We start from the raw sequence: 115,343 nt of genomic DNA, 5'->3' as shown, positions 1-115,343 counted from the left end.
GGTCCGACCACCGCAAGTCGTAGCGATCCGCTTTTTCCACCCAGCTGCGCTCCGCCCGGTCCAGCATTGCGCGCGTGACCGCCTGATAGTCGATGCGCCAGCCGGCGTCCGTATCGAACGCTTTTCCGCGATAAGACCACCAACTGTACGGCGCGTCCTCGGGCTGCAAACGGCGCGCCGCGTCGAACCAGACCGGCTGTTCGTTCGCTTCTCGACGCCGCGCACCGACGTAGTCGACCGCCCCCAGGTAGTCGCCATATTGCGGGATCTGGCTCAGCTCATCGGGGAAGGTTCCGAACACGGCATCCATAAAGGCGCGCTCGTCGGGCAGGAACCCGGCGCGCTTCTGATTGGTCTTCCAGTTTTTCAGATCCTGCTGGCGGTGGCAGATATTCCAGTCCCCACCGACGACCATATGTTCGTGCTCCGTGGCCTTGCTGGCCAGGGCTTCCTCAAAGACATCCAGGAAGCGGTACTTTTCGTCCTGCTTTTCGGTTCCGGCCTCGCCCGAAGGGAGGTAGAGCGAAGCCACGCGCACATCCCGCGTGGTGGCCTCGATATAGCGGCCCGCATCTTCGAAGCCGGCGACGCCCACCGTGACGTCGATAAGCGGGGTGCGGGAGAGGATGCCCACGCCGGCGCGGCCCTTGGCGGCGGACTCCGCGCCCTCGTAATGCCAGCCGTTCTCGAGGGCCGGCGCCAGTGCCTTGAGCGTGTCCTTCTCGGTGGCGCGAACTTCCTGCAACAGCACTACATCCGAACTGGTGTTGGAGAGCCAATCCAGGAATCCGAGGTTCTCTTCGCTGCGCTGCTTCACGGCCGCACGGATGCCATTGACGTTGACGGTGGTGATGGTAAGCATAACGCTCAGCGTACTTTATACCGCCGCCACGCTCGCCTGCTCCGCCTGCTCTGGCAGCACGCTCTGCACCACGGTGACGCGCTTGGTGCCAAATCCACGCCGCAGCACAAACGCCGGCGCCCACAAGAGTAGCCCAAATGCGGCCAGCGCGGCACCCCCCAAAGCGGGTGCGCTATAGCTCATACCGCCCGCGATCATCGCGCCGCCCAGCGCCGCACCCAGCGCATTCGCTGTATTCAGCGCGGAATGGTTGAGCGCGGCGGCGAGGGTTTGGGCGCGGTCCGCGACGTCCATAAGCCGCACCTGGAGGGAAAGCGCCAGCGTGGAGCCAAAGAACCCCACCGCGCCGAAATTCAGCACGGCGAGCCAGGCGGATACCGCGGTGACGTAATAGAAGGACACCAGCAGGCCCAGCAGCACCACCAGGGAAAACACGATGCCCACCTCCACATTGCGGTCCGCCAGCCGGCCGCCCGCGAGGTTGCCCGCCACCATGCCCACCCCGTACACCATGAGCACCAGCCACATCCAGGATTGATCCAGCCCGGCGTCGCGCATCGTCCACGTAATATACGTGTACACGGCGAACATACCGCCGAACCCAACGGTGCCGATCGCAAGCGTGAACCATACCTGCGACTTCCCCAGCGCACCCAATTCCACCATCGGGCGGGCGGGTGCCATGAGCGTCATGTGCGGCATCAGGTACCACAGGCTGACCAGGCAGGCCAGCCCAATCGCGGCCACCAAACCATAGGCGGACGCCCAGCCGAGGACCATGCCGAGCCCTTGTGCTGCGGGGACCCCTGCGACCGTCGCAACGGACAGCCCGAGGCCGACCGTAGCCACCGCGCGTCCGCGTTGCCCGGCGGGGGCCATCGATGCGGCGGCGAGACTCGCCACGGAGAAATAGGCGCCATGGGGCAAACCTGCGATAAAGCGGGCCGCAAGCAAACTGTCGTACGACATCGCCGCCGCGCTCGCCGCATTGCCCACCACGAACGCCGCCATCAGCAGCAACAGGAGGCGACGGCGCGGCAGCATGCCCGTGCACACGGTAATCAACGGCGCGCCCACCACTACACCCAGCGCGTAGGCGGCGATCACATGCCCCGCAACGTCTTCGGTCACCCCGAAATCGGCGGCCATCAGGTCCAGCAAACCCATGGAAACAAACTCAGTAGTACCAATACCGAAGCCGCCGAGGGCCAGCGCAATCATCACCGCAAGGCGACGCGGCGCGGAGACCTCGGTCTGGCGCAAAACAGTACGTCGTTGATAATTCACGGATGGGTACCGTACACGAATTGCTTATCGACGCCTCACCCTCCCGCCCGCCTCCACAAAACCCCGGCGTAGGCGCGCCGAGCAATCGGCTTGGAATTGGAAATAATGTTCGTTTTTTGGGTCGCGGCGGCCGCTTTGCCGGGGTCGGTGACGGCCGCCACTTTCAGGCATTGCTGCAGGTGCGGGCGCTGTTCTTGCGGGGCGCTGTGGGCTGGCTCGGGCGGCCGGGTTTGCCGCCAGGGATCTCGATGCACTCCCCCACCTTCGCGCGGGCGCAATGAGCTCAGGCACACCGCGGCCCGGCGAGGTGAGAATCGCCACAGCGGGCGCGGCGGGCTATTCGGGCTGGGCCGGTTGGGTTGGCGCGGCGGGCTATTCGGGTTCGATTTGCAGCTGGATCACCATTTTCCCTTCCTGAATCATCGAGGGCGCGAATCGAACGATGATTCGCTCGCCTTCGGCTTGGCCGACGGTATCGCCGTCCTTGATTATCAGCCCATTGCGGATCAGGTAATCGGCAATGCTCGCAAGGAAATCCACGGTCGCGGCGGGACTTCTATTGCTTTCCAGGATTTCAAGGTCCATAAGGTCCATGCGGTCGAGGCCGATCGTGGCGACGGCGAAGTTGCCGGAAGGCTGCTTGCCAACACTAAAATTCAGCCAGATGAACAGCAGCGGATCCGGCAGCAAGGACCGCGCCACATTGCGGAACACCTTCGGCATGATCAGCTGATCCGAGGCCGGCCACACCACGGCAAAGGTTTCCGGGGAAATGGCCACCAGCGAGGCCACCACCTTGGACAGCAGCTCCGCCCGTTCCACGCCGGTCAAGGATTCCGAATTCGCCACCATGACCAGCGAATGCGCCTGGTAATCCTCGTTGAATTCCGCGCCGGTGGGCCACAGGCTGCTAATGGCGCGTTTTTCAATGGGCTGCTGGCCGAACGGCACCGGGATCGGCTTCACCAAAAAGCCCGAGTCTTTGTAGGTAAAGGCCGCCATGCCGGGGGCTGGGTCCTCGGTGAACTCGGGATCGTCGACGAGTTGCTGCTGGTCCAGGTCCGGCCAGTCTTTGCTCAACTGCTCGCGCAGGGCTTCTTGGGTGACGCCGAAATCGACGGTGTTTTGTAGCAGGATCGCAATCGCCATAACGTCAGGCTCCTTCTCACGAGGCGGCGGCGGGATCGATGTCGGAAGCAGCGGCTGGGTCGGCGAGCTGAATCACCGTCTTTTCCGGAATCGCCTGCGCCTGGGTATATACCGCCCGGATGCGTTCGGATTCCGATTCCCCCACGGTATGCCCGTCCTCAATGACCAGACCGCGCCGGACCAGGTAGCTCGCGATATTCACCATAAACTCGTGGGTCTGGCGAGGCGTTTTGCTGCTTTCCGGGATTTCCACATCCATAAGCCCGAGCCTGTCCAGGCCCTGCGTTAAGGCGTGCAGCTTGCCGTCCCTCTCCTGCCACATTTGAAACGCCACCCATAAATACAGCGGCGCATCCGGCAATGTATGCATGGCCATCTCGCGAAACAACGGCGGATATATCAAATGGTTCGCGCCCGCCCAATACACGGCGATGGTTTCCTTGGAGATGCGCACCATCGAAGCGATCGTCTTAGTAAGCACCCCGGCCGCATGCCGCTCATCATTGGTCTCATCCGCCACGGCAACGATGCAATGCGCCTGATAATCATCGTCTAAAGGCTGTTCGTTCGGCCACAGTAAGCTGGTCTCGCACAGTTCGGACGCGTCGTCGGCAAACGGCGCCGCCACGGGGGTAATAAAAATGCTTGAGGTGCCGCTAGCCAAGCTTAATTGTTCCCGATCATCCTCCCGCCGGTCCTGCGTAATGCTGACATCGCAGCCGGGCCAATCATGAAGCATTTGTGCGCGCACACCCGCCGCCGTCAGGCTGGGCTCAGGTTGATGCTGAAAAACTACCGCGAATGCAATAGACACTTGTATTGTCCTCTCACTGGGGTGAAATATGCTGCGGTGACCCGACCTTAGCAGATTCCCTGCATGCGAACACCCAGGTGAACGAACAAAAAACCGACCATCTGCGCCCCGGCCCCCGCGCTGTACAGCAAAAACAACCGCCCGCACGGGTTGCTTTTAATACACCACTGCGATTGTTCGAATAGCCACCCCCGGAGCAATTTAGTGTCGTGAAAGTTTCTTGTTCACACGACAACACTCAGGGTGCACAATAGCGCAAACTCCAGGGTTAGTGACGGGGCTTGATTGATTGAAGTAGAACGCTGGCCGCGTACCCGCAAAATCTGCCTGCCGTGTCTGCCGTGGCAGATCTGCCTGCCTTCTTACCGTGTCAGATGTGCCTGAGGCAGATTCGTCGTGGCTGCATTTTCCCAGGACAATTCGGCCCAAAAATCAGGCAGATCTCGCGCGGCCAGGCAGATGTGACGGGGTCGAAGAGCGGCCAGGCAGATTGTACGTGGCTGGTGAGTGCGGGCTTCGGTGGTTCACAATCGATGTGATTCCAGCGTGGGTGCAGCGGCCGTGACCTATCGCGCACAACAGTGCGTTGCCCCCCAGCGGCCTTTTGTTGGGGCGGTGATGAGGATCTGCCTGGTTTTCTGCCGTGTTGGATCTGCCTGAGGCAGATGTAACACCTGAGTTCCACAATTTGCCCTAGTCCCCCGGTTTGAAGTTTTTTAGCTGGTTGATTTTTTCTTCGATTTCGGGTGTGAGCTGGGGTGGGATTTCGTATCGGTGCTTGCCGGTTTCGACGAGTGCGTGTCGGTACTGACTGAGGGTCGCGACAAGTTTCGGAGTGGTTATCTGGCAGGTGAGGTAAATGTGTTTTGACATTGCTAAAGCAGCCAGCACGATGGTGAGATGCGCTTGGATGGCATCTTCAGTGCGATGAAAAATTGGCCGGGCTTGCAAGTCTGTTTTCGCCATCCGGAACGCGTTTTCAATGTGGTGGAGCTCGTGGTAGAGACTAATTACCTCACTACCTGCGACTTGGTCTTTATCCAGGTTGGTAACGTAGCCTTTCCATCCGGCAAGAGCGAGCGCCTTATCGAACGCACTCTCGTTGATCCTCAGCGTGTCTTTGTTCCTTGATACAAACCGTGGCAACCGAGTAGCTGCCTTGCCTGCGACGGTTGCTTGAGCTTTTTCTTTTTGTTTTTGTAGCGTGAACGTGTCGTACTTGTAGCGCTTTGGACTAAAACCTACTACCACTCGGCGAGTGACCGCATTGCCTGCTTTGCCCATAGTTTTGGTGGTTTCGACAATTTCGTATGTGTCCGTTTTCTTCGACCACGCCGCCATGTCATCATCGGAGATAGTCACCGCGTGAGGGGCTTTTTTTAGCCGGTCGGCCACGATGTAGTTAATCCCTGCAGCATCAAGCTCATCAAGATTAGTTGCCGATAGCATCGCGGCATCAGCAACTACTGTCAATGATTCCAAATCGTGGGCATTGCGATAGGCCTCAAGCATCGGGATCAGCGTGGTGGTTTCCGCAGTCTTGCCATGAAAAAAGTCCACATGCAGTGGAAATCCCAGATTATCAGTAATCAACCCCACGACGATTTGAGGATCAACGCGACGCTCTTTGCTCATCCCGATCTTACGCAGCTCGTCTTCTTTTGAGGTTTCAAAATACAAAGTAGTCACGTCGTACAGCACCATGGTTACCTGATGATTGGTGCGCACATACTCGTGACATTTGGCCGAAATTATCTTTTTATAGTCGCGTTCGTGGCATCGCTTGAGTGCGTTGTAGATGGTGTTTTCATGCGGCGCACATCTGCCCATACTCGCTAAAACCTCAGGCACCTGAGCCTTCGAGGTGGGTTTAACCACACGTGCTATCACCGTGGACATAAACGCTTCATCATGTAACGAGGCAAAGCCAAGCTGTTGGTAAACCATGGCTAGCACATCCCAGATCAACCTGGCCGGAGATGAAATCACCCGTGGCGAGGCCGGAAAATTAGACTCAGCCACAGGCGCGCGTTGAGCGCGGGGCGGATCGCGGAGAACCGTCGAATCAGCACCGCGTTCAACTAACAGCTCGAGTTGCTTGTCCGAGGCCGATTCCAGGTAGTTAGAGATATCCACCATCGATGGACGCGCACGAACTGGCACATCAATGCCGATATCCAGACTCATCTGTGCGTCTAAACCCATAAATTCCTCTGCCTTGTCAATTAACGCATGCAAAGTCAGATCATCATGAGCAGTACCCACATGGGACAACACAACGGTGCGGCCACGGACTTTGCGCACAACTTGAACACTCACCCCACCAGAGGTAGTCCGCGAATACTTAATGTAAGCCACCCAATGACGCTATCACCAACCAGGCACCTAGTCCCCCAAAACGCACTTCCAAAACAACAAACCCCAAGGTCAGAAACATTCCACCCAAAAATCCGCAAAACAGTTGTGGAAGTCAGGTGGCAGATCTGCCTGCCTTCTTACCGTGTCAGATGTGCCTGAGGCAGATTCGTCGTGGCTGCATTTTCCCAGGACAATTCGGCCCAAAAATCAGGCAGATCTCGCGCGGCCAGGCAGATGTGACGGGGTCGAAGAGCGGCCAGGCAGATTGTACGTGGCTGGTGAGTGCGGGCTTCGGTGGTTCACAATCGATGTGATTCCAGCGTGGGTGCAGCGGCCGTGACCTATCGCGCACAACAGTGCGTTGCCCCCCAGCGGCCTTTTGTTGGGGCGGTGATGAGGATCTGCCTGGTTTTCTGCCGTGTTGGATCTGCCTGAGGCAGATGTAACACGGCGGTTTCGCGTTCCTGCGGAAACACCACCGCGCGACGACCGGCATGTCGAATCTGCCTGAGCGCGGAAAATCGTCGGCCCTGAGCGCGGAAAATTCCGGCCTCCAACCCGCCACATCACCTGGCGTGGTGGTGACGATCTGCCTGCCTGTCCACAGTGGCAGATGTGCCTGAGGCAGATTCGTCGCTGCCGCGTTTCCCCAGGAAAACTGGGCCCAAAAACCAGGCAGATCCCGCGCAACCAGGCAAATGTGACATGGCCGAAGCGCAGCCAGGCAGATTTAACGTGGCCAGGGAAACGGAGCGCTTCAACTACGGGCAGTTGCGGGGTGCTGCGGGCAGACGGCAGTGGCGCGGCTGGCGCGGCGTGAGAATGGGCCGGGGTGTGCCGGGTTTCGGGCTTCACCGAAGAGTATTGAGCTTCACCGTGCCGGTTACAGGGGTGTGGTGGGCACGCAGCAACAAGGCAGGTCGGCAAACAAGCCGCAGTACTGGGGTGGAGCGAGTATTCGGCTGCGAGAATTCAGCGCTAGGATTCAGCCGTTTGGTTTCGGCTGTTAAGGTTCGGCGTCGGGTTTTGGTGGTTGTGTGGTGTTGGTTTCGGCGCGGTGGATGGCGCGGCGCAGGGTGGTAATGAGTTCGCGGGGTTGTTGCAGCAGCCCGTGGGTGATACGTAGTGGTTCCCACCCGAGTTCGCGTAGCCGGATCAACACTTTCGCGTCGTAGTCACGTTGGCTGCGTTGAAGGTGGTGGGCACCGTCGTAGAACAAACCAACACGAATATCGGGCCAGCCGGAATCAAGCACAGTCAGCAGGGGTGTGCCATCATCGACCAGCGCACCGGAATCATAGATCGGGATTTGCACCTCCAGGTGCGCGCGCAGCTGCTCGGCAATCAACCGCAACACAGTCTCCGGAGGCGACTGCGCCCCGGTGCGGGACAGGTTCAGCAGTTTTTTCAGCTGGCGGGCGCTGAAAATATTCCGCGCGATGTCACGCACCAGCTGAAAGTTTAGTGTGGTGCATGCGCGCAGCGCGTCGATCAACTGGATGGCGCGGACCTCCCAGTTAGCAAGATTAGGCACTTGGTAGACCCACCAGGAGTGGCGGTCACGCTGCAGATCAATCAAGCAATCCACCAACGCGACTTCGGGGGCGACGACCTGCATGCCGGGCAGTTCCTGGTCCGGTGTCCACACCCTGGTGCCCGGCCGGAGCCTGCGGCGGGTGGCGTCCAACACGCTGTGGCTGCGTTGGAAATTACTGGCCACATGCACGGTGATGTGAGCATCATCCACCCAATACTTCAAACCGGCATAAGCTGCGGCGGCCCAGCCGCCGATAATGACATTCGGGCTTTGGGTGAAATGCGCCCGAGCCCGCAGCATGATCGGGGCAGCAAACCCCAGGCGCTGCGGGTGATACCGCGAACCCCACTCCACCTCCCGGCTCGCACGACAGTACCCACGCGGCATCGCAAGCCGACGAGTGATGTTGATGAAAGAGGTATCAAGCAGTTTAGTGCGACGCTGAAACAAACCCATAGCACCAGTGATAACCCCAAAACAGCACAAAACCCAGGGTTTTCCCAGACACACCCCACCAACCTGTGGATAACTTGAAACAATCCACAGGCACGTAGCGTTCCAGCAGTAACAAGGTGGCGCGCAGCACGGCGAAGGGGTATACCCCCACCGCCACCGCAGAAAAAGGCGCAAAAAACAGCGCTGCACTGGGATTTTATCTACGAATCTTGTTCACACGACAACAGCCAAGGTGCACAATAGTGCCAACACCAACACCACAAATAGCTCGGGAACAAAACGAATTATCCATCGCGTTGGAGTGCCGCTAACCACTCGGAAACCTACGGCACCTGCGATCACTATCACCAATCCCAGCCATGGAAGCTGCACCCATCTAGACAACATTGCTAGGCCGATTGCGACGGCCAACCCCGCGAAACATGCGGCACCAATTTTCCAGTGCCGCACCCGCCGATCTCGGCCCACCGCCGGCATGCTGGTCACCTCCTCCCCCATCACGAATTGGAGCAGGGCCTCCGCCACCTTTTCCACCAGCGGCGTTGCGCACAAAAACTCCCCGTAGGGCACCAGCAACACCAACCCCCGATCCAACCCTGGGATCACGGCGAAGACACTGGTTGCGCCTGGGACTTTCCCGCTATGCAGGTAGATCTTGTGCCCCGCGTGTTCCTTTTCAATCCACCCAAACCCATAGTTTCCGAGTTCGCCGAAGATTCCCGCCACGGCTGGCGAGTGGTCGGCCGGCGCGGCGTCGATACGCAAAAGAGGCTGGGCGAGCTGGTCTTGCAGATATTGGGCGGCCGTCAGGGTAGACATCGTAAGCGCGCCCGATGGCGGCTGAATCCAAGAGGAACGATCAGTGGAAAACTTCCGAGCGCGATACCAGTGCCCGAATATTCCGCCGTGACCATAATGAGCGGAAGCGCCGGCACCCGGGGCGATATTACGTTGCACATATTCTAAAAAAGGCAACCCGGAAACCTGCTCAACCAGCTCGCCTAGATAATTATAGTTCTGATTCGCGTATCGGAACTTCTTGTTTTTGGCCAGGGTGGAATCCGAGCGCAGCCCGCTGCGATGCTGCGCCACTTCCCGCACCGTGGCGTCCGGCAGCACCTTCGCTCCTTGAAGATATGTTCGTAGCGGAGCGTGCAGGTCAATCAGCCCTTGTTCCGCCAATTGCCGCACCGCTTGCCCGGTGATGGATTTGCTCGTAGAGCCCAGCATCATGGGATCGCTTAGCTGCATGTCCCCCACCTGCGCCGTCGCTATCACCTGCGTCGCGGACACCACCGCCGCGGCGCCGCCTAGAACACCTGCCGCAGCCAGACCTTGCTGCAAGAGTTGCTGAAGTCGTGGCTGCTGGTCGGGCCGCATGGCTCTCATGCTACACCGCTGCTGGCCCCTCCCCGCGGCGGCGCATAGTGCTGATCCAAACGCCGATGTGCCGCAGCCAAACCGCAGATTCGGGGTTAAAACTGGGTACCCCTGTGCGTTCCGATGTACCAAAAGGTGGTCGTGACTTCCCAAAAAGGGGTACTGTTGTTAGCCGAATCGCAATCTTGTATTAAGGGAGCTCCATTGGCAAAGATCATCTACACCCGCACTGACGAAGCGCCATTGCTGGCCACCTACTCGTTGAAGCCCGTTGTTGAGGCGTTTGCGGGAACCGCAGGAATTGATGTGGAAACCCGGGATATCTCCCTCGCCGGCCGTATCCTCGCCCAGTTCCCCGATTACCTCGCCGAAGAGCAGCGTGTCGACGATGCGCTTGCGGAGCTCGGCGAACTCGCGAAGACCCCGGAAGCCAACATCATCAAGCTTCCGAACATTTCTGCATCTGTCCCCCAGCTCAAAGCCGCTATCAAGGAATTGCAGGCGCAGGGTTTTGCCCTCCCGGAGTACCCCGATAACCCGGAGACCGCCGAACAAAAAGACGTTCGCGCGCGTTACGACGCCGTGAAAGGCTCGGCCGTCAACCCCGTCCTGCGCGAGGGCAATTCAGATCGCCGCGCCCCGATCGCGGTAAAGAATTTCGCGAAGGCCCACCCGCATCGCATGGGTGTTTGGTCCGCCGATTCGAAGACCAACGTTGCCACCATGGATGCCGATGACTTCCGGCACAACGAGAAGTCCGTGATCATGCCGGCCGCCGATGAATTGACCATCAAGCACATCGCCGCCGACGGCACCGAAACGGTGTTGAAGGGCGGCCTTAAGGTGCAGGAAGGCGAGGTTGTTGACGGTACCGTCATGCGCGCCGCCGCCCTCCAGACCTTCCTTGCCGAGCAGGTAAAGCGCGCCAAGGAGGAGGGCGTGCTGTTCTCCACCCACCTGAAGGCAACGATGATGAAGGTTTCCGACCCGATCATCTTCGGCTACGTGGTCCGCGCATACTTCGCCGATGTTTTCGAAAAGTACGGTGCCGAACTGGAGGCCGCTGGCCTGAACGGCGAAAACGGCTTGGCCGCGATTTACGCCGGCTTGGAGAGCCTGGAAAACGGCGCCGAGATCAAGGCTGCGTTCGATAAGGGTCTCGAAGAAGGCCCGGCGCTGGCGATGGTGAACTCCCACAAGGGCATCACCAACCTGCACGTTCCTTCCGACGTGATCGTGGACGCCTCCATGCCCGCCATGATTCGCACGTCTGGTCACATGTGGAACGCCCAGGATGAGGAGCAGGACACCCTCGCCGTCTTGCCGGATTCCTCCTACGCTGGCGTGTACCAGGTGGTCATCGAGGATTGCAAGGCCAACGGTGCGTTCGATCCCGCCACCATGGGCACCGTCCCGAACGTGGGCCTGATGGCGCAGAAGGCCGAGGAGTACGGCTCCCACGATAAGACCTTTAAGATCGCCGCCGACGGCACGGTCGCCGTGGTCAATTCCGCGGGCGAAACCCTGATCGAACACGAGGTTGCCGCCGGTGATATCTGGCGCGCCTGCCAGGCCAAGGATGCCCCGATCCGCGACTGGGTCAAGCTCGCCGTGACCCGCTCCCGCCTGTCCGGCATGCCCGCCGTGTTTTGGCTCGACCCCGAACGTGCGCACGACCGCAACCTGATCACGCTTGTGAACAAGTATTTGGCCGACCACGACACCGAGGGCTTGGATATCCGCATCCTTTCCCCGGTGGAGGCGACCAAGCTGTCTGTCGAACGCATTCGCCGTGGTGAGGACACTATTTCCGTCACCGGCAACGTGCTGCGTGACTACCTCACCGACCTGTTCCCGATCCTCGAGCTCGGCACCTCCGCGAAGATGCTTTCCGTGGTCCCGCTCATGGCTGGCGGCGGTTTGTTCGAAACCGGCGCTGGCGGCTCGGCGCCGAAGCACGTGCAGCAACTGGTCGAGGAGAACCACCTGCGCTGGGATTCCCTCGGCGAGTTCTTGGCGCTGGCCGAGTCCTTCCGCCACTTCGCAAACACCGACGGTAACGCCAAGGCCGCCGTGCTTGCCGACGCCCTGGACCGCGCCACCGAAACCCTGCTCAACGATGGCAAGTCCCCCTCGCGCAAAGCCGGTGAGATCGACAACCGCGGGTCTCACTTCTACCTGACCAAGTTCTGGGCCGACGAATTGGCCAAGCAGACCGAGGATGCGGAACTCGCCAAGATCTTCGCACCTGTCGCCGCCGCCCTGAACGAACACGAGGAAGAGATCGCCGCGAAGCTTATCGAGGTGCAAGGCGCCCCCGTTGACCTGGGCGGATACTACAGCCCTTGTGACGAGAAGACCACCGCCGTGATGCGTCCCTCCGAGACCTTCAACGCCATCATCGACGGCTTGAAGTAATCACACACGGCGCCCAAACCCCGCACCTTGATGTGCGGGGTTTTCGCATGCACATACCCCGCACCACTCGGCCCCCACATTCGAGGGTAAGCAGTGGAAACTGCCACGGTGTCAGGTTGTGGAATAGGCATTGGAACCCAACGAGAAGGCTGCGCACCATCTTCGCCAGCCAGTACGACACAAGGAGGCAACCCAAATGACCAACATCGAGCGTCACACCATTCCCGCCATAACCGTGGCGAGCCTGCGCAAAAAGGTGGCAGGCTACCATGAAGAAGGGAACCTCTGGCAAGAGATTGAATCGCTTCTGGCCAGCTCACAGGCACCCGTTGATGTCACCGGCATGGCTGGTGCCACCTTCCACGATTTGGATTTCAAACCCACCGACGTCGACCTCGAAGTGTGGGTGCAGGTTACGGAACCGTTTACCCCAAATGCCCCGCTGGAATGCAAAGAATTGCCGGAACGAGAGGTGCTGCGAGCGGTGCTCCACGGTGACTATTCGCAAATAGCTTCGGTAGCGCGCGACGTCGATAAGCACATTGCGGAGCACGGTATGCGGATTGGGGCGATGTTTAATATCTACCGCGTCGGCCCGGCGCAAAACCCGGATCCGAACATGTGGGTGACTGAAGTGTGCTTCCCTATTCTTGAGGGTTAGCGTAAAGGAAATGCCATGAGCGGGTTATTGAAAATCGGTACCTTTTCGACGCTGTCCAGTATAAGCGTTCGAATGCTGCGCTATTACCAGAATCATGGCATCCTGCCGCCAGCTGCCGTCGACCCGTTTAGCGGGCACCGGTTTTACCGTCCCGAACAGCTTGTGGACGCGCAGCTGGTGGTGCAACTTCGCGACGCTGGCTGCGCCGTGGAAACCATTACCGAACTGATGAGCAAGCGTGACGATCCCGAGCAAATCGCCCGAATTTTGGAACACCAACGCCGTGAGCTCAATAAACGGCGCGATGAAATCCACGCTCGGCTTGCCGCGCTGGACGAACTCACGTGCTTATTGCAGGGTCGCGCGGCCATGACCGAAGTGGTTGAGCGCACGCTTCCCCCGATGATCACCGCCAGTATGCGCAGGATCGTGGCGACATATCACAATGAATCCGAACTCTGGGACGAGATCGGCCCCCTCTTGCAGGAGGCCAATGTCGCCTTCCCCGCGGGCGGCATGTCCGGAGCTTTGTTCCATGACAACGACTACCGAGAATCCGATGTGGACATCGAAATCTGGCTGCAGATTGCGGAGCCGTTTGAAAGCACCGGTCCGCTGCGGTGCACAAAGGTACCCGAACAAAGAATCGTAAGCGCGGTATTGCGTGGCGACTATAACCAGATGCCCACCGTAACGCAGGCAATCGGCACGTACCTAGCGGAACACGACCTCACTACCGCACGCATGTTCAATATCTATCACGTGAGCCCAGCGCAAAACCCGGATCCGAGCAGTTGGATCACCGAAGTTTGCTTCCGGATTGTTGACCCACCGGTGCCGGACCCAAACAATTCAGCGCAATAAACAGGCTATTCGGGCATGTTTCGCGGCCTTCAGCGGCGCGGCCTTTCCACGCCGCAGTCACGGCGACATCGCTTGGTACAGCAGTTCGATAATGCGTTGCTGTAGTGTTGCGCGTTACGGCAATGCGGTAGCGGTTCGTTCCCTGGGGGTGAATCGGGGGTATCACTACGAGGGTGCGTATTTGTAGGGAAAACGCATTATTTCTGAGAACATTCCAAGAAATGCGTGGTGATTTTACGGTTTTGCAAAAAGGCAAACGTTTCGATTTCGCCTTTGATCAACTTTGCCTAAAGGTAGCATTTATACAGGGAAAACACGGTGAGGCGCGATAGCGATTAAGGGGTGTGTTATGCACGTTCCGCGAGTAAGGTTCCGTAATGCATATTAATGCACTGGAAACAACTTTCTTACTTTGCGCATATTGAATTTAGTCGCCAATAAGCTTTTTGGGCTGTTTTCTTGGCGAGGAAAGGGAAACTCATGCATCACACGTTTTGGGATCAGGGGGTGAATCGGGTTTGACTGCCATGATGCGACGGCCAGCAACCATGATTGCCGCATTGCTAGCGGTAATTGTGGTTGCTCTGTCAATGTTTGCGGCCACGCCAGTCGCACTCGCGGAGCCGGAGTCCACAGCCGCCGCCACCACCGCTGCAGCTCCCGCGAATCCAACACCGAGTGGAACAACAGCCCCAGATGTGGAGAATTCAAATCAGGGAGATTCGGAAACCGGTGATAATGGAACGCCTTCGCCCGCTAACACTCCCGCACCTACCCCCAGCCCTCAAGTTCGGCCGACTGGCAGCCTACTGATCAAGAAAGAAATCCTGGGCCTACCCTACGAGAGCTTGGATCACTCCCATTCTAGAATTGCCTATACTTGCGTCCCGGCTAATCAAGTATCGTTTGGGGCGGGGACCGTAGTGAACGTACCCAACAACGGTGATGTTCTAGAGATTAAGGACATTCCCGTTGGGCACAGGTGTCACGTGACAGCATCCAATGGCATAGTCCCAGACGGATACACCCTTTATCTCACTTATTCGGCCTACAGCGGCATCGTGACGATCAAGGAAGGTCAGGGCGAAAATGACAGCAACCTTGTAACACTCACATATCAATATGAGCTCGACACAGCGCCGATCTTCATTCGGAAGGTTGTCACTGGTGAGCGCCCCGCGGGCTTGAATGATGATACTGAGTTTACGGTGCAGTATCGGTGCGACAAGGACAGCGCGGATGGTACGGTCACAGCGAATACGCCGACCGAGGTGAAGCTGAAGGCAGATGGGGATCCTGTGGCGGGGCCGGAATTCCCGACTGGCACGAAATGCAAGGTTGTTGCCGAAAAGCCAGACGAACCAAAGTTTGAAGGCTATATCTTTACCCCCGAGCTTGGTCACGAAATCACCGTGACAGTTGAGAAGATTTTCTACGTTAATGCACTCGATGACGAGACCACCGTTACAGATGATTCCGAAGTGAACACTTTGGTGGTGACCAATACCTTTAAGAAGGATGAGGCAAAGCTGCGTGTCACTAAGGCTGTGTCGGGTGATGCTGGTGCTTTGGCGGGTGAAAAGGAGTTCACGTTTAAATATACCTGTGGTGCTGATTCCGGTGAGTTGAAGGTGAAGGGCAATGGGTTTGCTGAGACTGAGAAGACTTTCCCGGTTGGTACTGAGTGCACTGTCACCGAGCTTGGGGTTGAGCCGGATGGCTCCGCGCAGATTCACAACCATATTTTGACGGTGACCCCTGAGGTTGTGCAGCGGGTTGTTGTTGGTAAGGATGAGGGCGCGAAGTACACCAATAATTATGCGGTGAAGAAGGGCAAGTTCGGTGTTGCGAAGAAGGCCGAAGGTGAAAACGGTAAAGCTGCCGAACGTGAGTTTGTGTTCGACTACACCTGTGGTGCTGAAACCGGCCAGGTCCGCGCGCGCGGCAATGGCCTGGTGATCGAGGCTCCGGTTGAGCTTCCCGTGGGCACGGAATGCACCGTGACGGAGAGCAAGAGTGCTGTTGAAATTGCGGACTATGATTTCCTTACCCCGGATGATCAGTTGACCAAGACCGTCACTGTACGTGAGGGTGAGACTGCGGTTGCTGAGTTTGTGAACACCTATGCACGTCAGCTCAACAAGTTCAAGGTTGAAAAGGTCGTGAAGGTTGTCGATGGTGCTGTTGCGCCCGCTACCTTCGATTTTGACTACAAGTGTGTGCTGGGTGAGGACACTATCACCGGTGAAATCCTCGGTGTGCCGGCTAATGGTTCCGGCGAATCGGCTGAGATTCCGACGAACTACGTCTGTACGGTCACCGAACGGGATGCCAAGGTTGTCGGCGCAACGCTGGTTACCGAAATTGGTGATGGTGTGAAGATTGTGGCGAAGCAACCCGATGGTGTTGCTTCGATTCCGGTGATCAAGGTGGATAACATCTACACCAAGGACCTTGGTGAGTTCACCATCACCAAGAAGTTGGTTGATCCTGATGGTATCGCCGCTGGCAAGACCTTCGACTTCAAATATGTGTGCACCCCGCCTGCGGATCGTGCAGGGGAAGCCCCCATTGAGGGTGTGCTGACCGTCGCCGCTGGTGCGAGCGCTACCTCGCCGAAGATTCCGGCTGGCTTCAACTGTGAGGTCAAGGAAGTCGGTGCGGAGATCGTGGATTCCAACCTGGTTACCACGGGCCTGGATGCCACGCTGGTGATTACCAAGGACGGTAAGACCCCTGTGGAGGTGACCAACACCTATTCCCAGTGGAAGGGTGCGCTGAAGGTTTCTAAGCAGATCCTTGGTATCAAGGCGGATTCGAAACTGCTAAAAGACCATGAGTTCGAAGCCGCATTCAAGTGCGTGAAGAACGATAAGACCACCAATGAGGGCAGCGTCAAGGTCAAGGCCGGGGAAACCGTGACGGTGGACAATATCGTGGCTAACTCCGTGTGTACCGTGACCGAAAAGCTTGATTCCACCAAGGTGAGCAGCCTGCGCTTCCAGCCGGAGTTGTCCACCACCGAGGTGACCGCCGAGAAGATCACCGTTGATGGTGGCTCTACCGATGCCAAGCTGCTGAACTCCTATGTGGAGTTGGGTAACTTCGCGATCACCAAGGAACTCGGCGGGTTGACCGGCGAGGCGGCCGGGAAAGACCGCGAATTCCACATGCTCGCAATCTGGACCGACAACGGCGTGGAAACCACCAAGGAATTCACCATCCGCGCAGGCCAGGTTTACAAGGAATTCCCAGAGCTGCCCGTGGGCACCAAAGTCACGCTGAAGGAACGTCACCCAGGCAATGGTGTGTTCGTTCAGTGGCACACCCCCGGTTTCACGAGCGACCGTGCCGGTGCCATCGTTGATCACCATGATGGCACCGCGGAGCTGACCATCGTGGCCGACAGCCCGGCAGATAAGCCGCAATTGGTCACCCTGACCAATACCGGTAACCCGCCGTGGTGGTGGGCACTGGTGCCGCTGGCGATCCTCGGCGGCGGTGGCGGATCCAGCAATGGTTCCAGCACTTCCGCTCCGCAAAGCACCACCCCGCAGGCACCCGCTCAAGCGAAGAGCAGCAATGCTCCGGCATCGCTGGCACGTACCGGTGCCTCCGTGCTTGGAGTGGTGGCGCTCGCAGGCCTGGCCGTTGCGGCCGGTGTCTTCCTCGTGCGCCGCGGACGTAACAACAGCTAACCAGCTCGATATTGCGTAACACACAACCCGGTCCACCGTTTTCGGTGCGCCGGGTTGTATGCCCGCGACCATATTTAACGAAGCATTTGATGCCGAATCACATCGTCGCTGGACTGAACTGCGTCAGCCAAGCCACTGAAGAAGAGTACATCGCATGTGGTCCCACACAACCCACCTGCTGCATATGTGCTATAGCTCGTGCCACATATGCCTGAGGCAAATACTGCACGTCCGCATTTTCCCAGGAAAATCCGGTCCGAATAGCAAGGCAGATCGCGCGAAGCGAGGCAGATCGTACATCAGCGTTGTCTGCGGATGCTGGCAGTGCACAACCGATGTCACTTCCTATGCTTTGGAAGCGGCCGTTACGGATGACACGCACCAACGAGTTGCCTCGCAGTGTTTTAAAGGGCGTTGTTGTTCACTCAAACAAGCACCCTAAATAGATACACCCCCACAACGTCCATAACCCCCACCAGTCATAGGCCTGCCTCCAAACTTCATTCAATAGACCGAACGGCAAATGTTTACAATGGGGTTTATTCGGGCATCTTTCGCATTTTTCAGCAGCACAGCATTTCCGCGCCGCAGTCACGGCGACATCGCTTGGTACAACAACTCGATAATGCCATGTTATTGGGTGTCGCGCTTGCGGATATGCCCATGTTTCGGCAAACATTAAACCCCGAAAGGGAGTTTTCAATGAACCACAGTCTTGACCAAGTCAAACAATTGCGCGAGCGACTCGACGTGTTCTTAAGCAAGCTTTGGGAGCAGGCCGAAGAGATCATTTCGCAGGCAAAGACCGTCGCCCCGGAGCCCGACGATAACGATGCTGATCCGGACGAGTTTCAGCGCTCTTTCCTCGCATTTGAAACGGCTTTGCGCAAACAAATGAGGGAGATTGTGCAGCGTGGGGAGAAAATATTCCAGGAACGATTCGAGGTTTTTGTAGACACCCCGGACCCCGAAATTCGTGCAATTTACCTCGCTGCGGAAGCAGCCGTCCGTCAGCTCGAAGAGGATATTGAACAGGCCACGGAAGAGATTTTCGAGCCCGTTACAAATAGCGCGGCGGAGCGGAGATTCAAACGTTCGATTATGGAATGGGAGGAAGCTGCCGCCGAATTCCGCTGCAAACAGTGCGGCACACCGATCCCAGTTCCGGAATTGTATTACCAGGCCCAGTATCTCCCGTGCCCCAAATGCGGGACCCAAACGACGTTTACGCCGACGTCGGCCATGCAACAGGCACCCCAGTGGGCGGAGGCGATTGCCGACGCCCATACGGCCAAGCTCAAAGAAAAAGTTGCGCTGATTGCCAAAACCCCGGGCGGATGGGCAGGTCAGGTGATTTCCACTTATATCGATTACGCCTTGAAACGCCACCGGGAAATCATGAAACTCCTGCCCAATTACGCCCCCACCCAGGTGGATTCGCTGCGCCGTGGGGTGTTCGTCGAGGTGCACAGCAAAGATCACACGCATATCGAACCTGCGGGCACTCGAGACGCGGACGTCACCTATTACAACGTTATCGGCAGCCTTGGCGACACCCTGAAAAACTACCGCGCCCAAAACGATGCGGTGTTCGCCGAAAGTGTGGAGGGCATTGTCCGCGATCTTTCCCGTCCGAATTGTGAAGTCGCTGCGGCGGTACTGAATAACACCTTTACCCACCAATTATGGGCGAAGTATTCGCGCATGGCCCAGCAACAGCCCGAAGCCTAGCTGAAGATATTGGAACGATTGGGCGAAGCAAAAGGTGCTGGTCAGCACTTTCGCTCACCAACACCTTTTGCGTGTCGCCTTAGCAGCAACGCCCTTTCGGGTTCAGGTCTTGCTCCGCCCACCGCATTCGCCAATATTCGCGCTCGGTGGGCACTGGGGCGCATGGGTGATGGCGCTCCAGGTACTGAACGTACTTTTGATAGTCGCGTTCACCCATGATGTCGCCAAGGTACACCCAGCAGGCGCGCAGCATGGTCCAAGCGCCGCTAATGATGCACATGCGCGCGCTCCTTTGGCGGCAGCTTCTCGTCCCACACTTTCTGCAATTGCTTTTCCACGTCTGTGGAGAAAAGTCCACGCGCCGCAAAGTACTCGCTGGCACGGAACTCTTCTTCGGTTGTCGCGCTGCCGGTTCCCCGCACCGCCTTGATGCACGTGACCACGGCCGCACCCAAAACAATCAGCACCAGCACGGCGAAAAGTATGGACAGTGAGCCCTGGATCGCGGTGTTTCTAATCACGGCCTCGATAGCCTCGGGCGTTTTAGCGTTGCCGAACTCGGTGGCGCCTTCGGCCTTCGCCGCGCGGAACCGGAAGTGCTGAGCCCAGTAACCGATGCTCGGATTTGCCGAAAATATTTTCTGCCACGACGCGGTCATGGTGACAATCACGTCCCACACGAGGGGGATACCGGGTATCCACGCCCAGCGGTAATAGCCACGCTTCACCACGACCACCAGTACGAGCGACAAAGCGATAGCGGCGAGCAATTGGTTGGCGATACCGAACAGCGGGAACAGCACATTGATGCCGCCGAGGGGATCGGTCACGCCCATCAGCAGAATCGCACCCCAGAGCGAACACACGGCCAGGGTAGAAACCCAATGGCCCAGCGTCCAGGTCGGGTCTTTAAAGCGGCTCAGTCCGGGGACGTTGGCCAACGTGTCGGTCATCATAAAGCGGGCGACGCGGGTGCCGGCATCCACCGTGGTCAAAATAAACAGCGCCTCGAACATGATGGCGAAGTGATACCAGAACGCCTGCATTTCCGGATGCCCGAAAATATCGGTAAGAATTTCCGACATACCAAACGCCAGCGTAGGCGCACCACCAGTACGCGAAACGACGGTATGTTCGCCCACTGCGCGGGCGGCCTCGGCGAGCTGAGCCGCGGTAAGATCCGTTCCCGGCAACCCCAAGGAATTCACAAATTCGGCAGCTTTTTCGTTCTCGCCGCCGGTCAATGCGGCTGGGGAATTCATAGCGAAATACACGTGCCGATCCAGGATCACGGCGGTAATCAACGCCATGATCGCCACGAACGACTCCAGCAACATACCGCCATAGCCGATCGTGCGCATCCGGGTTTCTTTTTCCACCAGCTTCGGCGTGGTGCCGGAAGAGATCAGGGCATGGAACCCAGACAGCGCGCCGCAGGCAATGGTAATGAACAAGAATGGGAACAAGTTTCCGGCAAACACGGGCCCGTTGCCGTTCCATGCAAAAGCCGTAACGGCAGGCATATGCACCTCGGGGCGGTCGATCAAAATGCCCACCGCAAGCAGGCCGATCACGCCGACTTTCATGAACGTCGATAAGTAATCGCGGGGAGCCAGCAGCAGCCATACCGGCAGAATCGCCGCCACAATGCCGTAGCCGATCAGCACCCACGCGAGCGTAACCTTCGACCACGTGAACATTTCGACGCCCCACGTGGTGTCCGCAACCCACCCACCGGCGACGATGGAGAGCAGCAACAATACAACGCCAATCACGGACACTTCACTGACTCGGCCGGGGCGCAAATAGCGCAGGTAAACACCCATAAATAGGGCGATCGGCACCGTCATAGAAATGGAGAACACACCCCACGGGCTTTCGGCGAGGGCATTCACCACCACGAGCGCAAGCACGGCGATAAGTCTCAGCATGATGGTAATCACCGCGGCGATACCTGCGGTGCCGCCAACCACGCCCATCTCATCGCGGATCATCTGCCCGAGCGACCGCCCCTTGCGGCGGGTAGAGATCCACAACACAAGGTAATCCTGCACGGCGCCCGCGAAAATCACGCCGATAACAATCCACATGGTGCTGGGCAGATAGCCCATTTGTGCGGCCATCACTGGGCCGACCAAAGGACCAGCGCCCGCGATCGCTGCGAAATGGTGTCCGAACAGCACGCGGCGGTCCGTCGGCATAAAGTCCTTGCCGTCATTCGCGTATTCCGCGGGGGTGGCGCGATCGGAGCGAGGTTTCACCACCTTGTACTCGATCAGGCGGGCGTAGAACGTAAAGCCGATGATGTAGGAACCTACGGCGGCCAGCACTAACCATACGGCGTTCACGGTTTCCCCGCGCGCTACGGCAATTGTCCCCCACCCTGCGGCGGCCGCAATAGCGACTACCGCGAGGGCGATTTTCTTCAAGGGAGACATCCCGCGGCGGTCGTTCACGCCGACGGGCAATTCGCAAGTTTCGGAGTAGACATATTCCACTCCCTGCGGCGGTGGCGGCACTGGTGTTGCTGTATTTGTCAGCATATCAGCGACCATCCTTCCTCTTTATCACAAAACCTCATGCGTTAAATTACACACTTCTTTAAGGTGCACACCGCAATTACATTACGCAAGTTTTTATGCCCTGCATAGGTTTCCGAGAAAGGTCAGACGTTCCCACTTGCGCAAGTAAAGAAAGCGCCGCGCGACGTACAAAAAATGAGACAAATGTTTCCTTTATCACAGTGCGTACACGAATGAATATGCCGTAAAATTTCAAGTTTTGGCCGCTTGGCTGGGGCGGCTTTGGCGCACGCGGAACCGGTACGGAACTTGGCCTCGTTCGCGCCCGCACCTGCGATAACCGTGCCCGCAGCGGCGACCAGCGTTCAAACATATAGGCGATTCGCGGTGATTTGCGGCCGATTTTAGGGCGGAAATCAATTGCGGTACCTTCACCAAATGCCCACCCAATTTCTCCCATTGATCAATTCAATCTGTAACGCCCGTAATGATTGATCCAGGCAGTAAACCGCGCCCGCAAAACCCGCGCCTCGGCAAGGCAGATGGGACACAATAAACCCCAAGCTCGCCCACACCGATTTACGTAGCGCACAATGCAAGCTGTAGATTTTCTGCGGCGATGGCAACAAAAAATCAGATAATCCTCTACGCTCATTGCTATGAAACGTGTTGTTGCTACCGCCTGCGTGACCCTCGCCTTCACCCTCCCAAACCCCATCGCGCACGCGCAAGACAAGGTGACAGTAAATAATCAGCAATGCGTGGTCAGCGCGGAGGAGCAGCAGGCAATCCAGGACTTCTGGGACGAGATTGAGTCCCAGGCCCGCGAGCAGCGCATCGCCGAGATCGACAAAATCATCCCGGATTTCGCTGCGGACATCAAGCGTTATGACACGGAAGACGCCCCCATCGCCAACGAGCTGCAACAAAAGCTTACCGAGGCAAACGTCACGGAAACCCTCGCCGAGCTTTCCTCGAAGACTTCCGAATTCACCCAAAACCCCGAATTCCAAACCGCATATACGTACGAACAAACGATCCATGCCGCTTCTTCGATTGGCGACGACCCGTCCGCCACCGTTAAACAGCAACTCACCGAAAAGCAGCGCACACGCTTGGACGAGATACGTATAAATGTGTTCGACCAAGGAGATACCCCCTTGCGTTACAACGCGCGGCAGCACGAACTGAAAGAAGCCCTCGAAGCCTGCGCGGATGAAATCGCTCCCCCGCCGACGTGGCCTTGGTACGTCCTAGGCTGCGCCATCATTGCGGCGCTGATCGGCGCGCGGGCGTGGTGGAATTCTCGGAAACCCAACCGACACGCGAAGGCGATGCAATAAGTCTGCAAGATCGGTAGTGCACTTCGCATGAAGTTTTTTACACACGAATCCCGATTTCTGTGTAATTTTCATCATCCGGGGCCGCCCAGAGCCGCCGCCGCGATACTTTTTACACAGATTTCGGGATTTTGGTGTAAAAAATATCGATAGACACCGTTCAACTCCCGCCACCCGAATAGGTTGCCCGCGATGGATCACCGCTCCTTTTCGTCACTGTGACGTTATTCCCCCACACTCCCTATAGGGCGAGCGAATTTAGGGCCGCAGCGGAGATATTCTCATCGGGCACTAAATGGTGGCACACAATCCTTATCAAAGCACGCCCCAGCTTTCCCCTCGCACCTCACGCTCCGCCACGCACACCTCCCCCGCCCACCAAGACCCACGAAAAACACCGCTCCCGCTAGGCCAAAGCCAACCGGGAAGCGGTGTTATGTTCGTGCGCTCTACTCCAAACGCCTAGAACTCCTAATCCGCCGTATCTGAATGCTCGGAAGCCGACCCGTCATTCTCGGCTTGTGGTGTAGTCGAGGCCGCACCGCCTGCCTGCCCCACCATCATTGGCGCAAAGGGCACGGCCAGCCACCAAGCGGGTGGGTTTGCGGTGTTTGCCACGTTGAGTTTCACGCGTTTGCGCGGTTGCACGTTCACGGTCACGTTTCCGTCGCCGTGATTGTTCAGTGCCTCCGGGGGATCGCTGATATAGCCGGGCAATCCCCAGTGCACCACGGCGCTGTTTTCGGGCAGGATCTCCCGAATGGTTACCGGCGTTCCTACTGGCAGCGCCGGCAGGTCCTTGTAGGTTTCTCCTGCCCGGACCGTGAATTCTTCGGCGAATTCTTGGCCCATTTCTTGCCATGTTGCTTCGAACGTGTAGGTGTTTTGGTCGGAGATGATCTTGGCTGCGGGCCCGTCGAGCGAGGTGCCCACTTCCACTTTGCCGAGTTCGGTGTACACGTTTCGCAGCACGGCTTCGGAGGTGCCGTCTTTTGCTGTGATCTTGGGTGCTACTACTTCGACGACGGATTCTTCGCTTTCGTAGCGCACTTCGTCGGTCTCCAGCATGTCGATGTCTGCGCTGACCGTGCATTCTGCGCCGACTTGCACGTCGTGGATGTCCGCGTGTTCTCCTGGTTTGAGCGTGAGGTTTCCTTCGGAGACGGTCACGCTATTGGAGGTGCAGACGTAGCTGACGTGCGCTTTGTGTTCTTTGGCTTGCGGCATGTCCGCTCCGGATCCGGCGGCCGCGTTGGTGATTCGTAGGGTGCCGCGGCGGTCGTCGTATTTGCGTACTGCTTGCATTTGCGTTTGTTTGTTGCGTTCGAGCACGAGCACGCTGTTGTATCCGGAGTTTGCCAGGTCGCCGCCCGCAAAACCGTTGTCTTGCTGTGTCACTGTGCACGTCGACCCTTCCGGGATGCTTTCCGACGTCGCGGCCTCGCCCGCTCCGATTGCGCCCAACGTTCCTACCACGTCGCCACCGCCAGCCTTGTCGGCGGGGGGTTTGCATACGTATTGGAATGTGTAGGCGCCTCCGGTGGTGGATGCTTTGGGATCTTCCAGTTTCATGGTGATGGTCATGTCGCCTTTGCCGCGGGCGTAGGCGTGTGTGATCTCCACTTCTGGGGTGTTGTCTTTGGCTATTTCCACTGGCGAGCCGATATCCGTGACCAGGGTGGATCCGGCGGTGTGCGGGTCGTCGCTGTGGACGGCGCAGCGGTATCCGGCCGGGATGGGTTCGGATTCCTTGGTGCTGCCGTCGGCGACGCCGGTGATTTCCCCTTGGATTTCGGGCGCGCCGTCGCGGGTGCAGGTGTATCCGAAGTCGAATACTTCGGGTACGCGGCCTTTGCCGCCGACGGTGACTACCTTGTTTTTCACCTTGAATGTGCCGGTTTGGGCGGCGTATTCGAGGTGAAATTCGGCTGGCGCGAATGGCGCATCGGTCGCGCCGAGTGTCACCTTTTGGCGCAATTTGTCCTGGTTGGTGGTGAGGTCAAAGCCGGGTACGCGGGCGGAGGTGGTGTCCAGTTCCACTTCGCATTGGGTGCCTACGGGGAATTCGGGGGATTCCACGTTTTCCCCGGGGCGGGCCTGCAATTCGCCGCGGGCGGCGCCGCAGGTGTAGCGATAGGTGACCGGTTCTACGAGCGCATCGGTCCCTTCGACGAGGTTGTTTACCACGAATCGGGAGACTTGCGGCACGTAGGTATTGGTCACTTGGACGGTGGCCACGGGTGTTGCGGCGCCGGAGCCAACCGGCACCACGATCTCGGTTTTGTCCAGGTGCGGGACTAGGCGTTGACCGTCGACCGCTGCGGCCTCCTCGTCTTCGCCTTGGATGGTGCACTTGGTGCCTGCCAAGAATTCGGGCGATTCGACGACGCTGCCATCGCCCTTCACCTTCAGCTCGGCGGGGCCTTGCACGGTTCCGTCGTTGCTTGGTTTATCGCATTCGTAGCGGATGACGTATTCGCGTTGTGGGTCCGCGCCTTCCGGCTTGGGGTCGGCGATCACGCTGCGCACGGCGAAGGTCCCCGATTTTGGCGGGGCTTCATAGACGGTGCCAAAGCGCAGGGCCTTGACCTCCCCGGCCTCCACCACGATGGTGCGCGGGTTTTCGCCCACGTCAACCTTGTAGCCCTCCAGCTTGCTGCGCTCCTCATCCTGGGTTACGGTGCACGTTGTTCCGTGCTTGAACTTGGGGGATTCCTTGGAGGTGCCGCGGGCTTTCGCCGTTAATTCGCCGGTGACGCCTTCACAATCAAAGTTAAATCCAAACTCCTTTTCCTCGGCCTTCCCGGTATCGCCAACAACTGCATTCTCAATGCGGAACATGCCCATTGTGGCCGTAGCCCCCGATCCATCGACCGGTTGGGTAAAGATCTCCGCGTGCTCGTCCGACTTAATAGTCAAACCATTGAGATCGAGCGTGTTTTGCGCAATGGCGCGCTCTTCGGCGCCATGGGCAGGAAGGTTTTCGGCGGGAACGAAGGTATAAAACACAATGCGATACGCGGCGCCCTTGACCAGAGGGGTCATTTTGAGCTTGAAATCGGTGGGAAGTTTTTCATGCCATTCCAGCTCGGGGATGCCGCCTTCGATTGATACCCCTTCCACGATGCGTCCGGGGCGTTCCATCACTTCATTGCCGCGAATGGTGGCAACCAGATCCGCGCAATCAATGCCCTGCTCATGGGCGGCGGCGCAGCCCGGTTCACTGGCGTCCCACACGCCGTGTTCCGTGGCGCCCCCGTCGCGGCGCAGGATCTCAATTTCCATGTCAGGTGCCATGTATTGCGGCACCGTCCAGCCACCCCACGCATCGGACTTCACTTCTTGCAGCGTGTCCTTGAGGGTCAGCGATTGCGCGAGATCGAAGTTTTCTGCCGGCACGTCCACGACCCATTGCAAACGCACATAAGATTCGCCGTCGTACTCCACTTCGCGGAAGCTTTGCAATGACGTCGTGATGGGACCAGTGCGTGCATTTGCGCTCGGCGCTACCGGCAAGTGTGTGTCTTCGTTTGGTGGCTCGACTTTATCGCTCGTGTCTCCAACCACCAAAGAAAATACGTCGGTGTCTTTTTTACCCCAACGTATTGGATCAATGCCCTTATTTTCAAAGGCATTCATACCTAAAACGAAGTGGCCGCTGAGTTCTTTATCTTTCGCGTCCTTTACTTTGTCAGTAAAGGTACATTTCACATCCGTCGCCGCCTTTGACCACGAACACGTGGTGTAGTCACCGGCTTTCAAATCTGTGTGATCCTCGGTTGGCCGTAGCCACTCGGGCAGGTGAACAGTCATCGTGTCGCCCGGTTTCGGGCGTTGCTCACCTTTAGGAATCACCCAGGTAAACGTGGATTGCAATTGCTCGCCTTGGCGCAGTGGGGACTGCACATAGCTTTCGCTCTCTACGTCGACTTTGTTGCGCTTGATATTCAGGTCTTGACCATAGCTTTCCGCATGATCCGTGGCCGCATTCGCGACCACGACAGAGCTGCTCCCAAATATCAACACGAGTATGGCAATAATTACCCAAATTATCCGCATGCTAGTTATGCGGTGGGCTTGATGCATCCGTGACATCTGGACTACTTTCTCCGGCGTTGGGGATGAACCGTGGAAAATACAAACTAGTTATCGCAGTTAGATTTGCCCTATTGAACTTATAGGCCCTATTGGTCCCAACAGACTAGGATAGCGAACGTGAAAACCGCTTTGTACCAGCAAAAATGCGTAGTACACTATATACTTTCATCTTGGCTTCATCTGGTGAGGTCATCGGCAATTCTCGCGATACTTTACCGGTAACCATCCTCCCCCAAGGGGGTAACATATTTCAATCCACACCTCCGTAGCTAGGCCGCTAACAATTCAAGACCGAGCGGTCTACCCCTACAATTTCTCCAGCCTGTTGCACTAGACCGAGCTGTCCATTAAGTTTGTTCAAAACTACCGAAAGGACTCTTCGTGACCAAGTACAACAACGCCGATACGACAGGCTGGGGCTTCAACACCCGAGCCATCCACTCCGGGCAACCGGTAGACAGCGACACGGGCGCACGCAACCTGCCGATTTACCTTACTTCATCTTATGTATTTAACTCTGCAGAACACGCGAAGCAACGGTTCGCGCTGGAGGACGCAGGGCCCGTGTACACGCGGCTGACCAACCCAACTGTCGCGGCCGTCGAAAATCGCCTTGCGGACCTTGAGGGTGGCGTACACGCCGTATTGTTCGGCTCCGGGCAAGCCGCCGAAACCGCCGCAATCCTCAACCTCGCGCGCGCCGGCTCCCACATCGTCACGTCCTCGCGGCTGTACGGCGGCACGACCACCCTGTTCGAAGTCACACTCGCCCGCCTGGGAATCGAAACCACGTTTGTCACCGACCCGGACAACCCCGCCGCGTGGCAGGCCGCCGTGCAAGACAATACCGTCGCCTTCTACGGTGAAACCTTTGCCAACCCGCAGGCCGATATCCTCGACATCCCCGCCATCGCCGAAGTGGCGCACGCAAACAATGTGCCGCTGATCATCGACAATACCGTCGCCACCGCCGCCCTCGTACGCCCACTCGAACTGGGTGCAGACATCGTAGTGGCGTCCCTGACCAAGTTCTACACCGGAAACGGCTCCGCACTCGGCGGCGTACTCATCGACGGCGGCAAATTCGACTGGACCGTGGAACGCAACGGCAAACCCATTTTCCCCGACTTTGTCACCCCGGACCCCGCCTACCACGGGCTGAAATACGTGGACCTCGGCGCCCCCGCCTACGGCCTCAAAGCGCGCGTCGGGCTGCTGCGCGACACCGGAGCCGCAGCCTCGCCGTTCAACGCCTGGGTCACCGCGCAGGGCTTGGACACCCTTGCGTTGCGCTTGGAGCGCCACAACACCAACGCGCTCGCCGTGGCAAAGTTCCTGGAAAACCACCCCAAGGTTGCCAAGGTGCACTACGCTGGCCTGGAGTCCTCGCCCTGGTACAAGGTGAAGGAAAAGCTGGGGCTCAAGCACGCGGGCTCCGTGTTTTCCTTCGACATTGTTGGCGGGCAAGACGAAGCGTGGCGATTTATCGACGCCCTGACGCTCCACTCGAACGTGGCAAACGTCGGCGACGTGCGTTCCCTTGTAGTCCATCCCGCTACCACCACGCACTCGCAATCCACGCCAGAGGGCTTGGCTAACGCCGGGGTCAGCCCGGCGACCGTCCGGCTTTCCGTAGGGATCGAAGATATCAACGACATCATCGCCGATCTCGAGCGCGGATTTGCCGCAGTGTAGTGGGTTACGCACCGCTTGGTGACTGAGCGCTTGAAAGGCCCGCCGGATACCCTGCGGGCCTAACGCTATTCTGGTTAGTTAATCAACCAAGAAGAATTACTTGAAATGGTTCAGCAGTCCGCCACCGATGCCGGTGAACAGGGCGATAATGCCGCCGAGCGGAAGCAGAGTCACCAGCGCACGAACCGGATTGCCACGGAAGTCGCGCAAGAACGAGCGCAGGTCTGGGTAGCCGGGCTTATCTTTCACGGTCGGCGCCGTCGAAGGCACGCTCACATTGGGGTCCCCGGTGGGCTTTTCCCAAGCAGGGGCGGTGCTGGGAACGCTGTGCTCCTTCTTCCACTCAGGCTTTTCCCAAGCAGGGGCGGTGGTGGGAACGCTGGTTTCTGGCTTTCCGGTGACATCGTTTACAACGGGGGCCGTGCTGGGGACGCGGCTTTCGCGCTTCCACTCAGGCTTTTCGTAAGCGGGAGCGGTGGTGGGAACGCTGGTTTCCGGCTTTCCGGTGACATCGTTTACAACGGGGGCCGTGGTGGGAACGCTCGTCTCAGCCGTAGCGACCGCTGGGGCAAGGGTAGCCATCAGGGTGGCGGCCAATGCGATTCCTGTAAGGCGTAGGCGGTTGGGGAAGGTTTTCATTGGTGCTCCCGGTATGTTGTGGTCTCTAATCGCCTCACCGAAACGATGGGCGAAGGTCTTGCCTTAACTTAAAACAGCATGAGTAGCTGGTCAATCACTTTGGTCACACATCTGAGACAACTCTGAAACGCGTAGGTAATCTGCTACACGGCTGCCCTTGCGGAAACTTAGCCAAACGGCAGCAATGTTCAATAGTGCGGCCCGTCGAATATAACCCCGAATGACCTGCGTCACCCCACACCTGCTTTGTGAGGCCAACCAAACAATCCGAACCCCCGGGGGCATTGGAAGACAGTTTGGGTAACGTACACGAAAGGCCCGATTCGTCACAAAAAGCCGCATCAAAAATACCCTAATAACGGGGTAAAAATGGCAAGGTACGGTGCTTCCCGACCACCACCGAAATGCACAGCCTGAGGCGCGATTACCGCTTGAACAAAGCTGAAAAGGTTACCCACCAATGCCGGTGAGGATGCGCTGGACTTCGTCGTCGTGGTCGATTTCTTGGGGTCGTTGGCCCGCGAAAACCCCAGGTCAGGCAGATTCGACACGTCGGCCATCGAAAGATGGCATTCCCGCAGGACATCACATTCGCCATGTCAGATCTGCCTGAGGCAGATCCGGCGGGGCCGATGGTTCGAAAAATTTCAATCTGGTACGGGCTTCACGGCCTTGCCGGCAGCTTGCCCTGCTGGGTTGTGCACTACCGTTGACCTGCGATCGTCCGGATTTTCTTCATTGGGCACCTCAACGAAGAATGGAAAGACGCGCTGCGGCGTGTTTGGGCCAGATTCGTCCTGAATTTCTTCTTAAGACCCCCGAATGAAGAATAGAAAGACCAGCCCCAAGTCGGCGGTCGCGCACAACCCACCGGCACTCCGAGCGGTTGCGCACCGCCCATGATCGGTGTGATTTGGAGGGGTTGAAGTGGCCGACCGTCCCTCAACTCAGGCAGATTCGACACGCCGAGGTCTTGGAGTCGGTGTTTCCGCAGGAACACAAGCACCACCTCGGACGCAGCAAAGGCCCGCCAAACCAGTTGACGGGCCGGATGCCGAAGAGTTCTTAAGCGGAATTACCGCTTGAACAAGCTGAAGAGGTTACCACCGATGCCGGTGAGGATGGCAATGAAACCACCGATCGACAGCACGCTCAAGATTGCCTTGATCGGGTTGCCACGGAACTCACGCAAGAAATCACGCAGGGTGCGGAATTCCGGCTGCGGCTGAGCGGTAGGAGCCGTGGTTGGAACGCTGGTCTGCCCCGACGTGGTCGGCTGTTGCGAGGTCGAGCTCTGCTCCGACGTGGTCGCCTGCTCCGACGTGGTCGCCTGCACCGACGTGGTCGCCTGCACGGAGGTGGTGGGCTGCACCGAGGTGCTGGGCTGCACCGAGGTGCTGGGCTGTGCGGAGGTGGTCGGCGGCGCGGGCGGCGTGGGGAACTTCTTACAAGTGATGGAACCGCCTACTGGATCGAGCGAGTCACCTTCGTCATAAGCCCCGTTGAAGAACTTGTTGTTTTCAGCAGTTACGGCCGGAACCCCGCTAAAAGCAATGGCGCCCTTTTCCGTAAAATCGAACGGCTTTGCAAGCTGAACCTCGGCAAGCACTTGGTTCTTGCGCGTAACCTTGTTGGCCTGTGCGCCAGGGGCGAAATGCTCCACTTCGTTGGCGTCGTAGTCACCGAGAACCTTCAGGTTTTTACCGTCAACCACCAAGCGGAAGTTGTACGCTTTGGTGTCCAAGGTGCCGTGGTGCCCGGTGAAGTGAATATCACCCTGCAGAGCGATCACGCCGGTGTCGCCATCTTCAGCGTTCACCGCACCAGGAGTGAACTTGAATGCGAAGTTATCAACCTTGGGGTCGTTGCCGGTGGCGCCGGTGGTGTAGTTAATCGCACCGTTCGCGATCCGCGGGTTCAGAACGTACTTGCGGAACGTGGTACGCAAACCCCAGTCAAAAGTGCCCTCGTAGGCCTCGCAGAACTGCTTGGTGGCGGGTTCTTGGTTTTCGTCTGCTGCCGCGACGACTGGCACGAGGGAGGTGGCCAGTGTTGCGGCGAGGGCTGCACCCGTGAGGCGCACGCGCTTGGAGATGCTGTTCACATGAGCTCCTGTGTTCGATTGGACTCCGATCGCCTCACCGAGACATCGGACGAAAGGCAAGGCTTACCTTAAAGCAAGATAAAGAGAAGGTCAATACAACACTTAGCCTACGTTTAGATAAACATTGGTTTGAGCAATTTCAACGCGTCTACCTGCGCGTTAACCGTCTCAGCCGACTGCGGAATGACCCGGATGCCACCCCCATCCGGGGAGGGAACCACCCGAATTGGCCACCCGTAAACCCGTGAGAGCACATGATCGATATAGACCTGCCGCACACTTCCATACGCTGCGACTTTGCCCCCAGCTAGGCAAAGAATTCGATCACAATATGCAGCTGCGGCATTGAGATCGTGCAATACAACCACCACCGCGGCACCCCCGCGGGCCATCCCCCGCACGAGCCCCAGGGCCTGTTCTTGGTGCCCAATATCTAAGGCTGCTGTTGGCTCGTCTAATAAAACCACAGGCGTTTGTTGCGCAAGTACGCGCGAAAGGGCAACGCGGGCCCGTTCGCCACCAGACAGCGTCATGATGTCGCGCTCGGCGAGGTGGCTTACCGCGGTGGCGTCGAGCGCGGCGTCGATAAGCACTTCGTCTTGTTCGTCGTAGCGGGTGCGGGACCAGGGACGCCGGCCCATGGCAACCACGTCACGCACGAGGAAGGCGAAGGAAACGGAAACGTCTTGCAGCATCACGGAACGGCGACGCGCCAAATCCAATTGCGAAGCCTGTTGCGGATTCAACCCGCACACGCGTATTTCGCCGGCGTCGGGCTTCAGATCGCCGCTCAGCGCCGCGAGCAGCGTGGACTTCCCCGCGCCATTGGGACCAATCAGCCCGAGAACTTCGCCGGGGAAGGCGTCGATGGAGACGTCGTCAAGCAGGGTGCGGCCGCCGATAGAGACGGTCAAGTTACGTGCCTGTAACAGGGCTGACATCTAGCGGCGTCCCTTCATAAGCATGCGGCGAAGCAGGATAAAGAACGTGGGACCGCCGACGAGCGCGGTGAAAATCCCAATCGGGAGATCCGCAAACGGAATAACCGTACGGGCGGCGATATCCGCGAGGCCGATCAAGGCCGCGCCCGTCAACGCCGACGCCGGCAGCAGCACCTTGTTCGCCGGGCCGGTAATGGTGCGCAGCAGGTGCGGCACGATCAACCCCACGAAGCCGATCAGCCCCGCGTAGGCCACCCCGCCCGCCGTAAGCAGCGTCGACGCGCCAATGGCCAGGATGCGCAGCCGGTTTACGTTAATGCCGATGTGCCCGGCGGCTTTATCGCCAAGCGCCAGCACGTCGAGCTGCCCGCCCAGCCGGAACGCCAGCAGCAGGCCGATGCACACAACGATCACCACCACGGACACGTGTTTCCACTGCGCGCCGTTCAGGGAACCCATCTGCCAAAAGATGATCTGTTCGCGGTTCGTGGTGGGCGCCAGATACACCATGATCGAAATGATCGCCCCGGCCACGGCGTTGATGGCGATGCCGGTTAGGATCAGGTTAATCACGTGCACTTTGCCGTCGTGGCGCGCGAGTTGGTACACCACCAGCGTGGTGATCACCGCGGTAATAAACGCGGCCATGGGGACGGTGGAAGCACCGAACAGCGTGATATTAAATACGATGGCCACCGCGGCCCCCACGCCGGCGCCTGCCGTGACGCCGATAACGCTGGGTTCGGCGAGCGGGTTTGCGAACACCGCCTGCATCAACGCGCCACTCACGCCGAGCGCGGCCCCGACAAGCAGGCCCAGCACAAGGCGCGGGAGGCGGATGCGCCACACCACCGATTCCGTGATGTCCGTGCCGGAGGGGCCGGTGGCCAGGATGCCGGGGATTTCGCGCAGCGGGACCGTAAATTGCCCCACCGCGATGCTAAACACAACGGTGCCCGCGAGCAGCAGCACCAACACGATAAACAGCGCCACTCGCCGACGGGAACGCGCCGCAATAACCGCGCCTGTCGACGCCGCGTGCCGCTGATGGCTGCCCGTTTCAGCCACGACGGGTGCGCTCACTGCTGTTGCTCCGGGCTATATAGTGCCGTGGCGGTGCGGAGCAGGATTTCGCCGGTGAGCGGCCCGAAGGAGAGCGCCGCGCCGTCCGGGATCGTGACCACACGCTTGTTCTGCCCGGCCTTGGTTTGCGCGACGCCGGGGCGATCGAGCAAACCTTCGATGCCGCCTGTGGACTTGAGGCCTTCCTCCATCATGATGAACACGTCGGGGTCGATCTTGGCCAGCGCTTCGGCATTGGCCGGGGCGGTCTCCCCGAGGCCGTGTTCCACGGCTACGTCGATGCCGCCGACGCCCTCGATCAGGTCCTTGGCGCCGCTGCCTTCGCCGAGGATAAAGAACACGCCACCATTGCCGCGGGCGTAAAGGAACGCCATGCGGAGCGGCTCCTGCGGCACCAGCTTCTGGATGGCTTCGCGGTCCTGCTTGGCGTCCTCGACGCTGCGGTCCGCCAGCTTTTGGGCTTCCTCCGGCAGGCCGACGACCCCGCCGAGATCCAGGATGTCTTGGCCAATGGATTCGATGGTGCGGGTCGGATCCATCACCACGATATCCACGCCCGCATCACGGATTTGGTCGATGGCCTCGCGGGGGCCGATGGAGTGGTCCACGATCACCAGGGTGGGATGGAGTTCCAGCACCGCCTCCACATTGATATTGTGGCCGCCTTGCGTAACCACCGGCAGGTTTTTCAAGCGCTCCTCGGTGGAGGACACGGTGCGGCCCACGATATTGTCCGCCAAGCCGAGGCCGGTGAGGGTCTTGGTGGAGGTTCCATAGAGGTCCAGGGCGAGGATGCGGGAAACATCGTCGACCTCGACGTCGTAACCGTCCGCGTCGGTGAGTTCCACCGGCAGCTGCGGGGATGGGTTTTCCGTCACGGGGATCACGTCACCGATGCCTGTAACAGCGCTCACGCCAGTAAAGCTGCGGGGGTCTTTGAGCGAACCCGCATCGGGCAGCGATTCACGCAGCTGGCCAGATGAGCTTTGCGGCGTTTCGTCCCAGGATGCGCAACCGGAAAGTGTCAGGGCCAAGGCGGTCGCCGTCGCGGCGAAAATTCGTCCGAAACGGCGGTTCCGGTTGGATTGTTTTAGGTAGTTCAAAGCACACCTTTCGATCGATGCGGGTTAGCCCATCAGAGTGGTTTACCGCGAGGCTGGGTGGCGAAGCACCAACTGTGAAAGACTGCCGCCCGCGACCACAAAAGCTGCGAGAATGAGCAGTACAGAGGTAATAAACGACGGTTTTTCATAGCCAGATGCGTTCGCATTCTTGATCTTGAAATTACCGTTATTAGCGTAGCCTTCGCTATCTCCATCGGCGGTCGCGCCGTTCACGCGAGCCGCAACGCTGGGGCCCGAAGTCTTCTTCTCCGCAGTGGTTTTCGAACCCGTCTTCGCACTGGCTGCGGCCGCCGCGCCCGCGCCACCGGTGCCGGCGGCACCGCCCGAAGCGCTGGAGCCCTGACCGGCGGCACAGCTGGCCGCGCCGCCAAGCGAAGCGGTAAAGTTCACCGGATCGAGCTCCGTGCCCACCGCATAGAACTCCGCAAAGGCTGCGGAGCCCGCCTGGGTCAGCGAGGTGCTTGCGGTACCGCTGGCGGAGGACTCGTTCACGTTCAGGGAACCAAAGCTAAGATCCGCCAACGCGACGCGGCCGTAGTCCTTGTGGTTTCCTTCCATGTCACTGGAGCTCACTTGAGCGATCAGCGATCCGCTATTGCCGTTCCACTGGATTTCCAGGTCGGAGATCTTCAGGTTGAGCACGCCATTGTGGCCGGTAAAGTGGACCGACCCGGGCATCAGGATGGTGCCGGTGCCCTTCCCAGGATCGACAGCACCGGAGCTGCCGTGGAAGTGGAACTGACCGTTGCTGTGCTCAACACCGCTGAGCGTCCAGGAACCCTTGGCGATGGACCCGGTGATATAGGACTGGAAGGATTGCTTTACGCCCCAGCTACCTGTGGCATCAACAACGCCAACGGACCCATCAGCGGTACACACGTCGGAGCCTCCGCCGCCGCCCCCGCCACCAGCTGCAGCGCCCCCACCGCCGCCGCCACCACCGGTGGCTCCGCCGGTGCCACCAGCACCACCAGAGGGCTTGGCACCCCCGCCTCCGGCGGCACCCGTGGTTCCGCCACCTCCGCCGGTCCCACCGGTACCGCCAGCCGCAGTACCGCCGCCACCAGTGGTCGTGCCGCCGCCGACCTTGCCGCCGGTGATGTTATTGGCAAGCTTTTCGGTGTTATCGATCAACTTGTCGGTATTGGTGACCAGATCATTCATCAATTTGATGAAATCATTGGTCTCCTTCAGCACGGAATTTACGCTGCGGTCTTTGGAGTCCTTGCTGGTGTTCGAATTGCCGCCGCTGGTACCGCCGGAACCCGTGGAACCGCAGCCCAGTTCGCCGCCGATCGGATCCATTGCTTGGCCCGCCTCGTAGGCGATAAACAACTCGGCACCATCCCGGGTCAGCACAGGCGTGCCGCTCAGCGTCGCCTTGCCGGTGGTGAAGTTCACGGCGCTATCCAGGTTTACCGTGGCGATGGCGATATCGTTGCCGCGGATCTCCTCCGGCGTCGCGCCGTGCGTAAAGCTATCCACCTTATTGGCCACATAGTCCACGGTGATCTCCGCGCTGGTGCCATCGACCTTGAGCCGGAAATCGGACATTTCCATGTGCAATACGCCGTGATGCCCGTCGAACACGATTTCGCCGGCCAGCGGGATTTCGCCGGTGTCTTCGTCGTCGGCGGTGATGGCGTCGGCGCGCACACCGAAGCCGAAGTAGAAGTTTGCGTCGGTAAAGTCTCCGCTCGTGGTCACGTCCGAGGAGGTTGACCAGGTACCTTGGGCGACCTTGCCCACCAGGTAATCGCGGAAGCTTTCCCGAATCCCCCAGTTAAATGTTCCCCCGAAGTTATTGCACACCGTCACACTCGCGTCTGCAACAGGTGTACTAATTGTGGGCGGCACGATCGTTACGCACGCGGCGGCTGCTACTGCAGCAGCTGAGAAAGCGCGCCGCGCGCTTCGCTTGGTGCGGTGGTTCATAGCAGCTGGAACTCCTAAAACTGAGCCTAGACTGAGAGCTTTCTACACATTTAGAAGGTTGCCTTAGCCTAGCCTTATAATTAATCTTCGAACTAGAATAACCTAACCTAAGAATGCTTCTTCGAAAACCCCCGAGGTCAAAGCCCCCTCCATTTGAGGTATGACCTTTTAAGAAACGCGAGTTATAGATGGAAAACCAACACCTAACTCTTCTGTATCCAGACGTCGACCCATCACGCCCGATACCCCCGACGTACGGGGAGCGCTTGTCGCTTGTCGTGGCGTCGATAGTCCTTGCGTTCGGTGCTGCAGCGGGGGACCTGTTGGTGATGGCTGTGGGTTTGGTGCTCGTCCTGATCGCGGCCGTGGCGCCGATGCTGAAAACCCCGCGCAGGATCCGCAACGAGGCTCGCTCCCGGTTCCCCGATGAACACTGGGCAGAAGACGCGCCGCAGGTGGTCCCGCTGGCGATATCCTACCCGTTTACCTGGCTGTTTATCATCGCCATCGTGGGCAGCGCGCTGTGGTTCGTGCCGGAAAAGTACACGCTGTGGGGCGCGGGCGGCGCCGCATTCCTAGTCGCGCTGGTGGTGTGGTTTATGCCAGGCCTATCACCCGTCTGGACCGAGCGCCCGAAGCCAGAGCAAGAAGAATTCGATTTTTCCGAACTGCCGCCGGTGCTCCCAGACCAGCACCTGACGCAACCGATCCCGATCGTGGACGCCGCGCAGCAGGAACCGCTGCCGCCGTTGCCGCCGATTGATTCCATGCCGCCATTGCCGCCCGTTCCCCCGCTGCCGCCGCTGCAACCGTTGCCGGACCGCTTTGCGCCGGTACAGTCGCATAATTCCAAAGCAATGGACTAGACAGAGCTGTATGTCTAGAATTGGGGAAACTATCGCTCCCCTGCAGAAAGTACAGCCTTATGACGCACAACGCTTCCTCCGGTGAGGTGCAGTTTCAGCCCATCGGCGACTTCACCACCGAAGCCGGCGCCGTAATCCGTGATGTGACCGTCGCCTACCAGCAATGGGGTACTCCGCGCGCAGACGGCAGCAATATCATCCTTGTCGAACACGCGCTCACCGGGGATTCCAACGCCGCCGACTGGTGGTGCGGCGTAATCGGCCCCGGTAAGGCGCTGGATACGAACCGCTTCAGCGTTTTGTGCAGCAACGTTATCGGCGGCTGCCGCGGCACCACGGGCCCCTCCTCCCCGCACCCGGACGGCGGCTTTTGGGGTTCCCGCTTCCCCGCCATTTCCATCCGCGACCAGGTTGCCGTGGAAAAATTGCTTCTCGACGCCCTGTCCATCCACCGTTTCTTCGCCGTTATCGGTGGCTCCATGGGCGGCGCCCGCAGCCTGGAGTGGACACTCATGTACCCGGAAATGGTGCACTCCGCCCTCGTATTGGCGGTGTCGGCCCGCGCAAGCGCCTGGCAGATCGGCATTCAGGCGGCGCAGATCGCCAGCATCGAAAACGATCCCGCCTGGCAGAACGGCGATTTCCATGGCACCGGCCGGGTCCCCTTCGAGGGCATGGCCACCGCCCGCCGCATCGCGCACCTCACCTACCGGGGCGAATTGGAGATCGACGAACGCTTTGCCACGGACCCGCAACCAGGGGAAAACCCGCGCGGGGCGTTCCGGGACCCCTCCCAACGATTCGCCGTGGTGAGCTACCTAGACCACCAAGCAAAGCGCCTCGAACAGCGCTTTTGCCCCGGCTCCTATGTCACCCTAACGGAATCGCTGAACCGACACGATATCGGTTTGGGCCGCGGCGGGCTAAACAAGGCGCTGGCCTCCTCAACCGTGCCCACCATGGTGGCCGGGGTGGATACGGACATCCTGTACCCCTACCACCAGCAGGAACACCTATCCCGCAACCTAGGGAATCTGCTGGGCATGGCGCGGATCGCCTCCCCCGTGGGCCACGACGCCTTCCTTACCGAGGTGCGCCAAATGGACCACATCATCCGGCGCTTTATTTCCCTAGCTTCCTAGCGAATCCACCGTCCCAGCGAGGAACATCATGCTACCGCCGACGGTGAGGCAAAACGCGGCGTCGAAACGCTGGGAACGCACGGCGAGCACACCCAACACAGCGCTATCGCAGGACATGCGCAAACCGGCAAGCCACAACAAGCAACAACCCAGCGTAAACGTCGCCCGCCGCCAATGCTCAGTGGCCAAAAAGCCGGCGGCGGCCACCAGCCCCAACACGAACAAGACCACGCCAATACGCTGCAAACGCACCGGCAAAGGGGCCGGCTCCAAGTCCTTATCGTGCGGGTTCAGCGTCACAACCCGGCCAACTTCTCCGCGCGCTCCACAACATTGCGCACCAGGAACGCGCGGGTCAACGGGCCCACCCCGCCCGGATTCGGCGACACGGCACCGGCGACCTCCCAAACATCCGGGTGCACATCGCCGACCAACACGCCATCCTTGCGGGACACCCCAACGTCCAATACCGCCGCGCCCGGCTTGACCATATCCGGCGTAATAACATGCGGCTGACCGGCAGCGGCAATAATCACGTCTGCCTGCCGAGTCTCCGCCGCCAAATCCTTCGTGCCGGTATGACACAACGTCACCGTGGAATTCTCGCTGCGACGGGTAAGCATCAAACCGATCGGGCGGCCAACTGTCACGCCGCGGCCCACCACCACAACCTTCGCGCCATTGAGCTCAATATTGAAACGTTTGAGCAAATGGATCGCGCCGTTCGGGGTGCAGGGCAGCGGGGCGGGCTCATTGAGCACCAGTTTGCCGAGGTTGACCGGGTGCAGACCGTCCGCATCCTTGGCGGGGTCAATGTGTTCGAGCACCTTGTTTTCGTCGAGATGCTTCGGCAGTGGGAGCTGCACGATATAGCCGGTGCACTCCGGATCCGCGTTGAGCTCGTCGATCACCCGGTGCAGCTCCTTTTGGGTGATGTCCGCGGGAAGGTCCTTGCGGATCGAACGCACCCCGATCTGCTCGCAATCCCGATGCTTCATTCGAACGTACGAATGGCTTGCGGGGTCGTCCCCTACCAGCACCGTGGCCAAGCCCGGCACGATGCCACGCTCCGCCAACGCCGCGACCCGCGCGGAAAGATCTTCGAACATTTCATCGCGGTACAGATTTCCATCCAGTTTTATTGCACTCACACCCGCCATTATTCCATTCGGTGCGGGCGCGGTTCCACCACGCCGCAACATCCAGCCGCCGCCTGGGCCCCTCTCGCCTTTTCCACACCGGATGCGAGAAAACAATCCTGTGCGTCGAAGCCGACAACGCGCCCGCCGTAGTCGCCTAAGAATGCCTCGGCTTCACCGCTAAGGAAGAGCGCGTCGCATACGATCCCGCATAGCCCGTCGCGTGCCCTCCCTCATGTCCCAGCCCGCGAAATCTGCCTGCGTTGCCTGCCGTGGCAGATGTGCCTGAGGCAGATATAGCACGGCAGTTTCGCGTTCCTGCGGAAACACTTTTGCGCGACGACCGCTGTGTTGAATCTGCCTGACCGGGGTTTGTGGGCCGATTCTGGCCCCCAACTCGCCACTTCACCCGGTGTGGTGTGGAGGATCTGCCTGGTTTTCCACCCGCGACAGATCTGCCTGAGGCAGATTCGTCGCCGCCGCATTTCCCCAGGAAAACTCGGCCCAAAAATCAGGCAGATCCCGCGCGGCCAGGCAGATGTGACGCGACCGGACCGCAGCCAGGCAGATGTGACGTCGCTGTTAAGTGCGGGCATCGGTGGTGCACAATCGATGTCGTTCCAACATGTTCGAGGCGGCCGTGACCTATCGCAGGCACGAGTGAGCTGCCCCTGCGGCATGGGGTGGCATTTGGTACTGAGGATCTGCCTGGTTTCTTGCCGCGTCAGATCTGCCTGAGGCAGATATAACACGGCCGTTTTGCGTTCCTGCGGAAACACCACCACGCGACGACCCGCGTGTCGAATCTGCCTGAGCATGGAAAATCGTCAGCTATGAGCGCGGAAAATTCCGGCCCCCAACCCGCCGCATCACCTGGCGTGGTGGTGACGATCTGCCTGCATTTCCATCCGCGACAAATGTGCCTGAGGCAGATTCGTCGCGGCCGCATTGCCCCAGGAAAACTCGGCCCAAAAACCAGGCAGATCCCGCGCAGCCAGGCAAATGTGACATCGCCGGACCGCAGCCAGGCAGACTGTACGTGGCCAGGGAAAGGGGGAGCTTCAACTACGGACAGCTGCGGGGTGCTGCGGGCAGACGGAAGTAACGGGGTGCGGTGGGCGCGCAGCAATAGGGCAGGTCGGCGAGCAAGCCGCAGTGCTGGGGTGGTGCAGCGAGGATTCGGCGTTAAAGTTCGGCGCTAGGATTCGCCATGAGGATTCGGCCCGTCGGATTCGGCCGTTAAGGTTCGGCGTCAGGATTCAGTCGTTTGGATTCGGCCGTTAAGGTTCGGCGTCAGGATTCGCCGTTTGGTGTTGGTGGTTGTGTGTTGGTTTCGGCGCGGTGGATGGCGCGGCGTAGGGTGGTGATCAGTTCGCGGGGTTTTTGCAGCAGTCCGTGGGTGATACGTAGTGGTTCCCAGCCGAGTTCCCGCAGCCGGATTAACACCTTGGCATCGTAGTCACGTTGGCTGCGTTGAAGGTGGTGGGCACCGTCGTAGAACAAACCAACACGAATATCGGGCCAGCCGGAATCAAGCACAGTCAGCAGCGGTGAGCCATCATCGACCAGCGCACCGGAGTTATAGATCGGGATTTGCACCTCTAGGTGTTGGCGCAGCTGCTCGGCAATCAACCGCAACACGGTTTCCGGGGGCGACTGGGCACCGGTGCGGGACAGGTTCAGCAGTTTTTTCAGTTGGCGGGCGCTGAAGATATTGCGGGCGATGTCGCGCACCAGCTGAAAGTTTAGGGTGGTGCATGCGCGCAGCGCGTCGATGAGCTGGATGGCGCGGACCTCCCAGTTAGCGAGGTTGGGTACTTGGTAGACCCACCAGGAGTGGCGGTCGCGCTGCAGATCAATCAGGCAATCCACCAGGGCGTATTCGGGGGCGACGACCTGCATGCCGGGTAGTTCTTGATCCGGGGTCCATACCCTGGTGCCTGGCCGTAGCCTGCGGCGGGTGGCGTCGAACACGCTGTGGCTGCGTTGGAAGTTACTGGCCACATGTAGGGTGATGTGGGCGTCATCCACCCAGTACTGCAGGCCGGCGTAGGCTGCGGCGGCCCAGCCGCCGATAATGACATTCGGGGTTTGGGTGAAATGCGCCCGGGCCCGCAGCATGATCGGGGCGGCAAACCCGAGGCGCTGCGGGTGATACCGCGAACCCCACTCCACCTCACGGGAAGCACGACAATACCCACGCGGCATCGCAAGCCGGCGAGTCACATTAACGAAAGAGGTATCAAGCAATTTGGTGCGACGCTGAAACAAACCCATAGCACCAGTGATAACCCCAAGACCGCACAAAAACCCAGGGTTTTCCCAAACACACCCCACCAACCTGTGGATAACCCCAAACAATCCACAGGCACGTAGCGTTCCAGCGGCATCAAGGTGGCGCCCAGCAAGCCAAAAAGGTACAATGCCGACCGCCGCCGGTCAGCCATCCTCGCAGGAAACCGAACGCGCGGAGTACGCATGAAAGGCCACATCGGCCAGTTCCGTGCCGGCACCATCGTAAAGATTCAGTGTAGCGTCCACCCCAAGCGCGGTGAGCTCGGCGGTGGTCCGGCTGTATTTGGCCAGGCCGGCGGTGACCAGGTTTTCATTCACGGTCTCCAGCATCTTTAACGCATCTACGTTCGCGCTGTGTTCCGGCATGGCCAGCACCACAAGCTTGGGGTGACGGCCTTCCGCATGCACCCGTATCCACAATTCCGGATCGGTCGCATCCCCTTGGAAAACGCGAATCCCTCGGTCGCGCAAGTATTCCACGCGATCCCGATCGAATTCCACGCCGGCGACGTTGAGATTATGGGTGTCCGCCAGCCGCCGGTACGCGCCGAGGCCTACGCGCCCCATGCCGAGCACGAGGGCGTCGATACCCTCGACGTCGATCGGACGTTCGCCGCGGGCTAGGCGCTCGGGCGGAAGCTCCGGAACCCACGGAACCACCACCTTCATAATCCAGCCCACGCGCAATTTAGCCAACGAACACAGGACAAAACTACCCGCCACGGCCACCGCCATAATCTGCACCCACGACGACGGCAACAGCATGCCCTGCACCGCGATCGCCACCACGATCAGGCCAAACTCCGAATAATTGCTCAACACCCCGGCGGCCAGCGTGGAGGTGCGGTGCGACATGCCCGAGAAATACAGCAGGCCGATAAACAGCACCGTCTTCAATGGCACTAGCAATAGCAGCACGCCGGCGGCGATAAAACCCTGGAAATTGGGGATGCCGCCCAGGCCGATTTCGATAAAGAACCCCACGAGCAGCAGCTCCCGCACGCTGGTCAAGGCGGTAAACATGCGGCCAGCGATCGGGTGCGCGGAAACGATCAAGCCGGCGATCAAGGAACCCAACGAACCGCTCAGCCCGGCCAGCTCAAACAACGCGTACGCAGCGACGGCCAACGTCACGCCCGCGAGAACCAGCAAGTCGGTGCGATAAATATGGTCCGGCAGGCGGCGCACCAAAGGACGCAGCAACGGCAGCAACACGAACACCACGGCCCAAAGTTCCGGCATGCGTCCCGACGCCCCGACCAAGAACGCCACCGCGATAACGTCCTGCAGCACCAACACACCGATGGCAATCGCGCCAACTGTGGATCGGGTGCGGCCCGTTTCATCCAATACGGCCATCACAAACACCGTGGAGGAAAACGAACACGCCAACCCCAACAGCAGGAAGGAAGCGAAACCGGTATTGGGCAAGATCTGAAACATGCCGCAAAGCGCGAGGACGATAGCAAACGATCCAGTATTCAACAGAGTATGGCCGACGGTGGTGCCCACGATTCGGATCTGGGCGATGGCCTTGGGGTCAAGGTGCAGACCGATGGTAAACAACAACACCGTGACCCCGATATCCGACACCGCCGCAATACCAGCGAGCCTGGTCACCCCCACCGCGTTCAGGGCGAAACCCGCAGCAAGAAAGCCTACCAACGGTGGCAGGCGCAATGCATACGCCCCAAGGCCACCGATGATGGCGAAAATCGAGGCGACGAGTAACTCTGGGGGCATACTTCAAGATTTTACTTTGGGCGCACCGAAGCTTTCGATGCGAAAATAGTCACCATGAGTGAATCCCCGCGCGGCTGCCCCATCCATATCGTGTTCGACCAGCCTTGCATCCCGCCCAATACCGGCAACGCGATCCGCATGTGTGCTGGCACCGGGGCGCACCTCCACCTCGCCGGGCCGCTCGGATTCAACCTGGAAGAACGCAACCTGCGCCGAGCCGGGCTGGATTACCACGACCTAGCAACCATGACCGTGCATAAAAACCTTGAAGCGTGCCTCGCCGCATTGCCCGCGAGCCGAGTCTTTGCGTTCACTTCCGGCGCATCCGCCTTTCATACGGACGTGCGATGGCAGGACGGGGACGTTCTCCTATTTGGCACCGAACCCACCGGACTCGATGCCGCCGCTCTAGCGCATCCCCGCATCACACAACACGTTCGAATCCCGATGCTGCCCGCGCGGCGATCCATGAACCTCTCCAACGCCGCGGCTGTCGCCTGCTACGAAGCGTGGCGGCAATTAGGATTCCCCGGCGGAGTGTGACGAAGCGTCAACGACATTGATCGCCCACAGGCTCGTCTCCGCCAACGGAACATCCTTGCCATCCACAGTGAGCATGCGCATGCCCGGATACGGCGTGGCGCTCACCGTGACTGCCACCCCAGGACGAATGCCGTTCTCGGCGAGATAGCGCAACAGTTCGGGATCACGATCATGGATGCGATCCACCGCCACGGACTCGCCGATGGCAACGTGGCCGATATCGCGCAAGCCCACGGTTTCAACAATCCCGTCGACGTCAGGGATGGGGTCACCGTGGGGGTCGCGCGCAGGGTGGCCCAAAAGGGCGTCGATACGCGCGACAAAGGTGTCGGAAACGGCGTGCTCTAACTTATCCGCCTCCACGTGCACCTCGTCCCAGGAATAGCCGAGCATGGAATGCAAAAAAGTTTCGATCAGGCGGTGGCGGCGGACCATAACCATGGCAAGCGAGCGGCCCTCATCAGTGAGGGAAATGCCACCATACTTTGGGTGATCGAGCAAACCGCGCTCCGTAAGCCGCTTAATGCCCTCGGACGTGGTGGAGGTCTTCTGCCCCATCTGGTCCGCAATATCACCCAAGCTCGCTGCCTGACCCGTGCGCTCACACAGGTCCCAAACAACTTTGAGATAATCCTGAGTCTTCTCCGGCAACTCGCTTACATTCATGAACCTACAGTGTAGTTGAAACGACGAGCCAACGACTGGACGCCGATACAGATTCCGTAAAACACCCCCGCAACTACAGCGATCATACCACCTGCCGAAAGATGCAGGTAAACGCCCAGAACGAGGCCGAGCACGCTCATCAGCACACCCGCGACAGGTGACAAAATAAGAAACTTTCGCACGTCCGGGACTAGGCCCTTCAAACCCGCGGCGGGGGCCGCCACAAGGGCGATGGAAACGATGGTGCCAACGGCTGGGATGACCACCACGACGGTGGCCACGATCATGCCGAGGATCAAGGATTCCGCAAGCAGGAAGGAATGCCCGGCAGCGCGGAACCCAAGGGAATCAAAACACAAAAACGCAAGACGATCGCCATACCGCCACACAATAAACACGGTGGCGGCGAGCACCGCGGCGGCAGCCCACACGTCCGGCGCGCGGACGGTAAGGATGGAGCCGGTAAGGAACCCCTCAATCTTCAGCGGCAATGGGGCGAACCATTTGGCAAGGAAATATCCCAAGGAGAAACCCACCGTGATCACGAGGCCAGCCGCGGCCTGCGAGGATTGCTCGGGAAGGCGCGCCAAGCCGTACATCAAGGCGGCAAGCGGGAGGCACATCAGGGCCGCGCCGGTAAAGAGCGAAAAGGACAGGTCCCAGCCGATCGCCTGTGCGATGACCACGCCGAGCACTGCGCCGGGGAACGCGCCGTGGGTGACCGACTCCGCGAAAAACACGCGCTGGCGAAGCACCGCGAAAGCGCCGACAAGCCCGCATAGGGCGCCGATCACCACGGCCTCCACCAGCGGCAATCGAATGATTTCCCACATTGAGGTCATCGGGACACCACCTTGAGTTCTCGCGCCAGCAATGCGACGGCGTACAGGGCGCACAGCGATAGCGCCACGGTGGCCTGCGGGGAAATCGGGCCGGGCAGGGTCAGCGCCACCAATCCGAGGTAGCCGCCGAACACGCCGACCCCCATGGCTACGGGAACCATTGTGCGAATGTTGGTGGCCAGGAGGCGGGCCGCCGCGCCCGGGACCACGAGGTATCCGATCACGAGGAGTACGCCGATCGCCGAAGACGCAGCAATTACGACGGCCGCGATAGCGACGTTGATGCAAATGTCCATCGCCAGCACATTAATGCCTGCGGCGCGGGCCCCGTGGGGATCGAACGCAACAAACACTTGGCGCTGCCAGGTGAGCACCATCAGGATCAAGGCGAGGGCGCACACGATCAGGGCGTCACGCAGGCGCACCTCCGTGACCTCCAGCAGCCTGCCGAACATCAGTGCTTCCAATTGGCCGGATCTATCGCCGAACTTGAGGGACAAGACGACGCCGGCTGCGAAAAACGAGGTAAGGACCACAGCGGTGCCTGCCTCCGAAGCGTGGCGAACCCAGACCAACGCTATGGTGACAAACACCGCCGCCACGGCGGCACCGGGAATAATCCAGTCCATGCCGCCGAAGACCGCACCGGCGACGACACCGGGGAACACCGAGTGGACCATGGCCTCCGCATTGAACTCTAGGCACCGCAAGTTCACCATCACACCGACGATGCCGGCGGTGCAGCCTAGGACGACGAGGAGGATAAATGGCCGAAATACGAACGGCGTATCGGACACTGGGGTGAGAAAGGGCACCTGTTCGACAAGCAGCCGGAACGACTCAAACACGCCAACCCCCGCCGTACGCGAGTTGCATATTGCTTTGGTCGAGCGCTTCATCGAGCCGGTCGAAGGCGATTTGCTTCCCGGCGAGCAGCGCGGCCTTTTCGCACGTCTCTTTGGCAAGGCGGAGGTCATGCGTGGAAGCGACCACCGCGACGCCATCGTCCTTTGCCTCCTGAATGGTTTGCAAGAGGGCTACGCGGTTCGGCTCGTCGAGGCCATTGAAAGGTTCGTCCAACAGGATCAACTTCGGTTCACACACCAGTGCGCGAGCCAGGAGGACCCGCTGGCGTTGGCCACCGGACAAACCGCCGAAGCGCAACGGCGCTTTATCTAGGAGGTCAACGCGGGCGAGCGCGGCGTCGATACGCGCACGCTTTTGGTTGGTGCGCACGCCGATCAAACCCATGCCCACCACCTGGCGCACGGTCACTGGGAACGTGAGATCGAGATCCGCGGATTGCGGCACGTAGCCCATGCGGCCGGGGGCGCGCCGCATCACCCCGCTGACAAGCCTGACCTCGCCAAGAATGCCACGCAATAACGTGGTTTTACCAGCACCATTAGGGCCGATCAAAGCGAGCGCCTCGCCGGGGAAGACAGTACCGGTGATACCCGTGAGCACGGGCGTGCCGTTATAGGCGAAACTCGCTTGATCGAACTCTAGTGTGGGATTGATCATTGCAGGCCCGCTGGGATATCTGCCGGTTTACCGCCCCACGCATTCACCAGGGTGGATACGTTGTGAATGATGGAATCAATGTAGGTGCCGCCCGCGGAATCGGCCGGCCCGAGGGAATCTCCGTATAGCGCCTCATCGTTGATGATCGCCTTGACGCCGGCGGCTTCGGCAATAGCTTCGATGGACTTGGAGTTGTTGGAGTTCTCCGCGAACAGGGCGACGGCACCCGACTTCTTTACCTCATCGGCGGCGTGGCGAATGTGCTCGGCGGTGGCGTCCTGCTGCTCGTTAAAGTCCGAGAGGGCGGCGCCGATGAACTCAATTTCATATTCCTTGGACAGGTAGCCAAAGGCGTCATGGGACGTAAACAGGACACGGTGATCCTTGGGCACGGTATTCAGCGAATCCGCGGCCCACATGTCGAGGGCGTCCAGCTTCTCCTCGTACGCCTTGACCGCCTTTTCGATTGCGTCCTTGAAATCCGGAGCTGCATTCGAAAGCGCGGCGCCGATATTGGCTACCTGAATCTTGGCGTTCTTGGGGCTGGTCCACACGTGCGGGTCGAAGCGGAATTCCGCTTCCTCGCCGGGCGCCGGAGCGAACGGCCATTCCGCAACCTTTACCTTCTCCTCGCCGCGGTACACCTTGTACGACAGGGACTCCTCTTTCTTTTCCTGCTTGGCTAGGTCATCGATGTCCGCTGCGGACAGCACACCGGTGGTGGCAACGAGGGTGCCTTTAAAACCGGAGGATTCGATCGCATCATCGAGGAAGTGTTCGAGATCGACGCCATTGACCAAGAGCAGGTCCGCCTCGGAAAGGGCGCTCATCTGCTCGCGGGTCATTTCGTGGTCATGAGCCGAGGCATTCGGGGCAAGCAGGCACGTGAGTTCGATTTGCTGGTCCTTGTCCTCGTTGGATTTGGACACCTTACCTGTTGGATCGTGGACGATGGTGCCGAAGTCACCGTTGGACATGATCTCGCTGGTGTAATCGCAAATCTGTGTGGTCGATGCGACGACCTTTAAGTGGTTGGCATCACCAACGGGGGCCGCCGCTTCCTCTTGGGCGCCGCCGGAGCACGATGCCAGCAACAGGGCCGCCAGTGGAGCCACAATAAACAGGGCTTTCCGCTTTATCACGTAGAACCTCACAAACGATCTGGGAATGGAACAAACTAATGAGTTCACACTCACCCTAATCGGTTTGCCGCAACGTGAAAAGTTTAGAGTTCAAGCCATTGAACTTCTGGGGGTGCGGTGCGCACGCGACGCCCGCAGGCGGCCGGTCAGCACGACCAACAACGCGAAAACCAATAACCCAAGCGCCGCAGGCCAAGAATTGTCCGCGGCCTCCCCCATGAACGCCACCAAGGCCCAGTTCACAGCGTTGTGCGCGAGGATGACGGGCAGCAGGCTGCCGGGCGCGGCGTCGAAAAGCCATGCGAGGATAACGGAAAGGCTGAGCACCAGCACCAGATACGCGACGAGTTGGCTGGGGTTGCCGCCGGCGGTGTCCCATTCACGCACGGTAAACATGGGTAGGTGCCAGAACGTATGTACGAACCCAAGGATTAGCGCGGCGTTGAACGTAGAAAACCGCTCCTGCAACAACGGCAACGCGACGCCCCGCCAGCCGGGCTCCTCCTGCACCGGACCGCCGAGCAAAAACACGACGAAGGACACGGCAAGCGCGCCGATGGAGGTGGCGCCGGCGGGATGGCTGCCGCTCAATAGGTAGGAGCCGACGATGCTGACCGGGATTGCCACCACAGCAGCGAAGTACCAGCAGGGATGCACCCGCCACTGGAACATTTTTCGCCACAGTTTACGAACGCCCTCGCGGCCATGGAGAAGGCGGGTGACCAGGAACGCTGCGGCGAAGGGACCAAGGAAAAGCCCTAGCTGATTAAAGCCCGCGATCGCCGCGAACGGGAGTTCTATTGGCAGGATCCCTAGGCCGTTGCGGGAAGCCCACATCGGGGCCCAGCCGAGCCAGGAGCCGGCGTATGCCAGCACCACAAAGGCTGCGAAGGGATGCCTCCGACCTGCCTCCATAAGTTTTTCCATAGGTACTAGTTTAACGTTGGATAACGCTCGGCAGCTCGCGGCCGCGCAACGTAGCGAGCAACCGTTGGGCGTCTTCCGGGGCGAGGTCGCGTGCGGACATGCGTGCGGGACCGTCGACAAGATCGAGGCGGATGGTATCCACGCGGGCAAGGCGCTGAATCGGCCCGCGGCGCCACGTTAATTCTTGGATGTGGCTGGGGTGGATGATGGTCACCCTGCGCTGCCAACGCCCCTCGTGGATAATCACCGCGTGATCGAACAAAGTTATGGCCTGCTGGGCGAAGTCTATGGGGGAAACCCAGCGCGCACGCAGTGGGCTCTGGAAAGCCGGGGCGACGAAACCTTCCGGCGGCGCATACGCCTCCAATTCCGCAGCGCTGAGCGGCGTGATCACGGAGGCTAAGTGCATCGCCTGATCCCGTGTACCCACCGGCAACAGCCGCGTGGTACCCGCTTTCTTATCCCCCTGTGCGTAACCCGCGATGGAGACTTCCACGATCCACCAATCGCACAGGCGCCATAGCACGGGTTGGCGAATCCGCAGGGCGTGGATGCGCTGCAACGGGATGGATTGCTTGCGCTTGTCAGCCAGCCCGTAGCTGACGTGAAGCACGTCCCGATCCAGCGTGGCGGTGAAATTCCAACTGCGGTCGGTTACGGACCACACCGCCGGCAGCGCGGCCACCAGCATCGGCACTAATATTCCCAGCCCGCCGAACACAGCGCCTATCGGGGCCGTACCCACGAACCAGAGCGAGGCCAGCGCAGCGGCGATAAGGCTGCGGGAAACGGGGATCGGCGGGATCAGTACCTCACCCGTCGGTTCGTTTGCAGGTTCGGCTTCCAGCTCGGCCGGTTTTCCGCTACGGAGATCAAGGATTTCCTCCCGCAATTCCTCCGCCACGGCGCGGCGCAGGAAGGCGATATTCAGTACGGAATTCCTGCCACCTGCGGTTTCCACGCGGACGGCCGCGACGCCGAAGATGCGGGAAATGACGTTTTCCACGACGTCGACAGCCTGGATACGGTCGTAGCGCGCGGTTCGCAACTGTGTACTAAGCACGCCGCTTTTTACGGAGATTTCCTCACCGTCGAGGCGGTACCCGTACGCGCGCCACCACACGCCCGAAACCAACCACACCAAACCGCACACAATGGCGAAACCGAGGACAAGCGCGAGGATCGCGAACGAGCCCGGAAGGTAGCCCTCCTCCTCAAGGTAAATCCACACCCCAAGCAGGCTTTCCTGGTTGAAATTAAGGGCCACCATGGCGATCGCCGCGAGGATAAACTGCCAGAATTTCAGTAGCGGGGTAATCCTATGCACCCGCCGGTATTCGCTCACAGTCCGCTCATCCTTTCGCGCGCTTGAATGGCGAGCCGATCGCGCAATTCGTCTGCGGTATCAGCGGGCAGGCCGTCGATGCGGGAATCGGAACTCGAAGATGCCGTGTGCAGCTCCACGCTCTTCAAACCGAACAACCTATCGAGCGGTCCGGCGGTAACGTCAACGAACTGGATCCGCCCATAGGGCACAACCGTTACTGTGTGCCAGAGTTTTCCCTTGGCAATCACCAGTTCATCGGGCGTTTCCAACCACCCCATATTGCGCACCTGCATGGGAATCAGCCACAGCAACCACAGCACCAGAACAAGCGTGACGACGCCCGCCCCCCACAGCCATGGCGTCCACCACAACGCCCCGCACACAAACGCGGCAAGCGCGATGACAAACCACGGTAACTGCCCCAGATACCGGGCTTTTATTAAGGCTGAAGAGACTGGATTAAAGGTCATGCTACTAAGGCTATGTCATCGCAATCCGCGCGCGCGACCCCCACGGATTTCCGTTAAATCCCCTGCATATGGCAAGAATTTGCCCCCGTTGTTCACCCTGAAACAGTTTCAGCCCCCATAATTGCTATGGAAAGGAAACGCCATGGATGTCGTGCTTTGTGAGAATGTCACGCGGCGATTTGGCAACGCCTCGGCGCTTGCCGGGGTTTCTTTCACCATGGCCGAAGGCGAGATTTTCGGGGTGCTCGGCCCGCCCGGCGCGGGCAAAACAACGCTGATAAATTGCCTCATCGGCATGGACCGCCCCACGTCCGGCAGCATCGAACTTTTCGGCATGCGGCCGAGCGCGCAACAACGTGCATTGAGCTCTCGCATCGGTGTGCAACCGCAGCACCCCGCGCTGATTCAACACATCTCTGTCGCGGAGACGATGCGCTTTTTCTCGTCCCTGCATTCTAGAGTTTTGCCGTGGGAGGATCTGCTGGAATCGCTCAGCCTAGGCGAGGAAAAGCGCACGAAGGTGCACCGATTGTCTGCGGCACAGCAACAAAAGGTTTCAATAGCATTGTCGTTTTTGCACCAGCCTGAGCTGCTGATTTTGGACGAACTCACGGCCGCCATCGAACCGGAACAGCGCACGGAAATCTGGGATGCCGTGAACACGATGTGCGAGTACGGGACCTCCGTATTCCTGGCCACCCAAGACGTTTCCGAAGCCGAGCATTTGTGCGATCAGGTGGGCATTATGGACGCCGGTGCATTGCTCGCGGTAGGCACCGTGCCCGGGCTGATCCGCAGCTGCGTTGGCGAGTCCGCGGCGTTTTTATCGCTGGACCAACCGGCGGGCCAAGCGCCCAACCTTACTGAGCTCGAGGGCGTAACCAGGATCGTGCAGGAGGGCCTTTCGCTTACCGTGTACGGCCAGGGCGGGTTCGTGCACCGCATCCTCGCGCACTTGGCCATGCACGGCGTTCAGGTGACCCGCCTAGAGGTAACGGAACCGAAGTTTTCGGACGTATTTTCCAACCTTACGGGCCGCGATTTGCACGAGGATTCCGCATGAGGTTCCCGCGACTGTTCTCCATCTTCGCGCGCTCCCGTCTGCGCCACCCCACCGGCGTATTTTCGCTCATTTTTGCGCCCGTGCTTTTGCTCGCCATGGGCCTGCTTTTCGAACGTAATCTCCCCGTCCCCGCCTACGCTTCCCTCACCCTCGTAATGTATGGCGCGCTACTGATGCCCTACAACCTGCTGTCTCTCCGCGAATCCGGCGTATTGCAGCGCCTCCGCTTCACGCCCCTGCGCCCCGCCACGATTTTGGCCGCCACGTTAACAGTGGATTGCGCGGTGTGCTGCGTGGGCAGCGTTGCAACGTTGGGTTGCGGTTGGGCGCTTTTCGACGCCGCGCCTACCGGGAACATATTTGCGATCCTCGGCGGGGTGCTGCTCGCGGTAACCGCCTTTGGCTCCTTGGGCCTGCTGCTTTCGAACGTCTATCGATCCTGCAATATCGCGAACATCGCGGGCAATATCCTCATGGTCTTGCTGATGCTCACCTCCGGGGTGTTTGACGTGCCGAGCGTGCCCTATCTGCATTATTCCCCGAGCTGGCAGGCCTCCGAATTCTTGCATGGCGTATGGGAGGGCCGCCCCCTCGACGAGCTCATCGTTCCGCTTTGCGTGCTGGTGGGCATGAGCGTGATGTGCGGATTGATCGGCGCGAAAATGTTCCGCTGGCGGAGCTAGCGGAAATCGCGGGAGCTACGGTTCAGCGCGTCCGCCAGTTCGAATGCCTCTAGGTGATCCGCCACCACGGTGACGGCGCCGGAGGCGTTTTGCACGATGCCGCGCACCACCAACGCCTTGGCCGTGGCCGCCAACTTACTGTGCCGGCGCCACAGCCCGGGGCTGACCATCACATTGATCAGGCCGGTCTCGTCTTCCATGCCGAAAAATGTGATATTACCTGCGGTTTGTGGACGTTGCCGGTGGGTAACCACACCCGCAATGCGCACGCGCCGACCATCCTCCACACGAAGCAATTCATTGGCGGGGACAATGCCACGGGCATCCAGTGCCTGCCGCAGCAGGGCCATCGGTTGGATATCGTGGGTCACGCCGGTACTGGCGATATCTGCGGCCATGAGTTCGAATTTGCTCATGCCGGGCAGGACCGGGGCCGCCAGGTTCGAAAGCCCCGGAAGCATGCCTTCGTGTTCCGTGGCGGCGATTCCTGCCGACCATTGCGCTTGGCGTCGAGATACGCCAAAACATTCGAGCGCACCGGCGCGGGCTAGCGCCTCTACTTGCGCCACATTAAGGTTGGCGCGGCGGGCGAGGTCCGCGACGTCGATAAATGGGGCGGCCGCCACGATGGCCTCGGCGGCGCTGCCGAGCCCGCGCACGAGGTTGAGGCCAAGCCGAATGCCGCCCTCCTCGCACGTCGCTTCTACTTTCGATTTCTGGATGCAGATCGGGGCTACTGTTACGCCGTGGCGGCGGGCGTCGGCGAGCAGGGATTGCGGCGAGTAGAAGCCCATGGGTTGGGCGCGCAGGAGACCCACACAGAATTCGGCCGGGTAGTAGTACTTGAGCCAGGCGGAGAAGTATGCCAGCGCCGCAAACGATTGTGAGTGCGATTCGGGGAATCCGTAGGAGGCGAAGGCGAGCATCTTGTTCCAAAGCTTTTCCGCCACCTCCCCGGCAATCCCCTGGGTCTCGCGCAAACCTTCGAAAAATCGGGTTTTTAGCGCGTCCATTTTCGCCGGGGATCGCTTCGCGCCCATCGCCCGCCGCAGCCTGTCCGCCTCCGCCCCGCTAAACCCGGCGGCGTCCCGCGCGATCTGCATGAGCTGCTCTTGGAAAAGCGGTATACCCAGCGTTTTTTCCAGCGCTTTCCGCAGGCAAGGATGGTCGTAGGTGACGGGCTCTAACCCTTGGCGTCGGCGGATATATGGGTGCACCGAACCGCCCTGGATCGGGCCGGGACGGATCAATGCGATCTCAACCACCAGATCGAAGAATCTTTCGGGCTTAATGCGGGGCAACGTGGCCATTTGGGCGCGGGATTCCACTTGAAACACCCCTACCGCATCGCCCCGCGCAAGCATCGCATAAACATTTGAATCGGCGAGGTCGAGCTCCCACAGGTTAAGGCGCGTGCCGTGCTGCTCCTCCACGAGGTCCACCATGGCGTGCAGCGCCTCCAACATACCCAGCCCAAGCAGGTCAAACTTGACCAAACCGGCGGCGGCGCAATCGTCTTTGTCCCATTGCACCACGGATCTACCCTGCATGCGCGCCCATTCGGTGGGCACCACGTCGGCGATGGGACGGTCGCAAATCACCATGCCGCCGGAGTGGATCCCAAGGTGCCGCGGCTGCCCCTGGAATTGCTCGGCGAGTTTGATCACACGTTCGGGTGGTTCTTCGACCCGGCGCGCCCAGCCATCGATGCTGCCCTGCGGGTAGCCGTACGCCCGCGCCGCGTCCCGCACCGCGCCCTTCCAGCGATAGCTGATCACGTTTGCCACCTGTGCCGCGCATTGCCGCCCGTAGGTGGCGTACACGTATTGGATGACCTCCTCGCGGCGGCCCGATTCGATATCAATATCGATGTCCGGCGGCCCGTCGCGGTCCGGCGCGAGAAAACGTTCGAATAGCAGCCCGGCCTGCACGGGTTCCACATTGGTAATCCCGAGCGCAAAGCACACCGCAGAGTTCGCCGCCGACCCTCTCCCCTGCGCGAAGATATTGCTCTTGCGGCAGAAATCCATGATGTCGCACACGATCAGGAAATACCCGGGAAAGTCCAGCTCGGCGATCACATTAAGCTCGTGTTCAATCTGACGTTCGGCCCGCTTCTTGATTTCTTCGCCGCGGGAAGCGTAACGGCCCACAGCGCGCAGACGGGTGAGTTCGCCGAGCCAGGAGGCCTCAGTATGGGGGGCGGGGATATCGCACTTGGGCAGCTTCGGCGCCACCAACTCAAAGGGGAACGCACATTCGGCAGCAATATCCATGCTGGCCTGCAGGTACGGCCCGGCACCCGGGCACGCACGCAACAAGGTCTCACCGTTGCGCAACCACATGCCCCCAACGGGATGCAATTCGTGCCGCTGCCCACCGCGCAATACGTGCTTCGCCGCAGCCAACGAGGAATCCGAACGTGTGGCCGCAACGGGATTGGCGCTGAGCACGCGCCGCAATCCGGTCACCGCATCGAGGGCGGCGTGCGTATCCACGTCGCGGGGCATGCCCGTGACACGATATTCCAGCGCCACATTGGCGTCACCGAAGCTATCGCGTAGTTCGGCGAGGTGCGGCAGCCAGGAATCGTCCGCCAAAACCTGCCACGATTCGCACGCTTGTTCTGCCAGCTCGGGGAGCAACGGGTAGCTCACGGCGCCCTTTTCTCCACCCGCCATTTTCGCGCTGGCGATGGCGCGGGACAACCGTTGATAGCCCTTCGGGCCCCGCGCCAGAACGGTAAGCACACCTTGGGGCAGGGTCAATTCGGCGCCGAACACGGTGGGCAATCCGTACCTACCGGCAGCCTCGGCAAACTTTACGGCCCCGTAAAATCCATCGCGGTCAACGAGGGCGAGCGCGGAAATTCCCAGCTCAACAGCGCGTTTTACCATCTCCTCCGGGTCGGAGGCGCCGCGCAGGAAACTATAGTTGCTTACCGCATGCAATTCCGCGAACGGCACCGCGCTTTTGGTTGCGCACGGCCGGGCGGCTTCGGCGTGTGCGGGCTCGATCAAGCCAAGGTCACCAACGGGTTTCCCCGAAAGGATTTTCTCCATTTGGGACCAGCTCAAGGAATGGCTGCCGCTCCACCGCATACGAACAAATGTACGCTTTTAGACGGGTATCACAAAGTGACTTCCCGCCTCGAGCGTGTAATCCGGGCTATCGATCGTGGCAAAGATTTCTTCCGCAGCCTTCTTGCTCACCCGGCCGGCTTCATTTACGGAATCAAGCTCGATATCAAAGATGATATACATCCTGCCTGCGCGGCGCGCCCCCGCCACCTCGGCCTTGAGAAACTGATGGTCCCCCTCGTCGGTTTGAAGTGTATCGATTGCGCTCTGCAATTCTCGCATCGCCGCCTCTGACTGTTCTGGCGGTGTTACCGTCACCAACATCCGAGAGCGGACTAGCATCTGGCGCCTCATGAACAAGACCCCTTCCTGTGAAAAGCCTTAAATTCAGCTAAGTGATAACATCTATACCAACGCGCAAACCTGCTATAACGCTACTAAATCGCAAGCATTAGTGATTTGACAACACCCCCGGTCAACCCCTATAAATCGCGCCCAGAACCCGCCCGCAACCTGCAAAAACGGGTTCCTGAGAAAACGTCGCCCACAATGCTATATCAAGTTGTCTACCATCTGCCCGCGTCCTCAAACATGAGAATGCGACTTAGGCCACAGCGATAGGCTTTAGGCGCCCATATCATTCCTATATCGAATGATGCAGATCACTTTACTTCCGCGATGTGATCACCTTGGATGGAAGGTAGGAGACCTGTGTTTCCGCAGGCCATCCCCGTATTTCATACCCGCCTATGAAGGGACCTAGACATGCTCAAGAAACTGACCAACCTGGAAGCATCCGAACTCGACGCCCGCTTGGCCATCGTGATTGTGGTTGCCACGCTGACCGCGATCCCGCTCATCGATGGCGACCCGTTCGCGACCTGGATGCTCCTCCCCCTGGCGCTTTGCGCCTGTGCCGCCGCATTCATTATCAATGCGCGAAGGGGAAAAGAGAGTCCACCGGTGGATTGGAGCTAACTAAGACACCGCACTGATGATCGGAGCCCCCAACGCCATGATCACGTTGGGGCTTCCCTTCGCACGCCCGTGCACGGGTTCCCGCACGCCCCACAACACAAGCCCGCCATGCTCGGCAAAGGTTTCCCCCAAGGTATCCAGGTCCGAGCGACGCCCCTTATCTCCGGTAAGTTTTTCCAACTCGCCGCTCCAATCCTCATCACCACCCCAGCCGGAAAGGTTGAAAATCCCGCTCCGCCCGCCATACAGCGGCAGCGCGTATTTCACCCGCAGGTTCGGCAGGGCGATGGCAAAGAAAGGTTCCTGCTGCAAGGCGTCCAGATCCGCAAGGTACGTCCCAGGATCCTGTTCCTTAACGGTAAGTTCCACGCCCACCTCCTTGAGCTGATCCACAAGGAGGAACGCGGCGTCGTTCATACCCGGTGAAAGCTCGGCGGTGATCAACGTCAACGTTTTCACGCCCGCCGCCGCAAACAGCTCCTTCGCGGTGTCCACGTCGCGCTTGATCCGCAGCCCACGCGGGAAACCCTCCAAACCCTGGCCGGGCAGGTCATTGCCAGCCTTGCCGTGCCCATCGAAGATCACCCCGGCCAGTTTTTCGCGATCGACCACCAGTTTCATCGCGCGGCGCACCTCCTCCTTATCAAAGGGCGCGGCGTTGACATTCATCACAAAACACAGGTTCTTAGTATCAGAGGGCCCAAACGACCACGCCTCCGCATCCGCGGAAAACCCCTGCGAAGCGCCCGCGGGCAGGTCCAACGCCAAATCCACATCGCCTTCATTCAATGCGCGCAGGCGTTTGCCCGCATCCGCGATCGCCCGCACCTCAAGGCCGCTGGACAGACGCCACGCCGGCGGGTAGTGCTGATTCGCCTTAAGCACCCAGCCTTCCGCCCCATTGCCGGAATCCAACACATACGGGCCCGAACCGATACCCCCGGCGGGGTTACCGCCCTGGAACACCGGGCTCAGAATCGCCAGCACGCTCTCCACGAAATCGAAGCGCGATTCCCGCAACCGCAGCACCGCCGTGGTTTCATCGAACGCCTTGCTTTTCTCAAAATCGATGGGCGCAAGGATGCTTTTGGCAATCTCCCCCTCGGACAAATACTCCAAGGAATCTACCACGTCTTGGGCCACCACGGTGCCGCCATTGGAATACTTGGCGTTGTCCCGCAGCACCACGGTCCAAATGTCCGCCTCTTCGTTGTGTTCGATTCGCTTGGCCAATTGCATAATGGGGCCATTCGGCCCCGTAATCACCAAAGATTCGAAAATCGCATGGATCGCGGTCCACGCGGCGACCCCGGTAGCGGTCTTCGGGTCGAGGGCGTCGTCAGCACTGCCGGCCGCGGCAATGCGCAGCAACCCAGCCTTTGACGGGGAAGGTTGCGTTGCGCTGCCGGTGTTTGATGCGTCTAGTCCGCAGCTCACCAAAACGCTGCCGGCTGCCCCCATAGCGGCTGTTTTTAAAAACTGCCGACGATCCATAGTCTGAGCCTCCCTCACAATAGGTCACCACGAGGCTAGTCCAATCTCGCTGGGAAAACAGGGCAACACCCCCAGAAAACCCACCGCAACCACCAAAAATAGACCGAGCTGTACAGATTGCTTCCTACCTGTTAGAGTACACAACCAACAGAAAGCTCTGTCTATTCATGGACTAACACCTAAGGACACAAACACATGTTTCTCCGTCGCTTCACGGCCATCGCGGCAGCCAGCGTGATCGCCGCCACCAGTTTAGTCGCCTGCGGTAGCGGTTCCGGCTCCGACGAAGTCATTCGCATCGGCACCACCGATAGCAGCAAGAAGGCGTGGCAGGTCTTTGAGAAAAAGGCCAACGAAAACGATATTAAGCTTGAGATCGTAAACTTTGGCGATTACAACACGCCTAACCGCGCCCTCAGCGAGGACCAGCTAGACGTAAACCTGTTCCAACACCTGCTCTTCCTGGCGGAATATAACAAGGGCGCTGGCGATAACCTGACGCCGATCGGATCAACCGAGGTAGTTCCCCTAGCGCTGTTTTGGAAGGACCACGATAGCGTAGACGGCATCGAGGGCCAGTCCGTTTCCATTCCGAAGGATTCCTCCAACCAGGGCCGCGCGATTAACGTGCTTGCGGACGCCGGCCTGCTCACGCTGAAGGAAAAGGACCTAGTCACCCCGACCCCCGCCGATATCGACGAGGCGAAGTCCAAGGTCAAGGTCACCCCCGTAGACGCCGCACAAACCACGACCGCGTACGGCGAGGGTACCCCCGCGATTATCAATAACTCCTTCTTGGACCGCGCCGGCATCGACCCGAATTCGAGCATTCTTGCGGACGACCCCGCCTCCGCCACCGCCGAGCCGTTCATCAATGTGTTCGTTACCAAGGCCGAAGACAAGGACGACCCGAAGATCAAGAAGCTCGCCGAGCTGTGGCACGACCAGGAGGTTCTGGACGCCGTTGCGGAAGATTCCGGCGGCACCTCCGTCCCAGTGAAGCGCTCCGCCGAGGAGCTGCAGCAAATCCTCGACCGCATTGAGGAATCCCTGAAGTAAGCTAATTTTGCGTATCGACGCCCCGCGCCACCACACGCTGGGGCGTTCGGCGCGTTCACCCCACAAGGAAAAGAGGCACCGTGTCCGAGTCCCGAGGCACCCGCATTGAATTCCGCAACGTTAGCAAGGTGTTCCAGAACGGAAAGGCGACCACCAAGGCGCTCGACGACGTGTCCCTTACCGTTGAGCCAGGTGAAATCCTCGGCGTGATCGGCTACTCCGGCGCGGGGAAATCCACGCTGGTGCGCATGATCAATGGGTTAGACACCCCCACCTCTGGCGAACTTCTTATCGATAACGTAGATATCGTAAAGCTCCCAGAGCACAAGCTCCGCGTGCTGCGGCGCAAGATCGGCATGATCTTCCAGCAATTCAACCTATTCTCCTCGCGCACCGCGGCGGGCAATATTGCGTACCCGCTGAAGCTCGCGGGCGTCGCAAAGGAACAGCGCGAAAAGCGCGTGCAGGAATTGCTGGAATTCGTAGGTTTGGGCGATAAAGGCAAAAGCTATCCCGAACAGCTTTCCGGCGGGCAGAAGCAACGCGTAGGTATCGCGCGGGCGCTAGCCACCTCGCCGTCGTTACTCTTGGCGGACGAGGCGACCTCGGCGCTGGACCCGGAAACCACGCATGAAGTGCTGAAATTGCTGCGGCGGGTCAACGAACAACTGGGCATTACCATCGTGGTAATCACGCACGAAATGGACGTTGTGCGCACCATCGCAGACCGCGTCGCGGTGATGGAAAACGGCCGCGTGGTGGAGCACGGCAGCGTCTTCGAGGTGTTTTCAAACCCCCAAACCGAAGTAGCACAAAGATTCGTAGCCACGTCCTTGCGCAATACCCCGGACCAGGTGGAATCCGGGGACCTGCTCGCGCACGAAGGACGCCTGTTTACCATCACCCTGACCGAGGAATCCGGCTTTTTCACGGCCAGCGCCCGGGCCACGGAAGCCGGGGTGAGCGTCAGCATCGTCCACGGCGGCATGACCACGCTGCAGAAACGTTCGTTCGGTAAGGTCACGGTGCGGCTGACGGGGCCCGCCGACGCCATCGAAGAGTTCTACACCGCAGTATCCGCCACCACCGAAGTCCAGGAGATCCAGCGATGAACACGATGACACTCGCCACCGACTGGTCGCGCCTCAGCGGCCGCTTCGAAGACGCGATCTGGACCACTCTGTATATGGTGAGCATCACTATGGTGGTCGGCGGCCTGATCGGCCTCGCGCTCGGCATCCTGTTGTACACCACCCGACCGCAAGGCGTGCTGCGCAACAAGCCAGTGTTTACCATTCTCAATATTCTGGTCAACCTCGTGCGGCCCATTCCATTTATTATTTTGGTCACCGCGATCGGTCCGGTGACGCGCTCGGTGGTGGGCACCACGATCGGCACGGATGCGGCGGTGTTCGTGATGTCCATCGCCGCCTCCTTCGGCGTCGCACGCATCGTCGAACAAAACCTTGTTGCTATCGACCCTGGGGTGATCGAAGCGGCCCGAGCCATGGGGGCCTCGCCGTGGACGATCATCACCACAGTGATCGTTCCGGAAGCGCTCGGACCTCTGATCTTGGGCTACACGTTTATCTTTATCGCGGTCGTGGATATGTCGGCGATGGCCGGCTATATCGGCGGCGGCGGGCTTGGCGACTTCGCAATCACATACGGCTACCAAGCCTTTGACTGGCAGGTCACATTGGTGGCCACCGTAGTGATCATTGTGATCGTGCAGATCGCCCAATTTGTGGGCAACTGGCTCAGCGCGCGCATCATGCGACGCTAAGCGCGCATCGCTCCATCTACCACGCCGTCGGCTAAGCTAGCGGCGTGGATTATCGTTTTAAACCAGCGACGAGGGTTACACAGGTCGCGGCCCTCGCGCTGGTGTTTATTTTTCTTGCGACCCTGCCGACCATACTCAATGCGATAATTCCGGAATCCGCCGACGCAAAGGAATACTCCGCGATTGAGTTGTCTGGGCCGGATTCCGAATGGAAAATCCCAATCCACAACGCCGACGATAGCGAGATCGTGTGCGAGCGGCTCTACGACGACCCTGCGTCGCTCGAATGGAATTGCAATGGCACCATTGTGGCCTCCAAGGTGGTCATTTCCACTGGGCCGATGGAGACGATCACGCGGCGCATGCTGCGCTCGACCACCTTTTCTAATTCCGCCTTGGAGGCGCAGGTGATCGAACGGAACCATGTGTTCCGCGCGGGCACCCACCAGGGGTTTATCCAGGCCGCCGCGATCACCATGCAGGGCAGCGGGGAACACAGCGATGAGGTGATGGTCGCATTGGTCTACGGCGAAAACTACGAGATCATGGCCGATCTGATTTGGAAGCGGCTGGCCAAGGCCGATGACCTGCCCCAATTCAACCCGGACACCTCCGGCGGCTCGGAGATCCCCGAGCGCCCGCACCTGCCCGCCGCCCCGGAAGGATTCGGTGACGCGATATGACACGCCTGATTCAGATCATCCTCGCCATTGCAACACTTTTGCTTTTGCCATCGGCGGCGCTCGTGGCCATTAACGTGCTGGTGGTGGACCCGCTGGCCTCCGCCACAAACCTCACATTTACGCTGATCCAAGCGGGCATTGTCCTCCTGGTGCTACGGTTCAGCCCGCTGTGGCCAAAGGACGCGCATTGGATGTGGCCGATCGCATGCATGGCGTGGGGCGCGATCGGCTCCGTTGGCCTCAGCGTGATCATCGCCATGCCCACCACGGAGGTGGTGCTCAAATTGGGCTGGAGGGATTTGGTGTATTCCTTTGCGGGCGCGTACCCGGAGGAACTCACCAAGGCCATCGGGGTGCTCATGATCCTTGCATCCTTCCGGGGCATGAATCGCCCCTGGCACGGGCTGGCCACCGGCATGCTCGTGGGCATGGCGTTCGATGTGTTCGAAAACTTCGGCTACGCCGGGCAAGGCGCGCTCACCGACCCCGATTCGGATCTTCTTGGCGTGGCCATCACGTGGGGTTTCCGCACCGTGTTCGGCCCCGGATTGCACATGATGTTTACCGGCTTTGTCGGCTTTGGTATCGGGCTGGCGGTATTTACGCTGGGCCGGAGCATGCTGTGGCGCATCGGGGTGGCCACATTCTGGTTCCTGTTCGGCTTTGCCTCGCATTTTGTGTGGAACCTTGTGATCGGCCAGTCCCTGTTCGGGATTATTTTCGCGGTGCTGGTCGCCTACCCCACCTTTATCTCGGTGATTGTTACCAGCTGGCGGCAGGCCCGCCGGGACACTGGCTACCTCACCGTCGAACTCACTTCCGGATATTCGCCGCGGTATCAGGCCGCGCTGCCGAGCCAGCAACCCCAACCCGCCGCGCTTCCCGCAGCCCCCGCGACGTCGACACCGATGCCGTTGGCGCAGGTCGTGCCTGTGCCCGCGACCATAGATTCGAAGTAATCATCGGGGGTGCGCGCGGCCCGGCCATAATAAAAGACACATTTTGGGTGCATGATTTCCGGATATAATGGAAGCCTCACCTAGAATAAGGAGTCATCATGACGGGATCGAAGCACCTCCAGGGGCACTGGCTACTGGCAAAACTCGGCAAGCGGGTGCTGCGTCCGGGCGGCCGTAAGCTCACCACATGGATGGTGGAAACGGCCAACCCGAGCGGCAAACGTGTTGTCGAACTCGCACCGGGACTGGGGCTTACTGCGGCGCAAATCCTCGAGCGTCACCCGCAGTCCTATATCGGCGTCGATGAAGACGATCACGCTGTCGAAACCACCCAAAAAGCCGTGGGCAACCAGGGCAAAGTCATCGCCGCAAAGGCCGAGGCAACCGGGCTCGAGGCCAATAGCGCCGACCTCATTATCGGCGAGGCCATGCTCACCATGCAGGGCGAAAAAGGCAAGGCCGCCATTATTTCCGAGGCGTGGCGCATCCTGGCCCCCGGCGGCCAATACGCCATCCACGAATTGGCGCTGCGCCCCGACGATGTGGCCGAGGAAACCGCCGAGGACCTCCGCAAGGCACTGGCCCGCAGCATCCGCGTCAATGCCCGCCCGCTAACGGTCGCCGAATGGACAAAACTTTTCGAATCGCAGGGCTTCAAAGTCACCTCCGTGCGCACCGCCCCCATGGGCCTGCTCGACCCGAAGCAAATGATCGCCGACGAGGGCCCGCGCGTGGCACGCATCCTGTTTAACCTGCTACGGAACCCCGAAGCCCGCGCCCGCGTCCTGGACATGCGGCGCACCTTTACCAAGCACGCCGACAACCTCGCGGCCGTGTCCCTCATCTGCGAGAAACAAGAACTCACGTTCCAACCGCCCGCCGACGACCGGGGCGAGGAATTGCGCGGCTTCGACGTGCTTGTCGACGCCCCGTCCCCCATCGAAGGCGACGCCCCCGCCGTGAAGCGGCTGGCCACCGCCGATGGCGTCAACCTTATCGCCGTGAACTTTAAGGCCGGCCAGGTGCTGGACGATCACCGGTGCGCGCACCCGATCACCGTGCAATGCCTGCGCGGCGAGGTCACCTTCCAGGCTGGCGACCACCACGAGACCCTCACCCCCGGGCGAATCGCACACCTGCCCGCACAGATCACGCACCGCGTGGAGGCCAAGGAAGACAGCATCTTCCTGCTCTCGATGCTGACCTCCGAGGGCTAGTATCAGCCCAATTGTTCGACTCCAAGGGCCACCCATGCGTGGCCCTTTTTCGGTTCGTCCCCACAGGAGGCGATCACCCCATCCACCTCTTGCCGCTCCAATTGGACGCGCCAGCGCCGACCGTCCGGATGCCCAACCACCCGGGTGGTTTCGCCGTCTGCCGCCACCATCAACGCGCCTGGGGCGAGGGGTTCCGCGGCGTCGAGAAGCTTCTTCGCAACGGCGAGTTCGGCCACTTGTCCGAGAGCGTCGAAGGTGCCGCGGCCGCGATTTCCCTTGATATACATTTCGCCGAGCGTGGCACGCTTTAACATTTCGATCGCCGACGGCGCATTCAAACGCCCATACGAATAGCCCCAGGGGAATAGGAGCATGGACGGGGCGAATCGGTGGCCCTTCGTATGGGAGGACTCCCAGATTTCATCGCCGAAGAAACAGGTCTGCATGGCCGCCGCGACCGGGCGCCCCTTGAGCGCGCAACACATGTCGCGCTTGCCGTGTGTGCACACGAGTGCGAGTGGATGGTCGACAGGCTCCGCCCCATTGCGGCCCGGCCCCGTCAAATCCAGGCGCAAGATGGCAGCGGGGCCCGGCACGAGCAAGGTTTCAATCACGCCGAGCTCGCAAAACACCAGATACATTCGACGTTGTGTGCGATGCCGCGCCGAACGCCCAGGTTTGCGAATCAGCTGCAGCTGCGCGCCGGTCTTTTTCAAATGCGCCTTAATATCGGCGGTCAGCTCCGCCCCGAAAGCCACGCCATCGAGCACATCGCGCCCCCAGCCCTGCAGGTGTTCCAGCAGCACATACACCCCACCAACCTTTGCGGATCCGGGAAGCGGTTCATGATGCGCGGCTGAACAACGCGTACTAGTGCTCATATATCAACAGAATAGCGAGATTTTTGCAACGATTCGTTCACAATCCGGACGACCAAACAATGTTGCCCGCAATTTGTAGATACGCTAACAACATGTCCGTGCGATCACCTCTTGGTCTCCCCCATGGATTCCTTGCCTGCACCTTCAGTGCGTGCGTCCTCGCAAGCCTGGTTGGTGCCTGCGCACCGAACCTGGAGACCCAAAACTCGTCCGCTCACTCTTCCGCATCCCTTAGCTCCGAAAACTCGTCCGCATCCAGCTCCGCCGCGGGCAGCACGGAAGCCACCAGCCACGCCGGGCTATCACCGCTTGGCGACGCTTCCCTGGAGCGGCACGAACAGCCCGCGAAGGAGCAAACCGCCCTCGTGGTCACCTCGGTGCGCGCCGCCAGCCACCACGGCTTTGACCGCATTGTGTTCGAAGCCACGGGTTCCGGCGAGCCGGGATGGTTCTGCGATTACACCGACAACCCCTCCCAACAGGCAAGCGGCAACCCCATCGAGGTGCCCGGCGATACCGCCCTCGAAGTGCTGGTCACCGGCACCACATATCCGTTCGAACTCGGCCTTGAGGACCCGCAAATCGGCCGCGTGGAAATGAACACCGAACTGATCACGGACGTCCTCGACGCCGGCAGCTTCGAAGGCCAAACCCAATTCGTGATCGGCATCAAAGGCGAGCGCCGCCCCTATTCCGTACAAGTGTTGGAAAATCCCACCCGCGTGGTGATCGATATCCTGCATAACTAGGCGTAGCTCGCCTCCGCGCGCCAGCCGCCCGCGACCCAACACACCAGGTAGGCATTCCCGCCCGCCACGACCTGCAAACGGGCGCGCGTCCCCTCCGGCCAAGGGCCCGCCCACGCCGTGACCTCATGCCGTTTCCCGCGCACCTGCAATACCGCCGGAACCGCGCTGAGCAGGGATTCCTCATCGATTTCCACGGTCGCCCCGGCGGCATCGACGAGCGTCACCTTGCCGTCCATCAGCCGCGCGGGATGGGGTCCCGGCAGGGCCCCGTTCCACTGCGGCGCATGAGTGACCGGCTCCCCGTAGGGCGCGAATTGCACGCGTCGCGCCACCCCGCGGCCTCCTGCGAGGACCGGTTGCAACACCCGATCGGGCCCCAGCGTCGCCTGCACGCGCTCGATAACTCGTTTGATTCGCTCTTCGGGCCGCGCATCGCCCCACAGCCCCGCCGTATCCGGAGCGCTCACCTCCAGCGGATCCAGCGTCAGCGCAACAATTCCTCCCTCCTCGCTTTTCGACGCCCCGCCCGCCAGCCACCCATCCAACTGCCACCGCACGCGGTCCGCCATGCCCGATTCGGACAGAGTTTCGCGTGTCCGCCAAATGCGTTCCAGGCTTTCGCCATCGCCAAACTCCGCTCGAATACACAATCGTTGGCACGCCACGCCGTAATACTCCAGTTTGGTATGCAGCTCGTGGGCCAATTGGCGGCCCGCGAACGCCGCCGCGTCCACCCGGACCATGGGTTCCTCCGGACGATAATGCACCGGCAGGTACACCCCCGGCAACGAGGGCGCTATTCGACGCTGTGTTTGCCCCACAGAAAGGCGATAAATATGTTCCCCCGCAGCCCCGAAACGCGCAACCATATCGCGAGGGCCAATATCCGCGACGTCTCCAAGCGTGCGTAAACCCAGCTCAGAAAGGGTTTGGACGGTACCCTTATCCGCCGCAAGCGCCTCTTCCGCGGCCAATATCCGCAACGGTTGCTGGCGCAAAAACCCCTGCGAAGCCCCAGCCGGGACCAGAGCAGGTGTTCGAGCGGCGATAATCGCGGTGGTGATTTCATCGGCCACGCCGGCACACGAATCCACCCCCCGAAGGGCGGCGGCATCCACCAGCAACTCCACGGCGCGGTCCTCGCTGCCGTGATATTTGGCGGCCGCGCGCGCATCCACGGCGACCAGCCCGGGGCGCAAAACCTCCACCCCGGCGGCGAAATCATCCAGGGCCGCCACCACTTGTTCGAACGCTTCTGCGTCTCGACGCTGATCTTCCGCAACCACCTCCAACCGTGGGCACAACGCCTGCGCATGACGCACCCGCACCCCGCGCCGCACCCCCGCTTGCCGAGCCCCATGACTGCACACCCAAACCTCCCCTGCACGCGCCACAGCCACGCATTCCGCCTGGTCAGGCAGCGCCTGCACCGGCCAATCCGGAAACCACAACACCAGAAACCGCATCGCTACACCACCCGCAGCAGCGACATTTCCGCACGCCGAACGGGCTCACCGACATGCATCGTAGCGGTATTGCGCAGGCCCCGCGCGGACACTTCCACACTTAGCTCTACCGTTTGAATCCTGCCGGTGCCGCGGCCGACGCCATGAAAGCCACGAACCGTCGCACGCAACCGTACCGCCGGATTTGACACTTCCGCACCCACGACGATTATCGACGCCGTGCCCCGCCGCAACTTCCCCAGCAACGGACGCGCGCGGCTCGGCGTTACCTCCTTTTGGGGCAGATAGCAAAACACCAAATCCAGCCCCTCACTGAGGGTCGCGGCAACGGAAAGTGGCTCTATTCCGGGGTCCGGAACGCATACCACGCGGGCGAACACATCTTCGTATTCGCTCATTTCGGCGAAACAGAGTTCGGGCCAGCCAACCACCCCTACGGTCTCTCCGTGGCGCGCCGCATGCACAAGCAAGTGCACCACCAGGGTCGGACACTCGTTCATGCAGGCCATGGTTCGGCGCGCCAATCCCCCGCCCGGAAGTAGGCCCGACAATGCCTCCGGAACTGGGATTATTCCTGCGAGGGCTGGTTGTTCGGCGGCGATGCTAGTCTGTACTCCCGCCACCCCGATGGCCGCCATGCGCCCCCGAAGGGCACGGATGCGTTCGTCTCGAGGCAATGCCCGTAATGCGGCATCGCCCCTCTCTCGAACACTTGTTCCCTTCATGGGATCCAGTATCCCCGTTCGAACACACGTGCGCAACTGCGGTGGGGGGTAGAACGGTTGGCGACGAAACCATAACCTTCCGGTGACACTTAGCACTGAATCCATAACGCTTCAGGCAACTTTTCCCCAACCCATAGCATGTTCGCTCACAGGCGTTATAGCATCACCTCTAAGCTTTTTAATAGATATAAAACTCGGAGCACAGGACATGTCGTTTGCCAAACGATCAATCAAAGTTTTCATCGGCGCCACCCTTGTTTCCGTAGGGCTCTTATGGTTCCTCCAGGGCACGCACCTCATGGAGGCCGCGCCACTTGTGTGCGCCGGAACCTGCACCCCCATCACCGAACGATCTCTCACTTGGACCATCATCGGTTCGGCCACCATCGCCCTCGGCTGCGGCTTCCTCTCCTACGCGGTCACCCAGCCCCCGAAGCATCAACCATAACGCCACACCCAACTTGCCCAATATATTTTGGCTGCGAAATCGAAATTGGCAAAACGCCGTAACAGCCCCTCTGCGGCCCCATTCTCCCAAACCCTTACCGCGCTATGGGCCAAAGGCGTTACAGGAGCTCAATGCGTTGCCAGCAACTTTTCCCGAGTCCCGAGTTGAACGTTGTCTACCGATATTTTTTACATCAAAATCCCGAAATCTGTGTAAAAAATATCGCGGCTGCGGCCCTGGGCGGCCCCGAACGATGAAAATTACACAGAATCGGCGTTTCGTGTGTAAAAAATTTCATGTGAAGTGCACTACCTAATTCCTAGGTCCGAAATCCGGCCCAAAATCAGCCATCCCCTCGCCGACCCTCACCAAACCCGTCCCATCCCCCCGCCGACCCTCACCAAACCCCCGATAATCCCCGCCAACCCCCGCCGACCCGCCTAGTCCAAGTCCCTCGACCGCGCCCAGCGCGTCAACGCGTGCCGGTTTGATTGTTGGGTTTTCCGCAAGATATTGGAAGCGTGCGTTTCCACCGTCTTCACGGATATAAAAAGCTCCTTACCTATCTCCTTATAGGTATAACCGCGCGCCAGCAAGCGCAAAACTTCCAGCTCGCGGCGGGTCAAGGCATCGATCACCGGGTCGGACACCGCAACTTTCCCAGATTCGGTGGCGCTATCGGCATCGGGGGCATCCACAACACCCACGCCGGCCACCCGATCGGGTGCACAAAACGCATCTAGTACAAAACCCGCCAAGCGCGGCGAAAACACGGCGTCACCCGAGTGGACGCGCCGCACTGCGTCGATAAGTTCGGGGCCGGAAATCGTTTTGGTTACGTAACCGCGGGCCCCGGCGCGGATCACGGAGATCACGTCTTCCGCAGCATCCGAAACACTGAGCGCCAAAAATTTGGTCGGGACGTCAACCGCGCGAATCACCGCCTGCCCGCCGCCCTCCGGCATGTGCACGTCTAATAGCACCACGTCAGGGCGGCTATTTCGGATTCCATCTATAGCCCCTCTCACGCTGCCTGCCTCTCCAACGATCTCCAATGCCGATGAAATTTCCGCTCGAACACCTGAACGAAACACCGAATGATCATCAACCAGAAACACCGTGCACATACCGCCTATGCTACGGCACTTGCGTCACCTGGGCCGCTCCCGGTGGGCCAGCCGGGGGGAAGTGCAGCAAATCTTCGGCAACTTCCGTGGATCCCTGCGCGACCTGGATGCGCACTTCCGTCCCGGATTCCGAAGAGCGGATTGCCGTCGTGCCGCCCACGCGTTGAATCCGCCCGATTATCGAGTCCCGCACACCGTGGCGATCCTCCGGCACGGCCTCGATATCAAAGCCGCAACCGCGATCGCGCACATAGATCTCCAATCCGCTCAGGTTTTCGGCGTACACATCGAGCTGCCCCACCTGCGCGTATTTCGCGGCGTTGACCATCGCTTCCCGCGCAGCCAGCACCGCAGCCTGGGTTTCCACGGTCAGTGGCGAATCCGCGCCTACCGTCACGGGCGCAATATGCACCCCAAACATATCTTCGACTTCAGCGCAAGCCCGCCCCAGCGCGGTAAATGTAGTAGTCGGCCCGGTCTTTTCGGATTCGAACAGCCATTCGCGCAACTGCCGTTCCTGCGAGCGCGCCAGCCGGGCCACCGCCTGCGGATCGTCCACCTGCTTCTGTATCAGCGCCAGCGTCTGCAGCACCGAATCATGCAGCCGCGATGCGATTTCGGCGCGTTCCACCTCCGCCCGCGTAGCCGCCCTCGCTTCGGTCAGCGCATCCCACATGCGCAGCCACAGTGGCAACCCCAGCACCAGCACCCCTGCCAGCGTGAGCACCACCGAGATTATCGACGCCATGAACACCGCCGGGGTTTCCCAGTTCAGCATGGCCAGCACCACGCCCGACCCAAGGAGTATGACTCCGGAGATAATCGTTAAAATCCCCCTCGAAGATGTGAACGAATCCACGCCGCTGTCCATGGCCCGCCAGGCAAAGACCGCACCCAATCCCAGCGAAGCCACGGCCAGCAATGCCCCGCCCTGCACGCCGGTGGCAAAGGAGAAGGACGTGATCGCGCCCAGCAATCCAAGCGCCACCAATGTCACGGAGCCGAACTTCCGCGATTTGCGGGTGTTCACCTCCGCGGGCGTGTCCTCCAATTTGGTGGAAATCCACATCAGCGAATAGAACAGCACGCCGATGCCGCCGAGCAGCATGGTAAACATCAGCACTAGCCGCACGAGCAACACATCCACACCGAGGTGCCCGGCCAGGCCGTTGGCTACGCCGGCGACCACCCGCCCTTGGCGGTAACGCACGTAAACCGGATACGGGGATTTCATAGTATCCATCGTGGCATGCAGCGTGTCGCCCAACAACCATGCACCTGCAAGACCAGGGTTTTCTCAGGGCAAACCCTGATGCCGGGCGGCGCACACCGCGGGCACCATAAAGGTGAGCGCGGCCGCACCACGGCGACTCACACCGAACATTACCCAACTGCATTACCCAACCGAGAACAAAAGGACTTTGAATCATGGCAACGAAGAAGCACCGCAGGTGGCCGTGGGCACTCTTGGGGCTTTTTGCGCTCTTTGTGAGTTTGCTTATCACTACGGTCGGCGACGGCACGTACATCGTCACCGATGCCAGCGATATCGATGTCCGCGTGACCGATCAATCCAACCTCGAGAAGAGTTACATGACCGATGTTGGCGATATCACCCTCGACCTCAGCGAATTGAACACGCTTTCGCAGGACACCGAGGTGGAGCTCATGAGCAATATCGGCAGTATCAATGTCACCCTGCCGAAAAAGGTCACCACCATTGTCCGCTGCGATTCCAATGTGGGTCAGGTCGATTGCCGGGACGCCGCCGGCGACCGCAGCTCGCCCAAATTGACGCTCATTGTTTCCACCGATACGGGCCAGGTCACCGTCAAATAGCCGCCACCAAGAACCCATCGCCCCCAAGGCAAAATTCACAGCGCATCGAATAATATACCCCTGCACCCCCTCGAAATTATGAGGTGAAAGGGTTTGACCCTAAGTTAGTATGCATGAATGCTGTATTACTTGCGGTCATCGTCATGCTTGTTCTCGCCCTTGCGCGAGTGCATGTGGTGCTCGCGCTGTTTATCGGCGCGCTCGTCGGCGGGCTGGTCGGCGGCCTCGGCCTCGATGGCACCATGGTGGCGTTTCAGGATGGCCTGTCCCACGGCGCGAAGATCGCACTGAATTACGCCCTGCTTGGCGCTTTCGCGATGGCGGTCGCTTCGTCCGGCCTGCCTCGCCTCCTGGCGGATTGGCTGATTTCCAAGTTGGGGTCCGCGGATGACAATGTAAAGGCCAAGGCCCACGCCGTCACGAAATGGGGCTTGCTAGCTGGCATTATGGCCATGGCGATCATGAGCCAGAACTTGATCCCGGTGCATATTGCATTCATTCCGTTGCTGATTCCGCCGCTGCTCACGGTGTTTAACCGCCTGCAATTGGATCGCCGCGCGGTGGCCTGCATCATGACTTTCGGCCTTGTAACCACCTATATGTTCGTCCCGCTGGGTTTCGGTAGCATCTTCCTCAACGATATTTTGCTGGGCAATATTCATAACGCCGGCATGGAAACCTCAGGCATTAACGTGATGAGCGCCATGGGCATCCCCGCGCTCGGTATGTTCGCCGGCGTGCTCGTGGCGGTGTTCTTTTCTTATCGACGCCCCCGTGCTTACGAAAACATCCCCATCGTCGCCGCCAGCGCGCGCGAGGACCAACCGGTATCGCGATACAAGGTGATCGTGGCCTTGGTCGCCATCGTGGCCACTTTTGGCATCCAAGTGGTGATGCAATCCATGGATCTGGAGGCGGATTCCCTGCTCGTGGGCGCCCTCGTCGGCTTGAGCATCTTTATTGTCACCGGCGGCGTGAATTGGCGCGAGGCCGATGATGTGTTTACCTCCGGCATGAAGATGATGGCGCTGATCGGCTTTATTATGATCGCCGCCCAGGGGTTCGCGTCCGTCATGAACGCCACCGGCGAAATCGAATCTCTTGTCGACGCCTCCGCCGCGCTATTCGCAGGTTCCAAAGCCGCCGCAGCCATGGCCATGTTGATCGTCGGTTTGATCGTCACCATGGGCATCGGGTCTTCCTTTTCCACCCTGCCGATCATCGCCTCCATCTACGTGCCGCTATGCGTCTCGCTGGGCTTCTCCCCCTTGGCCACGGTCGCGATCATCGGCACCGCCGGTGCCCTTGGCGACGCCGGCTCCCCCGCCTCCGACTCCACCCTCGGCCCCACCGCCGGCCTCAATGCCGACGGCCAACACGACCACATCACCGGCTCCGTGGTCCCGACCTTCCTGCACTTTAATATCCCCCTCCTGATCGCCGGCTGGATCGCCGCCATGATCCTGTAGCAGAACCACCCCACCGCAGCAGGTTTCCGGTATTTTTAGCGTAGGAATATCCGCACATTCACGGTGGTCTTACATGCATCGCTTCTTGCTTCCCGCCCTCGCAAGCGTCTTGCTGTGCACTTCCTGCGCCTTGCTGCCCATTGGCGGGCCCGGCACCACAAGCCCCGAACCGGAGGTTGTCACCGTGACGACGGCCGTGCCCGCCGAGCGGGACGAAACGAGCGACGTCGCCACGCTGGACGTCGATACGCAAACGGAGCCGGGGGCCACCTTAACGCCGAATGCGCACCGCAACCCCGGCTGCCCCGGCGAACCAAACTCCCCGGAAATCGCGCGGAATATCCCCAATGTGCCCAAGCCGCACGACTCTCGGCATAGCGGCTGGACCTACCACGGCGACAGCAACTACGACACCTGCTCCGACCTTACCTACGCCACGCTCATGCCGATGGACTACCCGTCCGTGGAATTTGAGATGCAACTCATGCTGTTCCATAAGGGCGAGTACCTTGGCGTCGGGGCGCTGGTGCCTGCACAACACGTGGTGATCGCCACCGACAATCGTTCCGTGACCGTCCGCTATAAGGATTGGGAAGCCTTCTACGCCAGCGAGGACCCCAACGCGAAATCGGAGGATTTTATCGCCGACGTCACCTATGTGTGGGCCGGCGACCACGTGCAGGCGGTGGGGCGGATCCCCAACCAAAACCTCTAGGCGTTGCCGGCGCGCGGAGATTGAACGTTTATTCCCATTCGATGGTGCCCGGCGGCTTGGAGGTGCAATCCAAGACAACGCGGTTGACGTCGGCGACTTCGTTGGTGATGCGGGTGGAGATCTTCTCCAGCACGTCGTACGGCAGGCGGGTCCAGTCGGCGGTCATGGCGTCCTCGGAGGAGACGGGCCGCAGCACGATCGGATGCCCGTAGGTGCGGCCGTCGCCCTGGACGCCCACGGAACGGATATCGGCGAGCAGAACCACGGGGCATTGCCAGATCTCGGCGTCCAGCCCGGCGGCGGTGAGCTCGGTGCGGGCGATCAAATCCGCAGCTCGGAGGGTTTCCAGGCGGTCCTCGGTCACCTCGCCGATAATGCGGATCCCCAACCCGGGACCGGGGAATGGCTGCCGGTTGACAATCTCCTCGGGGAGCCCAAGCTCGCGGCCCACGGCGCGGACCTCGTCCTTAAACAGCAGGCGCAGCGGCTCCACGAGCTTGAATTCCACATCGTCCGGCAAGCCGCCAACGTTGTGGTGGCTCTTGATATTGGCGGTTCCGCTACCGCCTCCGGATTCGACTACGTCGGGGTACAGGGTGCCTTGGACAAGGAAGTCTACGCTGGAGCCGGCCGGGGCATCGGCAAGCACTTGGGCGACGGCACGTTCGAACGCACGGATGAATTCGGCCCCGATAGCTTTGCGTTTCGCCTCGGGGTCGGTCACGCCGGCAAGCTTTGCCAGGAATGCCTCGCGCTCGTCGAGGGTGACCAGGTGCGCGCCGGTGGCGGCGACGAAATCCTGCTGCACCTGCTCGCGTTCCCCAGCGCGCAAAAGACCGTGGTCCACGAACACACATGTGAGGCGGTCGCCGATCGCGCGTTGCACCAAGGCAGCGGCCACCGCGGAATCCACACCGCCGGAAAGCCCGCAGATGGCGCGCCCGGTGGGGCCCACTTGTTCGCACACGGCGTCGATGAGCTCTTCGGCAATATTTGCGGGCGTCCAACTTTGCTCAAGGCCGGCGACCTCGGTAAGGAAGCGCACCAGAACTTCCTGGCCATGCGGGGAATGCAGCACCTCCGGGTGGTATTGCACGCCCGCCATCCGGCGCTCCTGACATTCGAACGCAGCTACGGGAGCACCCTCGGAACGGGCGGTCACGCTAAATCCGGCGGGGGCCTCGGTCACGGCGTCCCCGTGGCTCATCCATACCTTGTGCGTGGCCTCGAGACCGGCGTGCAGCACACCGCCCTCAACCTGCAAATCCGTTCGCCCATATTCGCGATTCCCCGTGTGCGCCACAGTGCCGCCCAGCGCGTGCGTCATGGCCTGAAAACCGTAGCAGATACCAAACACCGGCACCCCCAACTCCAGAATCGCGGGGTCCAGCGCGGGGGCGCCCGCCGCGTACACGGATGCTGGGCCGCCGGAAAGGACCAGCGCAGCAGGGTGTTTCGCCGCGATTTCGGCCGCGGTTGCGGTGTGCGGAATGACCTCGGAATAGATGCGGGCTTCCCGCACGCGGCGGGCGATGAGCTGGGCGTATTGCGCCCCGAAATCAACGACAAGGACGGGGCGATGGATCTGCTGAGTCACGCTACAGCATTCTACTGCATTGCCTGCGATTCAATCGCAGCGATGTCTCCGCCTATTGTTTCGATCTCTAGGGTGAGTATCCCGCTCGCCGCCTGCGGGTTGTGCAATTCGTTCGTACATTCGGCGATGGCGTGGGTGGCGGTGCATTTGGTGCGCACGCGAACCTCGGTGGGCAGGTATATGATCACCGCCGCGCCGTCCGTATATATGTTCACGGTGCGGTCCGCCGGCAGGGGCGCCAGGCCGCTTAAATCGAACTCCACCGAGTCCCCGATCGAGGCGTAGCCATCGCGCAATTGTTCGCCCGTTGTTGCGGTGACCGTGTAATCGCCCGCATATACGAATCCCGTGTGGAGCGGGTTAAAGTCCGGCGGGGCGGGGATCTGCGCGCCGGTGCCCGCTATGGCGGCCGCACGGGCCTCTTCCAGGGCGGCGGTTGCCTGGGCCGCGGCGGAGCTGGCCTCGGATTCCACGCTGGCCATAACGCTGGATTGGACGCTGGAGGCGGAGGATACGGCCGTTTCCACATCGTCGGGTGTGGCATTGCACCCAGCGAGCAGCGCGGCAATGGTGGCACCTACCGCAGCACCCGCGACCTTCCTACGCATCGAACTCCCTTTCCACTGATTCGCGCTTGCTTTGCTTTGCGACGCCGCGCCCTAGTTCGCCGCTTCCAGCTCAGCGACCTCCACCTTCCCGCCGGTGACATCGAGTTTCATCCGCAGCGCTTCCCCGGAGGCGTCCGAGTTATAGCGATCGGTGGGGCATTCGCCCTCGCCGTCTTTGATATCGCACTGCAATTCCACGGGGACATCTTTGGGCAGGATCATGCTGACGCCACCGTTACGCACATGCACATTGACGGTGGTTTCTTTGTCTAGGGGCGCGAGGTCCCCTAGGTCAAAGTACGCGGTTCCGTCGACGAGTGCGTAATCGGCTTTCAGGTCGCTGCCTTTGGTGGCGGTGACCGAAAACGCACCGCTATAAACCTTACCGGTGCCCAAGGGGTCGAATCCTTCGGGGGCTGGAACCTCCTGCCCGCTATCAAGGAAGCTGGTGTCCAGCTGCGTCGTCTGTGTAGCCGACGATTGTTCCTCCTGGGTGGCTGCGCCGCCGCAGGCGCTTAACAGGAATGCGGCTGCCGTGGCGCACCCGATGACCGATAGTTTCTTCAGCATTGTTCTCCAATTACCCAAAACCGATGTTAGGACCACCCTCAAGCTACCGAAGTTGCTACGGGGCCCGCCGCCCCCTTGCCCTCTCTTGAGGGCAATCGGTTAGCCGCCGGGAGTCACCGTACCCGCACATTCTAAAACCACGATCCCGGACTCGGATACCCGCAGCTGCGCGTCAATGCTAAACACGCGCCGCAGGTTTTCGGGTTTCAGCACCTCCAGTGGCGGGCCTTGGTCGAGCACCCCACCTTGGTGCAGCACCACGATGTGATCGCAAAAGCGAGCGGCTAGGCCCAGGTCGTGGATAGCGGCCAAGACACACACCCCGCGCTCGTGCGCGAGTTTGACGCACAGGTCCATCAGTTCGTATTGGTGGTGGATATCCAGGTGATTGGTGGGTTCATCCAGCACGAGGGTCTGGGCGTCTTGGGCGAGCGCGCGGGCCACGTGGCTGCGTTGTTTTTCGCCACCGGACAGGCGGCTCCACGGTCGATCGGCCAGGTGTTCGATGTCCACATCGACCAAAGATTGCGCCACCACATCACGGTCGTGCTGCGTCATGCTCGCCCATGGCCCTTTGCCGGCCACCCGCCCGAGGGACACGATTTGCCGCACCGTCAGGTCGGTTTCGGAATCGGTGTATTGCGCCACAAACGCGAGTTGGCGCACCCGTTCGCGCCGCGGATAGGACGCCAGCGCTGCACCATTGATGCTGATGCCGCCGCCGTATTGGTGCACTCCGGCGATAGCGCGCAGCAGCGTTGATTTGCCGCAACCGTTTGGCCCTACCAGCGCGGATACGGTGCCGGGCGTGCAGGTGAAATTGACGCCGCTGACTACGGTTTTGGGCCCGTACGCTACCGACGCATCGCGTAGTTCTATGCTCACAACCGTTGACCTCGCTTCAGGATCACAAAGAACATGGGCACGCCGATAATGGCGGTAAACACACCCACGGGCACTTCCTGCGGGTTAAACACGGTGCGCGCCAGCGCGTCTGTGATCACTAGGAACGCGGAGCCTAGCAGCGCGCTCACCGGGATGAGCTGGGCGTGCGCGGGCCCGATCATCATGCGTACGGCGTGTGGCACGATCAAGCCGATAAAGCCGATGGCGCCCACGGAGGATACTGTGGCACCGGTGAGCAGCGCCACGGTGATCAGCGTGATGGAGCGGACTCGCGCCACGGGCACACCCATGGATTCCGCGGTGTCGTCGCCGAAGCTGAGGCAGTCGAGGTAGCGGGACATGGCCCACAGCACGAGGCTGCATAGGGTGCATACCAGCGCCACGACAGTCAGCGAGTCCCACCGCGATGCCCCGAGCGCGCCGAGCAGCCAGAACATCACGCCGCGTACGGAGTCTGCGTCGCCGCGCGCCATCAAGATCAGCGAGGTCAGCGCGGAGAACAGCTGCCCCACCAGCACGCCCGTGAGCACCACCCGGGTGGAGGAAAAGCCGGATCCTTTGAGCAGCGCCATAAGCAGGCCGAAGGATGCCAGCGCGCCGATTGCCGCACCGCCGGTGAGCCCCAGTGCCGCACCCCCGCCAAACGACGCCGCGGAGGTGAGCACGATCACCACTACAGCGCCGGTTGAAGCGCCGGAGGACACCCCCAAAAGGTAGGGTTCCGCCAGGTCATTTCGGGTGATGGCTTGCAGCGCTGCACCTGCCACTGCGAGCGCGCCGCCGACGATGGTACCCATGAGGATGCGGGGAATGCGCAGCTCAAACAGGATTGATTGCCGCAGCACGGAGGGTTCTGGGTATGCCGCGCTAATAAACAGGCCCGTTTTGTGCGTGATAGCGCCCCACACCTCCACCCAGCTTAACGACGCCGCGCCCAGAAACAGGCTCCCAGCCATCGCCGCCGCAATCGCTAGGATGCCAAGGATCCATAGGATTGCGGGGTGGCGTTGCTTCCTCATTCCTGCTTGGCCAAGCCGTCGGCAATAACCTGCAGGGCGTGTGCGGAGCGCACGTTAGCGTCGAGCTCCACACCGGGGACGATGATGAAGCGTTCGTTTTTCACCGCGTCCAATTGGCTCATGGCGGGGTCTTTTTTCATGGCTTCGATCTTGTCTTCGTAGCTATCGCCGGGGGCACCACGTTCCTTGAGGTCCGCTAGCACGATCACCTCGGGGTTGCGTTCCGCGATTGCCTCCCAGGCGACCTCGGGCCACAGCTCGTTGGTGTCCTCGAACACGTTCTTTACGCCTACGATGTCGCTGATGCTCTGGCCAACACCGGTTTTACCCGCGACATAGGGGGCACCCTTATACACGGAGTATAGGTACAGGACGGATAGTTTATCCGCGTCTTTAATGTCCTTGCCTTTGGCATCTTCGATGATCTTCTGTTGCTCCTCCACGAGCTCCTTCGCACGACTTTCAGCGCCAAAAATAGTGCCCAACTCGGTGATGTCTTTTTCGATCAGATCGAACGCGTTCTTGCCCTTGTTCGGCTCGTAATCGCGGCATTCCACATTGCTGTAGTATGCGTTTACCCCAAGGTCTTTGAGTTCTTCGCGGGTACCCGCACCATCTGCGGTAAATACCGATTCGAATGGCGAATAGACAAAATCCGGATCCACCGAACGCAATTGTTCCGAGGTGGGTACCCGTTCGGCGATCTTTTCAATGGCCTCGTACTTGTCTTGGTATTCGGGGAGCACGGCGGTCTTGAGGTTTGCGGTGCCTACCATCTGCTTTTCCACGTGGAGCGCCAGGAGCGTGTCGGTTGCCGCTTGCTCGGTGGATACGGCACGCTGGGCGGTGGATTTGAATTCCAATTCAAATCCACAGTTATCAATCGTAAAAGCGGAACCGGAGCCCGCCGCATTCTTGTCCGATTCCACATTTCCACCGCAGGAAACCAACAACCCAGAAATCGCGGCCATTGCCACGGCGGAATAAATATGACGCTTCAACATGGTGACCCTTCTGCACATGTGCACGCTTTTCGAAAAAACTTTTCAATAAATTAGACTACTAGAGCACGCAGAAGAAAGAAGCATAATGCGCCAACTTTTACGCAACGCCATATTTATCAAATTATGGTCGGGATCCACCGCCAGCGGGCTGGCAACATGGGCATTACCATTTATCCTCGGGCTGCAATTGATCACCAAAGAGCTCGATGCAACCCAGTTGGGCATTATTCTCGCGGTGCGCACCATCGGTTTCGTTGGCATTATGCCCCTAGCAGGCGTGATCGCGGACATCGCATCCGCAGTACGCACTGTGCGGATCGCAGGTTTGATCGCCGCCATTGGCAGCGTTGGCATTGTGGTGTTCTCGCCCTCGCTGGTATTGATGTCACTCAGCGCAGCCGCGATCGGCGCTGGCCAAGGCGCCTGCCGCCCCGCGTTTCAATCGCTTATCGCTGCAAATATCGTGGGCCCGCAACGGCAGGCTGCGAACGCGGCAAACACCCTTTCGGTGCGTTTGGTCATGGTGGTTGCCCCAACCCTGGTGGCCATCGGCAGCCGCACCCTCGGCACCGAGGTGTTATTGCTGGTCACGGCGGCCCTGTGGCTTATCGTGGCCGCAAGCACCGTCGGCGCCGCCGAGGCCCCACGTAGCGAGCACCAATCCTTAATCAAGGGCTTTCGGGAAGGTTTCCAAGAGGCCCGCAGGCACCGCTGGTTTATGGCCGGCTTGGGATTGCTCGTGGTGGTCATCATGCTGGGGTATTCCGCCACCGGCGTGCTATTGCCGCTGGTCAGCGTGGATATTACCAGCACGGACACGCTACTAGCTGTGGCCACCACCGGCTACGGCCTAGGCGCCATCATCGGCGCCGTATTGGTGATCCGCTGGACACCTAAATCCCAAGGTTGGTGGGCCTTCGCCGGGCTCGCCGCCTATGGACTAGTAGCAGGCGCAATGGCCGTGGCCCTAAACGGCTGGAACTGGTGGATCGTCGTCGCCATCTATGTCCTCGCAGGTATTGGCATCGAGGTGTTTAATGTCCCCTGGTTTACCTGCGTCCAACGCGAAATAAAACCCGAGCTTATCGCCCGAGTATCCTCCATCGACTTCCTGATCTCCTATGGGCTCGCCCCCGCCGGGCTCGCGCTCATGGCCCCGGCCGTGCAACACTTCGGGCTCGAACCCGTATTGTGGGCCACCACCATCGCGTGCCTCGGAGCTGGGGCCTTGGCCGCCACCGTCACCGGAACCCGCACCTTCCACGACCCCCGGCTCGACCGCGACCCACGATAAATCTCCGGCCCAACGATCCAGGGCAAAGCAGGTCAGAGATAGCTGTCCCCCGCCACGGATGCCCCTCGCGAAATCGATCGTGCACTTCGCATGAAGTTTTTTACACCAGAATCGCCGATCCGGTGTAATTTTCATCATCCAGGGCCGCCCAGGGCAGCCAGCGCGATACTTTTTACACAGAATCGCCGTTATTCGTACCTTGCCATTGAAGATGTGAACTTTCGGAAGCTTCCCCGTGATGGTCATGGGGATGAGGAAGGAAGGTTCAAGATGTCTGTACAGATCCCTCCGGTAGATCCGGACCGGACGTTTACTGCGGAGCAGCGCCGGGAGATCGTGTTGGCCCATGCGGAGACCAAGCATGGTCTGAAGGGAGAGTTCCTCCGGGCGGCCGGGGTGACGCCGAGGCAGTTGTATTTGTGGCGGCGGCAGCTTGCGGCGGGCACGCTCGACATCGGGTTAACACCGCGAGAAAATATTCCTATGAGTGATGAAAATATCGTGGAGTTTTCTCGGCTGACACAGCGCAATCAGGAGTTGGAGGCGCTTAACGCCGAGCTGGGGCGGAGCGTGCGAAGTGGAGACCGAGCGCGCGAAGTGGGAGACTGCGCGCGCGCGAAGTGGAAACACGTCACGCCAAATTGGAGGCGCGGATCGCTGAATTGGAAAAGGTGGTTGCGGATAAGGATGCTGCCACCACTGCGCATGCCAAGGCGGTGGAGGCGATGGGAAAAGCTATCGCCGCCATGCAAAAATATACCGATCGTTGATGCGTGGTGGCCGGAAACTTTCCCCAGAGCAGCAAGCCGATTTCGATGAGTTCGTTAAGCTTGAAGACCATATTTTAGAGTTGCTTGCGGCGGCTGGCTATACCCAAAACGCGGCATTGAAGCTGCTTGGGCTTGCGAAAACAACCCTGTATTACCGGCGGCATCCGCGGCCGAAGAAACCACAACACCAAAGGCCGCGCCGCCGAAAACGATTAGCGCCCCGGAGCGTCAACGTATCGCCGCATTGCTTCGCGACGGTCGTGAGCAGGGATTATCGGTCTATAAAATCTTTTTCAGCCATGTCGATTCCGAGGAGCCCTTGCTCGGCTCATTGCGGACGTTTTACCGCGTGAACAATGAAATCAAAACGGTGCCAGCACCGCTGCGCCACGGCGCGCCACGGGCGCCGCAACCACCACGAATAGTGACCGCGACACGGCCCGGCGAAGTCCTGTGCTGGGATATCACCTGGCTCCCCGGATCCTTTATGACCAAGGGATTTCACCTCTACACCGTGCTGGACTTGCACTCCCGTAAAATCGTCGGCCACACCGTACAACTGCGCCAAGACAAACACATCGCCACCGACCTCATCGCCCAAGTCATCGCCGCCGAGCAGCTCAACCACGCCAAGGTCCGAGTCCTGCACACCGACAACGGTGCTGTCATGACCTCCACCCAAATGCGCCAAATGCTCGACGCCAACGGCGTAGAACTCTCACTCATCCGCCCCGGMGTATCCAACGACAACCCTTTCGAAGAATCCTCCCACCGCACACTCAAACACCACCGCTACGCCTTAACCAGCTACCCCAATATCAAGGCCGCCGCCAACACCATGGCCTCCATCATCGACGCCTACAACAACCACGACCCACACAGCGGCCTCGCCGGATTCACCCCACAACAGGTCTACACCGGCGAATGGAAACCACTACTCAAACACCGCAAAGCAAAGGAAGAAATCTACTACAACACCTACCCCCAACGACGCCCACCACGATCCATGTTCCAACCACCACCAGCCACCGTCGGCATCAAAATCGGAACACCACCACCAACCCCACAAAACCAAGTACAATAAAACCAAGAACAATCAAAGAAGTTCACAACTCAATGGCACGCGGCGATTTGTGTAAAAAATATCGGTAGACACCGTTCAACTCGAGCCCGGCGAATAGGTTGTCCACAACGAATAGCTCAAGGTTTTCGTCACTGTGACGTAATTCGCCCATACCGTATATCGCGCGGGCGAACTGATGCCTCCAGTGGCCTAGTTATTGTTGAGCACAAAATAGTTATAAACGACATTTCTAAAAGCTCTATAGCCACACCCACCCGCGTGGCATACATCTACATCGAGGCACCCACCGCGCAACAGAAGCCCGCCAACGAGCCCAGACGGAAAGGTCGTGCACTTCGCATGAAGTTTTTTACACCAGAATCGCCGATCCCGTGTAATTTTCATCATCCAGGGCCGCCCAGGGCCGCCAGCGCGATACTTTTTACACAGAATCGCCGTTATTTGTGTAAAAAATATCGGTAGACACCGTTCAACTCGACGTTTAGGGATTCGTTGCGGGCAACGTTATGGGTTGAAATGACGCCTTTTACGCCACTCGCCAATATCCCAACAAGGGTAACGAGTTTCAAGCGCTTAGCGGGGCAGCTACGGCGGGGGCCAGATGGTTCGAAGAATCTCGAACTGTGCGGGGGCGGTTCGAGGTGCGGAAGTCCAAGGTTTCGCTGGCGCTGCGCGTCTGGGCCGGTCAGGCCGCAACCCAGAACACGGCACTAGCAGCTAGCGGCACACCGTCAAATCCACCTTTTGGAAACTCTTCAGATCCGTGTAGCCGCCCTTGGCCATGGCGCGCCGCAGCCCACCAACGAAGTTTCGGTCGCCAAAGGCACTTGAGGTCGGGCCGAGCAGGATAGTCTCCAACGAGGGGCTGGTATCGTTATCCTCCGCCGCAAAGACCGCGCTGGAATACACCGCACCTCGGGGGAATCGAGGATGCCCGGCGGTGGACGGCCAGAACAATCCGTGGGCGGCTGATTCCGCGGCGTCGGCAAGCGGAAGGCCGAGCATCACGGCGTCGGCGCCACAGGCAATCGCTTTCGCCGCATCTCCGGAGGTGAAAATGTCCCCGTCGGCGATGATGTGCACGTAGCGCCCCTCGGTTTCGTCGAGGTAATCGCGGCGGGCGGCGGCGGCGTCGGCAATCGCGGTGGCCATTGGAACATCCATGCCAAGCGTCGGCTCGTTGGTGTTCGTGCCGCCACCGACGATCACGCCCACTGCGCCCGTGCGCATTAGATGCAGCGCGGTGGAATAATCGACCACGCCGCCGACAATCACCGGCACGTCCAGCGCCCCGATAAACTCCTTCAGGTTCAGGGGCTCGCCGCCCTCGGCCACGTGCTCGGCGGAAATCAGGGTGCCCTGAATGATCAGCAATTCCGCGCCCGCCTGGATCACCAACGGCGCCAGTTCGCGGGCCCGCTGCGGGGACACACGCACCGCCAACGTCGTACCGGATTCGCGCACCTGAGCGATGCGTTCGGTGAGCAACGTTTCATCGATCGGCGCGGCGTGGAGCTCCTGCAATACGGCGATGGGGCGGGTGGATTCGAAATCGAAATCGCCGTCACCGCCCATCGTTGCCTCCCGCACTCGCTGGATCGCCGCGTCTAAGTCCGCGTGGCGGCCCCACAGCCCCTCCGCATTGATCACGCCCAGCCCGCCGAGGCGGCCCATTTCGATCACAAATTCGGGGGAAGCCAGGGCGTCGGTGGGGTGCGACATTACCGGGATATCGAACGAGTATGCGTCGATATGCCAGGAGGTGTCCACGTCCTTAGAGGAGCGAGTACGGCGATTCGGAACGATCGACACATCGGAGAGACGATACCCTACTCGGGCTTCCCGGCCTTTGCCGATTTCCACATAGTTACGCATTGCGGTCCTTTGAGCTAGCGCTGGTAATAATTCGGGGCTTCAACGGTCATTTGAATATCGTGCGGGTGGGATTCCCGCAGCCCAGCCGCAGTGATCTGCACGAACTTCGCGCGCTGCAGCTCCTCCACGGTAGCAGAGCCGGTGTAGCCCATCGCCGCCCGCAAACCGCCCACCAGCTGGTGGGTAATGGAATCGATGGACCCCCGGAACGGCACCCGCCCTTCGATGCCTTCCGGCACGAGCTTTTCCTCGCTTTTCACGTCGGCCTGGAAATAGCGGTCCTTGGAAAATGAACGCTTCTCCCCGGACAAGCCGCGCCCCTGCATGGCCCCCAGGGAACCCATCCCACGGTACATCTTGTACTGCTTGCCGTTGACCACCACGGTTTCGCCCGGGGCCTCCGCGGTGCCCGCAAGCAGAGAGCCCAGCATCACGGTGGACGCCCCCGCCGCCAAGGCCTTGGCGATATCGCCGGAGAATTGCATGCCGCCGTCCGCGATGATTGGTACGCCCGCCTGGTGTGCCGGCACCGAGGCTTCCATAATGGCGGTGATCTGCGGGGCACCCACGCCGGCCACCACGCGCGTGGTGCAAATGGAACCGGGGCCAATGCCCACCTTGATGGCGTCCGCCCCTGCCTCGATCATGGCTTTCGCCGCGGTGCGGGTGGCTAGGTTGCCGCCGATCACATCGACGCGGTCACCGAACTCCTTTTTCACGCGCGCGACCATGCTCAGCACGCCCTGCGAGTGCGCGTGTGCGGAATCCACAACGAGCACGTCGACGCCCGCATCCACCAGCGCCGCGGCGCGGTTCCAGGACTCCTCGCCGGTGCCGATGCCCGCACCCACCAGCAACCTGCCGGAAGCATCCTTGGAGGCGTCCGGATATTGTTCGGTCTTTACAAAATCTTTCACGGTGATCAGGCCGACAAGCACGCCCTGATCGTCCACGATGGGGAGTTTTTCCACCTTATTGGCGCTCAGCAGGCTCAGCGCATCCTTTTTGGATACGCCCTGTTTGGCCACAACGAGTGGCATGGGCGTCATCACCTCGGCGACGCTGCGGCCAAAATCCGCCTCAAAGCGCATATCCCGGTTGGTGCAAATGCCCACCAGTTTGCCTTGATCGTCCACCACCGGCAGGCCGGAAATGCGGTAGCGAGCGCACAGGGCATCGACTTCCCCGATGGTCATATCGGGGGTGCAGGTGATCGGATCGGACACCATCCCGGATTCGGAACGTTTGACCAATTCCACCTGCTCGGCCTGGTCTTCCACGGAAAGGTTGCGGTGCAGCACCCCCATGCCGCCCTGCCGGGACATGGCGATGGCCATGCGGGCTTCGGTGACGGTGTCCATGGCTGCGGAGATCAGCGGGATATTGAGCCGGATATTGCGGGTGAGCTGACTCGACGTATCCACTTCGCTGGGAATCACATCGGACGCGTCCGGTAGCAACAACACATCGTCGAACGTCAGTCCAAGCAAGGCTACCTTGTGGGGATCGTCGCCACCGGTGAATACGCGCGTATCAGTCATATGAGCCGTCCTTATATGAATGCATTTTTGTGCTATGCCTGCGGGGTATAGGTTGCATCAAGCCTAGTCCTTTTGCGTACCAAGGAGGTAACCGCCGGGACGGTTGCCCGCACAAGTGACCAACCAATACTGTTGCAGTGTGTACTACAACGACCGCATGCCTCCCGATCCGTTTGCCAACGACCCCAACGATCCGGCATCGTTTTTCGACGATGGCGAAACTCTGCCCCCATTAAGCCCAGAAGAACGGCTCGAGGTGATTCGAAACCTCGAACTGCTGCACGAATTCCGGAAAGTGCTTGAGCCCCGCGGCATCAAGGGCATCTTTTTCCTCTGCGAGGATTGTGAAGAAAACCATTACTACGACTGGGACATTATTGACGCAAACATGCGCGCCACCTTACGGGGAGAACTCGCACCCGTGCATGAACCCAGCGCGGAGCCCACGGTCATGGCATATGTACCGTGGGACTACTGCTTAGGCTATCTCGACGGGATGGAAGCGAACCGCTAGTTCCCGCCGTTATTGTCTCCCGGGGGGCTCGGCTCAGCCGTGGGCTGAACCGGATCCTGCGGGTTCGGATTATCCGGGCCGCCCGGCGTGGGGGCCTGGCTGGTCGGCTGTTGGGCCGGAGCGGGTTGCTGCACAACCGTCACCGTTGCGGTCACGGTCACGGGCGGCGGGGGTGCCGCCGGTGAGGACGGTTCCTCAGGTTCCTCCGTCTTCGGCTTCTCCGAGGTGGAGGTGGCAACCGGGCCTTGGGTCACCGTCACGGTGGTCACCGGGCCGGAATCACTGCCCCGCTTGGACTGGATATCGGCCGCCATACTCCTAGCCTGGTCCAGCAATTCCAGCGCGCCTTCGACATCGCCGCGACTCCGGGAATCATCAGCCTGCTCCAGCGTGGAGGCAAGCTCGACCACAGCTGCATGATCACTAAACAATGCGACATGAGCGCCCCATAAGGGGGAGCCGGGGCCAGCATTATAAATGGCAATGCCGGATCCCGCGATGGCCAGCGTGGCGGCCGCCGCACCGATAATGCCGTGCATCAACGCCTGGCGGAAGCTACGTTTGGGGCGGTGGGCGGATAGGTCAATGACCTCCGCGTCCTCGTACTCCTCTTCTTCGAACTCCTGTTCAGAAGCGGGGACGACGTTACGCAGCGGCGGCATGGCGGTGGTAGGTGCGTCAGTGACCAACGGGGCAGGCGGCATCGGCGCTTCAACCTCAGCCTTGAGGCCCAGCAGCAGCCCTGCCAATTCGTCCGCGCCGTCCGACGGATCCACACCACGAGCCAGCTCATCCAAGAACGCGTCATCAGCGAGCACGAGGTCTTTCTCGTGCCCGTTCGCGCCTGAGCCTTCGACTCCGCGAAGATGGTTCATCTACGCTCTCCCACGTTTTCCAATTGCTTCCTGAGCGCCGTGAGTGCGCGGTGTTGCGCAACCCGGACAGCACCAGGGGTACTTCCAACAATATCCGCAGTTTCTTCCGCAGATAGTCCGACAAAAACTCGCAAAATAATAATGTCGCGAGCCTTATCACTTAAACCATCGAGAAGATGGCGTACTCTGTTACTTCCATCGCTGACCAGCGCATATTCCTCAGGTGTATCGTGCTCAATTGATTGCTCAGGGAGCTCTTCAGTTGGGTTAGATAAATCCCTATGGAAGCTTCGGTGAGCGTCAGCGACCTTGTTGGAGGCGATCCCGTACACAAAGGCCATAAATGGCCGTCCACGATCCACATAGGAGCCGACCGATGTGGAAACGGCTAGGCAGATCTCCTGCGCCACATCCTCCGGAGTGGGATGGCGCCCACCACCCAATCGCGCACGACAGTATCGCAGCACTTGAGGGTGGATGATCTGCATGATTCTTTGCAGGGCCCTCCGGTCACCATCAGCAGCAAGTGGCACAAGCTCAGCAAGCTCAGCCTCAGACTCACTCACCGGCGAACCCCTTCCTTTGTTCATGCGATGCCCACTGGCATATGACAAGGTCCAATCGTACCGCGAAAACCTAACGACTGTGTCTCAGCTTCCCTATAAGTGTAAAGCCCCAGCGTCAACAGTATAAGTAGTGCACAATCGCAATTTTCATGGCGCGACACTAATCCAAAAAACGCGCAAACCCGCCGACCTTTGCGTACCCTAAGTTTAGTGAGGTATGCAAAAGTGACGGGTTTCGGGTGTGAAATATTAGCTACCCATGGGTGTGCGCGTGCGGGGCTGCGGGCGCCGGCGGCTCCGGCTTATCCACAACCGACGCCTCCGTGGTCAGCACCATGCGGGCAACGGAGGTTGCGTTCACCACGGCGGAGTGGGTCACCTTCACGGGGTCGATGATCCCCTGCTCCACCAGATTGCCGTATTCCAGGGTGGCGGCATTCAAGCCCTCGCCGTTGGGCAGCTCGGCCGTCTTGGCCACCACCACGGCGCCATCCAGGCCGGCGTTCTCGGCGATCCAGAAGCACGGCTTTGCCAATGCGCGGGCCAGCGCCAGCACGCCCACCCGAGCGTCGCCTTCGAACTGGTCTGCGTATGCGGCGATCTCCTGCGCGATCTGCACCAGCGCGGAACCACCACCTGCGATCACGCCTTCCTGAGCGGCGGCCTTCGCGGCATTGATGGCATCCTCCACGCGCAGCTTCCGCTCACCAACCTCAGTTTCCGTGGCGGCACCCACCTTAATAACGGCGATGCCACCTGAAAGCTTGGCCAGGCGTTCCTCCGCCTTTTCGCGGTCCCAGGTAGAGTCCGTACGCTCGATCTCGCGGCGGATCTGCGAACGGCGGTTTTCCAAGGCTTCGGCGGTGCCCGCGCCGTCGACAATAATGGTGCGGTCCTTGGTCACGGTGATGCGACGAGCGGCGCCGAACGCGTCCAAGCCAATCTCGTGCAAGTTCACGCCCACCTCGGGGTCCACCACGGTTGCTGCGGTGACCACGGCAAGGTCGTCCATAAACGCTTTTCGACGGTCGCCAAAATACGGTGACTTCACAGCCACCACCTTCAGCGTCTTCCGAATGGAGTTCACCACCAGCATTTGCAGCGGCTCGCCCTCGATATCCTCGGCGACGATAAGAACTTGCTTTCCAGACTCGACGATCTTCTCCAATACCGGCAGGAAGTCGGGGAGCGAGGAAATCTTATTGCGGACAAGCAGCACCAGGGCGTCGTCAAGCACGGCCTTTTGCGCGTCTACGTCGGTAATAAAATACGGGGACAAGAAACCCTTATCAAAGGAAACGCCCTCCGTAATATCCAACAAAGTTTCGATCGACTGCGATTCCTCGACGGTAACCACGCCGTCCTTGCCAACCTTTTCCATGGCGGCGGCGACCATATCGCCGATCTCCGTATCGCGGGAGGACACGGTGGCAACATTGGCGATATCGCGCGCGCTCGACACCTCGGTGGCGCGCTCCAGCAGCAGCTCCACGGTACGGTCCGCGCCGGCCGCGATGCCGCGATTCAGCTCCACCGGGTTCGCGCCCGCCGCCACGTTCCGCAAGCCCTCACGGATCAGGGCCTGCGCCAACAACGTTGCGGTGGTGGTGCCGTCGCCGGCGATATCGTTGGTCTTTACGGCGACGGACTTCACCAGCTGCGCGCCAAGGTTTTCGAACGGATCCTCGACATCAATATCGCGGGCGATGGTCACGCCGTCATTGGTTACGGTCGGGCCGCCGAAGGGCTTATCCAGCACCACGTAACGGCCGCGCGGGCCGAGCGTCACCTTGACCGCATCGGCGAGCGTGTCCACGCCCGCCTGAATGCCCTTGCGGGCCTCCTCATTAAAAGCAATAAGTTTTGCCATGTTTACTTCTCAATGACAGCAAGCACGTCACGCTGAGAAAGAATCAGGTATTCCTCACCCTGGTACTTGATCTCGGTGCCGCCGTACTTGGAGAAGATCACAACGTCACCCTCCTTGACGTCCATGGGGATACGGTCGCCGTCTTCGTCGAAACGGCCAGCACCCACGGCGATAACGGTCGCCTCCTGCGGCTTCTCCTTGGCAGAATCCGGGATGACCAGGCCGGACGCGGTGGTGGTCTCAGCCTCGTTGATCTGAACCAGGATCTTATCCTCAAGGGGCTTGATGTTGACTTTCGCCACGATGAATTCCTCCATTGTGAAAGCAGTTGAATACGTGCCGGTTGCAACTTCCCAGCACAGCCGTCGTCGCGGGTGAACAACTGTGTGTGTCAAACAACCTATTGGCACTCTACCCTTGCGAGTGCCAGCCTTCAAGGCGCGCTTAAGGATCCTCGCAGGGTGCGGACGGTAGCGGGGGTGAATCCCGGCATGCCCACCGCGCAATCGCAGTACCGTGGGCACCATGAGCACTGATGAAGCATTCCAGGTGAAACTACCGGCAAACCTCGAGCCCTACCGGCCCTACCTGCAATCCCACGCGCGGCGCGTGGCGGCGCTATTTCCCCACGGCATGACCGTGCAAAATGAAAACCACATACCCAAGCGAATCGTGGCCAACCCGACGGGGTCCCGCCTCGGCGGCGCCGCCTTTATTACCAAGGAACACCCCTGGCCGCGCGACCGGCTCGGGCGGCGCATGCTCTTTGTGGCCCAGATAAATTTGGCGGATATGCCGCCGCTGGAGGGTTTCCGCTCCGAGGGCCTGCTGCAGTTTTTTATCGGCGATCACGGCTACTTCGGCATCGACAACGCAGACTTTGATACGCACAATTACGCGAACCCGCACAACTCCTGCGTCCGTTATATCCCCGTCAAGGAATACTTAAACGGCCAGCTGCTGGGCGGGATTAAAACCCAAACCAACACGATTGAAAACGGCTTTTTCGAGCTGTCCGCCAAGCCTTTCGACCAATACCCCAGCCGGCACGACAGCACCTTTGTAAACATGGTGTGGTCCGACCCCAGCGTCAGCAACGGGCTTATCGACGCCACGTCTGAACTGCCCCACATCGGCCCACCCGCCGTTTTTGGTGGCGGTTGGGCCGCGTTTGCGCAGCGAGATCCCGTAGGCTTCTGCCATAGCCACCGGCCCCTGCTGCAGATCCGTTCGAATCACGGGCCGCGCAATAAGCCCCGCATCCAATGGGGCGATTGCGGGTTTGCCACCTTTTTTATCCGCCCCGAAGACCTTGAGCGGTGGGACTTCAGCGAGGTGGCCTATTACTGGGACTGCTACTGATCGAACATGAGCGCGGGGTGTCATGGGCGTTATGTAAGGTTTTCAACCATGACATCCGCTGAAGTTTTTCGCCCTGAAATCCCCGCAGAGTTCGAGCGCTACCGCGATTTCTTAACGTCCAATTGTCGGCGCACCACCATGCTGCGCCTGACGGGAGTGGCCGTGGAGGATACGAGCGTGGATACGCTCACCGCAACCGCGAGCCTGACCGGGTCCCGTATCGGCGGCCCCGCGCTGATTACGAAGAACCATCCCTGGCCAACCGATAAGCAGGGCAAGAAGATGATGCTGCTTGCCCAGCTCAACCTGGCGGAACTCCCCGCGCGCCCCGGGTACCCTACGGATGGCATGCTGCAATTCTTCCACGGCGATGATGATTGCTATGGCTTCGAATCCGGGCACCATGTCCGCTATATCCCGGCGGCGGAATTGGCGGCCGGGCACCTCGAAGGCACGCTCAAGAACCAGACCGATGCGCTGTGGGGCGGCTACTTCGAGGTGCACGGGCAATTGTTCGACCAATTCCCCACCTCGGAGGATTACGAGGTGGAGGATCTTACGCTGCCCGCCGAGCTCGCCACGGAAGAAACCGAAGACGCGCTGTATGACGTGCTCGGCCTCAACCCGACCAATACCATTTTCGGCGGCGGCTGGGCTTATTTCACCCAAGGGGATCCGCGCACCGACCTCAGCGAAGAGGCCGCCGCGGCGGGCGAAGAAAAGTACGAATTGCTGCTTCAGGTGGATACCGAGGATTCGGCGGATTCCCAAGTGACCATTATGTTCGGCGATTCCGGAATAGCGAATTTCTTTATCAAGCCTTCCGATCTGGCCGCCCTGAACTTCGATAACGTGCTGTATACCTGGGACTGCTGCTAACTCCGGGGCTACAGCTGGCCGACCTCCACCTCCAAGGCGGGATCGCAACCCACCGCCAGGGAGGAGGGCGCGGCACCGGCGGCGACGCGTTGGGCGGCGTAGGTGGCGATCATCACCCCATTGTCGGTGCAGAGTTTGAAGGATGGAACACGCAATCGCACCCCCGCGGAGCGGCAGCGTTCGGCGGCCAGCTCCCGCAACCGGGAATTCGCGGCCACCCCGCCGCCCAGCAAGAGCACCTCGGCGCCCACATCCTGGCACGCCCAGATGGCCTTTTTGGTAAGCACGTCGCACACCGCCTCCTGGAAGGAAGCGCACACGTCCTCTACCGAAACCACCTCGCCCGCGCGTTCGGCCGCTTCCACATAGCGCGCCACGGCGGTTTTTAAACCGGAAAAGGAAAAGTCATAGCGCGAATCGGACTTTTTCATCAGCCCGCGCGGGAAGTCGATGGTCACCGCGCCCCGCCGCGCCAACTTATCCACCACCGGCCCGCCCGGGTACCCCAACCGCAGCAAGCGGGCCACCTTGTCATAGGCTTCGCCCGCGGCATCGTCCAGGGTGGAGCCGAGTTCCCGCAGCTCCGGACCACGCACCTCCAGCAATTGGGTGTGCCCGCCGGACACCAATAGCGCCACCGCGTGCTCCAGGGCGTCGCCCTCCAGACCCGCGACGGCCACGTGCCCGCCGAGGTGATTCACCCCGTAGAAGGGCACGCCCCAGGCGGCGGCATAAGCCTTGGCGGCGCTGGCACCCACCAGCAGCGCGCCTGCCAGACCGGGGCCGATGGTAGCGGCAACCACGTCCGGACGTTCGATTCCCGCCTCGGCCAATGCGGCCCGCATCACCGGCACGATGGATTCTAGGTGCGCCCGGGATGCGATCTCCGGAACCACGCCACCGAAGCGCGCATGCTGTTCCATGGAGCTAGCCACGACATCGGCAAGCACCTCGTATTGGGGCGCGCCGTCACCCCACGTGACGCGCACAATGCCCACCCCGGTTTCATCGCAAGAAGATTCCACACCGAGAACTATTGTGCTATTCATTTCCGTCCTTCGCGCATCATCGTGTATGCATCCGCACCCGAGGGGTGATAGTAGTTTTTCCGCGTCCCGGTGATGGTAAACCCGTACGATTCATACAATCCAATGGCCGCAAGATTATCCGTACGCACCTCCAAAAACACCGGCCCGCCATACTCATCCGCTGCGGCGATCAGCTGATCCATCAATTGCCTGCCCAACCCCTCGCCCTGCCGCTCCGGGGCCACCCCGATCGTGTGCACCTCAAATTCCGGACTGCTCGAAGGCCCCAACATAGCCAGGCCCGCATAGCCAATCAGTTCGGGATCAAATAACCCGATATAAAAGTTAAACGGACTGCGGATTTCCGCCCGAAACGCCGCCGCAGGCCACGGATCATCCCCGGGGAAAAGGATCCGCTCCCAAGCGGCGCAGGCGGGCGCATCCTCCACGGTCAAGCGACGAATATGCACTAGTCGATCACCACGTCGGGGACGGCAGGGCTCTTGGGCTTCGGCTTCGGTTCTTTCGCGTCGGGGCGTCGTAAATAAAGCGGCGTCAACGGCGCAGGCGAGCCGTCGAACACAGCAACGGAAACCAACGATTCCGGGGTGGGGTGCATGTCCACGCGTCGGCCCGCCGCTGGGATCGCATCCGCATAGCGCGCAGGCACATTCACCACCTCCGCGGGCTCCACCAAACTCTGCGGGGCGGCAACCTCAGGGCCCACGACCCGCTCCCCGTTTATATACCTCGCCCAATATACTTCTCGACGCCGCGCATCCGTGGCCACCAGCAGCGTCGCGGCGTCGATACGCTGTGCGATCGCGTCGAGGGAACAAACCCCGTACACCGGAATCTGCAGGGCATCCGCCAACGCCGCACCGGTCACCATGCCCACGCGCAGCCCCGTAAACGGGCCGGGACCGCAACCCACAACCACGGCATCAAGCTCGGCGAACCCCGCCGCGGCCTCCGCGAGACACTGCTGAATCGCGGGCACCAAGGACTCATTGTGATGGCGGCAATCCGGAAGAATACGCTGCGCAATCGTGTGGCCATCGCGCACCAAACCCGACACCACGGTCGGCGTAGAGGTATCAATCGCAAGAACGAGCACGGCTAACAGCCTAGCCGCCAGTAGCCGCCGCCACGTACTCGAGGAAATCCTCCGCCACCGCATCGCGCTGCTCCTGGGTGGAGGCCGGGCCCTTGAAATAGTCCTTATGGTCGCCGCCGAAACCTAGGACGAAATTCTCGGAATTGTGCTGATCGAAATTGCAAACGAAATCAGTTTCGATGCAATACTCGGTGCGATGAGCCTGGGCGATCTGGGCTGCGGGGGCCAGCAAATCTGGGTCGAGCACCATCACGCCGTCGCGGAGATCCGTGCCGATGAAATGGCTACGCGGATCTGCATGCACCTTTACCGGGCTGCCGAGGTAGATCACACCCGCGAATTGGCCGCGCTGTTCGAGCTCCACCTCGATGGGTTGGAGCGCCAGGGCGCCCTGGGAATAGCCGGTGAGCAGGTACTTTGGGTGGCAGGCCGAGGCCGCCTCGTAATCATCGATGGTGTGGAGGGCGTTATCGCTACCCAGCTGCGAACTCTTGTGCATGCGATCGAAAGGGATGCTGCCGTAGCCCGCGTCCGAGCCGAGGACGGGCACCGCCGGGTAGCCCTCATCGAGCGGCAGGAAGCTCACCTGGGCGAACGGGTCGATATCGTAGGTGGAACGTGCGTACGAATCGATGTGCCGGTACATGAAGTGCAGCGCCTTGCCCTCCCAGCCTTGGCGGTCCGGCTGGGTAAACGTCCAGGGCTCTGGGGGGAGCGTCTCGTCCAACCACCGCGTCTCGCTGCTTCCGCGGGCCGCAAGCACCACCACCGCCGGGCATGGCGTGGGCGTCTCAGATTCTTGGAACATAGACTCGGCCGTTGCAAGCGCCGGCTGGGTTTCGGCTTGGGCCAGCGCCGTCGCCGCAAGAATCATCGCGCCAACTGCGGCGACGCGTCGCCTGAGAAGAATTTGCGTACCCATGTGCATGAGCTTATTGCTGGTCGCGCGGGGATCAGGGGCAGGAATTGGTAACAAATTGATCGCAAATCTCAGCGACTGTATCGTGTGCCCCCTGAACACCGCATTGTTAGATCCATACAGAAAGCTTATGGCGCTATCTACCCCTCATACGGGGGAAAACTGAGCTTGCGTGGCTAGGGGTGCGGGCCGTGATCGGCTGAGCGGGCGGGTTTAAGGCTGGTCGGGGCTACGGCAGATGGATTTGGCACAACCCCTGACCTGCGATCGTCCGGAATTTCTTCATTGGGGTGGTCAACGAAGAATGGAAAGACGAGCTGCGGCCTTTTCGGCCTTTTCGGGCCAGATTCGTCCGGAATTTCTTCGTTAGGGGCCCCAATGAAGAATAGAAAGACCAGCCCCAGGTCGACGGTTGCACACAACCCATCGGCGGACGGGGCAGGGCGGGTTTAGTCGACCCATTCCCAGGTGATATAGCGCGCCTCGGAGGTGGGGTCTTCCTGGACTGCGGTTTCGCGGTCGAAGGTGACGTGAAGGTGCCGGTCGGCGATTCTTTCCACTAGGCCGCCACCCCATTCGGCGACGAGGACGGCGTCGTCGATTTCGGAATCGAGGTCCAGGGAATCCAAGGCGCCAAAGGGATCGCCTTCTTGGTCGAGAAGCCGGTAGGCATCAATGTGGATCAAGGGCGGGCCGCCGACCAAGGATCGGTGTTCCCGGGCGATAACAAACGTGGGCGAGGTGATCTTGCCTTTGACCTGCAAGCCCCGAGCAAGGCCCTGGGTAAAGGTGGTCTTTCCGGCACCGAGCGGGCCGTCCAGAATTACCACATCTCCGGCGCGCAGGGTGCGGCCTATTTCCTCGCCGAGGGCTTGGGTATCTGCGGCGGTTTCCAAGCGGCGTTTCATCTTATCCTCCCAGGTAGGCGCGGGTGGTGCGGCCGTGTGGGCTGCAGATCACTTCATAGTTTATGGTGCCCAGGGCGGCGGCGAAATCATCGGCGGTCAGGGCGCCGGTCTCGGCGGGGCCGAACAGAATGGCGCGGTCGCCGGGCTGGACAGGCGGAGCCTCTTCCCCACCAGCGCCTAGCCACAGGACGATTTGGTCCATGCAGACGCGGCCAACCTGCGGGTAGCGGCGGCCATTGATCGAAACTTCGAGCGATCCTTGCAGGGCTCGGGGCAGGCCGTCGGCGTAACCGCAGGCGACCACGGCGGTGTATCCATCGCTTGGCGCGCGCCAGGTTTGCCCATAGCTCACGCCTTCACCAGCGTGGATCTCTTTCACCACGGTAATCCGGGACTCCCAGGTCATGGCGGGGCGCAGCCCTTCCGCAGCCGCACTCAAACCCGGGATCGGGCTGTACCCGTAGAGCGCGATACCCGGGCGGACCATATCAAAGTAGGCGTCCGGCCGGGTCAGCAACCCCGGGGAGTTGACCAGGTGATTCACGGGCACATCCAGGCCCGCACCGCGCGCTTGGTCGATTGCCTTGCGGAACAGCGCAACCTGCTGATCATTGAGGGGGTTTTCCGGCTCGTCCGCGCATGCTAGATGGGAGAAGAGTCCGGTGACGGTGAGGTGCGGGGCGTCGATAAGCATGCGGAACGCGGTATCCCATTCCGCAACGTCAATGCCTGACCGGTTCATCGCCGTATCCAATTTCACGCTCACGCGGGCGGGGCGGCGCAGGGACACCAAGTGCGCGGCGTGGGCAAGGCTCGGAACACCCAGCTCGATGCCAGCATCAAGAGCAGCTACGACGTCCTGATCGGGCGTCCAAATCCACGCAAGGATCGGCTGTGTAATTCCCGCTTCCCGCAGCGCCAACGCCTCCGCCAACGTGGCCACGCCGAACTGGTCGGCCCCGTGGGCGGCCATCGTTGCTGCCACCCGCGCCGCACCATGATTATATCCATCAGCCTTGACCACGCACATTAATTGCGCCCCCGCAGCCTTTTGTTTGAGCAGGCGGGTGTTGTGCGCGATGGCGTCTAAATCAATGGTGATGGTGAGCAAGTTCATGATTGCTCATTGTGCCACTCGTGCATACGTCATCCAATATGCTTTAGGTATATCCCACCACAGCAAGGAGTGAGAGCAATGGCAAAAATCGGAGTCCCAGAACTGCTCGCTTTTGCGCAGGTGCTATTTTTCCTAACGTTTCTTGGCGTTGCGGTATTTGCGTTTACCCAGCGGGACCACATACTCGAGCAGTAGCGGGGCGGATCGCGTCGATGATCAGCGAGGCTGAGGTCGGCGCGTGGCCGTATTCGGTGCGGGCGGCGATTTCCGCGGCCTGCCCGTGGATAAGCGCGGCGAGGGTCATCACCTTGACGGCACCCCATTTGTCCAGCAGCGGGGTGGCCAGCCAGGCGCCGGCGAGGCCGGAAAGCACATCCCCGGATCCGGGGGTAGCGGCCCAGGAGGTGCCGAGGTCCACAATGTTCGTGGGATTCACGCCGTCGGTGATCACCGTGCGTCGGCCCTTGAGCAGGACGGTGGTGCCGGTGTGCACGGCGAGCGCGCGGGCCGAACCGACCCAATCCTCGAGGTTTACGGGCAAGCGGAACCCCTCGACCAGTTGTACGAACTCACCGACGTGCGGCGTCAGCACCGTGGGGAATTTGCGTTCGATCAGCTGCTCGCGGAGTGCGGCGTCGCGGGCGAGTACGGTAAGCCCGGAGGCGTCGATAAGCAACGCTTCCGGGCGGGCGAGCAATTCGGCGAGTTCGTCGCGTTCGCCCCGCCCAGGGCCGTAAACCCAGGCTTGCACGCGGGCGGCTTCGGCGATGCTGGGGTGCGGGACGATTTCGGGGAGCGGGCAGATATCGCCGATATAGCGCACCATGCTGGGGGTGGCCCGCACCGCAGCGATCGAACACATGATCCCGGCGCCGGGGTATTGCGTGCTGCCAGCGCAAATGCCCACGACGCCGCCGGTGTATTTATCGTCGGATTCGCCGGGTTCAAGCTTTAGCGGGAGGTTATCCGTGAGGGCGTTCCACAAAAAGGCGTCGGCGGGTTCGAACTCCAGTCCGATGTCGGCCACGGTCACCTCGCCGCACGCCGAGGCAAACGCATGTGCGTATCTCAGTCCGCTGAAGGTAATGGTGCGGCGAGCCTTGACGTGCGCCCCATGCGTGGCACCGGTATCCGCATCCACGCCCGAGGGGATATCCACGGAAAGCACCGGCGCATCAATGCTTGCGACTATCCCCGCCGCCCAATCGCGCAGCGCTCCCGTACCACCGATACCGGTAATACCGTCGATAACCAGCGCGTATTCACCTAGCGGCTTTTCGACGACCGTCCCTCCCGCAGCCTCGAACGCAGCTAACGCGGGCTGGTGGACGCGGCCGCCCATCAGGACCGCTTCGAGCGAGGCGGCTTTAAGTTCGGTGGCCGCATAGAGCGCGTCTCCGCCGTTTCCGCCCGAACCCGCGAGCACCAGGATTCGACCATACTTACTATCGAGCATGTCTTGGGCGGCGCGGGCGACCTGGTGCGCGGCCTTGCGCATGAGTTCGTCTGGGCGTTGCTGCGCCGCGAGGAGAGGCGCCTCCGCGGCACGGACCTGTTCAACTGTGTAAAGGGGGCGCATACTCCTAGGTTAGGCGCACAGAATGACGAACGGAATGAGATTTGCTATTTTTGTTGTGCGCAATTTGTTTTGGGGTGAGATATTGCTGCGGACGGGGGTTGACTACGACGCAGCGTCACACCTGAGAATGGTGGCATGACTGATTCCTTCCCCATTGAAATTACTGGTTTGGTGAAAAAATACGGCGGCGTGCCGGCCGTTGACCATTTAGACCTGCGGGTCCGAACGGGCACCGTACACGGATTCCTTGGACCGAACGGTTCCGGAAAGTCCACGACAATCCGCTCCCTGCTGGGGCTGATCCGCCCGGATGCCGGAACGCTGCGCCTCCTGGGGCACGACCCCACGGCACACCCGGCGGCGGCTACGCGAAGGGTTGCATACGTGCCGGGTGATGTCGCGCTGTGGCCACACCTGACCGGCGCGGAAGCGCTGGCGACGCTGGCGCGGCTGCGGGATCGGCATCACGGGGACAACCCGGCCCGGCGCGCCGAATTGATCGAGCGTTTCCAATTCGACCCGTCCAAGCGGATCCGGGCGTACTCAAAGGGAAACCGGCAAAAGGTAATGCTGATCGCCGCGCTGGCCGCGGACGCCGATGTCTTGGTCTTTGACGAACCCACCTCCGGGCTCGACCCGCTCATGGAACGCGAGTTCGGTGCATGCTTGCGGGAACGGGTGAACGAAGGCGCGTCGGTATTATTGTCCAGCCACATCCTTTCGGAGGTCCAGGAACTGGCCGATGACATCAGCATTATCCGCGCCGGAAAGCTCGTAGAATCGGGACGGTTGGAAGACCTGACCCACCTGCGGGGCTCAAGAATCGTGGCCACGCTCCCCGATGGCAGCGTGCACGACCACCTCTACCCCGCCGCCGAGGTCCCGAACCAATTGCAAAAGCTTTTGAATGCCTCGGCCACCGGAATCACGTGCACCAGCGCCGGTTTGGACGATATCTTCCTAGACCATTACAAGGAACAGGCATCATGAACACGCTGATCAGGGTGTTTTTCCGGACAAACCTTGGGTTTCTGCTTGGGTGGATCGTGCCGCTGATGGTGCTGCTCGCGGCGTCGCCAAGCGCCTTGTATGCGGCGAATCCCAGTTCGGCTGAGGTGGCCGCGCTCGGGCGGGCGATCAGCGCAAACCTGGGCACGTTGGTCATGTACGGCCACGCGCCGGAGCCGCTCGGGTACGCGACGTGGATCCTGTGGGAATTATGGATCTGGCTGGGATTACTCGGCGGCGTCATGATCATCCTGCTGGCCGTGCGGCTCACGCGCGCGATGGAGGAAGACGGAATCGTTGAATTGATCCGCGTCACGGGGATCAGCAATCGCACACCAGTCGTTGCCGCGGCGCTCACGGTGCTCTTGGCCAGCGGTTTATTCGGATTCTTGTGCGCACTCATCCTGTACGCACAAATGTTCAAAATCGAGGAGTTTGAGCTGGCCCCAAGCGTACTGAGCGGGATCGGCATCGCAGCAATGCTTGCGGTTTACGGCGGTATCGGGCTGCTCGCCGCACAGCTCACCCCAACGGCACGTGCCGCACGCGCCACCGGGCTGAGCGCGCTGGCCATTACCTACGCCTTCCGGGTAATCGCCGATGTGTACGATTTCGCCTGGTTGCGGTGGCTGTCGCCGCTGGGCTGGCGGCATATCCTGGACCCCTACCTGGATAACAACGTCTGGCCGCTCGCCGTATTCGTACTGGCTATCGCATGCCTGTACGCCCCAACGCTGGCGTTCACCCGCGATCTTGGCGCGTTCTGGGGAGCCCGCGCGTTTCGCCCTCAAACCACCCGCGTAAGCGAACATGCATTCAATCCGGTATCGCTGCATTGGCGGCTGAACCGAGCCATAGTCCTGTGGTGGGCGCTCAGCACTATCGCCATCGCGATCTGCCTATTTGCACTCATAGGCGAAATGGATTCGCTTGCCACCACGGGCACCGAAATGATGGACTCCATGGCGCAGCTTCTCGGCGATACGGAACTCAGCAGCATATTTGTGCGCATGATGGGCACGCTGCTGGGGATCCTGCTCAGTTGCGCGGCGATCCAAACGGCGCTGGCAACGCTGCGTGATGAAACCACCGGCACGCTCAGCCTAGAGGTCACCTCGGGCGGTCCACGCTACCGCCCCTTGGTGGTCGATTGGGCCACCGCAGTGCTCGCCGGTGCCGCAACTGCACTCGCGGCAGCGCCACTTGCGGCACTTGTCACCGATTGGAGCATGCGTTCAACGTATGGCGATGCAACCAACACCAGCGAGATCGCACGCGCAGCGTTTTGGGCGGTGCTGGACCAATTGCCGCCGGTGATCGCCCTCGCCGGATTCGCAATTTTGTGTGTTGGCCTATCTACCCGGCTCGCCCCCTTAGCATGGACCGTGCTTGGCATTTCCGGCGTGATCACCTATTTCGGCGAACTATTCCAATTCCCCGACTGGCTGCTCAACGCATCCGTGTTCGCCTGGGCCGCGCATCAGGAAAGCGCCACACAGTGGACCGGCGCGCTCACGCTCGTGGGTATCGGCGTCGTCACCGCCGCGGCCGGCACGTTGTTGCGGAGCCGCCGCGACCTCGTGTGCACGTAGGGTGAACATATGCGCATTTCGGAGATGGCTAAGATTGCGGGCGTTTCCGTGCGAACGATCCGCCATTATCATAGCGTAGGGCTGCTGCCGGTCCCCGAGCGGCAGGGTCCGTGGCGCGATTACAGCATCCAAGACCTTGAACGTTTGTTGTATATCCGCGCGCTCGCGGAGGCCGGCGTTCCGCTGCAAGAGATCGACCCCAGCACGGACTATCACCGCACCTGCACGGCCGCGATTTCGCGCATCGATTCCCAGATTGCCAAGCTGCAGAAGCAGCGGCAACGGCTCCAAGCATTATGCGAAAATACGGACGCTTCCGGCGAAACCATACTCCCTCCCAACATCGATAGCCTTTTCGATCGCGCGGAAGAGTTGCTGAGCACCGAAGGCTACGAGCGGGCATTGCCGTTCCTGCGGCGTAAGCGCCAGCTCGATCGGCTCGCCATCCGCCTCGGCCTTTTCAATTCGAATTATTACACGTTTTTTGATCAGATAGACGAGGCGGACATCATCGGGTTTTACCGCCGTTTTCTCGCGCTCAGCGGCCCGCATTGGACCGACCAACAATGCCACGAACTCATTGACTATACGTTCGAAATTCTCGAGCGCAACGGCCCCCTGCCCCGGCAGCTGATCGGCCCCACCCGCCGCCTTGCACGGAGCAAAAGCACACTGCTCCTCGCCCGCGTCGCCTACCCCGCCGCCGGGCATCAGCGCTACATTCAGCTGGCCCTACCCCGCGTGCAGGAATATCTCGATCGCTGCGCCACCAACCCTTGATTGCGACGCTACGTCACACCAGATAATCGCATTATGTTCGAGCTTATCCGCTGTAATTTCCGTTCCACCCGCTGGTTCCTCGCCGCGTGGATTGTACCGCTGACCGCCCTGATTGCGGTGGTTCCGCACGCGTACCACGACACGTACCCGAACGCCGAGGAGCTGAAACGCCTCGCCGATCCGATGCGCGGCCAGCTCGGCCTGCGGGTGCTGTACGGCGTGGTCCCGGACCCGCTCACCATCCCCAGTTTCACCATGTGGGAGACCGGGATGTGGGTGATCCTCCTGGGCTGCATCATGTCCCTGCTCCTTGCCATCCGCCTCACGCGCGCCGCCGAAGAAGACGGGATCCTCGAGTTGGTGCGCGTGACGGGCATGGGCCGGGCGACCCCGAACCTGGCGGCGGCGGCCACGGTATTGCTCACGTGTTGCCTCTTGGGCGCGGCCAGCACGTGCGCGTTGTATGCGCAGAACCTTCACCTGGAGGGTTTCGATTTCTATGGTTGCCTGCTGCTCGGCAAGACGGTGACGCTGGCCACGGGGTGTTTCGGCGGCATCGGCATGCTGTGCGCGCAATGGTCCCAGACCGCCCGCCAGGCGCGCAGCGCGGCGTTGATTGCCCTGGCTGCGGCGTTTTTCCTCCGCGTGATTGCGGACGTGTGGGATTTCCCCCGCCTGCGCTGGGGCTCCCCGCTCGCTTGGCGCGACCTAGTCAAACCGTTCGAACTTAACGACGCCTGGCCGCTCGCCGCCGCGCTCGGGATTACGCTGGTCTGCTACGCGCCGCTGTTGGTTCCGCGCGATCTCCATGCCACCTGGACGCTCCGCACCCCGTACCTGTTCCGCGTGCGAAACCAGCGCAGCGTCATCGCAAATTGGTTCGTAGCCGTCGCCGCCATCACCCTCGCGCTATTCGCACTCACCGGCGAGATGAATTCCCTGCTTGAAGGGTCCCCAAATACCGCCGCACTTATGCAATCCATCACCGGCGATGCCGAGACCGAGGCGAGCTATTTGCGCTTTATCGCCACACCCGTGGGCATCCTGATTGCCTGCGCCGCGGTGCAGCTCGCGTTGGCTACGGCGCGCGATGAGCGGAGCGGCGTCGTCACGCAAGAGGTGGTTAATGGGAATCCGCGCCATCGCCCGCTGCTTAGCGATTTCGGCACGGCGGTGGCGGTCACACTGTGCATCGTCGCCATTATCGCTCCCCTTTCCGCCATTGTTGCCGACGCCTCCACCGACGCAGAGGTGTTCGAAGCCGCATGGCAAGCAATCCTCGACCAATCGCCCCCAGCCGTCGCGGCCGCCGGGTTTGCCACGCTGTGTACGGGCTGCTCTTTGCGCTGGTCAGCACTAGCGTGGGTACCGGTTGCGGCGTCCGGCTTTATTACCTTTTTCGGCGAGCTTATGGATTTCCCCTCCTGGCTCCTAGACGCCTCCCTGTTCGCCTGGCCAGCGCACGAACATACGTTTGCGGCGGTGACGCTTGTGTGCATCGGCTTCGGCTGCGCGCTCGTAGGCGCCATCGCTTATCGACGCCGCGACCTGCACTGCTCATGAAAAACCCCAGCGGCGGCATGCGCTCACTGGGGTCTTCGGTTACAAGCTTGGGCTACGCCGCGCGGTCGGTATTGCGAACCGGAACATCGGCCTGGACGGCCTCGCCAACATTGGCGGGCTGGCTGGCGGCGCGGGCGGCATTACGGAACCGCTCATAGAACTTCGCATACAACCGAACATTCTTATTGTATTGCGAAGTGCCGCCCCACTGGTTTGACAGGTACAAAACGAACACAAGGGCGAAATATCCGAGCACCCAGAATTCGGGGCGCTCGACTCCCCACAAGAAATACAATGGGGTTCCAATAACTAGGACCAGCAAGCCCTCAAAAACTACCGCGTAGAGGGCTGCCATAAGAAAATTGACGATTCTGCTGCACTGTTTCTTCCGCTCCAGAACATTAAACTGCTCTGGCGGGATAAGCTCAGTCACTTTGCCGGAGGCAATGGCTGTGATCAGCTCCTTGTTGCTGATCTTTTCGCATTCGACCATGCAAGATCGTGATGCTTTATACCAAGCTTTAATCTCGTTCCCCTTCCCGTTATGAGTGAGTATTGAAAGCGCGCTTCTCAGATGCTACACCGTTTTTGTACAGCCTTCACGCATTGTGACACAAGCGCCAAAGGTGCGGGACTGAGGCCAATCGCTCAGTAACATTACGGCCCTCACCGCCGATTGGCCGGGCGACAACACACCGCCCCTAAACCCTAAAACTGTAACCCTTGACTGTGACCCTGCGTCACACCCCACAATGGTGGCATGAGGGTTTCTACCGTGGCGGAGATCGCGGGCGTATCGGTGCGCACGATCCGCCATTATCATCAGATCGGCCTGCTGCCGATACCGCCGCAGCGCGGCGCGTGGCGGAGTTACAGCTTTGAGGATGTCGCGCTGCTGGTGCGCATCCGCACATTGACCACGGCGGGCATCCCGCTCGCGCAGGTTCCGCGCCATTTGCAGGAGGCCCCGCGGGAGATCCCAGCCGACGATGTCGGCGCGTTGGATGATGCGATTGACTCCTTAAACAGCCATATCAGTTCCCTGGAGGCGCAGCGCCAGCGGTTGTTGGCGCTCCGGGAGCAGGTGGCGGCGGGCAAGCAGTCGTTTTTGCCGGATCCGCTGGCCGCGAGCTATGACGAGATCGTGGCCCGCATTCGCGCTTCCGGTTCCACAAAGGCGCTGCAATTGTTTAACCGGGAGCGGATGCTGGTGGAGCTCGCCGCCCAGCGCGGGTTTATCGACGATGATTTTTCCTATTACATTTCCCGCGTCGACCACCAGGAGATCGCGGATTTTTACGTGGAGTTCGCGGACCCCACCGGCGGCATCCTCACCGAACAGGTGTGCGAGAAGCTCGTGGACAGGCTATTTGCCATCCTCGAAAGTTATGGCGATCCGCCGCAGTCGACGCTGGAAAACGCCCGCCGCCTTGCCAATAATCGCGCGGTTCGCCTGCTGTGCCTGTCCGCCGCCCCTTCCGCCGGGCACCGCCGCTTTATCAACATGGCCTTCGATCGCCTGCAAACGCACCTATAGCTTATCGACGACGCGGCTCCCGGAGACAAAGCGCCAAGGCTCACCCACCGCAGCAACGGCCTCCGCCCATGCCTGGACCGCCAACACCGGATTGTCGTTCACGGCGAGCAGCCCCAGCAGGACATCCTGTGCCCCTGGGCCGAGCACCCGCTGCAATTCGGTATCCACCACGATGGTTTGGTCCGCGCTGCGAATGGTGGTGATGGCGCCGGGAAATACCTGGAAGTCTGGGCTGATTATGCGGTCGCCACGCCCGTCCCACCAGGACGCCCCGCTACGTTTCACTTCCGCGACTTGGGCGGGGCTCGCGCCGTCGACAATCACCCAACAATCGGGGCCGGAGCCGCGAATCTGTTCTAATGTGCCGACAACCTGCGCCTCCGGAATCCCGGTCGGCGACTCCTTTACATGGCCCACAATGCTTACCTCCGCGCCCGCGAAGCGCTGCGCCGCCAACGCCGGAAGCACATGCGCGGCCGAGCGATGCGGCGTCCCGCCGACGATCCCAATGCGGGACGGAAACACCGAAACACGATTGCGCGAAATGAATTGCAGGCGGGGTTCCCGCAGCTCCTTGACCCCTTCAATGCCCAAATACGCGGCATCGCGGCGGGCCACGCGCACCCCGTACGTCTCCGAACGGCCCGGGCTTTCCACGGGTACTTGAGCGATAAACACGCGGCCGCCGAATTGCATGTGCTCCACGGTGGCCCATCCGATGGCCACCGAGCACTCCGCCTTCCACTGCGCGGTAGGCACCCCGATGGCCACGGTGGGGAGCGACAACACCGTGTGGTATTCGAACTCATCGCCGAGGTCCAGCGCGTTCACGGCGAGGTCGAATTCGGCGCCGATAAAGTCGGTGTCAAAGGCCTCCAGCCAGTTAAACACCTTGCCGCCAGCGTCAATGTAGCGCTGAAATTCCCGGCTGCGTAATTGCCTTGAAGCGCCCGCCGCGAAAAACACCTCGACGGCAACGCCGCGGCCCAAGAGCTCCACGGCGCTGATCAAGCCGACGCTGCCGCGCCAGCCGGAGCCCGCCACGAGGAGCACGCGGCGGGGATAGAGCACGTGTCTGCCGCCGCTCATTGCGGCCACTACGACATCGGCAATTCTGCGCTCAATGGGGATGAGTTGCCCGGTGACCTTTTTGCCGCGATCCAGAACCCCAACCCCATTTTGGGCAAAGCTTTCCTTTAAAAGCGGGTCTACCAGTTCTGCGGGAAACAACGGCTCCATAGCAATGCATCATAGTTTCCAAGGGCACAAAGTAGGCGATCATTTAGGTCTTCGGCGTGCCAAATTTGCGCAATGTTGAGGCGGCATATACGCGGAACTCGGCGTACACTGAACTTATTTTCACATGGAGAAACGCGCTGGTAAAGGGCGTGCTTTGGGGAAGATCACACACCAATGGGGCGGCATGTGGGCAAACTATCTCGGCATAGTTCAATGTAATTTTAGGGGCTTATAAATCCCCTCTTTCATTGTTTCTATGCGGGCTTCAGCAAAAGTCAATTCATGGCCATTGCTTAATGCACCGCGAAGTGCCGCGATGGGCGTCGGACAATATAATTTCGGGTTCATCTCACGCCAGAACACACCACCTACAATGAGGTCACTGACGCCACACCAACGCCCATGTCGATCAAGGGATAACGATGATCACAGAGACTCGTAGTTATGAACTGGACCTACTGCACATGCGCGCCTGCCTCGCCGGGGACGCCTACTACGTAGACCTCGACGACGAGGACTTTCATGAGGAACTCGAAGACTGCGATATCAGCGAAAACAGCGAGGAACCATCCTGCCGGGTTCTCTTTGCGGCGCATTTGCGCCAGCGGCAGCTCGGGTTCGACGAATACCAGGAGGAAATCAAGGCCGAACTCGCGGCGATCACCAATCCGGAGGAATTGCACTACTTAGCCAAGGACTACAACTTCGACGACGGGTTTTGGGCGCTCGAGCAGATCATCAACAGCCCGTTTTGCGATATCCGCACCGCCCGCATGCTCTTTTGGTTATCCAACCCGCAATATTTCGCCGATTCCTACGGCCACCCCGCCCACGCACCGGGCGAGATCGTAAACAATGACCTCGCGCGGTTTCTCACCCAGCTCGATGCCAAGGCGCACAGGGGCGAATTCCTGCACTCCCTGCCAAAGGAATTCGAATTCACCGAGGTGGAGGCCGGCGGCGAGCTCTGGGGAATCGCCGATTCCCTGCAGCCGGACCGCAGTTAGCCCGGCTTGCGCTAAAACGGCACGTTGAAGTTCTGGAGCTTTTTGGAATTAAAGGCGTAAAGCTTCGCCGGGCGGTGCGCTCCCTCGCGCCAGACCCCGCCGGTTTCGTGGATAACGTTAAGGCTTAGGAATTTCTTCCGGAAATTGCGTTTATCCAGCCGGCGGGCGCGCACGGCCTCGTAGGCGGTTTGCAAATGGGACAGCGTAAACGATTCAGGTAGTAGGCCGGCGACGGCATTGCTATAGGACATTTTGGAGTTCAGCCGGTCGCGCGCATAGCGGATAATGTCGGCGTGGTCGAACGCCAAGCTCGGGAGTTCATCAACGCGCCAGAATTGATGGACGTTGTCCCCGTCTTGAAGGTTGAATTCGTATCCGCAGCCGAGGTAGACCACGGACACGGCGTGGCCGCGCGGGTCGCGGGCCACGGTGTCGAATGTGTATAGCTGCTCCAGAAAACCGAGGTCCGAGTCCAGATCAAGACCGACCTTTTGCTGGGCGACGCGCGTAAGAGCCTCAATGGTGGTCTCACCCTTAGCGTTGTAGCCGCCGGGCAACGCCCATTCGCCTTTGAAGGGTTCGGCCGCACGTTTGAGCAGCAGGACCTCCAGATGCGCGTCGTAGACACGGAAGGCGACAAGGTCAACGGTGAGGACGGGAGGCTGGTATTCCGATTCAGAGCTCATAGTTGTAGCAAGCCTAACATCTGCGATCGGCGTTATCCCTCGTTGGCTGGGGTTTACGTCGCCCGCCGTGCACGGACGCTACGCGGTCGGCTGCCTATGCAATTGGATCACGGTCTTATCCGCCGAAATCATCGACGGCCCGTACACAGCGGTGATACTGTCCGGCCCGAAGCCACCGATGGAATCACCATCCTTGATCACCAGGCCGTTTTCCATCAAGTAGCCCGCCATCCGGATCAGCGTTTCCAGGGTTTCGCGGCCGGGTTCGTTGACTTCGGGCAGCTCCACATCCATCAACCCAAGCCGTTCCAGGCCCACGGTCAGGGCGGCGATCTTGCCGTTAGGCCCGGGGCCAATGTTGTAGGAGACCCAGATGGCGGGCAACGGCCGCGGAAGTTCCTGCAGGGCGATTTCGCGGACAAAGCCGGGGTATGCGAGGTGTTGGGCGCCTTCCCAGAACACTGCGAAACCGTGCGGGGCGATCGCGATAAGCGATGCGATGACGCGGGTGAGAATGGCGGATGCTTCCATCTCGTTGCCTTCCCCCACCCCTGCGACGCTGACTAGGGTGTGCGCCTGATAGTCGGTATCGAACGCAACTTCGTCCGGCCAGAGGCGGCTCGCGGCGCAGAGTTCGCTGATGTGATTGAGTTCCTGCATGGGGCGCTGCACCGAACTCACCATGATCACGTAGGTGCCATAGGTGAACGCGAGCACGCCGGTTTCGGATTCGGTGCGGGTCAGCTGGGAGACGTCAAAATCCGGCCAGTCCTCAGCCAGTTGGATTTTCAGTTCTTCCTCGTTAACCCCCAGGTCAGCTTCGTGTTGGAGCAGCATTGCCATGACCACAGCCACTAGAGTTTTCCTTCCGCGTAGGCGAGTTTTCGTACCCCACCACCCTTATCAAATTTGGCGCACTAACGATGCACTCACGATATTGGCTTTACCCCCGCAAACGCGAAACCCCCCGCACCGGGGTGCAGGGGGCTGGGCGTCGAAAAGCGTTACTCCACTGTAACTGACTTCGCAAGGTTACGTGGTTTGTCAATATCGTCGTTGCCGCATTCGCGCGCAATAAACGCAGCAAGGAACTGCAATGGCACGGTAGCGAGCAGCGGCTGCATAATCGACGAGGATTCCGGAATGCGAATCAGCCAGTTCGCGTAAGGCTCAACGGCGGTATCGCCTTCCTCCGCGATCACGATGGTTTTCGCCCCGCGCGCCCGAATCTCCTGAATGTTGGACACAATCTTGGAGTGCAGCACCTTAACGCCACGCGGGCTAGGCACCACAACGACCACCGGAAGATCGTCCTCAATCAAGGCGATCGGGCCGTGTTTCAGCTCGCCGGCCGGGAAACCCTCGGCGTGGATATACGCCAACTCTTTGAGCTTCAACGCACCCTCCAACGCTACGGGATAGCCAACACCGCGCCCCAAGAATAGCATTGTTGGTATCGGGCCGAGGGTTTCGGCGATCTGCCGGGCCTGCTCCTCGCAGCTCAGCAGGGCGTCGATCTTGGCGGGGATAGCCTCCAGGTCCGCCCAAATATCGGCGATCTCATCCGGGTATTTCGTGCCCTTCGCCTGCGCCAATGCCAGGCCCACGATGTAGTTCGCGGCCACCTGTGCGAGGAAGGCCTTCGTGGAAGCCACGCCGATTTCGGGCCCGGCGTGGGTGTACAGCACGGCGTCGGACTCCCGGGGAATCTGGGAACCGTTCGTATTGCATACCGCAAGCACTTTCGCACCCTGCAGCTTGGCGTGGCGCACGGCCTCGAGGGTGTCGGCAGTCTCCCCGGACTGGGAAACTGCCACCACCAGCGTGCGGGAGTCCAACACCGGGTCGCGGTAGCGGAACTCGGAGGCCACCTCGATTTCCACGGGAATGCGCACCCAGTGTTCGATGGCGTACTTCGCCAGCAACCCGGAGTGGTACGCGGATCCGCACGCCACCACAAAGATCTTGTTCACGGCCTTCAAATCCGCGTTCGAAAGGTTTTGCTCGTCCAGCACGATTCGACCATTCACCAGGTGCCCGGCGAGCGTATCGCGTACGGCGGCGGGCTGCTCGTGGATCTCCTTCATCATAAAGGAGTCATACCCGGCCTTCTCCGCGGCGGCGAGGTCCCAATCGATCACAAACGGCTTGCCTTCCGCCGCATTGCCCTGGAAATCCAATAGCTGGTAGCCATCCGCCGTGATGATCACCACGTTGTCCTGGTCCAGCTCAACGGCGTCCCGGGTGTATTCGATAAAGGCCGCGACGTCGGAACCGAGGAACATTTCCCCCTCCCCCACGCCCACCATCAGGGGGGTGGAGCGCCGCGCGGCGATGATTTTATCGGGGTGATCGGCGTGCAGGAACAGCAGCGTAAAGGCGCCTTCTAGCTGGTTCAGCACGGCCAACACGCTGGCCTGGAAGTCCCCGGCGCTGTCCCCTTCCGCATACGCCAAGGCCACCAGGTGCGCCGCCACCTCGGAGTCCGTTTCGCTCTGCAGTTCTACCCCGGCGCGCGTGAGGCGTTCCCGCAGCGGCGCGAAATTCTCAATAATGCCGTTGTGCACCACGCTCACCTTGCCATCGAAGGACAGATGGGGGTGGGCGTTTGAGTCGGTGGGTCGCCCGTGCGTCGCCCACCGGGTGTGCCCGATCGCGGTGTGGCCTTGCAATGTGTCCGCGCCGATTTCCGCGATGCGGTCCTCAAGGTTGGCGAGTTTCCCGGCGCGTTTCACTACGTTGAGGTGGCCTGCGCCGTCCGCGACCGCGATGCCTGCGGAGTCATATCCGCGGTATTCCATGCGGCGTAGCGCGTCCAGTCCGATTTGTAGGCCGTTGCGGCCACCAACGTATCCAACGATTCCACACATGGCCCACAGAATAATGCAAAGCAGCTAAGATTCAAGGAATTGCTCATCGTTACCCCTTATTGTTGCTGAGTAGCCGGGGTTCGCCGCCGAAAGATGCTTATCGACGCCCCCGCCAGCCCACGTTGCACACAACATTGACCGCCGTTATCCTGCGTTTCTTTCCGGATTAGCCCCCGCCCTCCCCGCATTGTTTAACAAGCTGGTCACGGGTTTGCGTACGTCTCCCGCGGGGGCCGCAGTTGAACTATTCTTAGGCATGTGGCTGAGAATCTAAAGAAGCAACTTCCTAAGCTAAGTAAGCGTGGTCCCCATCGTGTCCTGGTTGGTGACCTTGAATTCGCCGGCCTGCCAGGCAAAGTGTACACACCCGCCGAGGGTTCGGGGTTGCCAGCCGTGGCGTTTGGGCATGATTGGATGACGGATGTTTCCCGTTATCACAATACCCTAAAACACCTTGCTAGCTGGGGTTTTGTCGTTGCCGCGCCGAATACGGAGCAGGGTATCGCCCCGAACCATCGCGGCTTTTCGGCGGATTTAGAGTCGGCATTGCAGATCGCCGCCGGCGTGAAATTAGGCAATGGGAAGATCACCGTTTCCCCCGGCAAATTGGGTTTCGTCGGGCACGGCATGGGCGCGGGTTGCGCGGTGTTGGCGGCGGCGGGGCGTCCAAAAACGCGCGCAGTGGTCGCGCTGTACCCGGCGATGACGAGCCCGTCTTCGGAGTCCGCGGCCCACAATGTGGATATCCCGGGGCTGATTATCGATTCCGGCAAGGAATCAGTATTTACCAGCGGCAATGCCATCGCCCTCGCCAAAGCCTGGAAGGGCCCGGTGGTGTACCGCAGCATCACAAACGGTTCTCAGCACGGATTTTCGGAGGCTGTGCTGCTCAAGGCGGTGGCGGGCCTCGGCTGGCCGGAGTTCTCGGCCCAGGAAACGGCGCGCGGCTTGATCACCGGGTTCTTGCTGCACCGCCTGGCGGGCGATAAGAAGTACGCGCCGTTCTCCGCATTGGAGGTGCACGCGAAGCACGTGACAAATATGGCGGAGGTGTCTTCGGCCTCCCCGCTTGCGGGTTTCCTTTCCGCATAGTTTTATAGCCGCCTTCTGCGCAGCACGCTCTGCACGGGGCCGGTGCGCAGCGGCGCCCCTTGGGCCACGGGTTCTTGCCGCGGGGGTTGCATGGCCCGCGTCGTTGTGGCGCGGGTTTTTTCCATTTCGGCCTCGAATTCCATGAGGCGTCGCGCCGCGCGTGCGCGGAATTGTTCTATAAATTCGGCGAATTCCGGGCTGCCACTCACCACGCACCTGCTTTCCTGGCTCCCCCGCTTGTCGACGCCCCGCCTCCCCCAGACTCCACCTCAGCCGCGGGCACCGTCTGTGCGGGCGGCGCTGGTTCTGGTTCTGGTTCTGGTGCTGGTTCCGGCGGTTGTGGTGCTGGTTCCGAAACAATTTGCGGCTCCGGTTCCGGTTCGGGTTCGGTAGCGAGCGCGCCCTCCTGGATTGCTTGGGCGATGCCCGCTAGCGCCACTCCGATATTCATCACTCCCATCAGCGGTTGCGCGAGTGAAAACGGCAGGGTGGGCGGGGGCTGGTTTGTCACTTCGCTCCCGATTCCAAGGAGGGTGTCGTAGCACTGCCCCAGGGCCTCATCGCGGTCTTGGCACACCCCAAGGATCAGGGTGCCGGAACGATCGATCAGATCGGCGGCGGCATCGATGCAAGCGCGAAACGCGGCGGCGTGATCTTGGGGGTCCAGGGTGTGCAGCTGAGCGCAGAGGACCGCGATCAGGCGTTGCAATTCCTCGCACATGGCAAGCAAGGTTTGCCCGGAATCCTCCGCAATGGTGTGGATGGCGGCGGCGCATTCGGTGGCCTGCCGCTCCACGTTCTTGCTTGCCTGGTGGTACTCCTGCAGGTCACAGGACAGGATTTGCAATGCCTCACGGAGCACACCGTCGGCGACATCCCCCAGCTCTTCGAACGCACCATCGGAATCATCCATTGCCAGTTGGTCTCCGGCGGCGAGCTGAGCATGCGCTATCAACGCTTCCGGATCCGCACCATCGACGGTGGCGGCAGCGCTGGCCAATACGGTAGGACTCAGCGCGGGACCGGCCCAAAAGCCCCGGGCCGCAGCATGCAGATCATCAACGGCCGCGGAATAGCCCCCGATCAATTCGGCAGTGTTCGCCATGGCCGTCACCGCAGCCCCTTAAGGCTCGTGCCAAAATCAATATCCGTTTCCTGCAGCTCAGCGACCACCTGGCGGGCGAACCTGCAGCCCTCCGCGAGCGCCCCGGCGCGCTCCCGGCCCGCCTCGTGGACGGATTGCAACATTTCCGCGATGCGCTGCCCATGCCCGCCAAAGCCCTGGCCGGTGGCGCGCTGCGGAAAGCTCGGCGAAGTGGATTGGTAGGCGCGCTGGCGATCCTCATACTCTCCGATCAGGCGGTCTAGCTGCGTGCCCGCCGCGTCTGCGTCAAATGAGAAACCTGCCACCGCAAACCCCTTGTTCCGCAATCAAGTCGTTTCCCCTTAGACGTTGCGGACCACCCCACAGGTTCCCAACCCACGCCGCCCACTACCCCCGATCGGGCCTGGCTACACCTCGGCAACCACGGCCGCGAGACGGCCTGCGACCCGGCGGGCGGTTTCCTCCGTGGGGGCTTCCACCATCACGCGGAACAGCTCCTCCGTTCCGGATGCGCGCAGCAGAATACGGCCGGTATCGCCAAGTTCCGCCTCCGCCGACTCGATGGCGCCGCGCACATTGGGGTGATTGACTATAACAGCCTTGTTCGCCACCGGGACGTTGATAAGCACCTGCGGCAGTACCGTCATCACGGTGGCCAGCTCCTTCAAGCTCTGCCGGGACTCGGCCATGCGCGCCATCAACGCCAACCCGGTAAGCACACCATCGCCGGTAGTGCCGTAATCCGGCAGCACGATATGCCCGGACTGCTCGCCGCCAAGGCTAAACCCGCCGGCGTTCAAATCGGCGAGCACATAACGGTCACCGACAGCGGTGGTACGCAGGGTAATCCCGGCCCCCTCCATCGCCAGCTTCAGGCCCAGGTTGGACATCACGGTGGCCACCAGCGTATTTTTGCGCAGCTCACCGTTTTCCTTCATCGCTAGGGCAAGGATCGCCATGATCTGGTCGCCGTCGACGATATTGCCGTCGGCGTCCACAGCCAAGCAACGGTCCGCGTCACCATCGTGGGCAAGACCGATATCGGCGCCGTGCTTCACCACGGCCTTTTGCACCTGCTCAATATGCGTGGACCCGCAATGATCGTTGATGTTATAGGAATTCGGGCTGTTATGGATCGGGATCACCTCGGCCCCGGCGGCACCGTACGCCAGCGGGGCGACCTCCGAGGCTGCGCCATTTGCACAGTCCACAACCACCTTAATGCCGTGGAGCGTGTGGGGAATCGACTTCGAAAGGTGCTGCAGGTAGCGCTCCGTGGCGTCCGTGGATTCCTCCAACACGCGGCCAATGCCGTGGCCGGTCGGGCCCTCCTCCGGCAGCTGATCCATCGCCGCCTCAATCTCATCCTCAACTTCATCGGCGAGTTTGTGCCCGCCCGCCGCAAAGAACTTAATGCCATTATCGGGCATCGGGTTATGGCTGGCGGAAATCATCACGCCCATATCCGCACCATAATCATCGGTGAGGAACGCGACGGCGGGGGTGGGCAGGACGCCGACCCGAAGGACGTCAACACCCTGGCTCGCCATGCCAGCGGCTAGGGCTGCGGCAAGCATCTCACCGGACACGCGAGGATCGCGGCCAACGATCGCAACGGGCCGCCGCTTAGAGGTTCGGTTTTCGCTTGTAAGCACGTGAGCTGCCGCAGCACCCAACCGCAAGGCCAACGGAGCGGTCAGCCTTTTATTAGCCAATCCGCGCACACCATCAGTTCCAAAAAGTCGAGTCATGCCGTCTATTATGCCTACCGCCCGCACGCGCACGAGGCGCCGCCCCCAAGTGTGAGCAATAAACGCATAAGCGGGCGCGAAAAACCTATAGGTATGTTGCGATAAAGGGTGCTGCGGGGCCGCGGGCATTGGTGCGGCTAGCGGGCCGAGGTTTTTGGAGGCGCCGTAGGAGCCCCGCTGAGGCGTTGAATTCGCTTACCCATATTGGGACATGGCCGGAATACGTGACTTAACGTCGCCCGAGCTAGATCCGCACCCCGAGGGTCAGAAGATTGCGCACAGTTGAACGTTGTCTACTGATATTTTTTACACACGAATCGCGATTTCTGTGTAATTTTCATCGTTTCGAGCCGCCCAGCGAGCCCGCC

General features: G+C 60.4%; 103 protein-coding genes (1 of these 103 running past the window's edge). 38 read left to right on the top strand and 65 right to left on the bottom strand.

Translation table 11 applies throughout. The features are described from left to right. Together CCANI_RS02595 and CCANI_RS02590 are read right to left on the bottom strand one after the other, a co-directional pair. Positions 1–862, bottom strand: the 5' portion of a protein-coding gene (locus tag CCANI_RS02595) for an exodeoxyribonuclease III (protein WP_146324735.1). Its footprint begins 29 nt before the window's first position; only the first 862 of its 891 coding nucleotides appear in the window; its start codon is at positions 860–862; the stop codon falls past the left edge of the window. Between the two features lie 15 nt (positions 863–877). Then, positions 878–2,083 carry an MFS transporter gene (locus tag CCANI_RS02590; RefSeq protein ID WP_146324745.1) on the bottom strand — a complete coding sequence of 402 codons (1,206 nt, stop codon included), beginning with the start codon at positions 2,081–2,083 and terminating at the stop codon, positions 878–880. A 68-nt stretch (positions 2,084–2,151) separates the two neighbouring features. On the opposite strand from CCANI_RS02590, the gene CCANI_RS02585 reads away from it, so the two are divergent. Beyond that, positions 2,152–2,430, top strand: a complete 279-nt coding sequence (locus CCANI_RS02585) for a hypothetical protein (RefSeq protein ID WP_146324736.1) — start codon at positions 2,152–2,154, stop codon at positions 2,428–2,430. 91 nt (positions 2,431–2,521) lie between these two features. Here the strand turns inward: CCANI_RS02585 and CCANI_RS02580 are convergent, their stop codons facing one another. From CCANI_RS02580 to CCANI_RS02560, 5 genes are all read right to left on the bottom strand, one after another. Continuing rightward, on the bottom strand, positions 2,522–3,298 hold the full coding sequence (locus CCANI_RS02580) for a DUF4261 domain-containing protein (RefSeq protein ID WP_146324737.1): 777 nt from the start codon (positions 3,296–3,298) through the stop codon (positions 2,522–2,524). 16 nt (positions 3,299–3,314) lie between these two features. Beyond that, the gene (locus tag CCANI_RS02575; protein ID WP_146324738.1) at positions 3,315–4,112 is read right to left on the bottom strand and encodes a DUF4261 domain-containing protein; all 798 of its coding nucleotides are present in this window, start codon (positions 4,110–4,112) and stop codon (positions 3,315–3,317) included. Between the two features lie 693 nt (positions 4,113–4,805). Next, positions 4,806–6,431, bottom strand: coding sequence for an IS1634 family transposase (locus tag CCANI_RS02570; RefSeq protein ID WP_290210782.1), 1,626 nt, complete (start codon positions 6,429–6,431; stop codon positions 4,806–4,808). A 1,045-nt stretch (positions 6,432–7,476) separates the two neighbouring features. Then, positions 7,477–8,463, bottom strand: a complete 987-nt coding sequence (locus CCANI_RS02565) for a putative endonuclease domain-containing protein (RefSeq protein ID WP_146324739.1) — start codon at positions 8,461–8,463, stop codon at positions 7,477–7,479. Positions 8,464–8,676: 213 nt separating this feature from the next. Continuing rightward, a complete protein-coding gene (locus tag CCANI_RS02560; RefSeq protein ID WP_186750300.1) occupies positions 8,677–9,843 on the bottom strand; it encodes a serine hydrolase domain-containing protein in 1,167 nt (388 codons plus the stop codon). Positions 9,844–10,047: 204 nt separating this feature from the next. On the opposite strand from CCANI_RS02560, the gene CCANI_RS02555 reads away from it, so the two are divergent. The 5 genes from CCANI_RS02555 to CCANI_RS02535 all read left to right on the top strand — a co-directional run bounded on the left by CCANI_RS02555 (position 10,048) and on the right by CCANI_RS02535 (position 19,215). After that, complete coding sequence (locus CCANI_RS02555) at positions 10,048–12,261, top strand: NADP-dependent isocitrate dehydrogenase (protein ID WP_146324741.1); 2,214 nt, start codon at positions 10,048–10,050, stop codon at positions 12,259–12,261. Between the two features lie 196 nt (positions 12,262–12,457). Next, positions 12,458–12,922: a GyrI-like domain-containing protein gene (locus tag CCANI_RS02550; RefSeq protein ID WP_146324742.1), complete on the top strand. Its 465-nt coding sequence runs from the start codon at positions 12,458–12,460 to the stop codon at positions 12,920–12,922. A 15-nt stretch (positions 12,923–12,937) separates the two neighbouring features. After that, positions 12,938–13,786, top strand: a complete 849-nt coding sequence (locus CCANI_RS02545) for a MerR family transcriptional regulator (RefSeq protein WP_146324743.1) — start codon at positions 12,938–12,940, stop codon at positions 13,784–13,786. 527 nt (positions 13,787–14,313) lie between these two features. Then, a complete protein-coding gene (locus CCANI_RS02540) occupies positions 14,314–17,484 on the top strand; it encodes a DUF5979 domain-containing protein (protein ID WP_353959421.1) in 3,171 nt (1,056 codons plus the stop codon). A gap of 702 nt (positions 17,485–18,186) precedes the next feature. After that, complete coding sequence (locus CCANI_RS02535; protein WP_146324691.1) at positions 18,187–19,215, top strand: hydrogenase maturation nickel metallochaperone HypA; 1,029 nt, start codon at positions 18,187–18,189, stop codon at positions 19,213–19,215. Between the two features lie 79 nt (positions 19,216–19,294). Here the strand turns inward: CCANI_RS02535 and CCANI_RS02530 are convergent, their stop codons facing one another. Next, a complete protein-coding gene (locus CCANI_RS02530) occupies positions 19,295–19,495 on the bottom strand; it encodes a YbdD/YjiX family protein (protein ID WP_146324690.1) in 201 nt (66 codons plus the stop codon). Further along, complete coding sequence (locus CCANI_RS02525) at positions 19,482–21,758, bottom strand: carbon starvation CstA family protein (protein WP_146324689.1); 2,277 nt, start codon at positions 21,756–21,758, stop codon at positions 19,482–19,484. The genes CCANI_RS02530 and CCANI_RS02525 overlap by 14 nt, the downstream gene beginning before the upstream one ends. 638 nt (positions 21,759–22,396) lie before the next feature. Here CCANI_RS02525 and CCANI_RS02520 point away from each other — a divergent pair. Continuing rightward, positions 22,397–23,080, top strand: coding sequence for an OmpH/Skp family outer membrane protein (locus CCANI_RS02520; protein ID WP_146324688.1), 684 nt, complete (start codon positions 22,397–22,399; stop codon positions 23,078–23,080). Between the two features lie 468 nt (positions 23,081–23,548). Here CCANI_RS02520 and CCANI_RS02515 read toward each other — a convergent pair whose 3' ends face one another. Beyond that, on the bottom strand, positions 23,549–27,076 hold the full coding sequence (locus CCANI_RS02515) for a DUF5979 domain-containing protein (RefSeq protein ID WP_146324687.1): 3,528 nt from the start codon (positions 27,074–27,076) through the stop codon (positions 23,549–23,551). Positions 27,077–27,556: 480 nt separating this feature from the next. Between CCANI_RS02515 and CCANI_RS02510 the strand changes: the two genes are divergently transcribed. After that, the gene (locus tag CCANI_RS02510; RefSeq protein ID WP_146324686.1) at positions 27,557–28,870 is read left to right on the top strand and encodes an O-acetylhomoserine/O-acetylserine sulfhydrylase; all 1,314 of its coding nucleotides are present in this window, start codon (positions 27,557–27,559) and stop codon (positions 28,868–28,870) included. Between the two features lie 96 nt (positions 28,871–28,966). Here CCANI_RS02510 and CCANI_RS02505 read toward each other — a convergent pair whose 3' ends face one another. The 7 genes from CCANI_RS02505 to CCANI_RS02475 all read right to left on the bottom strand — a co-directional run bounded on the left by CCANI_RS02505 (position 28,967) and on the right by CCANI_RS02475 (position 36,696). Next, positions 28,967–29,509 carry a hypothetical protein gene (locus tag CCANI_RS02505; protein ID WP_146324685.1) on the bottom strand — a complete coding sequence of 181 codons (543 nt, stop codon included), beginning with the start codon at positions 29,507–29,509 and terminating at the stop codon, positions 28,967–28,969. A gap of 341 nt (positions 29,510–29,850) precedes the next feature. Next, a complete protein-coding gene (locus CCANI_RS02500; RefSeq protein ID WP_146324684.1) occupies positions 29,851–30,069 on the bottom strand; it encodes a hypothetical protein in 219 nt (72 codons plus the stop codon). A gap of 515 nt (positions 30,070–30,584) precedes the next feature. Further along, positions 30,585–31,613, bottom strand: a complete 1,029-nt coding sequence (locus tag CCANI_RS02495) for an HtaA domain-containing protein (RefSeq protein WP_290211532.1) — start codon at positions 31,611–31,613, stop codon at positions 30,585–30,587. Positions 31,614–31,726: 113 nt separating this feature from the next. Then, positions 31,727–32,554: a heme ABC transporter ATP-binding protein gene (locus tag CCANI_RS02490; RefSeq protein WP_146324682.1), complete on the bottom strand. Its 828-nt coding sequence runs from the start codon at positions 32,552–32,554 to the stop codon at positions 31,727–31,729. Continuing rightward, complete coding sequence (locus CCANI_RS02485; protein ID WP_146324698.1) at positions 32,555–33,622, bottom strand: FecCD family ABC transporter permease; 1,068 nt, start codon at positions 33,620–33,622, stop codon at positions 32,555–32,557. 11 nt (positions 33,623–33,633) lie between these two features. Further along, positions 33,634–34,740, bottom strand: coding sequence for a heme/hemin ABC transporter substrate-binding protein (locus tag CCANI_RS02480; protein ID WP_425457346.1), 1,107 nt, complete (start codon positions 34,738–34,740; stop codon positions 33,634–33,636). 42 nt (positions 34,741–34,782) lie between these two features. Next, positions 34,783–36,696, bottom strand: a complete 1,914-nt coding sequence (locus CCANI_RS02475; protein WP_146324681.1) for an HtaA domain-containing protein — start codon at positions 36,694–36,696, stop codon at positions 34,783–34,785. A gap of 188 nt (positions 36,697–36,884) precedes the next feature. Here CCANI_RS02475 and CCANI_RS02470 point away from each other — a divergent pair, with 188 nt between their 5' ends. Both CCANI_RS02470 and metX read left to right on the top strand, forming a co-directional pair. Then, positions 36,885–37,562 (top strand): hypothetical protein, encoded by a 678-nt coding sequence (locus CCANI_RS02470; RefSeq protein ID WP_246118236.1) that lies wholly within the window; start codon positions 36,885–36,887, stop codon positions 37,560–37,562. A 59-nt stretch (positions 37,563–37,621) separates the two neighbouring features. After that, positions 37,622–38,704, top strand: coding sequence for a homoserine O-acetyltransferase MetX (metX, locus tag CCANI_RS02465; protein ID WP_146324680.1), 1,083 nt, complete (start codon positions 37,622–37,624; stop codon positions 38,702–38,704). On the opposite strand, the gene CCANI_RS02460 is transcribed toward metX, so the two are convergent. The 4 genes from CCANI_RS02460 to CCANI_RS02445 all read right to left on the bottom strand — a co-directional run bounded on the left by CCANI_RS02460 (position 38,693) and on the right by CCANI_RS02445 (position 43,881). Further along, positions 38,693–39,004 carry a DUF3017 domain-containing protein gene (locus CCANI_RS02460; protein WP_146324679.1) on the bottom strand — a complete coding sequence of 104 codons (312 nt, stop codon included), beginning with the start codon at positions 39,002–39,004 and terminating at the stop codon, positions 38,693–38,695. The two genes, metX and CCANI_RS02460, sit on opposite strands and share 12 nt — an antisense overlap. Further along, positions 39,001–39,855 (bottom strand): bifunctional methylenetetrahydrofolate dehydrogenase/methenyltetrahydrofolate cyclohydrolase, encoded by an 855-nt coding sequence (locus CCANI_RS02455; protein WP_146324678.1) that lies wholly within the window; start codon positions 39,853–39,855, stop codon positions 39,001–39,003. Before CCANI_RS02455 ends, CCANI_RS02460 begins: the two co-directional genes overlap by 4 nt. 1,281 nt (positions 39,856–41,136) lie before the next feature. Next, a complete protein-coding gene (locus CCANI_RS02450; RefSeq protein ID WP_146324677.1) occupies positions 41,137–42,120 on the bottom strand; it encodes a putative endonuclease domain-containing protein in 984 nt (327 codons plus the stop codon). Between the two features lie 162 nt (positions 42,121–42,282). Further along, a complete protein-coding gene (locus tag CCANI_RS02445; RefSeq protein ID WP_146324676.1) occupies positions 42,283–43,881 on the bottom strand; it encodes a cation:proton antiporter domain-containing protein in 1,599 nt (532 codons plus the stop codon). A 54-nt stretch (positions 43,882–43,935) separates the two neighbouring features. Between CCANI_RS02445 and CCANI_RS02440 the strand changes: the two genes are divergently transcribed. Continuing rightward, on the top strand, positions 43,936–44,424 hold the full coding sequence (locus tag CCANI_RS02440; protein ID WP_146324675.1) for a tRNA (cytidine(34)-2'-O)-methyltransferase: 489 nt from the start codon (positions 43,936–43,938) through the stop codon (positions 44,422–44,424). Here CCANI_RS02440 and CCANI_RS02435 read toward each other — a convergent pair. From CCANI_RS02435 to CCANI_RS02400, 8 genes are all read right to left on the bottom strand, one after another. Then, a complete protein-coding gene (locus CCANI_RS02435) occupies positions 44,401–45,090 on the bottom strand; it encodes a metal-dependent transcriptional regulator (protein ID WP_146324674.1) in 690 nt (229 codons plus the stop codon). The genes CCANI_RS02440 and CCANI_RS02435 overlap by 24 nt on opposite strands. Then, positions 45,087–45,923 (bottom strand): metal ABC transporter permease, encoded by an 837-nt coding sequence (locus CCANI_RS02430; RefSeq protein ID WP_146324696.1) that lies wholly within the window; start codon positions 45,921–45,923, stop codon positions 45,087–45,089. The genes CCANI_RS02435 and CCANI_RS02430 overlap by 4 nt, the downstream gene beginning before the upstream one ends. Before the next feature lie 5 nt (positions 45,924–45,928). Beyond that, on the bottom strand, positions 45,929–46,747 hold the full coding sequence (locus CCANI_RS02425; protein ID WP_425457347.1) for a metal ABC transporter permease: 819 nt from the start codon (positions 46,745–46,747) through the stop codon (positions 45,929–45,931). 25 nt (positions 46,748–46,772) lie between these two features. Then, positions 46,773–47,456, bottom strand: a complete 684-nt coding sequence (locus tag CCANI_RS02420; protein ID WP_146324672.1) for a metal ABC transporter ATP-binding protein — start codon at positions 47,454–47,456, stop codon at positions 46,773–46,775. Beyond that, a complete protein-coding gene (locus tag CCANI_RS02415; protein WP_146324695.1) occupies positions 47,453–48,595 on the bottom strand; it encodes a metal ABC transporter substrate-binding protein in 1,143 nt (380 codons plus the stop codon). Before CCANI_RS02415 ends, CCANI_RS02420 begins: the two co-directional genes overlap by 4 nt. 93 nt (positions 48,596–48,688) lie before the next feature. After that, positions 48,689–49,525: a CPBP family intramembrane glutamic endopeptidase gene (locus CCANI_RS02410; RefSeq protein WP_146324671.1), complete on the bottom strand. Its 837-nt coding sequence runs from the start codon at positions 49,523–49,525 to the stop codon at positions 48,689–48,691. Between the two features lie 10 nt (positions 49,526–49,535). Then, positions 49,536–50,870, bottom strand: a complete 1,335-nt coding sequence (locus CCANI_RS02405; protein WP_246118235.1) for a PH domain-containing protein — start codon at positions 50,868–50,870, stop codon at positions 49,536–49,538. Beyond that, positions 50,867–51,322 (bottom strand): PH domain-containing protein, encoded by a 456-nt coding sequence (locus CCANI_RS02400; RefSeq protein ID WP_146324670.1) that lies wholly within the window; start codon positions 51,320–51,322, stop codon positions 50,867–50,869. Before CCANI_RS02400 ends, CCANI_RS02405 begins: the two co-directional genes overlap by 4 nt. A gap of 142 nt (positions 51,323–51,464) precedes the next feature. Here CCANI_RS02400 and CCANI_RS02395 point away from each other — a divergent pair, with 142 nt between their 5' ends. After that, positions 51,465–52,385: an ABC transporter ATP-binding protein gene (locus CCANI_RS02395; RefSeq protein ID WP_146324669.1), complete on the top strand. Its 921-nt coding sequence runs from the start codon at positions 51,465–51,467 to the stop codon at positions 52,383–52,385. After that, positions 52,382–53,068 carry an ABC transporter permease gene (locus tag CCANI_RS02390; RefSeq protein WP_146324668.1) on the top strand — a complete coding sequence of 229 codons (687 nt, stop codon included), beginning with the start codon at positions 52,382–52,384 and terminating at the stop codon, positions 53,066–53,068. Before CCANI_RS02395 ends, CCANI_RS02390 begins: the two co-directional genes overlap by 4 nt. Here CCANI_RS02390 and CCANI_RS02385 read toward each other — a convergent pair. Both CCANI_RS02385 and CCANI_RS02380 read right to left on the bottom strand, forming a co-directional pair. After that, complete coding sequence (locus CCANI_RS02385) at positions 53,065–56,169, bottom strand: error-prone DNA polymerase (RefSeq protein WP_146324667.1); 3,105 nt, start codon at positions 56,167–56,169, stop codon at positions 53,065–53,067. The two genes, CCANI_RS02390 and CCANI_RS02385, sit on opposite strands and share 4 nt — an antisense overlap. An 18-nt stretch (positions 56,170–56,187) precedes the next feature. Further along, positions 56,188–56,502, bottom strand: a complete 315-nt coding sequence (locus tag CCANI_RS02380; protein WP_146324666.1) for a hypothetical protein — start codon at positions 56,500–56,502, stop codon at positions 56,188–56,190. Positions 56,503–56,913: 411 nt separating this feature from the next. Here CCANI_RS02380 and CCANI_RS02375 point away from each other — a divergent pair, with 411 nt between their 5' ends. Next, positions 56,914–57,126 carry a hypothetical protein gene (locus CCANI_RS02375; protein ID WP_146324665.1) on the top strand — a complete coding sequence of 71 codons (213 nt, stop codon included), beginning with the start codon at positions 56,914–56,916 and terminating at the stop codon, positions 57,124–57,126. Here the strand turns inward: CCANI_RS02375 and CCANI_RS02370 are convergent, their stop codons facing one another. Next, complete coding sequence (locus CCANI_RS02370) at positions 57,127–58,620, bottom strand: ABC transporter substrate-binding protein (RefSeq protein ID WP_146324693.1); 1,494 nt, start codon at positions 58,618–58,620, stop codon at positions 57,127–57,129. A 195-nt stretch (positions 58,621–58,815) separates the two neighbouring features. On the opposite strand from CCANI_RS02370, the gene CCANI_RS02365 reads away from it, so the two are divergent. The 6 genes from CCANI_RS02365 (at position 58,816) to CCANI_RS02340 (ending at position 64,324) form a co-directional block, all read left to right on the top strand. Continuing rightward, a complete protein-coding gene (locus CCANI_RS02365; protein ID WP_146324664.1) occupies positions 58,816–59,679 on the top strand; it encodes a MetQ/NlpA family ABC transporter substrate-binding protein in 864 nt (287 codons plus the stop codon). An 80-nt stretch (positions 59,680–59,759) separates the two neighbouring features. Then, entirely contained in the window at positions 59,760–60,791 is a 1,032-nt protein-coding gene (locus CCANI_RS02360; RefSeq protein WP_146324663.1) for a methionine ABC transporter ATP-binding protein, read from the top strand. After that, entirely contained in the window at positions 60,788–61,465 is a 678-nt protein-coding gene (locus CCANI_RS02355; protein WP_146324662.1) for a methionine ABC transporter permease, read from the top strand. Before CCANI_RS02360 ends, CCANI_RS02355 begins: the two co-directional genes overlap by 4 nt. A 44-nt stretch (positions 61,466–61,509) precedes the next feature. Beyond that, on the top strand, positions 61,510–62,148 hold the full coding sequence (locus CCANI_RS02350; protein ID WP_146324661.1) for a hypothetical protein: 639 nt from the start codon (positions 61,510–61,512) through the stop codon (positions 62,146–62,148). After that, the gene (locus CCANI_RS02345; protein WP_146324660.1) at positions 62,145–63,107 is read left to right on the top strand and encodes a PrsW family intramembrane metalloprotease; all 963 of its coding nucleotides are present in this window, start codon (positions 62,145–62,147) and stop codon (positions 63,105–63,107) included. The genes CCANI_RS02350 and CCANI_RS02345 overlap by 4 nt, the downstream gene beginning before the upstream one ends. A gap of 98 nt (positions 63,108–63,205) precedes the next feature. After that, a complete protein-coding gene (locus tag CCANI_RS02340; protein ID WP_146324659.1) occupies positions 63,206–64,324 on the top strand; it encodes a methyltransferase domain-containing protein in 1,119 nt (372 codons plus the stop codon). A gap of 2 nt (positions 64,325–64,326) precedes the next feature. Here CCANI_RS02340 and CCANI_RS02335 read toward each other — a convergent pair whose 3' ends face one another. Next, positions 64,327–65,205: a ferredoxin family protein gene (locus tag CCANI_RS02335; RefSeq protein ID WP_146324658.1), complete on the bottom strand. Its 879-nt coding sequence runs from the start codon at positions 65,203–65,205 to the stop codon at positions 64,327–64,329. Between the two features lie 92 nt (positions 65,206–65,297). Between CCANI_RS02335 and CCANI_RS02330 the strand changes: the two genes are divergently transcribed. Further along, positions 65,298–65,954 carry an AMIN-like domain-containing (lipo)protein gene (locus tag CCANI_RS02330; protein ID WP_246118234.1) on the top strand — a complete coding sequence of 219 codons (657 nt, stop codon included), beginning with the start codon at positions 65,298–65,300 and terminating at the stop codon, positions 65,952–65,954. Here the strand turns inward: CCANI_RS02330 and CCANI_RS02325 are convergent. Both CCANI_RS02325 and imuA' read right to left on the bottom strand, forming a co-directional pair. Further along, on the bottom strand, positions 65,951–67,420 hold the full coding sequence (locus CCANI_RS02325; protein ID WP_146324657.1) for a DNA polymerase Y family protein: 1,470 nt from the start codon (positions 67,418–67,420) through the stop codon (positions 65,951–65,953). The genes CCANI_RS02330 and CCANI_RS02325 overlap by 4 nt on opposite strands. Before the next feature lie 2 nt (positions 67,421–67,422). Next, positions 67,423–68,145, bottom strand: coding sequence for a DnaE2-dependent mutagenesis accessory factor ImuA' (imuA', locus tag CCANI_RS02320; protein ID WP_146324656.1), 723 nt, complete (start codon positions 68,143–68,145; stop codon positions 67,423–67,425). 208 nt (positions 68,146–68,353) lie between these two features. Between imuA' and CCANI_RS02315 the strand changes: the two genes are divergently transcribed. Next, positions 68,354–68,593 carry a hypothetical protein gene (locus CCANI_RS02315; protein ID WP_146324655.1) on the top strand — a complete coding sequence of 80 codons (240 nt, stop codon included), beginning with the start codon at positions 68,354–68,356 and terminating at the stop codon, positions 68,591–68,593. A 440-nt stretch (positions 68,594–69,033) separates the two neighbouring features. On the opposite strand, the gene CCANI_RS02310 is transcribed toward CCANI_RS02315, so the two are convergent. Both CCANI_RS02310 and CCANI_RS02305 read right to left on the bottom strand, forming a co-directional pair. Then, a complete protein-coding gene (locus CCANI_RS02310) occupies positions 69,034–69,720 on the bottom strand; it encodes a LuxR C-terminal-related transcriptional regulator (RefSeq protein WP_146324654.1) in 687 nt (228 codons plus the stop codon). 10 nt (positions 69,721–69,730) lie between these two features. Then, positions 69,731–70,954, bottom strand: coding sequence for an ATP-binding protein (locus tag CCANI_RS02305; RefSeq protein ID WP_222432950.1), 1,224 nt, complete (start codon positions 70,952–70,954; stop codon positions 69,731–69,733). Positions 70,955–71,148: 194 nt separating this feature from the next. Here CCANI_RS02305 and CCANI_RS02300 point away from each other — a divergent pair, with 194 nt between their 5' ends. The 3 genes from CCANI_RS02300 to CCANI_RS02290 all read left to right on the top strand — a co-directional run bounded on the left by CCANI_RS02300 (position 71,149) and on the right by CCANI_RS02290 (position 73,743). Next, on the top strand, positions 71,149–71,559 hold the full coding sequence (locus CCANI_RS02300) for a LiaF domain-containing protein (protein ID WP_146324652.1): 411 nt from the start codon (positions 71,149–71,151) through the stop codon (positions 71,557–71,559). 113 nt (positions 71,560–71,672) lie between these two features. Further along, on the top strand, positions 71,673–73,028 hold the full coding sequence (locus CCANI_RS02295) for a Na+/H+ antiporter family protein (protein ID WP_146324651.1): 1,356 nt from the start codon (positions 71,673–71,675) through the stop codon (positions 73,026–73,028). A gap of 73 nt (positions 73,029–73,101) precedes the next feature. Beyond that, a complete protein-coding gene (locus CCANI_RS02290; RefSeq protein ID WP_146324650.1) occupies positions 73,102–73,743 on the top strand; it encodes an LppP/LprE family lipoprotein in 642 nt (213 codons plus the stop codon). 28 nt (positions 73,744–73,771) lie between these two features. Here the strand turns inward: CCANI_RS02290 and guaA are convergent, their stop codons facing one another. From guaA to CCANI_RS02260, 6 genes are all read right to left on the bottom strand, one after another. Further along, positions 73,772–75,340: a glutamine-hydrolyzing GMP synthase gene (gene guaA / locus CCANI_RS02285; protein WP_146324649.1), complete on the bottom strand. Its 1,569-nt coding sequence runs from the start codon at positions 75,338–75,340 to the stop codon at positions 73,772–73,774. 11 nt (positions 75,341–75,351) lie between these two features. After that, on the bottom strand, positions 75,352–75,948 hold the full coding sequence (locus tag CCANI_RS02280) for a hypothetical protein (protein ID WP_146324648.1): 597 nt from the start codon (positions 75,946–75,948) through the stop codon (positions 75,352–75,354). 51 nt (positions 75,949–75,999) lie between these two features. Beyond that, positions 76,000–76,518: a hypothetical protein gene (locus CCANI_RS02275; protein WP_146324647.1), complete on the bottom strand. Its 519-nt coding sequence runs from the start codon at positions 76,516–76,518 to the stop codon at positions 76,000–76,002. 99 nt (positions 76,519–76,617) lie between these two features. Further along, positions 76,618–77,403 (bottom strand): ABC transporter ATP-binding protein, encoded by a 786-nt coding sequence (locus CCANI_RS02270; protein WP_146324646.1) that lies wholly within the window; start codon positions 77,401–77,403, stop codon positions 76,618–76,620. Further along, complete coding sequence (locus tag CCANI_RS02265; RefSeq protein WP_146324645.1) at positions 77,400–78,443, bottom strand: FecCD family ABC transporter permease; 1,044 nt, start codon at positions 78,441–78,443, stop codon at positions 77,400–77,402. The genes CCANI_RS02270 and CCANI_RS02265 overlap by 4 nt, the downstream gene beginning before the upstream one ends. Continuing rightward, positions 78,440–79,447, bottom strand: a complete 1,008-nt coding sequence (locus CCANI_RS02260; protein ID WP_186750286.1) for an ABC transporter substrate-binding protein — start codon at positions 79,445–79,447, stop codon at positions 78,440–78,442. The genes CCANI_RS02265 and CCANI_RS02260 overlap by 4 nt, the downstream gene beginning before the upstream one ends. A gap of 85 nt (positions 79,448–79,532) precedes the next feature. Here CCANI_RS02260 and CCANI_RS02255 point away from each other — a divergent pair, with 85 nt between their 5' ends. The 3 genes from CCANI_RS02255 (at position 79,533) to CCANI_RS02245 (ending at position 82,595) form a co-directional block, all read left to right on the top strand. Beyond that, entirely contained in the window at positions 79,533–80,741 is a 1,209-nt protein-coding gene (locus CCANI_RS02255) for an MFS transporter (RefSeq protein WP_146324643.1), read from the top strand. A gap of 620 nt (positions 80,742–81,361) precedes the next feature. Beyond that, positions 81,362–81,511: a hypothetical protein gene (locus CCANI_RS02250; protein WP_290211531.1), complete on the top strand. Its 150-nt coding sequence runs from the start codon at positions 81,362–81,364 to the stop codon at positions 81,509–81,511. Positions 81,512–81,755: 244 nt separating this feature from the next. Beyond that, complete coding sequence (locus tag CCANI_RS02245; RefSeq protein WP_290211530.1) at positions 81,756–82,595, top strand: DDE-type integrase/transposase/recombinase; 840 nt, start codon at positions 81,756–81,758, stop codon at positions 82,593–82,595. A gap of 717 nt (positions 82,596–83,312) precedes the next feature. Here CCANI_RS02245 and CCANI_RS02240 read toward each other — a convergent pair. Next, positions 83,313–84,470 (bottom strand): GuaB3 family IMP dehydrogenase-related protein, encoded by a 1,158-nt coding sequence (locus CCANI_RS02240; RefSeq protein WP_146325389.1) that lies wholly within the window; start codon positions 84,468–84,470, stop codon positions 83,313–83,315. Positions 84,471–84,484: 14 nt separating this feature from the next. Further along, complete coding sequence (guaB, locus tag CCANI_RS02235; RefSeq protein ID WP_146325388.1) at positions 84,485–86,011, bottom strand: IMP dehydrogenase; 1,527 nt, start codon at positions 86,009–86,011, stop codon at positions 84,485–84,487. Between the two features lie 139 nt (positions 86,012–86,150). Between guaB and CCANI_RS02230 the strand changes: the two genes are divergently transcribed. Beyond that, on the top strand, positions 86,151–86,525 hold the full coding sequence (locus tag CCANI_RS02230; protein WP_186750363.1) for a DUF5319 domain-containing protein: 375 nt from the start codon (positions 86,151–86,153) through the stop codon (positions 86,523–86,525). Here CCANI_RS02230 and CCANI_RS02225 read toward each other — a convergent pair. The 4 genes from CCANI_RS02225 to groES form a co-directional block, all read right to left on the bottom strand. Further along, positions 86,522–87,400: a hypothetical protein gene (locus tag CCANI_RS02225; protein WP_146325387.1), complete on the bottom strand. Its 879-nt coding sequence runs from the start codon at positions 87,398–87,400 to the stop codon at positions 86,522–86,524. The two genes, CCANI_RS02230 and CCANI_RS02225, sit on opposite strands and share 4 nt — an antisense overlap. Further along, positions 87,397–87,990: a sigma-70 family RNA polymerase sigma factor gene (locus CCANI_RS02220; RefSeq protein WP_222432966.1), complete on the bottom strand. Its 594-nt coding sequence runs from the start codon at positions 87,988–87,990 to the stop codon at positions 87,397–87,399. The genes CCANI_RS02225 and CCANI_RS02220 overlap by 4 nt, the downstream gene beginning before the upstream one ends. A 229-nt stretch (positions 87,991–88,219) precedes the next feature. Beyond that, positions 88,220–89,836: a chaperonin GroEL gene (groL, locus tag CCANI_RS02215; RefSeq protein WP_146325385.1), complete on the bottom strand. Its 1,617-nt coding sequence runs from the start codon at positions 89,834–89,836 to the stop codon at positions 88,220–88,222. Between the two features lie 2 nt (positions 89,837–89,838). Beyond that, positions 89,839–90,138, bottom strand: a complete 300-nt coding sequence (groES, locus tag CCANI_RS02210; RefSeq protein WP_146325384.1) for a co-chaperone GroES — start codon at positions 90,136–90,138, stop codon at positions 89,839–89,841. Positions 90,139–90,361: 223 nt separating this feature from the next. On the opposite strand from groES, the gene CCANI_RS02205 reads away from it, so the two are divergent. Next, positions 90,362–91,198, top strand: coding sequence for a DUF1963 domain-containing protein (locus CCANI_RS02205; RefSeq protein ID WP_146325383.1), 837 nt, complete (start codon positions 90,362–90,364; stop codon positions 91,196–91,198). A gap of 48 nt (positions 91,199–91,246) precedes the next feature. Next, on the top strand, positions 91,247–92,077 hold the full coding sequence (locus CCANI_RS02200) for a YwqG family protein (protein WP_186750361.1): 831 nt from the start codon (positions 91,247–91,249) through the stop codon (positions 92,075–92,077). 8 nt (positions 92,078–92,085) lie between these two features. Here CCANI_RS02200 and tsaD read toward each other — a convergent pair whose 3' ends face one another. From tsaD to CCANI_RS02165, 7 genes are all read right to left on the bottom strand, one after another. Next, positions 92,086–93,126: a tRNA (adenosine(37)-N6)-threonylcarbamoyltransferase complex transferase subunit TsaD gene (tsaD, locus tag CCANI_RS02195; protein WP_146325381.1), complete on the bottom strand. Its 1,041-nt coding sequence runs from the start codon at positions 93,124–93,126 to the stop codon at positions 92,086–92,088. Continuing rightward, a complete protein-coding gene (gene rimI, locus CCANI_RS02190; RefSeq protein ID WP_146325380.1) occupies positions 93,123–93,575 on the bottom strand; it encodes a ribosomal protein S18-alanine N-acetyltransferase in 453 nt (150 codons plus the stop codon). The genes tsaD and rimI overlap by 4 nt, the downstream gene beginning before the upstream one ends. Next, complete coding sequence (gene tsaB / locus CCANI_RS02185; protein ID WP_146325379.1) at positions 93,575–94,222, bottom strand: tRNA (adenosine(37)-N6)-threonylcarbamoyltransferase complex dimerization subunit type 1 TsaB; 648 nt, start codon at positions 94,220–94,222, stop codon at positions 93,575–93,577. The genes rimI and tsaB overlap by 1 nt, the downstream gene beginning before the upstream one ends. Positions 94,223–94,232: 10 nt before the next feature. Then, entirely contained in the window at positions 94,233–95,144 is a 912-nt protein-coding gene (locus CCANI_RS02180) for a hypothetical protein (protein ID WP_146325378.1), read from the bottom strand. A 446-nt stretch (positions 95,145–95,590) separates the two neighbouring features. Then, positions 95,591–96,049 carry a tRNA (adenosine(37)-N6)-threonylcarbamoyltransferase complex ATPase subunit type 1 TsaE gene (tsaE, locus tag CCANI_RS02175; RefSeq protein ID WP_146325377.1) on the bottom strand — a complete coding sequence of 153 codons (459 nt, stop codon included), beginning with the start codon at positions 96,047–96,049 and terminating at the stop codon, positions 95,591–95,593. 1 nt (position 96,050) lies between these two features. Then, a complete protein-coding gene (gene alr / locus CCANI_RS02170) occupies positions 96,051–97,166 on the bottom strand; it encodes an alanine racemase (protein ID WP_146325376.1) in 1,116 nt (371 codons plus the stop codon). Between the two features lie 163 nt (positions 97,167–97,329). Beyond that, the gene (locus tag CCANI_RS02165; RefSeq protein ID WP_146325375.1) at positions 97,330–98,745 is read right to left on the bottom strand and encodes a bifunctional ADP-dependent NAD(P)H-hydrate dehydratase/NAD(P)H-hydrate epimerase; all 1,416 of its coding nucleotides are present in this window, start codon (positions 98,743–98,745) and stop codon (positions 97,330–97,332) included. 135 nt (positions 98,746–98,880) lie between these two features. Here CCANI_RS02165 and CCANI_RS02160 point away from each other — a divergent pair, with 135 nt between their 5' ends. Genes CCANI_RS02160 through CCANI_RS02145 form a run of 4 tightly spaced genes read left to right on the top strand, consistent with a single transcriptional unit; the run spans position 98,881 to position 103,688 of the window. Continuing rightward, positions 98,881–99,735 (top strand): ABC transporter ATP-binding protein, encoded by an 855-nt coding sequence (locus CCANI_RS02160; protein ID WP_146325374.1) that lies wholly within the window; start codon positions 98,881–98,883, stop codon positions 99,733–99,735. Continuing rightward, positions 99,732–101,345 (top strand): efflux permease Rv1217c-related protein, encoded by a 1,614-nt coding sequence (locus CCANI_RS02155; RefSeq protein WP_146325373.1) that lies wholly within the window; start codon positions 99,732–99,734, stop codon positions 101,343–101,345. Before CCANI_RS02160 ends, CCANI_RS02155 begins: the two co-directional genes overlap by 4 nt. A gap of 9 nt (positions 101,346–101,354) precedes the next feature. Next, positions 101,355–102,125: a MerR family transcriptional regulator gene (locus tag CCANI_RS02150; protein ID WP_146325372.1), complete on the top strand. Its 771-nt coding sequence runs from the start codon at positions 101,355–101,357 to the stop codon at positions 102,123–102,125. 33 nt (positions 102,126–102,158) lie between these two features. Then, complete coding sequence (locus CCANI_RS02145; RefSeq protein ID WP_146325371.1) at positions 102,159–103,688, top strand: efflux permease Rv1217c-related protein; 1,530 nt, start codon at positions 102,159–102,161, stop codon at positions 103,686–103,688. Between the two features lie 52 nt (positions 103,689–103,740). Here CCANI_RS02145 and CCANI_RS02140 read toward each other — a convergent pair whose 3' ends face one another. Further along, positions 103,741–104,181: a hypothetical protein gene (locus CCANI_RS02140; RefSeq protein WP_146325370.1), complete on the bottom strand. Its 441-nt coding sequence runs from the start codon at positions 104,179–104,181 to the stop codon at positions 103,741–103,743. Positions 104,182–104,448: 267 nt separating this feature from the next. Here CCANI_RS02140 and CCANI_RS02135 point away from each other — a divergent pair, with 267 nt between their 5' ends. Next, complete coding sequence (locus tag CCANI_RS02135) at positions 104,449–105,225, top strand: MerR family transcriptional regulator (protein ID WP_146325369.1); 777 nt, start codon at positions 104,449–104,451, stop codon at positions 105,223–105,225. Here CCANI_RS02135 and CCANI_RS02130 read toward each other — a convergent pair. Then, positions 105,220–106,464: a hypothetical protein gene (locus tag CCANI_RS02130; RefSeq protein WP_146325368.1), complete on the bottom strand. Its 1,245-nt coding sequence runs from the start codon at positions 106,462–106,464 to the stop codon at positions 105,220–105,222. The genes CCANI_RS02135 and CCANI_RS02130 overlap by 6 nt on opposite strands. 422 nt (positions 106,465–106,886) lie before the next feature. On the opposite strand from CCANI_RS02130, the gene CCANI_RS02125 reads away from it, so the two are divergent. After that, positions 106,887–107,471 (top strand): DUF4274 domain-containing protein, encoded by a 585-nt coding sequence (locus CCANI_RS02125; protein ID WP_146325367.1) that lies wholly within the window; start codon positions 106,887–106,889, stop codon positions 107,469–107,471. An 11-nt stretch (positions 107,472–107,482) separates the two neighbouring features. Here CCANI_RS02125 and CCANI_RS02120 read toward each other — a convergent pair whose 3' ends face one another. The 3 genes from CCANI_RS02120 to glmS form a co-directional block, all read right to left on the bottom strand. After that, positions 107,483–108,157 carry an NUDIX hydrolase gene (locus tag CCANI_RS02120; protein WP_146325366.1) on the bottom strand — a complete coding sequence of 225 codons (675 nt, stop codon included), beginning with the start codon at positions 108,155–108,157 and terminating at the stop codon, positions 107,483–107,485. Positions 108,158–108,235: 78 nt separating this feature from the next. Further along, a complete protein-coding gene (locus CCANI_RS02115) occupies positions 108,236–109,012 on the bottom strand; it encodes a DUF4261 domain-containing protein (RefSeq protein WP_146325365.1) in 777 nt (258 codons plus the stop codon). A 149-nt stretch (positions 109,013–109,161) separates the two neighbouring features. Continuing rightward, complete coding sequence (glmS, locus tag CCANI_RS02110; protein ID WP_146325364.1) at positions 109,162–111,027, bottom strand: glutamine--fructose-6-phosphate transaminase (isomerizing); 1,866 nt, start codon at positions 111,025–111,027, stop codon at positions 109,162–109,164. A 258-nt stretch (positions 111,028–111,285) separates the two neighbouring features. On the opposite strand from glmS, the gene CCANI_RS02105 reads away from it, so the two are divergent. After that, the gene (locus CCANI_RS02105) at positions 111,286–112,119 is read left to right on the top strand and encodes a dienelactone hydrolase family protein (protein ID WP_146325363.1); all 834 of its coding nucleotides are present in this window, start codon (positions 111,286–111,288) and stop codon (positions 112,117–112,119) included. 2 nt (positions 112,120–112,121) lie between these two features. Here the strand turns inward: CCANI_RS02105 and CCANI_RS02100 are convergent, their stop codons facing one another. The 4 genes from CCANI_RS02100 to glmM all read right to left on the bottom strand — a co-directional run bounded on the left by CCANI_RS02100 (position 112,122) and on the right by glmM (position 114,975). Then, positions 112,122–112,331 (bottom strand): hypothetical protein, encoded by a 210-nt coding sequence (locus CCANI_RS02100; protein ID WP_186750359.1) that lies wholly within the window; start codon positions 112,329–112,331, stop codon positions 112,122–112,124. Beyond that, positions 112,325–113,224: a hypothetical protein gene (locus tag CCANI_RS02095; protein WP_186750357.1), complete on the bottom strand. Its 900-nt coding sequence runs from the start codon at positions 113,222–113,224 to the stop codon at positions 112,325–112,327. Before CCANI_RS02095 ends, CCANI_RS02100 begins: the two co-directional genes overlap by 7 nt. Positions 113,225–113,229: 5 nt before the next feature. Next, entirely contained in the window at positions 113,230–113,529 is a 300-nt protein-coding gene (locus CCANI_RS02090) for a hypothetical protein (RefSeq protein ID WP_186750355.1), read from the bottom strand. A gap of 102 nt (positions 113,530–113,631) precedes the next feature. After that, on the bottom strand, positions 113,632–114,975 hold the full coding sequence (glmM, locus tag CCANI_RS02085; RefSeq protein ID WP_146325361.1) for a phosphoglucosamine mutase: 1,344 nt from the start codon (positions 114,973–114,975) through the stop codon (positions 113,632–113,634). Positions 114,976–115,343 lie beyond the last annotated feature (368 nt).

Source organism: Corynebacterium canis, assembly GCF_030408595.1.
GTDB lineage: Bacteria > Actinomycetota > Actinomycetes > Mycobacteriales > Mycobacteriaceae > Corynebacterium > Corynebacterium canis.
This window is presented reverse-complemented; position numbering and strand designations above follow the sequence as displayed.

What these genes read in the sequence shown, in the direction of transcription:
- CCANI_RS02355 (WP_146324662.1), top strand. Translation starts at nt 60,788, where the DNA reads ATGAACACGATGACACTCGCCACCGACTGGTCGCGCCTCAGCGGCCGC.
- CCANI_RS02410 (WP_146324671.1), bottom strand. Translation starts at nt 49,525, where the DNA reads ATGGAAAAACTTATGGAGGCAGGTCGGAGGCATCCCTTCGCAGCCTTT.
- CCANI_RS02220 (WP_222432966.1), bottom strand. Translation starts at nt 87,990, where the DNA reads ATGAACAAAGGAAGGGGTTCGCCGGTGAGTGAGTCTGAGGCTGAGCTT.
- CCANI_RS02140 (WP_146325370.1), bottom strand. Translation starts at nt 104,181, where the DNA reads ATGGTCGAATGCGAAAAGATCAGCAACAAGGAGCTGATCACAGCCATT.
- CCANI_RS02435 (WP_146324674.1), bottom strand. Translation starts at nt 45,090, where the DNA reads ATGAATGTAAGCGAGTTGCCGGAGAAGACTCAGGATTATCTCAAAGTT.
- tsaE (WP_146325377.1), bottom strand. Translation starts at nt 96,049, where the DNA reads ATGAAACGCCGCTTGGAAACCGCCGCAGATACCCAAGCCCTCGGCGAG.
- CCANI_RS02145 (WP_146325371.1), top strand. Translation starts at nt 102,159, where the DNA reads ATGTTCGAGCTTATCCGCTGTAATTTCCGTTCCACCCGCTGGTTCCTC.
- CCANI_RS02525 (WP_146324689.1), bottom strand. Translation starts at nt 21,758, where the DNA reads ATGCTGACAAATACAGCAACACCAGTGCCGCCACCGCCGCAGGGAGTG.
- CCANI_RS02450 (WP_146324677.1), bottom strand. Translation starts at nt 42,120, where the DNA reads ATGGGTTTGTTTCAGCGTCGCACCAAATTGCTTGATACCTCTTTCGTT.
- CCANI_RS02150 (WP_146325372.1), top strand. Translation starts at nt 101,355, where the DNA reads ATGCGCATTTCGGAGATGGCTAAGATTGCGGGCGTTTCCGTGCGAACG.
- CCANI_RS02385 (WP_146324667.1), bottom strand. Translation starts at nt 56,169, where the DNA reads ATGCGGTGGAGCGGCAGCCATTCCTTGAGCTGGTCCCAAATGGAGAAA.
- CCANI_RS02120 (WP_146325366.1), bottom strand. Translation starts at nt 108,157, where the DNA reads ATGAGCTCTGAATCGGAATACCAGCCTCCCGTCCTCACCGTTGACCTT.
- CCANI_RS02490 (WP_146324682.1), bottom strand. Translation starts at nt 32,554, where the DNA reads ATGTCAGCCCTGTTACAGGCACGTAACTTGACCGTCTCTATCGGCGGC.
- tsaD (WP_146325381.1), bottom strand. Translation starts at nt 93,126, where the DNA reads ATGAATAGCACAATAGTTCTCGGTGTGGAATCTTCTTGCGATGAAACC.
- glmS (WP_146325364.1), bottom strand. Translation starts at nt 111,027, where the DNA reads ATGTGTGGAATCGTTGGATACGTTGGTGGCCGCAACGGCCTACAAATC.
- CCANI_RS02375 (WP_146324665.1), top strand. Translation starts at nt 56,914, where the DNA reads ATGCTCAAGAAACTGACCAACCTGGAAGCATCCGAACTCGACGCCCGC.
- CCANI_RS02130 (WP_146325368.1), bottom strand. Translation starts at nt 106,464, where the DNA reads ATGGAGCCGTTGTTTCCCGCAGAACTGGTAGACCCGCTTTTAAAGGAA.
- CCANI_RS02125 (WP_146325367.1), top strand. Translation starts at nt 106,887, where the DNA reads ATGATCACAGAGACTCGTAGTTATGAACTGGACCTACTGCACATGCGC.
- CCANI_RS02265 (WP_146324645.1), bottom strand. Translation starts at nt 78,443, where the DNA reads ATGAGGAAGCAACGCCACCCCGCAATCCTATGGATCCTTGGCATCCTA.
- CCANI_RS02260 (WP_186750286.1), bottom strand. Translation starts at nt 79,447, where the DNA reads ATGTTGAAGCGTCATATTTATTCCGCCGTGGCAATGGCCGCGATTTCT.
- CCANI_RS02165 (WP_146325375.1), bottom strand. Translation starts at nt 98,745, where the DNA reads ATGCGCCCCCTTTACACAGTTGAACAGGTCCGTGCCGCGGAGGCGCCT.
- CCANI_RS02505 (WP_146324685.1), bottom strand. Translation starts at nt 29,509, where the DNA reads ATGAAAACCTTCCCCAACCGCCTACGCCTTACAGGAATCGCATTGGCC.
- CCANI_RS02585 (WP_146324736.1), top strand. Translation starts at nt 2,152, where the DNA reads ATGGGTACCGTACACGAATTGCTTATCGACGCCTCACCCTCCCGCCCG.
- CCANI_RS02540 (WP_353959421.1), top strand. Translation starts at nt 14,314, where the DNA reads ATGATGCGACGGCCAGCAACCATGATTGCCGCATTGCTAGCGGTAATT.
- CCANI_RS02535 (WP_146324691.1), top strand. Translation starts at nt 18,187, where the DNA reads ATGAACCACAGTCTTGACCAAGTCAAACAATTGCGCGAGCGACTCGAC.
- CCANI_RS02280 (WP_146324648.1), bottom strand. Translation starts at nt 75,948, where the DNA reads ATGCGTAGGAAGGTCGCGGGTGCTGCGGTAGGTGCCACCATTGCCGCG.
- CCANI_RS02370 (WP_146324693.1), bottom strand. Translation starts at nt 58,620, where the DNA reads ATGGATCGTCGGCAGTTTTTAAAAACAGCCGCTATGGGGGCAGCCGGC.
- groL (WP_146325385.1), bottom strand. Translation starts at nt 89,836, where the DNA reads ATGGCAAAACTTATTGCTTTTAATGAGGAGGCCCGCAAGGGCATTCAG.
- CCANI_RS02295 (WP_146324651.1), top strand. Translation starts at nt 71,673, where the DNA reads ATGAATGCTGTATTACTTGCGGTCATCGTCATGCTTGTTCTCGCCCTT.
- CCANI_RS02580 (WP_146324737.1), bottom strand. Translation starts at nt 3,298, where the DNA reads ATGGCGATTGCGATCCTGCTACAAAACACCGTCGATTTCGGCGTCACC.
- CCANI_RS02550 (WP_146324742.1), top strand. Translation starts at nt 12,458, where the DNA reads ATGACCAACATCGAGCGTCACACCATTCCCGCCATAACCGTGGCGAGC.
- CCANI_RS02475 (WP_146324681.1), bottom strand. Translation starts at nt 36,696, where the DNA reads ATGAACCACCGCACCAAGCGAAGCGCGCGGCGCGCTTTCTCAGCTGCT.
- CCANI_RS02180 (WP_146325378.1), bottom strand. Translation starts at nt 95,144, where the DNA reads ATGGGTACGCAAATTCTTCTCAGGCGACGCGTCGCCGCAGTTGGCGCG.
- CCANI_RS02420 (WP_146324672.1), bottom strand. Translation starts at nt 47,456, where the DNA reads ATGATCAATCCCACACTAGAGTTCGATCAAGCGAGTTTCGCCTATAAC.
- CCANI_RS02335 (WP_146324658.1), bottom strand. Translation starts at nt 65,205, where the DNA reads ATGAGCACTAGTACGCGTTGTTCAGCCGCGCATCATGAACCGCTTCCC.
- CCANI_RS02395 (WP_146324669.1), top strand. Translation starts at nt 51,465, where the DNA reads ATGGATGTCGTGCTTTGTGAGAATGTCACGCGGCGATTTGGCAACGCC.
- CCANI_RS02305 (WP_222432950.1), bottom strand. Translation starts at nt 70,954, where the DNA reads ATGAAATCCCCGTATCCGGTTTACGTGCGTTACCGCCAAGGGCGGGTG.
- CCANI_RS02445 (WP_146324676.1), bottom strand. Translation starts at nt 43,881, where the DNA reads ATGCCCCCAGAGTTACTCGTCGCCTCGATTTTCGCCATCATCGGTGGC.
- imuA' (WP_146324656.1), bottom strand. Translation starts at nt 68,145, where the DNA reads ATGAAGGGAACAAGTGTTCGAGAGAGGGGCGATGCCGCATTACGGGCA.
- CCANI_RS02560 (WP_186750300.1), bottom strand. Translation starts at nt 9,843, where the DNA reads ATGCGGCCCGACCAGCAGCCACGACTTCAGCAACTCTTGCAGCAAGGT.
- CCANI_RS02340 (WP_146324659.1), top strand. Translation starts at nt 63,206, where the DNA reads ATGACGGGATCGAAGCACCTCCAGGGGCACTGGCTACTGGCAAAACTC.
- CCANI_RS02300 (WP_146324652.1), top strand. Translation starts at nt 71,149, where the DNA reads ATGGCAACGAAGAAGCACCGCAGGTGGCCGTGGGCACTCTTGGGGCTT.
- glmM (WP_146325361.1), bottom strand. Translation starts at nt 114,975, where the DNA reads ATGACTCGACTTTTTGGAACTGATGGTGTGCGCGGATTGGCTAATAAA.
- CCANI_RS02315 (WP_146324655.1), top strand. Translation starts at nt 68,354, where the DNA reads ATGTCGTTTGCCAAACGATCAATCAAAGTTTTCATCGGCGCCACCCTT.
- CCANI_RS02310 (WP_146324654.1), bottom strand. Translation starts at nt 69,720, where the DNA reads ATGTGCACGGTGTTTCTGGTTGATGATCATTCGGTGTTTCGTTCAGGT.
- CCANI_RS02325 (WP_146324657.1), bottom strand. Translation starts at nt 67,420, where the DNA reads ATGCGGTTTCTGGTGTTGTGGTTTCCGGATTGGCCGGTGCAGGCGCTG.
- CCANI_RS02365 (WP_146324664.1), top strand. Translation starts at nt 58,816, where the DNA reads ATGTTTCTCCGTCGCTTCACGGCCATCGCGGCAGCCAGCGTGATCGCC.
- CCANI_RS02530 (WP_146324690.1), bottom strand. Translation starts at nt 19,495, where the DNA reads ATGTGCATCATTAGCGGCGCTTGGACCATGCTGCGCGCCTGCTGGGTG.
- CCANI_RS02200 (WP_186750361.1), top strand. Translation starts at nt 91,247, where the DNA reads ATGACATCCGCTGAAGTTTTTCGCCCTGAAATCCCCGCAGAGTTCGAG.
- alr (WP_146325376.1), bottom strand. Translation starts at nt 97,166, where the DNA reads ATGAACTTGCTCACCATCACCATTGATTTAGACGCCATCGCGCACAAC.
- CCANI_RS02290 (WP_146324650.1), top strand. Translation starts at nt 73,102, where the DNA reads ATGCATCGCTTCTTGCTTCCCGCCCTCGCAAGCGTCTTGCTGTGCACT.
- CCANI_RS02440 (WP_146324675.1), top strand. Translation starts at nt 43,936, where the DNA reads ATGAGTGAATCCCCGCGCGGCTGCCCCATCCATATCGTGTTCGACCAG.
- CCANI_RS02400 (WP_146324670.1), bottom strand. Translation starts at nt 51,322, where the DNA reads ATGACCTTTAATCCAGTCTCTTCAGCCTTAATAAAAGCCCGGTATCTG.
- CCANI_RS02470 (WP_246118236.1), top strand. Translation starts at nt 36,885, where the DNA reads ATGGAAAACCAACACCTAACTCTTCTGTATCCAGACGTCGACCCATCA.
- CCANI_RS02345 (WP_146324660.1), top strand. Translation starts at nt 62,145, where the DNA reads ATGACACGCCTGATTCAGATCATCCTCGCCATTGCAACACTTTTGCTT.
- CCANI_RS02545 (WP_146324743.1), top strand. Translation starts at nt 12,938, where the DNA reads ATGAGCGGGTTATTGAAAATCGGTACCTTTTCGACGCTGTCCAGTATA.
- CCANI_RS02205 (WP_146325383.1), top strand. Translation starts at nt 90,362, where the DNA reads ATGAGCACTGATGAAGCATTCCAGGTGAAACTACCGGCAAACCTCGAG.
- CCANI_RS02095 (WP_186750357.1), bottom strand. Translation starts at nt 113,224, where the DNA reads ATGGCGAACACTGCCGAATTGATCGGGGGCTATTCCGCGGCCGTTGAT.
- CCANI_RS02155 (WP_146325373.1), top strand. Translation starts at nt 99,732, where the DNA reads ATGAACACGCTGATCAGGGTGTTTTTCCGGACAAACCTTGGGTTTCTG.
- CCANI_RS02430 (WP_146324696.1), bottom strand. Translation starts at nt 45,923, where the DNA reads ATGTGGGAAATCATTCGATTGCCGCTGGTGGAGGCCGTGGTGATCGGC.
- CCANI_RS02275 (WP_146324647.1), bottom strand. Translation starts at nt 76,518, where the DNA reads ATGCTGAAGAAACTATCGGTCATCGGGTGCGCCACGGCAGCCGCATTC.
- CCANI_RS02330 (WP_246118234.1), top strand. Translation starts at nt 65,298, where the DNA reads ATGTCCGTGCGATCACCTCTTGGTCTCCCCCATGGATTCCTTGCCTGC.
- CCANI_RS02380 (WP_146324666.1), bottom strand. Translation starts at nt 56,502, where the DNA reads ATGAGGCGCCAGATGCTAGTCCGCTCTCGGATGTTGGTGACGGTAACA.
- CCANI_RS02255 (WP_146324643.1), top strand. Translation starts at nt 79,533, where the DNA reads ATGCGCCAACTTTTACGCAACGCCATATTTATCAAATTATGGTCGGGA.
- CCANI_RS02500 (WP_146324684.1), bottom strand. Translation starts at nt 30,069, where the DNA reads ATGGCCGACGTGTCGAATCTGCCTGACCTGGGGTTTTCGCGGGCCAAC.
- guaB (WP_146325388.1), bottom strand. Translation starts at nt 86,011, where the DNA reads ATGACTGATACGCGCGTATTCACCGGTGGCGACGATCCCCACAAGGTA.
- metX (WP_146324680.1), top strand. Translation starts at nt 37,622, where the DNA reads ATGACGCACAACGCTTCCTCCGGTGAGGTGCAGTTTCAGCCCATCGGC.
- CCANI_RS02225 (WP_146325387.1), bottom strand. Translation starts at nt 87,400, where the DNA reads ATGAACCATCTTCGCGGAGTCGAAGGCTCAGGCGCGAACGGGCACGAG.
- CCANI_RS02520 (WP_146324688.1), top strand. Translation starts at nt 22,397, where the DNA reads ATGAAACGTGTTGTTGCTACCGCCTGCGTGACCCTCGCCTTCACCCTC.
- CCANI_RS02590 (WP_146324745.1), bottom strand. Translation starts at nt 2,083, where the DNA reads ATGATTGCGCTGGCCCTCGGCGGCTTCGGTATTGGTACTACTGAGTTT.
- CCANI_RS02565 (WP_146324739.1), bottom strand. Translation starts at nt 8,463, where the DNA reads ATGGGTTTGTTTCAGCGTCGCACTAAACTGCTTGATACCTCTTTCATC.
- CCANI_RS02240 (WP_146325389.1), bottom strand. Translation starts at nt 84,470, where the DNA reads ATGCGTAACTATGTGGAAATCGGCAAAGGCCGGGAAGCCCGAGTAGGG.
- CCANI_RS02390 (WP_146324668.1), top strand. Translation starts at nt 52,382, where the DNA reads ATGAGGTTCCCGCGACTGTTCTCCATCTTCGCGCGCTCCCGTCTGCGC.
- CCANI_RS02160 (WP_146325374.1), top strand. Translation starts at nt 98,881, where the DNA reads ATGACTGATTCCTTCCCCATTGAAATTACTGGTTTGGTGAAAAAATAC.
- CCANI_RS02135 (WP_146325369.1), top strand. Translation starts at nt 104,449, where the DNA reads ATGAGGGTTTCTACCGTGGCGGAGATCGCGGGCGTATCGGTGCGCACG.